At 67.7% G+C, this 114511-nt stretch carries 106 protein-coding genes and 2 tRNA genes (2 of these 108 cut by a window edge); 36 read left to right on the top strand and 72 right to left on the bottom strand.

Annotated features, from left to right (window positions below):
- The 10 genes from D3226_RS01625 to D3226_RS01580 form a co-directional block, all read right to left on the bottom strand.
- Positions 1-1414 carry the 5' portion of a purine-cytosine permease family protein gene (locus tag D3226_RS01625; protein ID WP_202380680.1) on the bottom strand. The gene continues 23 nt to the left of window position 1, outside the view, so the window shows 1414 of its 1437 coding nt (coding positions 1-1414); the start codon lies at positions 1412-1414; its stop codon lies off the left edge, out of view.
- A gap of 201 nt (positions 1415-1615) precedes the next feature.
- Positions 1616-2140, bottom strand: coding sequence for an amidohydrolase family protein (locus D3226_RS15130; protein WP_420029085.1), 525 nt, complete (start codon positions 2138-2140; stop codon positions 1616-1618).
- Positions 2043-3254: an amidohydrolase family protein gene (locus tag D3226_RS14540; RefSeq protein WP_202380678.1), complete on the bottom strand. Its 1212-nt coding sequence runs from the start codon at positions 3252-3254 to the stop codon at positions 2043-2045. The genes D3226_RS15130 and D3226_RS14540 overlap by 98 nt, the downstream gene beginning before the upstream one ends.
- Complete coding sequence (locus D3226_RS01610) at positions 3251-4708, bottom strand: purine-cytosine permease family protein (RefSeq protein WP_202380677.1); 1458 nt, start codon at positions 4706-4708, stop codon at positions 3251-3253. The genes D3226_RS14540 and D3226_RS01610 overlap by 4 nt, the downstream gene beginning before the upstream one ends.
- Before the next feature lie 120 nt (positions 4709-4828).
- Positions 4829-6265 carry an aspartate aminotransferase family protein gene (locus tag D3226_RS01605; protein WP_202380676.1) on the bottom strand — a complete coding sequence of 479 codons (1437 nt, stop codon included), beginning with the start codon at positions 6263-6265 and terminating at the stop codon, positions 4829-4831.
- Between the two features lie 141 nt (positions 6266-6406).
- Entirely contained in the window at positions 6407-7897 is a 1491-nt protein-coding gene (locus tag D3226_RS01600) for an aldehyde dehydrogenase family protein (protein ID WP_202380675.1), read from the bottom strand.
- Positions 7898-7951: 54 nt separating this feature from the next.
- The gene (locus tag D3226_RS01595; protein WP_202380674.1) at positions 7952-9316 is read right to left on the bottom strand and encodes an MFS transporter; all 1365 of its coding nucleotides are present in this window, start codon (positions 9314-9316) and stop codon (positions 7952-7954) included.
- 32 nt (positions 9317-9348) lie between these two features.
- Positions 9349-10521 (bottom strand): amidohydrolase, encoded by a 1173-nt coding sequence (locus D3226_RS01590; protein WP_202380673.1) that lies wholly within the window; start codon positions 10519-10521, stop codon positions 9349-9351.
- Entirely contained in the window at positions 10511-11188 is a 678-nt protein-coding gene (locus D3226_RS01585; protein WP_202380672.1) for a DUF1028 domain-containing protein, read from the bottom strand. The genes D3226_RS01590 and D3226_RS01585 overlap by 11 nt, the downstream gene beginning before the upstream one ends.
- The gene (locus D3226_RS01580) at positions 11185-11616 is read right to left on the bottom strand and encodes a RidA family protein (RefSeq protein WP_337248864.1); all 432 of its coding nucleotides are present in this window, start codon (positions 11614-11616) and stop codon (positions 11185-11187) included. The genes D3226_RS01585 and D3226_RS01580 overlap by 4 nt, the downstream gene beginning before the upstream one ends.
- 152 nt (positions 11617-11768) lie before the next feature.
- Here D3226_RS01580 and D3226_RS01575 point away from each other — a divergent pair, with 152 nt between their 5' ends.
- Together D3226_RS01575 and D3226_RS01570 are read left to right on the top strand one after the other, a co-directional pair.
- Complete coding sequence (locus tag D3226_RS01575; protein WP_202380670.1) at positions 11769-12716, top strand: LysR substrate-binding domain-containing protein; 948 nt, start codon at positions 11769-11771, stop codon at positions 12714-12716.
- Positions 12717-12930: 214 nt separating this feature from the next.
- Positions 12931-14208 (top strand): flavin-containing monooxygenase, encoded by a 1278-nt coding sequence (locus D3226_RS01570; RefSeq protein ID WP_202380669.1) that lies wholly within the window; start codon positions 12931-12933, stop codon positions 14206-14208.
- A 123-nt stretch (positions 14209-14331) separates the two neighbouring features.
- On the opposite strand, the gene D3226_RS01565 is transcribed toward D3226_RS01570, so the two are convergent.
- On the bottom strand, positions 14332-14844 hold the full coding sequence (locus D3226_RS01565) for a VOC family protein (protein WP_202380668.1): 513 nt from the start codon (positions 14842-14844) through the stop codon (positions 14332-14334).
- A 102-nt stretch (positions 14845-14946) separates the two neighbouring features.
- Here D3226_RS01565 and D3226_RS01560 point away from each other — a divergent pair, with 102 nt between their 5' ends.
- On the top strand, positions 14947-15765 hold the full coding sequence (locus D3226_RS01560) for a helix-turn-helix transcriptional regulator (protein WP_202380667.1): 819 nt from the start codon (positions 14947-14949) through the stop codon (positions 15763-15765).
- Between the two features lie 103 nt (positions 15766-15868).
- Here the strand turns inward: D3226_RS01560 and D3226_RS01555 are convergent, their stop codons facing one another.
- From D3226_RS01555 to D3226_RS01540, 4 genes are all read right to left on the bottom strand, one after another.
- Positions 15869-16171 carry a Dabb family protein gene (locus D3226_RS01555; protein WP_202380666.1) on the bottom strand — a complete coding sequence of 101 codons (303 nt, stop codon included), beginning with the start codon at positions 16169-16171 and terminating at the stop codon, positions 15869-15871.
- Positions 16172-16248: 77 nt separating this feature from the next.
- A complete protein-coding gene (locus tag D3226_RS01550) occupies positions 16249-16539 on the bottom strand; it encodes a glutaredoxin family protein (protein ID WP_202380665.1) in 291 nt (96 codons plus the stop codon).
- Between the two features lie 111 nt (positions 16540-16650).
- Positions 16651-16749, bottom strand: coding sequence for a 30S ribosomal protein bS22 (locus D3226_RS01545; protein ID WP_005504750.1), 99 nt, complete (start codon positions 16747-16749; stop codon positions 16651-16653).
- 103 nt (positions 16750-16852) lie between these two features.
- A complete protein-coding gene (locus D3226_RS01540) occupies positions 16853-17329 on the bottom strand; it encodes an ArsR/SmtB family transcription factor (RefSeq protein WP_202380664.1) in 477 nt (158 codons plus the stop codon).
- 218 nt (positions 17330-17547) lie between these two features.
- On the opposite strand from D3226_RS01540, the gene D3226_RS01535 reads away from it, so the two are divergent.
- Both D3226_RS01535 and D3226_RS01530 read left to right on the top strand, forming a co-directional pair.
- On the top strand, positions 17548-18921 hold the full coding sequence (locus tag D3226_RS01535; RefSeq protein WP_202380663.1) for a TrkH family potassium uptake protein: 1374 nt from the start codon (positions 17548-17550) through the stop codon (positions 18919-18921).
- Entirely contained in the window at positions 18914-19579 is a 666-nt protein-coding gene (locus tag D3226_RS01530; protein ID WP_202380662.1) for a potassium channel family protein, read from the top strand. The genes D3226_RS01535 and D3226_RS01530 overlap by 8 nt, the downstream gene beginning before the upstream one ends.
- A gap of 12 nt (positions 19580-19591) precedes the next feature.
- Here the strand turns inward: D3226_RS01530 and proC are convergent, their stop codons facing one another.
- A complete protein-coding gene (gene proC, locus D3226_RS01525; RefSeq protein ID WP_202381483.1) occupies positions 19592-20401 on the bottom strand; it encodes a pyrroline-5-carboxylate reductase in 810 nt (269 codons plus the stop codon).
- A gap of 156 nt (positions 20402-20557) precedes the next feature.
- On the opposite strand from proC, the gene D3226_RS01520 reads away from it, so the two are divergent.
- From D3226_RS01520 to D3226_RS01500, 5 genes are all read left to right on the top strand, one after another.
- A complete protein-coding gene (locus tag D3226_RS01520; protein WP_202380661.1) occupies positions 20558-21520 on the top strand; it encodes a cation diffusion facilitator family transporter in 963 nt (320 codons plus the stop codon).
- 286 nt (positions 21521-21806) lie between these two features.
- Entirely contained in the window at positions 21807-22955 is a 1149-nt protein-coding gene (locus D3226_RS01515) for an ABC transporter substrate-binding protein (RefSeq protein WP_202380660.1), read from the top strand.
- Between the two features lie 53 nt (positions 22956-23008).
- Positions 23009-23854 (top strand): ABC transporter permease, encoded by an 846-nt coding sequence (locus D3226_RS01510; RefSeq protein ID WP_202380659.1) that lies wholly within the window; start codon positions 23009-23011, stop codon positions 23852-23854.
- Positions 23851-24813, top strand: a complete 963-nt coding sequence (locus D3226_RS01505; RefSeq protein ID WP_202380658.1) for an ABC transporter permease subunit — start codon at positions 23851-23853, stop codon at positions 24811-24813. Before D3226_RS01510 ends, D3226_RS01505 begins: the two co-directional genes overlap by 4 nt.
- Positions 24803-25900: an ABC transporter ATP-binding protein gene (locus D3226_RS01500; protein ID WP_202380657.1), complete on the top strand. Its 1098-nt coding sequence runs from the start codon at positions 24803-24805 to the stop codon at positions 25898-25900. The genes D3226_RS01505 and D3226_RS01500 overlap by 11 nt, the downstream gene beginning before the upstream one ends.
- A gap of 60 nt (positions 25901-25960) precedes the next feature.
- Here the strand turns inward: D3226_RS01500 and D3226_RS01495 are convergent, their stop codons facing one another.
- On the bottom strand, positions 25961-26395 hold the full coding sequence (locus D3226_RS01495) for a nucleoside deaminase (RefSeq protein WP_202381482.1): 435 nt from the start codon (positions 26393-26395) through the stop codon (positions 25961-25963).
- A 56-nt stretch (positions 26396-26451) separates the two neighbouring features.
- Between D3226_RS01495 and upp the strand changes: the two genes are divergently transcribed.
- From upp to D3226_RS01475, 3 genes are all read left to right on the top strand, one after another.
- A complete protein-coding gene (upp, locus tag D3226_RS01490; RefSeq protein ID WP_025133306.1) occupies positions 26452-27084 on the top strand; it encodes a uracil phosphoribosyltransferase in 633 nt (210 codons plus the stop codon).
- Positions 27085-27477: 393 nt separating this feature from the next.
- Positions 27478-28170 (top strand): winged helix-turn-helix domain-containing protein, encoded by a 693-nt coding sequence (locus D3226_RS01485; RefSeq protein WP_202380656.1) that lies wholly within the window; start codon positions 27478-27480, stop codon positions 28168-28170.
- Between the two features lie 500 nt (positions 28171-28670).
- Positions 28671-29003 carry a magnetosome magnetite crystal formation protein family gene (locus tag D3226_RS01475; protein ID WP_202380655.1) on the top strand — a complete coding sequence of 111 codons (333 nt, stop codon included), beginning with the start codon at positions 28671-28673 and terminating at the stop codon, positions 29001-29003.
- Between the two features lie 79 nt (positions 29004-29082).
- Here the strand turns inward: D3226_RS01475 and D3226_RS01470 are convergent, their stop codons facing one another.
- The 8 genes from D3226_RS01470 to D3226_RS01435 all read right to left on the bottom strand — a co-directional run bounded on the left by D3226_RS01470 (position 29083) and on the right by D3226_RS01435 (position 37114).
- Positions 29083-29460, bottom strand: coding sequence for a TIGR02611 family protein (locus D3226_RS01470; RefSeq protein WP_237462172.1), 378 nt, complete (start codon positions 29458-29460; stop codon positions 29083-29085).
- Between the two features lie 30 nt (positions 29461-29490).
- Complete coding sequence (locus D3226_RS01465) at positions 29491-30384, bottom strand: hypothetical protein (protein WP_202380654.1); 894 nt, start codon at positions 30382-30384, stop codon at positions 29491-29493.
- Positions 30385-30387: 3 nt separating this feature from the next.
- On the bottom strand, positions 30388-31284 hold the full coding sequence (locus tag D3226_RS01460; protein ID WP_202380653.1) for a signal peptidase I: 897 nt from the start codon (positions 31282-31284) through the stop codon (positions 30388-30390).
- 109 nt (positions 31285-31393) lie between these two features.
- Positions 31394-32215: an alternate-type signal peptide domain-containing protein gene (locus tag D3226_RS01455; RefSeq protein WP_202380652.1), complete on the bottom strand. Its 822-nt coding sequence runs from the start codon at positions 32213-32215 to the stop codon at positions 31394-31396.
- A gap of 92 nt (positions 32216-32307) precedes the next feature.
- Positions 32308-33210: a hypothetical protein gene (locus D3226_RS01450; protein WP_202380651.1), complete on the bottom strand. Its 903-nt coding sequence runs from the start codon at positions 33208-33210 to the stop codon at positions 32308-32310.
- Positions 33207-33920, bottom strand: coding sequence for a hypothetical protein (locus tag D3226_RS01445; protein WP_202380650.1), 714 nt, complete (start codon positions 33918-33920; stop codon positions 33207-33209). Before D3226_RS01445 ends, D3226_RS01450 begins: the two co-directional genes overlap by 4 nt.
- Positions 33917-36763, bottom strand: coding sequence for a right-handed parallel beta-helix repeat-containing protein (locus D3226_RS01440; protein WP_202380649.1), 2847 nt, complete (start codon positions 36761-36763; stop codon positions 33917-33919). Before D3226_RS01440 ends, D3226_RS01445 begins: the two co-directional genes overlap by 4 nt.
- A 263-nt stretch (positions 36764-37026) precedes the next feature.
- Positions 37027-37114: transfer RNA gene (locus tag D3226_RS01435), tRNA-Ser, on the bottom strand.
- Positions 37115-37505: 391 nt separating this feature from the next.
- On the opposite strand from D3226_RS01435, the gene D3226_RS01430 reads away from it, so the two are divergent.
- Positions 37506-38111: a CHAP domain-containing protein gene (locus D3226_RS01430; RefSeq protein ID WP_337248863.1), complete on the top strand. Its 606-nt coding sequence runs from the start codon at positions 37506-37508 to the stop codon at positions 38109-38111.
- A 21-nt stretch (positions 38112-38132) separates the two neighbouring features.
- Here D3226_RS01430 and D3226_RS01425 read toward each other — a convergent pair whose 3' ends face one another.
- The 3 genes from D3226_RS01425 to D3226_RS01415 all read right to left on the bottom strand — a co-directional run bounded on the left by D3226_RS01425 (position 38133) and on the right by D3226_RS01415 (position 42071).
- Positions 38133-39410: a glycosyltransferase gene (locus tag D3226_RS01425; RefSeq protein ID WP_202380647.1), complete on the bottom strand. Its 1278-nt coding sequence runs from the start codon at positions 39408-39410 to the stop codon at positions 38133-38135.
- A gap of 2 nt (positions 39411-39412) precedes the next feature.
- Complete coding sequence (locus tag D3226_RS01420) at positions 39413-40600, bottom strand: glycosyltransferase (RefSeq protein WP_202380646.1); 1188 nt, start codon at positions 40598-40600, stop codon at positions 39413-39415.
- Between the two features lie 220 nt (positions 40601-40820).
- Positions 40821-42071, bottom strand: a complete 1251-nt coding sequence (locus D3226_RS01415; protein WP_202380645.1) for an MFS transporter — start codon at positions 42069-42071, stop codon at positions 40821-40823.
- Between the two features lie 161 nt (positions 42072-42232).
- Between D3226_RS01415 and D3226_RS01410 the strand changes: the two genes are divergently transcribed.
- Positions 42233-42541, top strand: a complete 309-nt coding sequence (locus D3226_RS01410) for a helix-turn-helix domain-containing protein (RefSeq protein WP_202380644.1) — start codon at positions 42233-42235, stop codon at positions 42539-42541.
- Here the strand turns inward: D3226_RS01410 and D3226_RS01405 are convergent.
- From D3226_RS01405 to D3226_RS01380, 6 genes are all read right to left on the bottom strand, one after another.
- Positions 42489-43709, bottom strand: a complete 1221-nt coding sequence (locus D3226_RS01405) for a methyltransferase (protein WP_202380643.1) — start codon at positions 43707-43709, stop codon at positions 42489-42491. The two genes, D3226_RS01410 and D3226_RS01405, sit on opposite strands and share 53 nt — an antisense overlap.
- The gene (locus D3226_RS01400; protein ID WP_237462171.1) at positions 43697-44119 is read right to left on the bottom strand and encodes a heat shock protein transcriptional repressor HspR; all 423 of its coding nucleotides are present in this window, start codon (positions 44117-44119) and stop codon (positions 43697-43699) included. Before D3226_RS01400 ends, D3226_RS01405 begins: the two co-directional genes overlap by 13 nt.
- A gap of 67 nt (positions 44120-44186) precedes the next feature.
- The gene (locus tag D3226_RS01395; protein ID WP_202380642.1) at positions 44187-45137 is read right to left on the bottom strand and encodes a DnaJ C-terminal domain-containing protein; all 951 of its coding nucleotides are present in this window, start codon (positions 45135-45137) and stop codon (positions 44187-44189) included.
- A complete protein-coding gene (locus D3226_RS01390) occupies positions 45130-45735 on the bottom strand; it encodes a nucleotide exchange factor GrpE (RefSeq protein WP_202380641.1) in 606 nt (201 codons plus the stop codon). The genes D3226_RS01395 and D3226_RS01390 overlap by 8 nt, the downstream gene beginning before the upstream one ends.
- A gap of 2 nt (positions 45736-45737) precedes the next feature.
- Positions 45738-47600 carry a molecular chaperone DnaK gene (gene dnaK, locus D3226_RS01385; protein ID WP_202380640.1) on the bottom strand — a complete coding sequence of 621 codons (1863 nt, stop codon included), beginning with the start codon at positions 47598-47600 and terminating at the stop codon, positions 45738-45740.
- Between the two features lie 180 nt (positions 47601-47780).
- Positions 47781-49604 carry a KAP family P-loop NTPase fold protein gene (locus D3226_RS01380; protein WP_202380639.1) on the bottom strand — a complete coding sequence of 608 codons (1824 nt, stop codon included), beginning with the start codon at positions 49602-49604 and terminating at the stop codon, positions 47781-47783.
- A 153-nt stretch (positions 49605-49757) separates the two neighbouring features.
- On the opposite strand from D3226_RS01380, the gene D3226_RS01375 reads away from it, so the two are divergent.
- Both D3226_RS01375 and D3226_RS01370 read left to right on the top strand, forming a co-directional pair.
- Positions 49758-51101 (top strand): MFS transporter, encoded by a 1344-nt coding sequence (locus tag D3226_RS01375; RefSeq protein WP_202380638.1) that lies wholly within the window; start codon positions 49758-49760, stop codon positions 51099-51101.
- 41 nt (positions 51102-51142) lie between these two features.
- The gene (locus tag D3226_RS01370; RefSeq protein ID WP_202380637.1) at positions 51143-52417 is read left to right on the top strand and encodes an AAA family ATPase; all 1275 of its coding nucleotides are present in this window, start codon (positions 51143-51145) and stop codon (positions 52415-52417) included.
- A gap of 119 nt (positions 52418-52536) precedes the next feature.
- Here D3226_RS01370 and D3226_RS01365 read toward each other — a convergent pair whose 3' ends face one another.
- Positions 52537-53616 (bottom strand): biliverdin-producing heme oxygenase, encoded by a 1080-nt coding sequence (locus D3226_RS01365; RefSeq protein WP_337248862.1) that lies wholly within the window; start codon positions 53614-53616, stop codon positions 52537-52539.
- Positions 53617-53814: 198 nt separating this feature from the next.
- Here D3226_RS01365 and D3226_RS01360 point away from each other — a divergent pair, with 198 nt between their 5' ends.
- The gene (locus tag D3226_RS01360; RefSeq protein WP_202380636.1) at positions 53815-55074 is read left to right on the top strand and encodes a serine hydrolase domain-containing protein; all 1260 of its coding nucleotides are present in this window, start codon (positions 53815-53817) and stop codon (positions 55072-55074) included.
- Positions 55075-55163: 89 nt separating this feature from the next.
- Positions 55164-55237 (top strand) — tRNA-Gly (locus D3226_RS01355).
- A 48-nt stretch (positions 55238-55285) separates the two neighbouring features.
- On the opposite strand, the gene D3226_RS01350 is transcribed toward D3226_RS01355, so the two are convergent.
- Genes D3226_RS01350 through D3226_RS01340 form a run of 3 tightly spaced genes read right to left on the bottom strand, consistent with a single transcriptional unit; the run spans position 55286 to position 57932 of the window.
- Complete coding sequence (locus D3226_RS01350) at positions 55286-55741, bottom strand: DUF3817 domain-containing protein (RefSeq protein ID WP_202380635.1); 456 nt, start codon at positions 55739-55741, stop codon at positions 55286-55288.
- A gap of 32 nt (positions 55742-55773) precedes the next feature.
- Entirely contained in the window at positions 55774-56367 is a 594-nt protein-coding gene (locus D3226_RS01345; protein ID WP_202380634.1) for a methylated-DNA--[protein]-cysteine S-methyltransferase, read from the bottom strand.
- A complete protein-coding gene (locus tag D3226_RS01340) occupies positions 56364-57932 on the bottom strand; it encodes an Ada metal-binding domain-containing protein (protein WP_202380633.1) in 1569 nt (522 codons plus the stop codon). The genes D3226_RS01345 and D3226_RS01340 overlap by 4 nt, the downstream gene beginning before the upstream one ends.
- A 123-nt stretch (positions 57933-58055) precedes the next feature.
- Here D3226_RS01340 and D3226_RS01335 point away from each other — a divergent pair, with 123 nt between their 5' ends.
- The 5 genes from D3226_RS01335 (at position 58056) to D3226_RS01315 (ending at position 63071) form a co-directional block, all read left to right on the top strand.
- Positions 58056-58592 (top strand): TetR/AcrR family transcriptional regulator, encoded by a 537-nt coding sequence (locus tag D3226_RS01335; protein ID WP_202380632.1) that lies wholly within the window; start codon positions 58056-58058, stop codon positions 58590-58592.
- Between the two features lie 262 nt (positions 58593-58854).
- Complete coding sequence (locus D3226_RS01330) at positions 58855-60009, top strand: ornithine cyclodeaminase family protein (protein WP_202380631.1); 1155 nt, start codon at positions 58855-58857, stop codon at positions 60007-60009.
- Positions 60010-60051: 42 nt separating this feature from the next.
- Positions 60052-61233 carry an N-methyl-L-tryptophan oxidase gene (gene solA, locus D3226_RS01325; protein ID WP_202380630.1) on the top strand — a complete coding sequence of 394 codons (1182 nt, stop codon included), beginning with the start codon at positions 60052-60054 and terminating at the stop codon, positions 61231-61233.
- A 90-nt stretch (positions 61234-61323) separates the two neighbouring features.
- On the top strand, positions 61324-62247 hold the full coding sequence (locus D3226_RS01320; RefSeq protein ID WP_202380629.1) for an ABC transporter ATP-binding protein: 924 nt from the start codon (positions 61324-61326) through the stop codon (positions 62245-62247).
- The gene (locus tag D3226_RS01315; RefSeq protein WP_202380628.1) at positions 62244-63071 is read left to right on the top strand and encodes an ABC transporter permease; all 828 of its coding nucleotides are present in this window, start codon (positions 62244-62246) and stop codon (positions 63069-63071) included. Before D3226_RS01320 ends, D3226_RS01315 begins: the two co-directional genes overlap by 4 nt.
- Here the strand turns inward: D3226_RS01315 and D3226_RS01310 are convergent.
- Positions 63068-63781: a TrmH family RNA methyltransferase gene (locus D3226_RS01310; protein WP_202380627.1), complete on the bottom strand. Its 714-nt coding sequence runs from the start codon at positions 63779-63781 to the stop codon at positions 63068-63070. The genes D3226_RS01315 and D3226_RS01310 overlap by 4 nt on opposite strands.
- A gap of 60 nt (positions 63782-63841) precedes the next feature.
- On the opposite strand from D3226_RS01310, the gene D3226_RS01305 reads away from it, so the two are divergent.
- On the top strand, positions 63842-65080 hold the full coding sequence (locus D3226_RS01305; protein ID WP_202380626.1) for a glycerate kinase: 1239 nt from the start codon (positions 63842-63844) through the stop codon (positions 65078-65080).
- Here D3226_RS01305 and D3226_RS01300 read toward each other — a convergent pair.
- From D3226_RS01300 to D3226_RS01290, 3 genes are all read right to left on the bottom strand, one after another.
- Complete coding sequence (locus D3226_RS01300) at positions 65077-66036, bottom strand: aldo/keto reductase (protein ID WP_202380625.1); 960 nt, start codon at positions 66034-66036, stop codon at positions 65077-65079. The genes D3226_RS01305 and D3226_RS01300 overlap by 4 nt on opposite strands.
- A gap of 124 nt (positions 66037-66160) precedes the next feature.
- Positions 66161-68329 carry an ATP-dependent Clp protease ATP-binding subunit gene (locus D3226_RS01295; protein ID WP_202380624.1) on the bottom strand — a complete coding sequence of 723 codons (2169 nt, stop codon included), beginning with the start codon at positions 68327-68329 and terminating at the stop codon, positions 66161-66163.
- Between the two features lie 160 nt (positions 68330-68489).
- Positions 68490-69083, bottom strand: coding sequence for an HPP family protein (locus tag D3226_RS01290; protein ID WP_202380623.1), 594 nt, complete (start codon positions 69081-69083; stop codon positions 68490-68492).
- A 57-nt stretch (positions 69084-69140) separates the two neighbouring features.
- On the opposite strand from D3226_RS01290, the gene D3226_RS01285 reads away from it, so the two are divergent.
- Both D3226_RS01285 and D3226_RS01280 read left to right on the top strand, forming a co-directional pair.
- Complete coding sequence (locus D3226_RS01285; RefSeq protein ID WP_202380622.1) at positions 69141-69971, top strand: aldo/keto reductase; 831 nt, start codon at positions 69141-69143, stop codon at positions 69969-69971.
- 102 nt (positions 69972-70073) lie between these two features.
- Positions 70074-71312: an MFS transporter gene (locus D3226_RS01280; RefSeq protein WP_337248861.1), complete on the top strand. Its 1239-nt coding sequence runs from the start codon at positions 70074-70076 to the stop codon at positions 71310-71312.
- Here the strand turns inward: D3226_RS01280 and D3226_RS14980 are convergent.
- Both D3226_RS14980 and D3226_RS01270 read right to left on the bottom strand, forming a co-directional pair.
- On the bottom strand, positions 71309-72382 hold the full coding sequence (locus D3226_RS14980; RefSeq protein WP_337248860.1) for an FUSC family protein: 1074 nt from the start codon (positions 72380-72382) through the stop codon (positions 71309-71311). The two genes, D3226_RS01280 and D3226_RS14980, sit on opposite strands and share 4 nt — an antisense overlap.
- A 186-nt stretch (positions 72383-72568) precedes the next feature.
- Positions 72569-73741, bottom strand: coding sequence for an acetyl-CoA C-acyltransferase (locus D3226_RS01270; protein ID WP_202380621.1), 1173 nt, complete (start codon positions 73739-73741; stop codon positions 72569-72571).
- Between the two features lie 208 nt (positions 73742-73949).
- Here D3226_RS01270 and D3226_RS01265 point away from each other — a divergent pair, with 208 nt between their 5' ends.
- Positions 73950-75242, top strand: coding sequence for a D-alanyl-D-alanine carboxypeptidase family protein (locus D3226_RS01265; protein ID WP_202380620.1), 1293 nt, complete (start codon positions 73950-73952; stop codon positions 75240-75242).
- A gap of 40 nt (positions 75243-75282) precedes the next feature.
- On the opposite strand, the gene D3226_RS01260 is transcribed toward D3226_RS01265, so the two are convergent.
- The 3 genes from D3226_RS01260 to D3226_RS01250 all read right to left on the bottom strand — a co-directional run bounded on the left by D3226_RS01260 (position 75283) and on the right by D3226_RS01250 (position 79718).
- Positions 75283-76569, bottom strand: a complete 1287-nt coding sequence (locus D3226_RS01260) for a M20 family metallo-hydrolase (protein WP_202380619.1) — start codon at positions 76567-76569, stop codon at positions 75283-75285.
- A 53-nt stretch (positions 76570-76622) separates the two neighbouring features.
- Positions 76623-78269, bottom strand: a complete 1647-nt coding sequence (locus D3226_RS01255; protein WP_202380618.1) for an amidohydrolase — start codon at positions 78267-78269, stop codon at positions 76623-76625.
- Positions 78270-78380: 111 nt separating this feature from the next.
- Complete coding sequence (locus D3226_RS01250) at positions 78381-79718, bottom strand: MFS transporter (protein WP_202380617.1); 1338 nt, start codon at positions 79716-79718, stop codon at positions 78381-78383.
- A gap of 227 nt (positions 79719-79945) precedes the next feature.
- Between D3226_RS01250 and D3226_RS01245 the strand changes: the two genes are divergently transcribed.
- Positions 79946-80896, top strand: coding sequence for a C-terminal binding protein (locus tag D3226_RS01245; protein ID WP_202380616.1), 951 nt, complete (start codon positions 79946-79948; stop codon positions 80894-80896).
- Positions 80897-80977: 81 nt separating this feature from the next.
- On the opposite strand, the gene D3226_RS14975 is transcribed toward D3226_RS01245, so the two are convergent.
- Positions 80978-82174, bottom strand: coding sequence for an RsbRD N-terminal domain-containing protein (locus D3226_RS14975; protein WP_202380615.1), 1197 nt, complete (start codon positions 82172-82174; stop codon positions 80978-80980).
- Positions 82175-82305: 131 nt separating this feature from the next.
- Here D3226_RS14975 and D3226_RS01235 point away from each other — a divergent pair, with 131 nt between their 5' ends.
- Together D3226_RS01235 and D3226_RS01230 are read left to right on the top strand one after the other, a co-directional pair.
- Positions 82306-83940, top strand: coding sequence for a thiamine pyrophosphate-dependent enzyme (locus tag D3226_RS01235; RefSeq protein ID WP_202380614.1), 1635 nt, complete (start codon positions 82306-82308; stop codon positions 83938-83940).
- A 186-nt stretch (positions 83941-84126) separates the two neighbouring features.
- Positions 84127-84540 (top strand): TFIIB-type zinc ribbon-containing protein, encoded by a 414-nt coding sequence (locus tag D3226_RS01230; RefSeq protein ID WP_202380613.1) that lies wholly within the window; start codon positions 84127-84129, stop codon positions 84538-84540.
- Between the two features lie 58 nt (positions 84541-84598).
- On the opposite strand, the gene D3226_RS01225 is transcribed toward D3226_RS01230, so the two are convergent.
- Positions 84599-85255 (bottom strand): TetR/AcrR family transcriptional regulator, encoded by a 657-nt coding sequence (locus D3226_RS01225; RefSeq protein WP_202380612.1) that lies wholly within the window; start codon positions 85253-85255, stop codon positions 84599-84601.
- A 158-nt stretch (positions 85256-85413) separates the two neighbouring features.
- Here D3226_RS01225 and D3226_RS01220 point away from each other — a divergent pair, with 158 nt between their 5' ends.
- The gene (locus D3226_RS01220; protein WP_202380611.1) at positions 85414-86151 is read left to right on the top strand and encodes a Pr6Pr family membrane protein; all 738 of its coding nucleotides are present in this window, start codon (positions 85414-85416) and stop codon (positions 86149-86151) included.
- Between the two features lie 49 nt (positions 86152-86200).
- On the opposite strand, the gene D3226_RS01215 is transcribed toward D3226_RS01220, so the two are convergent.
- Both D3226_RS01215 and D3226_RS01210 read right to left on the bottom strand, forming a co-directional pair.
- Positions 86201-87925 (bottom strand): long-chain-fatty-acid--CoA ligase, encoded by a 1725-nt coding sequence (locus tag D3226_RS01215; protein WP_202380610.1) that lies wholly within the window; start codon positions 87923-87925, stop codon positions 86201-86203.
- A gap of 378 nt (positions 87926-88303) precedes the next feature.
- Complete coding sequence (locus D3226_RS01210; RefSeq protein ID WP_202380609.1) at positions 88304-89380, bottom strand: 2,3-butanediol dehydrogenase; 1077 nt, start codon at positions 89378-89380, stop codon at positions 88304-88306.
- Between the two features lie 184 nt (positions 89381-89564).
- Between D3226_RS01210 and D3226_RS01205 the strand changes: the two genes are divergently transcribed.
- The gene (locus tag D3226_RS01205; protein WP_337248859.1) at positions 89565-90113 is read left to right on the top strand and encodes a MarR family winged helix-turn-helix transcriptional regulator; all 549 of its coding nucleotides are present in this window, start codon (positions 89565-89567) and stop codon (positions 90111-90113) included.
- Between the two features lie 54 nt (positions 90114-90167).
- The gene (locus D3226_RS01200; RefSeq protein WP_202380608.1) at positions 90168-91199 is read left to right on the top strand and encodes an AbaSI family restriction endonuclease; all 1032 of its coding nucleotides are present in this window, start codon (positions 90168-90170) and stop codon (positions 91197-91199) included.
- An 84-nt stretch (positions 91200-91283) separates the two neighbouring features.
- Here D3226_RS01200 and nrdF read toward each other — a convergent pair whose 3' ends face one another.
- From nrdF to D3226_RS01140, 12 genes are all read right to left on the bottom strand, one after another.
- Positions 91284-92252, bottom strand: a complete 969-nt coding sequence (gene nrdF, locus D3226_RS01195) for a class 1b ribonucleoside-diphosphate reductase subunit beta (RefSeq protein WP_202380607.1) — start codon at positions 92250-92252, stop codon at positions 91284-91286.
- A gap of 49 nt (positions 92253-92301) precedes the next feature.
- Positions 92302-94443: a class 1b ribonucleoside-diphosphate reductase subunit alpha gene (gene nrdE, locus D3226_RS01190; protein WP_202381474.1), complete on the bottom strand. Its 2142-nt coding sequence runs from the start codon at positions 94441-94443 to the stop codon at positions 92302-92304.
- On the bottom strand, positions 94443-94844 hold the full coding sequence (nrdI, locus tag D3226_RS01185) for a class Ib ribonucleoside-diphosphate reductase assembly flavoprotein NrdI (protein ID WP_202381475.1): 402 nt from the start codon (positions 94842-94844) through the stop codon (positions 94443-94445). The genes nrdE and nrdI overlap by 1 nt, the downstream gene beginning before the upstream one ends.
- Before the next feature lie 98 nt (positions 94845-94942).
- Positions 94943-95179: a glutaredoxin-like protein NrdH gene (gene nrdH, locus D3226_RS01180; protein WP_125099374.1), complete on the bottom strand. Its 237-nt coding sequence runs from the start codon at positions 95177-95179 to the stop codon at positions 94943-94945.
- A gap of 330 nt (positions 95180-95509) precedes the next feature.
- Entirely contained in the window at positions 95510-95860 is a 351-nt protein-coding gene (locus tag D3226_RS01175; protein ID WP_202380606.1) for a hypothetical protein, read from the bottom strand.
- A 42-nt stretch (positions 95861-95902) separates the two neighbouring features.
- The gene (locus tag D3226_RS01170; RefSeq protein ID WP_202380605.1) at positions 95903-96361 is read right to left on the bottom strand and encodes a 23S rRNA (pseudouridine(1915)-N(3))-methyltransferase RlmH; all 459 of its coding nucleotides are present in this window, start codon (positions 96359-96361) and stop codon (positions 95903-95905) included.
- A gap of 63 nt (positions 96362-96424) precedes the next feature.
- On the bottom strand, positions 96425-97651 hold the full coding sequence (locus D3226_RS01165) for an aminotransferase class I/II-fold pyridoxal phosphate-dependent enzyme (protein ID WP_202380604.1): 1227 nt from the start codon (positions 97649-97651) through the stop codon (positions 96425-96427).
- 50 nt (positions 97652-97701) lie between these two features.
- Positions 97702-99579: an ABC transporter ATP-binding protein gene (locus D3226_RS01160; protein ID WP_237462303.1), complete on the bottom strand. Its 1878-nt coding sequence runs from the start codon at positions 99577-99579 to the stop codon at positions 97702-97704.
- Positions 99580-99686: 107 nt separating this feature from the next.
- Positions 99687-100934: a chloride channel protein gene (locus D3226_RS01155; RefSeq protein ID WP_202380603.1), complete on the bottom strand. Its 1248-nt coding sequence runs from the start codon at positions 100932-100934 to the stop codon at positions 99687-99689.
- Positions 100931-101542: an ion channel gene (locus D3226_RS14530; protein WP_202380602.1), complete on the bottom strand. Its 612-nt coding sequence runs from the start codon at positions 101540-101542 to the stop codon at positions 100931-100933. The genes D3226_RS01155 and D3226_RS14530 overlap by 4 nt, the downstream gene beginning before the upstream one ends.
- 104 nt (positions 101543-101646) lie before the next feature.
- Positions 101647-102510, bottom strand: a complete 864-nt coding sequence (locus D3226_RS01145) for a fumarylacetoacetate hydrolase family protein (RefSeq protein ID WP_202380601.1) — start codon at positions 102508-102510, stop codon at positions 101647-101649.
- Positions 102510-103502, bottom strand: a complete 993-nt coding sequence (locus D3226_RS01140; protein ID WP_202380600.1) for a C-terminal binding protein — start codon at positions 103500-103502, stop codon at positions 102510-102512. The genes D3226_RS01145 and D3226_RS01140 overlap by 1 nt, the downstream gene beginning before the upstream one ends.
- Before the next feature lie 77 nt (positions 103503-103579).
- On the opposite strand from D3226_RS01140, the gene D3226_RS01135 reads away from it, so the two are divergent.
- Together D3226_RS01135 and D3226_RS01130 are read left to right on the top strand one after the other, a co-directional pair.
- Positions 103580-104347, top strand: a complete 768-nt coding sequence (locus D3226_RS01135; RefSeq protein WP_202380599.1) for an SDR family NAD(P)-dependent oxidoreductase — start codon at positions 103580-103582, stop codon at positions 104345-104347.
- 65 nt (positions 104348-104412) lie between these two features.
- Positions 104413-104754 carry a nuclear transport factor 2 family protein gene (locus tag D3226_RS01130; protein ID WP_202380598.1) on the top strand — a complete coding sequence of 114 codons (342 nt, stop codon included), beginning with the start codon at positions 104413-104415 and terminating at the stop codon, positions 104752-104754.
- Positions 104755-104823: 69 nt separating this feature from the next.
- Here the strand turns inward: D3226_RS01130 and D3226_RS01125 are convergent, their stop codons facing one another.
- The 9 genes from D3226_RS01125 to D3226_RS01085 all read right to left on the bottom strand — a co-directional run.
- Positions 104824-105645: an SDR family NAD(P)-dependent oxidoreductase gene (locus tag D3226_RS01125; protein WP_202380597.1), complete on the bottom strand. Its 822-nt coding sequence runs from the start codon at positions 105643-105645 to the stop codon at positions 104824-104826.
- Between the two features lie 64 nt (positions 105646-105709).
- Positions 105710-106810 (bottom strand): mandelate racemase/muconate lactonizing enzyme family protein, encoded by a 1101-nt coding sequence (locus D3226_RS14970; RefSeq protein WP_337248858.1) that lies wholly within the window; start codon positions 106808-106810, stop codon positions 105710-105712.
- The gene (locus D3226_RS01115) at positions 106807-107634 is read right to left on the bottom strand and encodes an SDR family NAD(P)-dependent oxidoreductase (RefSeq protein ID WP_202380596.1); all 828 of its coding nucleotides are present in this window, start codon (positions 107632-107634) and stop codon (positions 106807-106809) included. Before D3226_RS01115 ends, D3226_RS14970 begins: the two co-directional genes overlap by 4 nt.
- 67 nt (positions 107635-107701) lie before the next feature.
- Positions 107702-109117 carry a hypothetical protein gene (locus D3226_RS01110; protein WP_202380595.1) on the bottom strand — a complete coding sequence of 472 codons (1416 nt, stop codon included), beginning with the start codon at positions 109115-109117 and terminating at the stop codon, positions 107702-107704.
- Entirely contained in the window at positions 109114-110844 is a 1731-nt protein-coding gene (locus D3226_RS01105) for an ABC transporter ATP-binding protein (protein ID WP_202380594.1), read from the bottom strand. Before D3226_RS01105 ends, D3226_RS01110 begins: the two co-directional genes overlap by 4 nt.
- On the bottom strand, positions 110844-111710 hold the full coding sequence (locus D3226_RS14525) for an ABC transporter permease subunit (protein WP_202380593.1): 867 nt from the start codon (positions 111708-111710) through the stop codon (positions 110844-110846). Before D3226_RS14525 ends, D3226_RS01105 begins: the two co-directional genes overlap by 1 nt.
- Positions 111703-112665, bottom strand: a complete 963-nt coding sequence (locus D3226_RS01095; RefSeq protein ID WP_202380592.1) for an ABC transporter permease subunit — start codon at positions 112663-112665, stop codon at positions 111703-111705. Before D3226_RS01095 ends, D3226_RS14525 begins: the two co-directional genes overlap by 8 nt.
- 1 nt (position 112666) lies before the next feature.
- Positions 112667-114217 carry an ABC transporter substrate-binding protein gene (locus D3226_RS01090; protein ID WP_202380591.1) on the bottom strand — a complete coding sequence of 517 codons (1551 nt, stop codon included), beginning with the start codon at positions 114215-114217 and terminating at the stop codon, positions 112667-112669.
- Between the two features lie 267 nt (positions 114218-114484).
- Positions 114485-114511: the 3' end of an SMP-30/gluconolactonase/LRE family protein gene (locus D3226_RS01085; RefSeq protein WP_202380590.1), read on the bottom strand. The gene runs 858 nt beyond the window's last position; 27 of the gene's 885 nt are visible here — the last part of the coding sequence; the start codon falls outside the window, past its right edge; its stop codon occupies positions 114485-114487.

Below are 114511 nucleotides of genomic sequence, written 5' to 3'. Positions count from 1 at the left end.
TGCGCGCCGCGTCGCGTTCCGTCGCGCGGGACACCGCACGGGCACGACTCGACCGCACCAGATTCAGGTACACGATCATCGTGACGGCAAAGCCCACGAGCCAGGCAATGTCGATGCCCTGCATGGGCTCAGCCATGGGTCCGGTGAACAGCGGCGTGATCATGAACGGGACCTGAGCGAGAAGCCCGATGAGGTAGCTCCACAGGCCCACCGCGTTCCATTTCCCATAGCGGCCGCCGTCGCGCGAGAAGAGATCCTCGATCACATACTCGCCCTTCTGCACGATGAAGTAGTCGGCAAGGTTGATCGCCGACCACGGGATCAGCACGTACAGCAGCAGCGTGAGGAAGCTCTCGAAGTTCGTCATGAAGTTCCCCTGCCCGAGGAGCGCAATCAGTGTCGCCACGAGGCCGGCGATGACCGTGGTCCAGACTCGCGTCCGGGAGGTGATGACCACGCCCCGGAAGCTCGACTGGATCGCGGTGAGCGCGTTCATCACCGCCGAGTAGAGCTCAACCCCGTTGATGAGCGCGGAGGTGAGCGCGAACACGAGCAACACGAGCAACCCGATGGGGCCGAGGTACGTGCCGAGCGCGGCCAGCGGGTTGTCTGGGTTCGCGATGCCGAGCAGCACGCCGAGCGTCATCACGAACACGGAACTCACCACCAGGCCGAGGTACGTGCTCCAGAAGGCAACCTTCGGCCCGGAATCCTTGGGGAGGTAGCGCGTGTAGTCAGAGACGTAGGGGGCATAGGCGAGCTGCCACACCACGCCGATTGCGAGCATCGCGAAGAAGCCCTCCATCGTGAACTGCGCGTCGGCGCGTGCGCTCGTGATCTCGGGTTGGAGCCACAGCAGCACCATTGACACGGCAACCGCGATTCCGATGATCCAGGAGATGTACACCATGGTTTTACGAAGCAGGTCGTAGCCGAAGGCGCACAGCAGAATGCCCACCGCGGCAAACAGGATGATCGCGAGCGAGCCGTTGAAGTCCGGGAACACCGACACCAGCGCGTCCTTCGCAACGATCAGGATACTCGCGAAGAACCCCATGAACATGATGAACGCGATCACGGCGAACAGGCTGCCACCGAGGTAGCCGAACTGAGCACGCGCTTGGAGCATCTGCGGCACACCCAGATTCGGACCCTGGGACGCATGCAGCGCGGAGCCGAAGGCGCCGATCACATTGCCGATGAGAACCGCGGCGATGCTCCACCCGATCGGCAGACCATACGAGCCGCTCGCCACAGCGCCGGTCACTACGGTGAGCGGCATCATGTTCAGCCCGAGCCAGATGGCAAAGGTCGACCAATGGGTTCCCGTACGCTGATCCTCGGGGATCGGCAGGATGTGTTGCTGTTCAAAACGCACGAAGCTCTTGGTAACGACCGGCAGTTCGTGTGACATGTTCTCTCCTTGATGGCGTCATTGCCTGAGGTGCGCAAGTGCGCGAGTGACGCAGGACCCCGCGCGGCTGGACCGGAGTGCGTGAGTGCTGACAGGACCTAGCCAATTGCAGGCACCCGCGAATAGCGAACAGTCGTTTCCTATCTGCGGAATCTGCAAATCAGAACGGGCGGGGAGACTTCATCGTGTTCTTTGCTCCCGCTACGGCGCCCGCAAGAATACGGTTTCCCCGCCCAGTACGGTTCGCTCTACTCGAAGCGCTCCAAGATCCTCCGCTGCGGAGAGCGGTCCGGTGAGCACGACGAGATCCGCGAGCTTCCCCTTCTCGATACTTCCCGCCTCCGCACTGAAACCCGAAGCCTCTGCGCTGCCCAAGGTATAGGCGCGCAGAGCGGTCTCAAGGCTCAATCGTTCTTCGGGCTGCGCAGTCTTCCTCGCCTCAGGATTCAATGCGTGCGGGTCATCAGGTGGTGCCGTACGAGTGCAGGCGGTGTAGAGACCCCAAAGTGGGTCAGGGCTGGTAACTGGCCAATCGCTTCCCATGGCGAGGTGAGCGCCAGCGCGATGCAGCGATCCGAAGGGGAAGTGATAGCGAACGCGATCCTTACCGAGGAGCGGGTACTTCCGTTCAAGAATCTCCTTGGTCGTCGCGGGCCCAAAGCGGCTGCAGATTCGCGGTGACGCCGAGTGCTTTAAACCGAGGAAAGTCAGCCGGATCGACCACATCGAGGTGGGCAATCTGGTGAGGTTGGCCCGCTCCGTTCATCTGCCGCGCGTGCTCGACAGCATCCAAGCACTCCCGCACTGCACGATCACCGACGCCATGGAAATGCACCCGCAACCCCTGAGCGTCGAGACCGGCCGTGATCTCCGCAAGGTCATCTGGCGCAATAACTGAGTCGCCTCGGACCTCGGGGTGCACGCCGTCGTACGGCTCAAGCAATGCGGCCGTGCAGTTCTCGCAGATTCCGTCCTGCATGATCTTGATGCTCGAAACAGCGAAGCCAGCGTCTCGCACCGCGCGAATGCGGCGCAGCATTTCTGGCAGACGGTCTGGTCCATCACCAGGTGACCACCAGAGCGAACCGCTCACCCGCCCCCGGAGCTCCCGTGAAGCGAGCAGATCGATGTAGGTCGGCACGCTGTCCTGCAGCGTGAGATAGGCCCCCAGGATTGCGTCGTGCCACCCGGTGATACCTAGTGAAAACAGGTGCTGTTGAGCGCACAGCAACGCAGCGCGCATGTCCGTTTTGGAAGCCGGCGGGATCAGCCGCGTGACGAGCTCACCGGCGGTGTCAAACAGCACGCCAGTCGGCTCCCCTCGTCCGTCCCGCACAATTCGACCGGCGGGAGGGTCGTGACTATCGCGCGAGATGCCTGCAAGTTGCATTGCTCGGCTGTTCACCCAGACTCCGTGCGAGTCGTGGCTTGTCATCACAGCTGGCCTATCTGGGACCAACGCATCCAGCTCCTCCGCGGTCGGTAGTCCGCCAGGGAACACATCACCAAACCACCCGGAACCCACCACCCACTCGCCGGCCGTCTGCGCCGAGGCGCGTATGAGACGGGCGTAGCCACCTCGGGAGTGTTCTGTTTCGAGGTCACACCCGAGGAGCGCGCGACCACCGGCGAGAGGGTGGACGTGGGCATCCGTAAAGCCGGGGAGCACCGCTCGGCCCGCAGCGTCGATGTGCTGCGTATCCGGCCCTGCCTCGCTCAAGATCTCGGCGTCCGTACCGAGCGCGAGAATTCGTCCACCGCCCACCGCGAGCGCAGTGAATGGTGACTGTTCCGGGAGCCAGAGCTGCGCTCCGGTAACGACAAGATCGTACGTATTCACTTCGCGGCCCCTTGCTCCGCCGCAATGCCAGCAGACTCAGTCATGGGGGCAGAACTGCGCGCGCCGCGGGATGAGCGCTGAGCTCGACGCCAGAGATAGTAGATCACTCCAGGCACCACAAACCCTACGATCCACGCAACGTCAACGAAGCCAAGCGGCGCGGCAAGCGGCCCTGTGTAGAGCGTCGTCACCATGAACGGAATCTGCACGAGAATGCCAACCAGGTAACAGGTGAGCCCCACGGTGTTCCACCTGCCGTAGCGACCTCCGTCTCGACGGAACATGTCGTCAATCTCGTACTCGCCCTTTTCCAAGACGAAGTAGTCGATGAGATTAATGGCCGACCACGGAATCAGAACGTAGAGCAAGATCGCGACAAAGTCGCTGAAGAACACGAGGAAGCTGTCCTTACCCGCCAGCGCCGCAGTCATTGCAAGGACCGCGTACACCACCGTCATACTCACCCGAGTGCCTGTACTGATCCGAATCTTGGGAGAGATTGTTTCGAACACGGTCAAGGAGGACATCACGCCCGAATAGATGTTGCCAGCGTTCAGTACCGCGGACGACACCCCGAACCCCAGCAGCACAATTGGCCCAAAGCCCCCCAGCAGTCGACCGAGCGCGGCCATGGCATCCCCGTCTGCGGTGGTCAGCCCGATCAGAGCACCAAGCGTCATGACCAGCACAGTGCCAATGACCAGGCCGAGGTAGGTTGCCCAGAATGCTGGCCGAGCCCCCGTTTCCTTCGGCATGTAGCGCGAGTAGTCGGACACGTATGGCGCATATGCGAGCTGCCATGTCACTCCAATCGCAACCATCCCAAAGAACCCAGCGGTGTTGTAGCCGAGTTCAAGCTCGGTCTGGAACGTAGCGGGGTTACTCACTGCGATGAGAATCGACGTAACCACAAGCACACCGATGAAAACTGAGAAGAATCCCAGCGCTTTGCGCACCCCGTCGTAACCAAATATTGCGGCGACAAGAGCGACAGCAGCACAGACAATGATGCCGAGGTTGATATTGTCACTGTTGAACACCACTGCGAGGCTCTGCGCTGCGACGACGAGATTCGAAGCAAAGAAGCCAAGGAACATGATCAGCGCGAAGAGCGCGAGCAAACTCCCGCCGAAGTAGCCGAACTGGCCCCGAGACTGGAGCATCTGCGGGATCCCGAGCTTTGGTCCTTGAGAGGCATGAAGCGCCGCACCAAAGCCACCAATCAAGTTGCCAAGCACCACTGCCGTCAGCGTCCAGCCCAGTGTCAACCCAAACATCGACGGGCCGAGCGCGCCGGTCACCACCGTGAGCGGCAGCATGTTCATGCCAAGCCAGATGAAGAAGAGACCGCGGGACGTTCCCTGCCGCTCATCTTCAGGAATAGGGCGGATATGTCTCCGCTCAAATGTGATGATCTTCGTTGTCGCGGTATTCAGCCGGGGATAGTCGGACATTGTTTCCCTCGATCTTCATTGATTCGGGCTGGACTTGCAGAAGGGATGATGCGCGCGAGACACTCTTGACGGGCGGGCGCAGCCGGTGCCGGCCCGCCCGCCCGAGGTGGGAGCGAGTGCCTAGAGGCCCGCGCTCGCCGTCGCCGCGGTGAACGCGCGATCGAGGAGGCCTGCCATCTCGTCGATGTCAGCCTTGGTCGCAACGAGCGGCGGCGACAGCTGCACGAGCGGGTTGCCCTCGGCGTCAATCGCGACGCGGCACAGCAGCCCAGCCTCCGCGAGTGCGGGGTTCAGATGTGCGCCCACGAAGTCGCCCGCGCTCAGCGGGGTGTCGGCCCAGCGCTTCGCAGTCTGGTCAGTGACCAATTCGAAGGTGCGGTGGAAGCCGTCGCCGCGCAGGTCGCCAACGATGCCCGCGTGCTTCGCGGCAACCTCGCCGAGCTTCTCCGCCAGGTAGGGGCTGAGCTCTTTCACGTTGCTCACCACGGACTCGCGCTCCATGATCTCGAGGTTCTTCAGCGCGGCCGCGCACGCAACCGGGTGGCCGCCGTACGTGAGCGCGTGGTTGAACATGCCGAGCGGGCCGTCAAGCACGGTCTCGATGATCTGATCGCTCGCGATCACCCCGCCGAGGGGCATGTACGCCGAGGCGATGCCCTTCGCGAACGTGATCATGTCGGGCTGGAAGGCGTAGTGGATCGAGCCGAACCAGGATCCCAATCGACCGAAGCCAGTAATGACCTCATCAGCGATCAGCAGGATGCCGTGCTTGTCGCACAGTGCACGCACGCCCGCGAAGTACTCGGGAGTCGGCGGCATCAAACTCCCACCCGCATTCTGCAGCGGCTCCATGATGATCGCGGCGACCGTGTCGGCGCCTTCCTGCACGATGAGGGACTCGAGCTCAGCGAGCAGGAAAGCCGTGGTCTGCTCGGCCGTTTCCCCCTCGGGGCGACGGTATCGCTTGGTGTTGTGCGTGTGCCGCACGCCGTTCATGAGGGGCTCGAACATCTTCCGAACATCGGTCATGCCGTTGAGCGACATCGCACCGAAGCTGGTGCCGTGGTAGGCCACGCGCCGCGCAATGAACTTGTAGCGCGCGTGGTCGCCGCGGGTGATGTGGTATTGCCGCGCGAGCTTGATCGCCGCCTCGTTCGACTCGCCACCGCCCGATGCGAAGAACACGCGGTTCAGGTCGCCCGGCGCGAGCTCGGCGATCTTCTGCGCGAGCAGCGCCGCCGGCGGGTGCGCCACGCTCCAGGTGGTCTGGTACGGCAGGGCGGCGAGCTGATCGCGCACCGCTTCACCCACCTCAGCGCCGTGCGTGTAGCCCAGCTGCACGCAGAAAAGTCCGGCGAGGCCGTCGAAGAAGCGACGGCCGTTCTCGTCAAATACGGAGCAGTGCTCACCGCGCACGAACACCGGAAGCTCGTCGTCCCGGTACTTACTGGCGGGGGTGAAATTCATGACCAGGTGTCGCTTCGCGATCTCCGCGATGCCGCTCGGAATGTTCGAGGGCTGTTCAGCGGTGGTGCTGGCTTCCTGCTGCAGGGGCATGTGGATTTTCCTCTCAGTCGGCGTTGACCGGACGGCGACGCCGTTGGTGTTCATCGTTCCAGTCGCACACAGTGGTGTGAAATAGCGGTTTTCGCGGGGCTGCATCTCGCGATCAGATGCAGCCCCGATTCGGGCGCGGGACTAGCCCCACTGCATCCATGTCGTCTTGTAGTCGGTGTAGTTCTCGAGCGCGTGGACGGACAGATCCCGACCAAAGCCCGACTGCTTAAACCCACCGAAGGGCGTGGTGAACCCGAGCGCGTCGACGGTGTTCACGGACACCGTGCCGGCGACGAGCTGCTCGGACACCCGATGCGCCCGCGCCAGGCTTCCCGTCCAGAGGGAGGCCGCGAGCCCGAACGGCGTCTCGTTGGCGCGCGCAATGGCCTCCGCCTCGGTATCGAATGGTGTGACCACCGCGACCGGACCGAAGATCTCACGCGTGTGCACTTCATGGTCGGCGGGTACGTCGGTGACAATGGTCGGCTCGATGAACGCCCGCGATCCCGCGATTTCCGGCCGGGTTCCCCCAGCAACGATCGTGCCATCGCGGCGCGCGTTCTCAATCGTGGCCCAGACCGTATCTGCGTGCGCTTCGGACACGAGCGAGCCGATGCCACTTGCCGGGTCGAGCGGGTCGCCCGGCGCATACGCGCCCGCCGCTTCCCGGTAGAGGCGGAGGAACTCGTCGTACACCTCTCGCTCGACGAAGATGCGGGAGTTTGCCGAGCACACTTCGCCTTGGTTGTAGAAGCTGCCGAACGCGGCCTTCTCCGCCGCGAGCCCGAGGTCCTCGCAGTCCGCAAAGATGAGGTTCGAGCTCTTTCCACCAGCCTCGAGCGCGAGCCGCTTCATATTCGACTGCCCCGCATACTGCTGCAGCTGCTTCGCCACCTCAGTCGAGCCGGTAAACGCGAGCATGTCGACGTCTTCGTGCAGGGCGAGCGCCCGGCCGACCAGAGACCCGCGCCCGGGCACCACGTTGAGCACCCCGGGAGGAATCCCCGCCTCGATCGCCAGTTCAGCAAGCAGCAGCGTCGAGTGCGACGCCTCGACCGGAGGCTTCACCACGACGGTGTTCCCTGCGGCGAGCGCAGGCGCGAGCTTCCACGTCGCAATCTCAAGGGGGTAGTTCCACGCAACAATCACTGCGACCACGCCGAGCGGCTCACGGGTGACGAGCGCAGTCGAGCCGGGTGGAGTCACGGGAATGAGGTTCTCTTGCTTCTCAATCGCTTCCCCGTAGAAGCGATACAGCGCGGCGGATCCAGGCGCATCGATCGTCGACGACTCTCGGATCGGCTTCCCCATGTCGAGGGTGTCGTAGAGAGCAAACTCATCGGCGCGTGCCTCGATCAGGCGGGCAAGCTCCAGCAGCCGTTCGCGGCGGAAGGCGGCGCCGGCGCGTGACCAGGCCCCGCTTTCGAAGGCGGTGCGCGCTGCGGCGACCGCGGCGTCAACATCGGCGATCCCGCCCGCGTGCAGTTCGGAGATCACGGCACCCGTTGCCGGGTTCGTCTTCGCGATCCGCTCGCCCGAGGCGGCGTCTACTCGCGCACCCCCAATCACGGGGCGACCATCAAACGTCAGTGCGGCAGCGGCCTGCTGCCACTCAGCAAAACTGCGAGTCATTTCGTCTTCTTTCTGTGGTGCTGGGTGAGAATTCGAGCGCGGCGAGCCCGAGAGCTAGGGTTCGAGAAGTTCGGCGGGAAGGTCGACCGTCGCGGTTTCGAGATCCTGCGGCTTGATGAGCGAGGTACCGCGGGTCTCGGGGATGGAGAGCACCGTGATAATTCCGACCACCCCCACTGCGGCAAGGAAGAATCCGGGCACCAGCAGGTTGCCGGTCTCCCCGAGCAGCCAGGTGAGCACGTACGGTGCCGTGCCAGCGAAGAGCGCTGCGGTCACCGCGTAGGCAATCGAGAGGCCCGTCTGCCTGGTTCGGGTGGGGAATAACTCGACAACCGTTACCGCGTGTGTGCCGAGAATGATGGCGAGAATCAGCGCGAGGCCGAGCGTCGACACGAACGCCGCCCACTCCTCCCCGGACTGCATGAGCATAAAGAGTGGGATCGAGAGCGCCGTCTGCGCGATTGCCGCGGTCATCAGCACGGGCTTTCGGCCCACGCGATCCGACAGCGCACCGGCAAGTGGCACGATGATGAGGCCCAGCGCCGAGGCAAGTGTGGACAGCAGCGCCGCGCGACCCGCGTCGAACCCGATGTACACCTCCTGGTAGGTGAGCAAGTACACGAGCACCACGTAGAAGGTGACGTTCATGAAGATTTCCATGCCGGAGGTCTGCAAGAATTCGCGCCAGTTGCGCTGGAACACTTCCTTCACGGGCGCGTGCGACACCGTTTCGAGCTGCTGCAGTTGCTGGAAGTCCGGGGTGTCCTCGATCTTGCGACGAATGTACAGCCCGACAAAGCCGAGCGGCACGGTGATCAGGAAGGGGATGCGCCAGGCCCAGTCGGTAATTTCCTGCGTGGTGAACACGAGGTTCAGCAGCACGACAGTGAAGGAGGCCATGAGGAAACCGAGCAGGCTGCCTACCTCGAGCCAGCTCACCCCAAAGCCGCGATGCCGGGTCGGCGAGAACTCACCGAGGAACGCCGCGGCACTGCCGAACTCGCCGCCCGCGGCAAGCCCCTGCACCACCCGGGTCACGATGAGGAGGATGGGCGCCAGGATCCCGATCGAGTGATATCCAGGCAAGAGGCCGAGCACGAGCGTGGCGAGCGCCATCGCAAGGATGACGATCGAAAGCGTCTGCTTCCGCCCGAGCCGGTCGCCCAGTCGACCAAAGATGATCGCGCCGATGGGGCGCACAAGGAACGAGATAGCAAACACAGCGAACGCGGAGAGGAGCCCCGCGGTGCCATCGGAATCGGGGAAGAACACCGTCGCGATGGTGCCAGCGAGGTAGGCGTAGACCGCCCAGTCGAACCAGTAAACGAAGACGCCGATGGACCCGGCGACGACGCTTTTCCTGAGGCTCTTCTTGCTGACGAGATCGCTGAGCTCGCGCTGCGGCTTCGACGTCGACATTGACATCTCCGTTTCTGGCTGGTGGTCGGTGGTCAGGCGGGGCGGATGGGCATCCCCTGGGCGGTGCGCGCGATTGCCGTGTCGAGCGCGGTCCAAGCGAGCGCGGTGGCCCCATCACGAAGCGCACGCTCCGCGAGCTCACCCACGCACGCCGCAGCGAAGGCGGGCTGATGGTTGCTCGCGTCGCCCCCGACCCCGATGTAGGGGTGAATCGCGGGCACAATCTGGGACACGTTGCCCATATCGGTCGACGCCCGATTCATGGTTGCGGCGGCCGGATCGACGTCGAAGCTACGACCGAGCGCCCGCAGGTTCGCCCGGTAGCGGTCAAGCGTCTCCTCGTCCGTGCGCATCTCCGCGTACCGCTCGCTCTCCGGGGTGATCGTAAGTTCAGCGCCCGTCGCCAGCGCGCCGGCTGCAAAGCAGGCACGCACCCGCGCCTCCAGATCGATGAGTTGCTCGGTGGTCTCCGCGCGCACGTACCAGCGTGCCTCCGTGCGCTCGGGGATCGCGTTCGGCGCCTCGCCCCCGCGGGTCTGCACGCCGTGCACGCGCACCCCAGCGGGAAGCTGCTGGCGCAGCAGTCCGAGCGCCACCTGCGCGATGAGGAGCGCGTCGTTCGCGTTCACTCCGCGCTCGGGGTAGGCGGCGGCGTGCGCGGCGCGGCCGTCGTACTGCACGTGCCAGTGCGTCACCGCGAAAGGTCGCGCTTCCGCGACGTCGACGGGCGCGGGGTGCGCCATGAGGGCGAGATCAAGGTTCGCGAACGCGCCACGCTCAAGCAGCACGATCTTGCCCCCGCCGCCTTCCTCCGCGGGGGTGCCGATCACCTCGACGGCGATACCCGTCTCGTCCGCGACCGCGGCGAGCGCGATGGCAGCGCCGACCGCCATCGCCGAGATGAGATTGTGTCCGCAGGCGTGCCCGAGGCCGGGGAGCGCGTCGTACTCGGCCAGGAAGCCCACGGTGAACCGCGTCGGGCCGCTCGGTTCGACGCGCGCGCACAGCGCGGTGTCGAACCCCAGGTACGGGTGCTCTACCGCAAACCCGTGCGCGCGGAGCGCTGCCGCGACGGCCGCGGAGGAACGATGTTCCTCCCACCCAAGTTCGGGGTGCGCGTGCAGATCGTCCGAGAGCGCGACAAGCTCAGGGAAGGCCGCGGTCAGACGCTCGGCGATGCGCTGCTTTCGCACGTCACTCGTCACCGGGCACCCCGTAGGACGGGGCGGCCGCGGGGTTCAGCCCACGACTCACGTAGTCGTCGCGCTGCGGCAGCCACTCGGTCAGCGCCGCGCGCAGCTCGCCGACGGGGTCGTCCGACCAGTCGACACGCAGGTCGGTGATCCGCCAGCCGGCGTCGCGCACGACGGCGAGACCGACCGAGTGCACGGGCCCCTCCTCTCCGCCCGCATCGAGCGCAGCACGGAACGCTGCGAAGAGCCGCTCCTCGAGCTGCCCGGGTGCGGTGAGCGCGGTGTCGATGAGCGCGTCGAGCACCCCGAGGCTCGCGAGCATGTTGCCGCCGGCCACCGCGTTCTCGCGGGTCACGGCCCCGAACACGCCGAGCGCACGGTTACCCGAATACGCGGCGGTCGTGCCCGCCGCGTCGAGCACGAGGAGCTGGCGGTACGGAATCAATGCGGGATCGGCCTCTGCGATGACGGCATCCACGGCCTGCTGCGCGTAGTCGCCGGCGCGGAGCCTCGCAATGAGCGCTGGCCCGAGACGGGGATCGGTGACGTTTTGGGTGTGCGCCCCGCCGACCCGATCGGCGAGCGCCACACAGCGCGCCGCGACCGCGGGGGACGAGGAAGAAATGATCGATCCAAATTCGCCGGTGTGCGGGTCTCGAACGAGCAGTGAGAACGTCATGCTGCGTTCCCATCGCTCAGCACGGCTGTCGCATCGATTTCGACGAGCCATTCGGGGCGGGCGAGCGCCTGCACCACGATCCCGGTCGAGACGGGGTACACACCACGCAACCAGCGCCCCATGGTGCGGTACACGTCTTCGCGGTAGCGCGGGTCGACGATGTAGACGGTCACCTTGACGATGTCGCGCAGGCTGCTCCCGGCCTCGGCGAGTAGGAGGTCGATGTTGCGCATGGCCTGCTCGGTCTGCGCTACCACGTCCCCGATCCCGATCGATTCGCGCGTCTCGAGGTCTTGCCCGATCTGTCCGCGCAGGTAGACCACGCCACCAGCCACGACCGCCTGACACAGGTCGTTGTCGAGGTTCTGCTCGGGGTAGGTCTCTTTCGTGTTGAACTTCCGCAGGCGCAGGTGCGTGCTCTCCGTCACTGGTCCTCCTCGTTGAGTGCGTGGGCGCGGCTGCCCCGTCCATCTCCATTGTCGGAACGTCGACATCATCTGTAAAATAGGGAAAAGATAAACGGGGGATCAATTATCTAGATTCAAGATTCCGCATGATCCCCAAGGAAGGCACGTGCGCCGTGGCACAGCGATTTCCCCTCACCCTCACCCAGCTCAGCTACTTCGCCGAGTGCGCCAAGACGCTCAACATGACGGTTGCGAGCGAGAACCTGCACGTCGCCCAGTCCGCCGTGTCCACCGCGATCTCGCAGCTCGAGCGCGCACTCGGCGCCGCGCTCTTCATCCGCCAGCACGCAAAGGGGCTCATCCTCACCGCCGCTGGCGAGTCACTGCTGCGCGACACACATCGCATGTTCGGTCTCCTCACCGAATCAATCGACACGATCCAGTCCGAGCGCGGTGAGGTGCGCGGCTCCATTACCGTCGCGTGCTTCCACACGCTCACCCCGTTCCTGCTGCCGCAACTGCTCGCGCGACTCCAGCACACGCACCCCGCGCTCACCGTCGATGTGCGGGAGGGCGACTACGAGCAGAATCTCGCCGATCTGCGTGGCGGCCGCGCCGAGCTCGCAGTGAGCTACGACCTCACTGACGCTGATGGCATTGAGCAGGAGGTCGTCGGCGAGGCCCGCCCGCACGCGATTGTCGCAACTGACCACCCGCTCGCCGCGCGGGGCACCGCCAGCCTTGCAGAGCTCGCAGCGGACCCCCTGGTGCTCCTCGATCTCCCCGATAGCAGCCAGTACTTTCTCGGGCTGCTGCGCGAGGCCGGCGTGCAGCCGCACATCAAATACCGCACGAAGAACTACGAGGCGGTGCGCTCGTTCGTCGCGATGGGGCTCGGCTTCGCGATCCTGAACCAGCGTCCCCGAGTCGCGGAGACATACGCCGGGAACCGTACCGCGGTCGTGGAGATCGCGGATCCAGTGCGCAGCCTCGGCATCACCGTCGCGTCACTCGCTCAGGTCGAGCTCTCCGCCCGCGCCCGCGCGGTAACCCAGGCGGTGCGCGAGCTCGTGGCCGAGGAGTCGGCACGACAGGCCGTGGGAGACCACTCAACCCTCTGAATGTGTTTTTCCGATCGCAGCCTGTGAGTCAATCTGCATAGGCGATGAAGTGCACCGCGAATGTGTATTGGCTTCACTCGCGGCCCCTGCGCTTTGCTGGGGATCATCCGGGCACGCACACCTGAGCACCCCGGTCGTGGATCCAGGACCCAGTCCCGCTGCAGCACGGCAGCGTTGATCCGCGTCGATCCACTATCTCGAGCGGAGAGTCACCATGTCGAGCCCAGCACCCGAGGTCACCGACGTCCTCGTCATTGGCGGCGGCCAAGCCGGAATCGCGATGAGCGAGCACCTCACCATCCAGGGCATCGCCCACATTGTCCTCGAACGCGATCGTGTTGCCGAGCGCTGGCGCACCGAGCGCTGGGACTCGCTGGTCGCCAACGGCCCGGCCTGGCACGATCGCTTCCCCAATCTTCCGTTCACGAACGTCGACGACGACGGCTTCGCCACGAAGGAGCGGGTTGCCGAGTACTTCGAGGAGTACGTGGCGAAGTTCGAGCTCCCCGTGCGCACGGGGGTTACCGTGCACGCCGTACGCCACAACGACGATGCGCCCGGGTATCTCGCCGACACAAGCGCGGGAGCCATCGCGGCGCGCTACGTCGTGGCGGCGACCGGCGCGTTCCAGCAGCCGTCGATCCCGCCCATCGTTCCCGCGTCAGAGCCGATCACTCAGATCCACTCGGCGCAGTACAAGAACCCGGGCCAGCTGCCGGCCGGCGGCGTGCTCGTCGTGGGATCGGGCTCCTCCGGCGTGCAGATTGCCGCGGAGCTGCGGGAGGCCGGCCGCGAGGTGCACCTCGCGGTGAGCCCGCACGAGCGCCCGCCCCGTCGTTACCGCGACCGTGACTTCGTGTGGTGGCTCGGGGTGCTCGGCATGTGGGACGCGCCGAATCCGTCCGCGGGCGCAGAGCACGTGACCATTGCGGTGAGTGGCGCCCACGGCGGCCACACCGTCGACTTCCGCGAGCTCGCAGCGTCGGGGATCACGCTCGTCGGCAAGGCGCTCTCGTACGAAGCTGGCACGCTCGCCTTTGCGCCCGATCTCGGCCGCAACATCGCGGTGGGTGATGCGACCTACCTCGCCATCCTCGATGCGGCCGACGCGTACATCGAGCGCAACGGACTCGATCTGCCAGAAGAGCCTGAGGCGCGGGCGCTCGGGCCCGATCCCGACAGTGTGACGCACCCGATCCAGCACCTCGATCTTGCCGCAGCCGGCATCACCTCGATCGTCTGGGCCACGGGCTTCCGCTCCGACTACAGCTGGCTCGAGGTCGACGCGTTCGACCCGCAGGGGCGGCCAGTGCAGCAGCGCGGCATCTCCGGCGTGCCCGGCGTCTACTTCCTTGGTTTGCCCTGGCAGTCGCGGCGCGGATCAACGTTCATCTGGGGGATCTGGCACGACGCGAAGTTCCTCGCCGACCAGATCGCCATTCAGCAGGGCTACCGGGCCTACACGGGAAGCGCGGCGCTCGTCCCCGCTTAGCCCCCGCCCCGCACGAATCGGGGTCAGTTCGGCAGGGTGTCGCGGGCGATGTGCGCCCAACACCCTGCCGAACTGACCCCGATCGCGGGGAGCGCAGGGGACGAGTGCGTGTGCGCTGGGCTGCTAGGCGTCTGTGGCGGATGCCGCTGCAGCCCACGCTCGGACGCGCGACGCGCTCTCCTCCTCGGAGAGATCCTCCACGCGCGTCATCACCGACCAGCGCACACCGAACGGATCGCGGATACTCGCGAACCGGTCTCCTGAAACGAAGTTACTGAGCGGCTCACGAAGTGTTGCCCCCGCCGCGAGCGCCCGCGCGACCGCGGCATCCGCGTCGGGCACATAGATGCCCAGCGAATAGCAGTCGTCGTCGCCCGCAGGCGCCGCAACCAGGTGGTAGTCGGGCAGCGGCTCCCCGAGCTGCAAGTGTCCCGACTCAAGACCGATCTCCGCGTGCACCACCCGGCCGCCCATCTCCGTGACGTCGATAACTCGTGCACCAAACACGTCCCGGTAGAACTCGATTGCGCCGCGCGCATCGGGAATCACGAGGAACGGCGTCAGGCTCGAGGAGCCGTTCGGGCGCCCGTTGGTGGTGTGTTCCCCGGTGGCCGGGGTCGTCGCTGCAGTGTTCATGCGTTCATCGTAAAATCATGCCGACGGGGCGCGCTTGCACATTTGTGCCAGCTTCCACATCGGCGAAGCACGCCGCGCTCCGCACACGCGAGGGGAGCCGGGATGACGGGCACGGACGGGGCAAGCCGCGGGGTGCTCTACCCGGAGCGGCTGCCAGAGTTCCACCGCCTCTCACCACCGGAACCACTCGAGCCACTCGTCCGGTGGATATGGATCCCGGAGTGGTCGCTGCTGCACGGGGCTGTCTCGCGCCAGGAGGTGCTTCCCTTTCCCGCCTGCAACCTCGTTGTGGAACCGGACGGAGTGACGCTTGTTGGGCCACCCACCCGGCGCTCTGAACGCGAGCTGCGCGGCACCGGCTGGGCGGTCGGCGCACTCCTCAGGCCCGCCGCACTGCCCGCACTGTGCTCGGATCCCGCGTCGATTCGGGATCTCAGCAGTCCGGTCGAGGCACCACTGCTGCACGCCGAGGTCGTCGCTGCGATGACGGAGCGTCGCGCACCCACTGAGCGCCGGGCGCGCGCGACTGAGCTGCTTTCCGCCTGGCTGCTCGCGCGAGTACCGCCGCTGGACGCGGAAGCCGAACTCGCCAATGACCTCGCCGAACTCCTTGCGGATCCCGCGGTGACACGGGTGGATCAACTCGCCGCGCGGCTGCACTCGTCCACGCGCACCCTGCAGCGCATCGCAACGAAGTACTTCGGCCTCTCGCTGCACAGCATGATTCGACGGCGGCGCATTCAGGAGGCTGCGGCGGTGCTGCGGGGCGACGCGGCTTCTCACGGACACGCAGGGACCAGGATCGCCGAGCTCGCCCACGAGCTCGGATACACCGACCACGCCCATTTCTCGACCGACTTCAAGGCCGTGCTGGGGCTCACCCCGAGCGAGTACCGCGCGCACTTCTCCAGCTCCCCCTGAACCGGGGTCACCCAGGCAGGGTGTTGTCCGAGCGGCACACGCGACACCGTGCCGGAGTGACCCCGATTCGGGGAGACGAGAGGGCCGGGGCTCGGGGGGCTGGTTAGAGCGTGAAGTCCGTTGCGACGCGGGCCACCGCGTGCTGCTTCACGATCGCGCCTGCGGCGAGGTGGTCCGGGTGCGTCGCGTAGACGGCGAGCCCCTCGGCGTCATCGAAGTCGGCCACGAGCGTGAGGTCGTAGTTGTCGCCGTCGAACAGCTCGTTGCGGTGCACCGCAAGCGCGCGCACGGTCGGCACGAGCTCCGTGAGCGGGGTGAGCGCTGCAGCGATCTCTGCGGCCTGCGCATCGCGATCGGCGAGCGTCTCGCCGCTCAGCTTCCAGGAGACGATGTGACGAAGCGTCATGAGTGCATACTCTTTCTCGGGACTCAGCCCGAACAGTGAAGCGGCGTGTGCGCCGCGAGAACAGCGGGTGATCCCGATCAGCGCAGCAAACCGCCCAGCGGGCCGCGCGCAGCCTTCTCCACCGCTGCGGTGAGCCGCGCGGGGTCCACGCGCCAGATGGCGTGTCGCTTCCCGCCAATCTGCACAACGGGGATGTGCTCCGAGTGCTTTCGGGCGAGCGCGGGATCCTGCTGGATGTCGAGCTCTTCGAGCGAAGTTTCAATGCCGCGCGCACCAAGCTCGGCGCGCACGCCCGCGATCACCTCGCGTGCGTCGTCGCACAGGTGGCACCCCGGCTTGCCGATCAGCGTGAGCTGCACGGTGCGCATGGTGACCGCTCCTCTCGAAGGGAATCTCACACCCCGAACGGGTGTGAAGAAAACAAAAGGCGCCGGACCAGGGGCCCGACGCCAGCATCGATTGCGCTCGGGGCGCCTCGACTACTTCTTGTTGCGACGCTGGTGACGCGTCTTTCGAAGCAGCTTGCGGTGCTTCTTCTTGGACATGCGCTTACGGCGCTTCTTAATAACTGAACCCACGGTCACCTCACAACGTCTCTCGGGCCGCCGGATTCGTGGCCCACAAAACAGTTATTCTACTCGGCGAAACGCTGGAGCGCGAACTGAGAGCGAGAAACGCCGCCTAATCACGCAGCCGGAAGCGCGCGACCAGCTCCTTCACACGGTTTTCCGCACGTGCAGCGGCACGTCCCATTCGCTCGGCGGCGGCGGCGGCCTCCTCAGGCAGTACCTCCTCGCCAGCCTCGATGAACGCGTCATCCGAGGCAGGTCCGGGCACGCGCTCACCGTCTTCGGAGAGGTACTCGACCGTCACCTCCGTGTCGAAGCCCGCGGAGAGGAACGGGATCACGAAGTCCTCAATCATCTCGAGCGGCTCAGGGTTCAGCGAATAAAAACGGTGCTGTCCCTCCTCGCGCACGGTGACCAGCTCGGCCTCGCGCAGCACCTTCAGGTGCTTTGACACGGTGGGCTGGCTGATCTCCAACTGGGCGACAATCTCAGACACGCTGATCTCAGAATCGCGCTGGAACCGCTCGAGCAGCACCTGCAGGATGTCGCGCCGGGTCGCGTCGGCAATGACCCCGAAGATATCTGGCATGCCTCCCAGGGTAGTCGCACGGGCTCCATCTGTCCCGCATGCGCCCAGCGGGGCGCGCTTCACCCGGGTGCGCCGCGTGTGTACGATGTCTAAATCGAGGCGAGACCGTGAGATCCACGCGACTCGCGCCGTCACCCGAAAGAAGGCCAACCGTGGGGGCACCCGCCGTGAACCATCGCCGCGCCGCCACATTCTCGCGGCGGTCCTGGCTCGGAGCGATGATTCACTCATCGCCCGCCCGGTTTGCGCTCCTGGTGTTCTCCGCCCTGATCTTGGTGTGGACCGCGCTCCTTTCTCTCCCCCTTGCTTCTGCCGACGGCAAGGTCACCCCCCTCGCTGACGCACTATTCACCGCCGTCTCCGCGATCTGCGTGACCGGCCTCTCCACCGTCGATATGTCGACGCACTGGTCGCTCTTCGGCGAACTACTGGTGCTCGCGGGCCTGCAGATCGGCGGCATTGGTGTGCTCACCCTGGCGAGCATCCTCGGCCTCACCGTGACTCGCCGCCTCGGCCTGCGTCAGCGTCTCCTCGCGGCAGGCGATACGAACCCCATGCGTATGGGGCGCGACGTGTCCGAGAGTCAGGCCGTTGGCCTCGGCGAGATCGGTGGGCTGCTCGGGTCGGTGGCGCTCAGCGTGGTCATCATCGAGGCAGCACTCACCGTGCTCATCACACCGCGACTCATGGGCGCTGGCTACGACTTTCCGCACGCGCTGTGGAACGGCTTCTATCTCTCGGCGTCCGCCTTCACGAACACCGGCTTCGTGCCCCTGCAGGGCGGCCTCGAGCCCTTCGCCACCGACGTCTACCTACTCAGCGTCCTCGCGATCGGCGTCTTCCTCGGCGCGATCGGATTCCCCGTCATCTTCGCTCTGTACCGCTACGTGGTGGGTGGCGGCTGGCGCGCACACAAGAGACTCGGCCTCCACGCGAAGCTCACACTCACGACCACGATCATCTTCGTGATCTTTGGCTGGCTCGCGATCGCAGCGCTTGAATGGAACAACCAGGCGACGCTCGGCGAGCAAAACTTCTGGCAAACCATGTTCAGCTCGGTGTACATGTCGATCATGACCCGTTCGGGCGGGCTCGGCATCATCGATCCGCTCGACATGAACGGCTCCACCCTGCTCGTGATGGACATGCTCATGTTCGTGGGCGGCGGCTCTGCATCGACCGCGGGTGGTATCAAGGTGACCACCATCGCCGTACTATTCCTCGCGGCATGGGCAGAGGCGCGCGGTTACAAGGACATCCAGGCGTTCGGCCGTTCGATCCCGAACGAGGTGCTGCGCGTCTCGATCTCGATCATGATTTGGGGCGCCACGATCGTGCTCGCCTCGACGGTGGCGATCATGCACATGACGGGTGAGTCCCTCGACATTGTGCTCTTTGAGGTGATCTCCGCCTTCGGCACGTGCGGGCTCTCCTCTGATCTCTCCGCGCAGCTCCCGGACGCGGGCAAGTACGTACTGATTGCCACCATGTGGGCGGGCCGCGTCGGCACGGTCACGCTCGCGGCCGCTGTCGCCGCGACCAGCCGCTCTCGCTTGTTCCGTCTCCCCGAAGAAAGGCCGATCGTTGGTTGATATTCGCAGTGATGCCCCCGTACTGGTGATCGGCCTCGGGCGCTTCGGCGCCGCGACGGCCGGCCAGCTCGACCGGCAGGACCGTGAGGTGCTAGTCGTCGATACTGACCCCACGCTCGTGCAGAAGTGGGCCGATCGCGTCACGCACGCGGTGCAGGCCGACGCACGCTCGATGGAGGCACTGCGCCAGATCGGCGCCGACGAGTTTCAGATCGCGGTAGTTGCAACCGGCTCGTCGATCGAGGCGAGTGTGCTCATCGCCGCCAACCTGGTTGACCTCGAGATCCCGCAGATCTGGGCCAAGGCCATCTCTGCCTCGCACGGCAAGATCCTTGAGCGCATCGGTGTGAACCACGTGATCTACCCGGAGCGCGAGGCCGGCGAGCGCGTCGCGCACCTCCTCAGCGGCGCGATGCTCGACTTCATTCAGTTCGACAACAACTACGTCATCGCGAAGATGTACCCGCCCCGCTCGATCCGCGGCCGCACGCTCACCGAGAGCGGCGTGCGCACCCGCTACCGGGTCACTGTCGTCGGTGTGAAGACTCCCGGCCAGCCGTTCACACACGCAACGCAGGACACGCTCATCTCGCCGCACGACCTCATTATCGTGAGCGGCACCGCGTCCGATGTGGAGCGCTTCGCCACGATCGGTTAGGCGGCAGCCTGGCTACTGGGCTTCCAGCTCCTCCGACCGGCGCACATTTGCGGCGAGCGCGCGATCGAAGAGGTCGGGCCACCCCGCGTCCTGCAGCACACACACGGCCTGCTCGGTGGTGCCCTTTGGGCTCGTCACGTTGCGGCGCAATTGCGCAGGATCCTCGCCACTCGAATCGAGCAGCAGCGCGGCCCCCACGAGGGTCTGTTGCACAAGCTCGCGCGCCTGCTCCGCACTGAAGCCACGACGCTCGGCCGCTGCAATCATCTCCTCCACGTAGAGGAAGACGTACGCGGGGCCAGAGCCTGAGACCGCGGCAACGTCGTTGATCTGGTCCTCGCGCACCACAAGCACCGAGCCCACGGTCTCAAACAGCGCGCGCACGAGTGCAACGTCGGCCTCACTGGCATGTGCACCGCCAGCGATGCCGGTCACGCCACGGCCAATGTGCGAGGGCGTGTTGGGCATCGCGCGCACCACCGGAGTGCCCGCGGGAAGCACCGCCTCGATCGCGGCGCTCGGCACGCCGGCGGCAACGCTCACGACCACGGTGCCCGGCTCGAGCGCCTCCGCGATGTCGCGCGCAGCGTCAACGACCATCCACGGCTTCACCGCGAGAATGACGAGCCCGGCACCGGCCACCGCCGCACGGTTTGCCTCGGGGTGTTCCGCCACGGCCTGCGCGACGACGTCGTCCGCGCCAGCAAACTGGGCAGCGCTTGCGGCGGAATTCGTGGTCACCCGGATGGGCCGAACAATGGACACCTCAGGGTTCCGCAGGCCGGCGAGGATCGCGCCGCCCATGGATCCCACTCCGATCATTGCCGTTGTCGGGAGTGCTTGCTGCTGGGTCGTCGTCGCTTCGCTCACGCGAACAGTCTAGGGAGTGCGGCGCGCAGCAGCATATGGCGGCGCTCGTCGAGTCGCCCCATAGAATGACCCAGAAGAGCTCGAACTCTCGACTGGAGGGCATCTGACATGAGTGCGTCAGGCGGCAGTAAGGCAATCATCGCGGCGTTCCTCGCCAACATGGGCATTGCGATCACGAAGTTCATCGCGTGGGCCTTCTCCGGCTCGTCCTCCATGCTTGCGGAGGGCGTGCACTCGCTCGCCGATTCCGGGAATCAGCTGCTCCTGCTCCTGGGCGGGAAACGCGCGAAGCAGCGTGCCGACAAGGAGCACCCGTTTGGCTACGGTCGCGTGCGCTACGTGTACGCCTTCGTCGTGGCGATTGTGTTGTTCTCCATCGGTGGCGTGTTCTCGGTGTATGAGGGCATCTCGAAGATTCGCGAGCCGCACCCGCTCGAGATGTGGTGGCTGCCGCTCCTCGTACTCGCCATCGCGATCGTGCTCGAGAGCTTCTCGCTGCGCACCGCGGTGCGCGAGAGCCGTCCACTGAAGGGCGATGCGAGCTGGTTCCAGTTCATCCGCCGTTCGAAGGCGCCCGAGCTGCCCGTGGTGCTGCTCGAGGACGTCGCCGCGCTCCTCGGCCTCGTTATCGCGTTCTTTGGTGTCGGGCTCACCGTGCTCACGGGCGACGGCCTGTTCGACGGGATCGCGACGATCGCGATCGGTGTGCTGCTCATCGCGGTCGCCGTGATCATCGGCACCGAGGTGAAGAGCCTGCTGGTCGGCGAGGGCGCGAGCGATGAGGATCTTGAGAAGATCGAGGCCGCGCTGCTGAAGTCGAAGGACATCGATCGCATCATCCACATGAAGACGCTGTACCTTGGCCCCGACGAGTTCATGATCGGCGCGAAGATCAGCCTCGATGCGGCACGCACCATGAACGAAGTGTCGATGATCATCAACCTCGCCGAGCGGCGCGTACGCGAGGCAGTGCCCGCCGCGCGCATCATCTACATTGAGCCCGACGTGTACTTGGATCCGTCCGTGGCGCAGCCGACAACGAGCTCGATTGTGATGCTCTCGAGCGACTAGTCCTCACCCGCATCCGCGCGGAGAAATCGGCGATCTCGGAGGGTTCCGCGGAACTTCCTCCGAGATCGCCGATTTTTCCTACGGGAGAGAAGGATGCGGGGTGCGGATCGCGGCTCGGCGCGTGCCACGTGCACCCCTGAGACACATACCGTTCAACAGCCCGCTACCCGCGCGACGCAGGCGGGCAACCACACTTCCTTAGCGTGGGATCCGGATCGACGGGCACCATCTCCGGTGCCCGCATGCCTCACCTGGCGATCCGCTCCCACCTCCGGAAGGAACCCTCGTGACCTCTCGCGCACTCCTGCGCTCGGCGACGCTCGTCACCGCCACGCTCCTCGTCGGAAGCCTCGCAGCCTGCTCCTCCGCGGGCGCGCCAGAGGCCGGCTCGGGCGACACCGGCTCGGGCACCGTCGACGCAGCAACCGCTACGAGCGCTGCAGACTTCGGCGGCCTCGACGGTCTCATCAAGGCCGCACAGGAGGAGGGCGAGCTCAACGTTGTTGCGCTGCCCGAGACCTGGGCGAACTACGGTGAGATCATCGCCGGCTTCGAGAAGAAGTACGACATCACGGTCAATTCGGCCTCCCCCGACGCATCGAGCGCCGAGGAGATCCAGGCTGCGGACAACCTCAAGGGCCAGGACACCGCGCCCGACGTGTTCGACCTCGGCGCCGCAGTCGCGCAGACCAGCACCGATTACTTCGCCCCCTACAAGGTTGAGACGTGGGATTCGATCCCGGACGAGAACAAGGATCCCGAGGGCCTCTGGGTCAACAACTACTCGGGCATCATGTCGGTCGGCTACGACTCCGACAAGTTCTCCGAGCCGAAGAAGCTCGATGACCTTCTCGGGGCCGACTACAAGGGCGCTGTGGCGATCAACGGCGATCCGACGCAGGCGGGCGCTGCCTTCGCCGCGGTCGGCTCGATCGCTGCACTGAACGGTGGCGGCGTCGACGACTTCGGCCCCGGCATCGATTTCATGGGCAAGCTGCGCGAGGCGGGGAACTTCCTCACCCTCGACCCCACGCCCGCAACGATCGCCTCCGGTGAGACCCCGGTCGTGTTCGACTGGTCGTTCAACAACGTTGCGGCCGCAGCCGACAAGCCGAGCTGGAAGACGACCGTGCTCGACGGCCCGACCTACGTCTCGTTCTACAACGAGGCAATCAACAAGGATGCTCCGAACCCTGCCGCTGCCCGTCTGTGGCAGGAGTGGATCTTCTCGGACGAGGGCCAGGCGCTCTTCCTCGGCGGCAACGCGGTTCCCGTGCGCGTTGACGCCCTGACCGAGGCCGGCACCGCCGACGAGAAGGCCATCGAGGCCGCAACCTTCGGCACCGACTCTGCGAACTGGGTCTCCCCCACGCAGAAGGAAACCGACGCCGCAAACGCGCTCCTCACCGAGCGCTGGGCGACGACCGTCAAGTAAGCCGGATCAGGTGGGGCGCCGACCCGTTCGGCGCCCCACCCCCGCGCTCTCCCATGCGACGCATCCTGCCGGCGCTCGGCCTCACGCCGTTCGTCCTGTACATCCTGCTCTTTCTCGCCGTGCCCGCCCTGCTCGCAATCGCGAGCGGCTTCTTCGGGCCGAACGGCTTCTCGTTCTCGAACCTCGCAGTGCTCACCGAACCCGCAACGCTTTCCGCGTTCGGTGCGAGCGTCTGGGTGAGCGCGCTCACCGCAGTCGTCGGCGCCATCGTCGGCGCCGTGCTCTGCTGGGCGCTCGCCGCGCTGCCCGAGAACGGGCCACTCCGCCGCGTCATCGATGCCGCAAGCTCGGTGCTCGCCCAGTTCGGCGGTGTCATGCTCGCGTTCGCGTTCATCGCGACGATCGGCATCCAGGGCCTCATCACCGTGACGCTGCGCGAGCAGTTCGGCGTCGACATCTTCGCCTCGGGCGTCTGGCTCTACGAGCTGCCCGGCCTGTTCCTGCCCTACCTCTACTTCCAGGTGCCGCTCATGGTGATCACATTCCTGCCAGCCGTGCTCGCGCTGCGCCCCGACTGGTCTGAGGCAGTCGCCTCGCTCGGTGGCGGCAGCGGCGCCTACTGGCGTCGAGTCGGGCTCCCCGTATTGGCCCCCGCGTTCCTCGGTTCGCTCCTGCTCCTCTTCGCGAACGCGTTCTCCTCGTATGCGACCGCGGCTGCTCTCATCAGCCAGGGATCGCAGATCGTGCCCCTGCAGATCCGCGCCGCTCTCATTGGCGAGACCGGGGCGAGCCAGCAGGCGTCGGCCGGGGTGCTCGCACTTGGCATGATCCTCGTGATGGCGCTCGTGATGCTCGGCTACGGCCGACTGATGGCCCGTGCTGCGCGGTGGCAGCGATGAGCGCGCGCACGCCCGGGCGGCCGAGTCCCGCCCTCGCACGCACGGTAATCGCGGTGATCGGCGCGGTCTTCCTGATCCCACTCGTTGCCATGCTCGAGTTCACGCTACGCCGCACCGCGGGCGGGTACGGCACCGAGCACTGGCTCGCGCTCTTCGACCCCGCCAAGGAACGCGTGTATCGCGTGCTCTTCGAGGGGCTCGGAAACTCGCTGCTCCTCGCCGTGCTGACGCTCGCGCTCGTGCTGCTGCTGTTCTTCCCGACCATCGTGCTCGTGCACCTGCGTTTTCCGCGCCTGCAGCGAGCGCTTGATCTGCTCACCATCCTGCCGATCGCCATCCCCGCAATCGTGCTCGTGGTCGGCTTCGCGCCGATCTATCGCGTGCTCGGCCAGGCCTTCGGCTCGGGAGTGTGGACGCTGAGTCTCGCGTACGGGGTGCTCGTGCTCCCCTTCGCGTACCGGGCGATCGTGGCCGACCTCACGAGCATGGACGCGCGAGTGCGCGCCGAAGCGGCCCGGTCGCTGGGCGCTGGGTGGGGCACCGTCCTTGTGCGCGTCATTGCTCCCGGCACGCGGCGCGGGCTGCTCGCAGCAGCGCTGCTCACCACCGCGATCGTGCTTGGCGAGTTCACGGTTTCCTCGCTGCTCAACCGCATCACGCTGCAGACGGCGCTCCTCCAGCTGTCGAAGTCCGATCCGTTCGTCGCCGTTGCCGTGTCACTGCTCTCGCTCATCGTGGTGTTCCTCGTGCTGCTCGCAGTGAGCGGCGTGGGCGGGCCACCGCGGGCCCGCTCGGGCTCCCGCGCTCGGGGTGCGCGCCCCAATCCGCACGCGCCCGCGGTTGCTGGCGCCCACGGCGCACCAGGCCCCATCACTCCATCGGGATCCGCCAGCTCGGCCGCGTCCCTCAGCTCCCCCTTCGTTCCGCTATCCGCCGAGGAGTCCGCTCATGCCCGCTAAGTCCCGCACACAGATGACCGGTGAGGCCGTGCGGCTCACGGACGTGACGAAAACCTATGGCAGCACCACCGTGCTGCACGGCGTCGATCTTGCGCTTGAGCCGGGCGAGCTTGTGTGTTTGCTCGGCCCGTCCGGCTGCGGCAAGACAACTGCGCTGCGCTGCCTCGCCGGACTCGAGCAGGTCACATCGGGCAGCGTTTCGATCGGCGAGGAGGACGTCACCGAGTTGCCGGTCAACCGACGCGACATCGGCATGGTGTTTCAGCAGTACTCGCTCTTCCCGCATCTCACCGTGGCGCAGAACGTGCAGTTCGGCCTCGACATGCGCCGTCTCCCCCGCCCCGACCGCCGCACGCGAGTCGGCGAGATGCTCGAGGTCGTGGGGCTGTCCCACCTCGCAAGCCGCTTCCCGCACGAACTCTCGGGCGGCCAGCAGCAGCGTGTGGCGCTTGCGCGCGCCCTCGTCACACGGCCGCGCGCTCTGCTCCTCGATGAGCCGCTCTCCGCACTCGACGCGAAGGTGCGTGTGCGCCTGCGCGATGAGATCCGCGCCATCCAGACCGAACTCGGCATGACCACGGTATTCGTGACGCACGATCAGGAGGAGGCCCTCGCAATCTCCGACCGGGTGGCCGTGATGGAGGCGGGGCGAATCGCGCAGCTCGGCACGCCCGAGGAGCTGTACCGGCGCCCGGCGTCGGCGTTCGTTGCAGACTTCGTTGGGCTGTCGAACCGCCTCGACGGTGAGCTCGCCGGGGATCGCGTGGTGGTGCGCGGCGAGACGCTGCCGCTCGTTGCGGCGCCCGCTGAATCGACCGGGGTTGCCGGGGCGCGGGTCACCGCGTTTGTGCGGCCCGAGCACGTGCGCCTCACGCCGACGCTGAGCTCTGCGGTGAACGCTGAGGATGCGCGCACGGCAACCGTCGTATCGAGCGGATTCCTCGGCGCGATCCGGCGCACGGTGGTGCAGTTTGCGGATGGTACGACAGCCGCCTCGCAGCATGGCGCCGACGCCGACTTCCGCGCTGGGGACCCGGTGCAGGTGGCCTTTGCCCCCGAGCCGGTCACGGTCGCCCCGCGCGCCTAACCAGCCGCCCCGCCCCGCCCTGATTCCCCCCGCCGGGTGAGTAGGCGGGGAGGCGGCGGGCTAGCGGCGGGCCGCGAAGAATGCGCGCAGCAGCTCCACCGACTCGGCCTCCCGTACGCCTGCGACGACCTCGGGTACCGGGTGGGGCAGCCGGCCGTCGCGCAGCAGATCGTACTGGCTGCCGACCGCGCCCGCCTTCTCGTCCCACGCACCAAACACCACGCGCGGCAGGCGCGCCGCAAGGATCACGCCCGCGCACATCGTGCAGGGCTCCAGTGTGACCACCAGCGTGCAGCCCGACAGCACCCGGTCTCCCAGCGCGCGCGCCGCCGCCCGAATGGCGATGATCTCGGCGTGCCCCGTAGGATCCGGATCTGATTCACGCGCGTTGCGTCCCGTGCCGAGCACCGCACCATCCGGCCCCAGCACGACCGCGCCGACCGGAATTTCGCCGTCGGCAGCTGCCGCGCGGGCCTCAGCGAGCGCGAGTTCCATCGCGGAGATCTCCGCGGGTGATGGAGGGATGGTGGGCACGACATTAGAATAGGCGCATGCGAGTTTTCGTTGCGGACCATCCCCTGATCACCCACAAGCTGACGGTGCTCCGCGACGCGAAAACGCCGCAGCCCACCTTCCGCCTCCTCATCGAGGAGCTCATGACGCTCCTTGCCTACGAGGCCACGCGCGAGGTGCGCGTCGAGCCCCACGAGATCCAGACCCCAGTGTCGCCCACCACGGGTGTGCGCCTGAGCGAGCCGCTGCCGCTCATCGTGCCCATCCTGCGCGCGGGTCTCGGCATGCTCGAGGGCATGGTGAAGCTCGTCCCCACCGCTGAGGTCGGCTTCCTCGGCATGGTGCGCGACGAGGAGACGCTGCTCCCCACCACGTACGCCGAGCGCCTCCCCGAGTCGCTCGCGGGCCGCCAGTGCTTCGTGCTCGACCCGATGCTCGCGACGGGCGGTTCGCTCGCAGGCGCCATCAAGTTCCTGTTCGATCGCGGTGCGGACGACGTCACCGCGATCTGCGTGCTCGGCACCCCTGAGGGTGTTGAGGCGATCCGCGAGGCCGCTGGCGACCGCAAGGTGACGCTCGTGCTCGGCGCACTCGACGAGGGCCTTGACGAACACGCGTACATCGTTCCCGGCCTCGGCGACGCGGGCGACCGGCTCTACGGCACCGCATAGCGCGCAGCCCCACCAGTCTCCTGACGCCCCGTGACGACCGGCCCCGCCGGCACGTCACGGGGCGTCATATTTCGTCACGGGTTGACACCCGGCGCAATGCTTTGCTTAACTGTCCCTTATGTATGACACCATTCGTCCCCAGTCCGCCTTCGAGGTGAACATTGGGCAGACCGGCATGATGATGGCCGGTCGGGGTGTCATGCGCTGTCGAATGTGCATGTGAACCGCTTCTGAAACGCGTCTTCACCTGCGGCCAGCTCGAGATCGAGCCCGTCGCCTCCCCTGAGCACTGAGCCACACGGCCCCAGCGCTCACCCGCACTCACCGCCTCCGCATCGAAGCAGAGGCCCGCTCCGCGAACGCGGAGTGACAGCACTCAAGGACATCATCATCATGAGCACCACCCAGACTCTCCGCAGCGCCCGCCCCGACCTCACCTCGGCACTCCCCGCGCCGGCAACGCCCGACCGCAACGTGCCCGAGGGCACCGAGGTGCGCGGCTTCGCGCTCTACGTTGGGCTCGCGGATGACAAGATCGCAGACGGCGATCCCCGCCTCGGCGAGATCGTCACGCAGATCAAGCGCCTCGTCGCCCAGCTCGCCCCCACCGCGGAGACCTACGCTGCCGTGGCGCTCGCGCCCGAGCAGACCGGTGGCCGCGACGTAGACGTCGTGCGCCTCGCGCTCGGCGATCCGGCAGCGCACGCCCGCCAGAAGCAACACGAAGCAGCAGAGCAGGATCGCGCCGCAAGCGGCGTCACGCTCGATCTGTCCCGCAAGCGCGTACTGCTCGACAACGTTCCCGCAGCGCTCACGTTCCGCGAGTTCGAGCTGCTGCAGTACCTCGTGCTGCGCGAGGGCCGCACGGTCAGCCGCGAGGAGCTCATCTCGTCGCTCTGGCAGGACGCCCCTGAGGAGGACACCCCGAGTGAGCGCACGATCGACGTGCACATCCGCCGCCTGCGCGTGAAGCTGGCTCAGTACCAGGACATCGTGCGCACGGTGCGCGGCACGGGCTACCGCTTCGACCGCCACGCCGACGTGTCGATCCTGCACACTGCGGCGCCGAGCCCGGACGTGTTCTAGGCAGGATTCGCTTCGCACGGAGGCTTCCGCGCCCACTGCATGTGACCGCTCGGCACCGAGAGTTCGCCGAGGAAGCTACCGTGCGTTCGCCAGCCTGCGGTAATCTCGTACCCAGTTCGTACGCACAGAGGAGATCGACATGAGCACGCTGCCCCCCGAGGGACAGGACGGCCAGCCGAACGCGGAAACGTCTGCTGAGCAGGTAGCCGCGCCCGCGGTCCCTGAGGTCCCCGCAGCACCCGAGGTTCCCGCGGCACCGCAGTCCGAGGCGCCCGAGGTGCCCCAGGCGCCCGCGGCGCCCGAGGTGCCCCAGGCGCCCCAGTTCCCGCAGGCACCTGCCGCGCCGCAGTACCAGGCACCCGCAGCCCCTCAGGCTCCGGCAGCGCCGCAGTACGGCGCCCCCCCAGTACCAGGCTCCGCCCGCAGCGGGCCAGTACCAGGCGCCGCCCCCCGGCGCCCCGCAGGCGCCCTACGGCTACCAGCAGCCCGTGGGCGACCCGGTGAGCAACATCACGCTGAACTACTGGCTGTCGGTGTTCTTCATCTGGATCCCCGCGCTGATCTTCTTCTTCGTTGAGAAAGACAAGGGCCACGCGGCGTCGTTCGCGTACCACCGCGAGAACCTCAACTTCTCGCTGCTGCGTGTCGGCGTCGGCATCGCAACCTGGATTCTCGGTGCGCTGCCCTTCATTGGCGGCTTCCTCGCCGTGATCCTCGGCATCGGCTCCTTCGTGCTCTTCATCTTCCACATCATCGCGGCGGCGAAGGCCCCCGAGGGATACCGTCGCGGCGAGCAGCCCGGCTTCATCTTCAACGTGCCGTTCATCAAGTAACAACGCACGCGAGATCGCACACCACAGGGCAGGGCCCGAACCAAGGTTCGGGCCCTGCCCTGTGGTGTATCTGCGCTGTCTAGGAGACCGCGGCGCTGCCCGCCGCACGATCGCGTTCCTCGCGTCGCGCCCGGCGCTCCGCCCGCCACGCGTTCCAGCGCTCCCAGAACCGGGCCAGCACGCGGCGCAGCCAGCCAAGCATCCGGCGCGCCCAGGAATACTCGGTGCCGAGCAGGGTGAGTCCCAGGAAGACGATGAGCCAGCCAGGCCCGGGCAGCGGCACCAGGATGAGACCAATCACCACGATGGCGAGCCCCAGCACGGTGACGAGTACGCGGTACAGGACGTTCAGCCACGGGCGGCGGCGAATCCGCTCTCGCCACCGGTGCATGAAACGCCCGACCCCGCGGCTGAGTCGCTGCGCGCGCGCTGCGTCTTGCGCATAGGGATCAGTCATGGGGCCGAGCCTACGGACCCGATCTGGGCATCAGCCGGGGAATGACTCCGAGATTTCTGCGTCCTCGCGGGTGTCGCGGCGACGCCGGAGTACGACGAGCAGGATGCCCAGCAAGATGAGTGCCCCGGCGATGCAGATCAGTGCGAGGATTCCGGTCGCACCCGTGATGGCGAGCTTGGGGGTCTCTGGCGGCGCGGTCTCGCCCGTGAGGTTGACGCCCACGTCGAAGCTGAGGATCGTGGAGTCCCCGCCAGCCGAGCGCGATCCCTCAACGGCCGCATCCATGGCGAAGCCGACGGTCACCGGGACGGTCTCGCCCGCGGGGATCGCGAGCTCGGCGACGCTCACGCGGTCTGCCGAGTTGAGCGCTGCGAACGTGTCGCTGCCCGTCACACCGCCGATGTTCCAGAACAGGGTGACGTCTTCGGCGAGCCGCGGGTTCGCGGCTCCGGGTGGAATCACTTCGGCGAGGTCGAGCGTCACCGCGGCAACGCCCGCGCCAGGCCCAGCGTTCACAACGTTGAGCGTGCGCTCAACGCGGTCACCCGGAGAGGCCGTGCGGTCGCCAATGAAGGTGGTCTCGGCCCGGGCGTACTCGGCGCCGGTCCAGTCGAGGTGCACGGCGGGGCCGTCCCACTGCGCGGTGACCACGCTCGCAGGGAGCACCTCGGTGCCGGCGGCCGTCGACGCGTCAGCTCGCGACAGCCCCTTTCGCTCGGGATCCGGGCTCGCCGCCGCGCCACTGGTATTCGCTCGGCCGCCCAGCGTGGGGAGCGCATCCGCGAAGGCGAGCCCCACGCCCAGGCCGAGCAACAGGAGCACCGTGAGGAAGCCGGCGATGATCCGGCCGCGAGTCGACAGCCCGTCTGAGGAGTCGACCGTGAGCACCCGTGCCGGCGCGGCAACGTGTTCGAAGGTTCGCATGGATCAGGCCTCGCTTCGCTTGGATGAGGTGACGTCGTGGAGGAACGCGTCGGGCCAGTCGTCCCGGCGCTCCTGGGCAAAGGTGAGCTCGCGCTCACGGAGTTCAAGCTCACGCTCGCGAAGTTCAAGTTCGCGCTGACGCAGTTGGTACTCGCGATCTGAAGTTGGTGGATGAGGATCGCTGCTCGCAATCGCCTCGTGCCGCGCGTGCGGAGCGGCCGTCGCTTGCGCGGCAGGGCTGGCCAGCTGAGCGCCACTCGGCCCAGCCACCAGTGCGGGGGACGTCTCCGCGACGCGCGGGATGGTCACAACTGTGCTCTTCGGGCGGCGGAGTCCGCTCAGCAGCCAGCCGCCCACAATGAGCGCGGCCGCGCCGGCGATGAGGATGCCCGTGTTCTCGCTCGCCCACTGGCGCACCCAGCCGAGACCCGGCACACCGTAGAGGAACTTGCCGCGCACCTGTGCGGGTGAGATCGGCTCGTCGACATCGGAGTTCGCGTCACCCTGCGTGATGAGGCGGCAGCTCGTGCCGTCCTCGAAGGTGCCGACCGTCTTGCCGATGACGCGGTGCGTGATCAGGGCGGGGTCGTTCGGCTCGGGGAAGAAGGTGACGATGTCGCCCACTCCGACCTCGGAGCAGACCTTGCCCTCGTCGACCCCCTTCACCACCACGACATCGCCGGGCGAGAAGGTGGGCTCCATCGAGCCGGAGAGCACGGTGAGCGAGTCACCCCCGAGGAGGCGCGGCACAACGAGGAGCGCGGCGAGCGCCGCAATCACCACGATGGCTGCGGCGGCGCCGATCGCGCGGCCGGCGATGCGCCAGGGAGACTCGTACCAGTCGGCACGCGCTGCCCGGCGCACGCTCCGGCCAGGCTTGGGGGCGTGCGTGCGGCTCACGGTGGAGTTCCTCTCGCTGGGGGATCTGATGGAGAAAAGTTTGGGGTGGGGGCGCCCGGTGTGTCACCAGGCGCCCCCGGTGCCGCGATGCAGCGCGGCTGCGGCGAACTTACGCGCCGAACTGGGCGCCGGTGTCGCGGACCTGCGACAGCGAGACGGTGAGCTCGCTCAGCGCGTCAACCAGCGTGACGTCGGTGCGGTCGGTCACGGTCACGTCGGTGTCCTGGTAACGGAAGTCGCCGTTCGTGTCTTCGTAGAAGGAGGCGTAGATGACCACGTTCAGGTCGACCGAGGTTGCGGGCATGCCGAACACGGCGGTCTGCGCGGTGACGCCGTCAACAGCGGTTGCGGTCGAGCCGAGAATGCCGTTCGTCGCGTCCTCGAGGCCGGCTGCCTGGCCTGCGCCGGGTGCCGAGAGGTAGAGCAGCGGCGAGTCAGCGGTCTTGGGCAGCGCGGTCTCGGTGACGAGCAGCTCGTCGCCGTAGTAGACCTCGTAGCTGTAGCTGATGCCGGTGATGGCCTCATCGTAGTTCTGCAGGCCGTCGATGCCGACGCGAGCAACCAGGTTGTCACCGTCGAGCGTTGCGGTGGTCTCGAACGATGCCGCGAGCTTGTCGCCGGGGGCGATGCGCCAGGTGTTCACATCAGCGATCTCGTGGCCGAGCTGCGAGCCGTCGGTCGCGCCGACGGTCTCGGTTGCGTCCTTACGGTCGTTCGACACGTCCCAGAACGAGGTGTCCTCGAGCTGCACGATGTTGAGGTCGCCGGCGGTGATGTTGCCGCCGGAGAACGTGTCCGAGGCTGACCACAGCGCGAAGGTCGTGCCGCCCGCGAGGAGCGCCGCGGCGCCCGCTGCGACCCACATCAGACCGCGGCGGCGCTTCTTCTGCTCCGTGACGACGATGATCTGGTCGTTGTTGGTGTTCGTCATGGTGTTTCTCCTTGGGGGTGAGCGCTGGGGGAAGGGGACCGTGGCGGCGCTCGTCGTCAGGGTCAGGTGGGGGGGTATTGGGGGTTGGGGACCTAGTCGCGGGGTGCGATGTCGGGGTTCTGGTTCGTCACGATCGGATCGAGGGTGATCACGACACCTGGCTCGCCAGAAGGATCGGGGTAGATGTCCGCCTGCCACTCACTCGTGGCGCGGGCTTGGGTGGTGTCCTCCGCGGTGGCTTCAACCGAGGCACGGTTGCGGTATACGCCAAGCTGCTCGAGCGCGGGTGGGTAGCCCACGTCAGCGTTCCAGCGCGCGACCGCGCCGTTCGAGCTGCCGTCCTCCGCGGTGCTCGTGACACGCACATCGTTGACGTACGTCCCGTCGCCCACGGAGTTCCAGTCGATTGCCACGCACCACTCCTGGGTGCTCTCCACACCCGTGAGCGCGGCGCCCGCGGCCTGCAGCTCCACGTCACTGGCATCGAACACGTGCACGTTGCGAGGGTCCTCGCCCGGTGCGGGCGCGGGCGTGGCGGGGATCGCGGAGCAGTCGCTGCCGGCCCCCGCTGGGTACACCTTGAGCGTGGACAGCGCGAGCACGGTGCCCGGCTGGGCGTAGCCCGAGCTCAGATCGTGCGTGCCGCCATCGCCTGCCTGTTCCTTCACCGCAACGGTGTAGTTCAGGCCAGCGATGCCGAGCGCAGCTCCGCTCGCGGTGAAGCGCCAGATCACAGGATCGGCGTCGATGGTGGTCTGCTCGAGCACCCCGATCACCGTCTTTCCGGGAATCGTCACGGCTACGGGGGCGCCACCGTCCGAGAACACGCGCTCCGGTTTGGCGTCGGACGCTGCGCCGAAGCGGACCGCGCCGATGGCGACATCGGGAACGTCCGCGTCGGTACCGGCGCTCCAGAGCGCACTTGCGGCAAGCGCGCCACCGAGCAGCGCGACAACCAGGCCGCCGGTGATCAGGGTTCGAGTACGCGTCCTCATGAGGCTGCGCTCACATGAGCGAAGCCGTCGCGTGCGGCGGCATAGCCGTCGCCTGAGCGCACCTGGTCGAGCGTCACGCTCACGCCGTCGATCGCCCACCGGTCGAGATCGAGCATCGGCTCGAGCTCCGTCCAGCGGTAGTCGCCGAGCACGGTCACCGTCACGACGACCGTCCAGTTTGCAACCTCGCCAGCGTTGCTGCTGACCAGGCCGGGAACCTCAACCGGGGTGCCCAGCTCAGCCTCGCCCGTGGCGGGTGCCACCGGGGTACCCGAGGCGTCCTCAACGCGGTAGCTTGCCTTCACGACTCCGTTTGCAATGTCCTGCGCTGCGCCAGCTCCGGTCTCGACCGAGAGCGTCGCGTTCAGGTTCTCACCACGGAGGGTGGTGGTAATCGGCACGATCATCTCAACGACATCACCGGGCATCGAATGGAAACCGTCGGTGCCCCCCGCGAGCGTGCCGCCCGCGGGAGTGGTGACTCCGGGGGTGACCTGCTTCCAGGTGCCCGAGCCGTAGCTCACGTTCAGGTCACCCGCGGTGAGGCGAGCACCCGAGACGCTGTGCTCCGCGTTCCAGAGCGCGGTGGCCATGCTGGCTGCGGCCAGCACACCGACCGTCGCGAGGCTCGCGCTGGCGATCAGCTTGGTGCGGGCGCTGAGGCCCCGGCGTCTCGCGGCACGGGGCCGCGTGGGTTCTGTGGAAGTCATCGGGCGGCCCCAGAAGTCGTGTCGACGGGGATCAGTGAGCCGCACGCGGAGAGGCGAGTACTCTCGCCGACTGGCAGCTTCGCGACGGTGCCGATGACGCCATCCTCGCCGAGGCGGGTGTCGGTATCGGTCACGGTGACATCGCTCAGCACCGTCGCCCAGTCATCAGCCGAGATGTTTGCCACCTCGTAGATGAAGCAGACCGGCTGGCCGTCCATGAGTCGCGTGCCGGGCAGGGCCTCGGTTCCCGTCGCCATGATTTGCGCAGGCGTGCTGGTGTCGGAGACGTCCACGAAGGCACGCTTGGTGATCTTCACCGAGGGATCGGTCGAGAACAGCTTCACGAGGAGGGTGTTCACGACGAGCCCGTCGTAGTTCGTGTCGTCGGACGCCACGGTGTGCGCGACCGTGACGGGCGTGTTCGCCTGCACGTCGCCGGCGCCCGCCGTCACACGGATCTTGGTCGAGGTGGTCTCGCCCACACCAATCGTTGCGGTCGGGCTGGACAGCTCAACGGCGTTGTCCGTGGCGGCCTGATCAGGCGTTGCTGCGAAGCTGAGCTCCTTGCTCGGGGCAGGGGCACCCGCCGCAAGCGAGAAGCCATACTGCTTGCCGTCGGGCTCGCCCGTCACCAGGGTGAACGAGCCGGGCTTCACCGAAATCGGGTTCCGGAACGTGATGTCCGGGTCGGTGCTTGCCGCCGCCGCACGGTTCGTGAGACCGCCCGTGCTGCGCACACGATCTGCCGCGATGCCCGCGGTGACCTTCGCGGAGTCATCGACTCGTGCGATCACCTCGAACTCACGATCAGCGGTGCCGGCCACGGGGGTGACGCTCACGCTGCGCGGGTTCAGTCGGCCTGCGTCGATCGTCTCCGGGACCGAGGCCGCGGTGACGTCGACCACCGCAGCGGTCACCGAATCGGGGTTCAGCGGCAGCGACGACTTCACGGTGTAGTGCAGGTCGCGGGCCAGCGTCGGGTCGTTCTGCCCGGTCTTCTGGTTGATCGTCAGTTCCGGGCGGCAGCTTCCGCTGAAGCCCACCATGCGCGAGTACTGCGATGACTGGCGCGTGTCGCTGCCGATCGTCTGCATGCGGATGTAGCCGCCGGCGACGCCGGTGTCTGCGTCAACGATCGTCGCGGTGTCCGTGTTGCCCACAACCGTGGACGGGAACTCCTGCGGGCCGACCGGCAGGTCGAGCAGCAGCTTCGCGGAGGAGCCTGTCACGTTCTCGACACGACCGAGGTACACCTCGGCGGTGCGATCCTGGGTCCAGTACAGATCAAGGTCGACCTTCGCCGCGGGGAACGGGCCGTCGGTTGGCGCGACCGCGTCGAGCGTGGCCACACAGGCGGGCACGTCCTCGGGCAGCGGGGATTCCACCTGGATGGAGCCCGCGGGTGCTTCTGCGGTGAGTACCTTCGCATCTGCATTCGGGTACCACGTGGTCACCCGCCCATTCGCGTTTGACTGGTTGTCGAGCAGCGCACTCGAGCCGTCACGGGTCTCCTCGAGGGTTCCGGGGCGCCCCTGCGATGCACTTCGTGCACCGAAGGTGTTGCGCTCGACGCTCACATCGCCCGCATTCTGCAGGTAGATCGAGTTCGTGGTGTACCCGTTGAAGTAGTTGTTCGCGACCGTGAGGTCTCCGGCGCTACCGCTCGTGGTGTTTCCGTTCCAGCTCACCGCATACCCGTGTCCGCTCGTGGCACGCACGAACTTGTTGCCGGAGATCACGTTCGTGCCGGCCATCGGTCCGTACGGCAGCGCGATGAAAGCGTTCGTGTAACTCAGCCCACCGGTTCCCTGCACATTGATGAACTCGTTGTTCGAGATGTTGATGTTCGACGCCTTCACGCTGTAGCCCGTCGCCGTACCCGTGGTAAACGGGAAGGAGACCTGGCTCGTGAGGTTCGAAACAAAGGAATTCGTGAATGTGAAGCCGTTCAGCACCACGTTCTGGTTGCGGGGCAGGAACTGCATGAGGCTCGTGCGGCAGCCCGAGCCGTCGCTTGCGGTACAGGAGCCACCGGTCGTGTACGACACTCGCACGTTGTCGATCACAACATTCTCGATCGGGGTCGAGTTCTGCGCGTTGAAGTAGAAGAGGCCCGTCGCGGTGCCCGCATCATAGAATCCCTGCACGCGATAGTTCTTCACCGTGATGTTCTTCGATCCCTCGCGGAAGACGATGAAGCGCTCGGGGCCGTAGTGGGCTTGAGTGACCGAGGAGCCGCCGTCGATCGTGACGCCATCGGCGTTCGGGCCCATGACGAATGAGGACTCACCGGAGAGCACCTGCGTCACGTTCTGGAAGACGATGTTCTTCCCATTGACGTGGAAGAGCGCGCCACCAAGGTCCCGTGTGGCTTCAACGGTCACTTCATTCTTGAGATCGATAGTGACTGGCGCCGTCACGAGAAAATGCGCACCGCCGTCCTGGTTCGACACGGCACCGGTCTGCATGTACTGATAGCTCGTGGCGACGGGGTCGATGTTGCCTGTGAAACCCGCAGCTGGCGTAATGAGGATCTCGCCCGGCGCGCGGTTCAGCGCGTTCGACTCTTCAAGCGCCGCACGCAGCGTGCACGTGCCGGCTGCGGTTGCGCACACCCCATCACCGGGATTCGCGTCCTTCGCGTTCGCGGTGACATCCGCGGAGTTGAGGTAAAAGGTGTAGTTCACCGCCTGCGCGCCAGCGGCGGGCATGAACGGCGCGAGCGCCAGGGCAAACGCGGCGGCGAGTGCGACGAGCACGCGGCCTCGCGGACGAGTCGTGCGGGCGGATACCGAGCTGGCGGCTCGGCTGCGGTTTCCCGCACGGAAAATTCGTTCGCGCATTGGCTGCGGGGCTCCCTTCGTGCTGCATGAGTTTTCTTGGCAACACGATCTTCAGGCCCAAACACCCGGCTTGCGCGCCCCCTAGGCGCTTTTTGCTACACCTGAGTACCTGGGGCACCTAAGCTGAGGTCGTTTAGCACGGAGTTCCCCGCGCAGAACACCGAGTTGAGCGGTGACGCCTGAGTAGGCCGGAGCGGCAACTGCACTTACCAGTGGGCCGCAGAAACGCAGAAAGCCCCTGCCGAAGCAGGGGCTTTCTCATGTGGCGGAGGATGGGGGATTTGAACCCCCGAGGGCGTGAACCCAACACGCGTTCCAGGCGTGCGCCATAGGCCGCTAGGCGAATCCTCCTCACTGGCTCGAAAGCCAGCGCGTACCAGTCTAGCGTGTTCACGCGGCTCCACCGAACCGGGCGCACCCCCGGCGAGGCGCGAGACACGCGCCGAGACCCCGAATGGGCCCCCGGAACGCAACGCTTTTCGTTACTTGCCCCCGGATTTCGCTCCGCAAATCCCCCTCCGCGATGGATTTTCCTGCGAATTTCTTGAGCAGCGAACATCGTTACGAGCATTGGGATCGCACCCCACGACTCGCGCCCAGACTCCCTCAAACGAGGGAGGAAGACTTGAACGTAACGGAACGGTAACGCATACTGGGTGAGGCGCTCGGGCCCAGTCCCGGCGCTTTTTGTTGGACAACCCCCGGAGTGTAACGCGTGAATGTTTCTGCCAAAGCTTTTATTGTGAGCTTGGTTGCTTCAGTCACCTTCGCGCTGGGAGCCGCTCCCGCGGTGGCAGCACCCCCGGTCGAGGATTTTTCTCCCGCGGCGGTTCTTCCCGCAACGACGGTCTCGCAGACTCTCGACACAACGGGCGCTGGCCTTGCCGGTGAGAGCATTGACTCGGTGCTGCACATCGAAGAGGTCGCCCAGGTGCCCCACGGCTTCGACGTTGCCGCGACGATCGCGCTTGCGGAGAGCGAAATCGGCACGAGCCGCCCGACCGGCTGGAGCCAGCCGGGTGAGTGCATCATGTCCGCCCAGCGCTGGATCAAGGCCGGTGGCGGTGCGTGGACCGGCGGCGGCGACCCCGTGGCCAACTACACGGGCGCGAGCCGCATGACGCTCGAGACCGCGGCCCCCGGCGACATCATTCAGTACGAGTACGCGAGCTCCCCCACGTCCTGGGTGACGGGCGTCCACACCGTCCTCATCACCGACGTGAACGACGACGGCACCTTCACCATCGTGCAGTCGAACAGCCCCGGCGGCTCTGGCCTCGTGACCGAGGAGAAGAACTGGACGCCGCAGCCCCCCGCCGGCTTCCAGGCCGCCGTCTGGCGCTTCTAAACTTCGTTCGCCGCGAGGCGGTTACGCACGCTCGGCGAGCGCCGCGGCGTACGCCTCGAGCATCACTCGGCTCTGCGCCGACTGCAGGAATCGATCCCCATCGGCCTCAGCAACGCGCAGGGGGCCCGCTGACGCACGTTCGGACGATCCGCCCGCAGCGGCCTCGGCTTCCCTCAGATCGGGATCGCTGAGCCCCGCACGCAGCTCTGCCACGGCGCCACGCAGGGTGTCCGCGAGCGCACTCACGTTCCCCGCAGGTACGCGCCACTCCGGCTGCACCGCGACATCGTCAGCGATGTTCGGGTCGCAGAAGATCGTCGGGGTGCCCAGCGCGGCGGCCTCGAACGGCGTGAGCCCCTGGGTTTCGAAGCCCATCGAGGTCTGCACCAGGGCATCAGCATCCCGCATCGCGGCGAGCGCCTGCGCGTAGGGAACCGGCCCCGGGATCGTCACGCGATCGCCCAGGCCGTGCGCCGCGATCCGCTCGCGCACGCGCGGCAGCAGCAGCCCGGCGCCGTGTAGCGCGATGTCGGCGTCGATGTCGGCCTCCGCGATCGCGTCGATGAACTCGAGAATGCGCTTCTCCTGGCTCATTCGCCCGAGCCACACGAGGCGCGGGCGCGTCCGCGGTGCGCGCGGCACGGCTCGGGCCGCGGCTATTGCCTGGTCGTCGACTCCGCCCGGAGTAACCCGCACGTTGGCGGTCACCGAATGCGCGCGCAACTCCGCGGCAAAGTGCGCGGACGGCGCGGTGACCACCGCGGCGTCCGCGGCGAGTTCCGCGAGGAAGCGCCACGCACCACGTGAGCTGCGCGATACGCTGCCGCGCGGCTTCCCGAGCGCGAGGAAGCGCCACGCACGCAGCGCCTGGAACGCGACGGGGGCGAACGGTGTCACCGCGCGCGTGCCCGCGTCCACGTGGTTGTGCATGGTGTGCACAATGGGCACGCGGAGCCCACGGGCAGCCCGGATCCCGATCATCGCACCCCAGAAGTCGCCCTGCACGTGCACGAGATCCACCGGCGGCAGCTGTGCGAGCCGCGCGGCAAGCGCCCGGTCCGTGCGTGCGCCGGGCCAGGTGATGCCGTACTCACGATCTCGCGTAATGGGACGTGAGGGGAGGTCGAGGTACGCCTCGCGATCCGCTTCTGCCACCTCGTACCCGGCACGGTGCAGCTCGGGGGCCACGATGGTCACCCGGTGCCCCAGGCGCTCCAGAGCCTGGCGCTGCAACCGGATCGCCACCTGCACCCCGCCCAGCGAGTCAGGGTGCTGGTCTGTGACGACGAGCACGTGCATGATCAGCTCGCGGGGGTCTCGCCGCGGTACAGCGCCTCAAAAGTGTCGAGCGTACGGTCGATGTCGTGCACCTGAACCGCCTCGAGCGAGGCTTCCTGCATCTTTCGGTAGTCCTCGGGCGAGAGGCGCAGGATCTTCTCGACGCGTTCCGCGAGCTCACGGTCGTAGCCGGGCTGGAACAGGTAGCCGTTCTCGCCCTCGTGCACGAGGTGCGGCAGGGCCATCGCGTCGGCAGCCACGATCGGCAGCCCGGAGGCCATCGCCTCCATCGTGGCGATCGACTGCAGCTCGGCGATCGAGGCGATGACGAACACGCTCGCCTCGGTGAGGTGGGCGCGCAGTTCAGCGTCCGTCACGCGGCCAGTGAAGTGCACACGATCCCGGATGCCGAGCTCGCCCGCGAGCTTCTCGAGGTTCTTGCGCTGATCGCCGTCGCCCACAATCGTGAAGCTCACCCGCAGTTCGGGATCCATGAGCGGGATCGCGCGCAAAATCACGTCGATCTCCTTCTCGAGGGTCACGCGGCCGACGAACACGAGCTTGTGTTCGGTGCGCGGTGAGAGGTCGGCGGTGTAGTCCGTAGCGCGCAGGCCGCAGCTCACCGGCAGCACCCCGCGGCGGTGCGTGTTGCGCTCGAGGAAGTCGGCGGCGCGGCGCGTGGGCGTGGTCACCTCGGCCGCATGCCGCAGCACGCGGTCGGCGTCGCGCCATCCCCAGCGCACGAAGAGGCGCTTCGCCCGCTCGGGCAAGAGAGTGAAATCGAGCACGTTCTCGGGCATCACGTGGTTGGTCGCCACGATGCGAATGCCGCGCTTTGCCCCCTCCTTCGCGAGGGCGCGGCCGATCACGATGTGCGACTGGATGTGGATCACATCGGGGCGCACGCGGTCGAGCAGCTTGCGGGCGTAGCCGCGGGCGCGCCACGGCAACACGAAGCGCAGCCAGTCGTGCGGGTACCAACGCCAGCTGGCCCAGCGGTGCACGGTCATCTGCTCGCCCTCGATGGTCTCCAGGAAGCTCCCCGTGTTGCTGTGGCCCACGGACGGCGCGACCACGTGCACCTCATCGCCCCGGCGGACGAGGCCAGCGGCAAGGCGCTCAGCGAAACGGGCTGCGCCGTTCACGTCGGGGAGGAAGGTGTCGCAGCCGATCAGGATGCGAAGCGGGGCCGGACGCTCAGTGGTGCTCACGGTGTGCGGGAGTCCTTCGGTCGGGGAGAGGATGAACGCCGGTGGGCGAACACGCTCAAGTTTAGGCAACCCGCTGGGCGAAGTCGCCCCGGAACGGCCGTTCTGGCGCTTCTCTGGCACTGAAGTGAGTGAAGTCGGTACCCAGGTGCTACGTCAGTGCGCGCATTCGGCGCCGTAGCTCACCCCTGGGAGCTACGCGGCGCGGGATCGATGCGCCGAATCAGTGCGGCCGTTTCGGCTCGGTGCCGGGCCGCGCGCGGGGGATGTACCGGGGCACCCAGCGCGCAAAGCCGGCGGCGCCGAGCACCGCGAGTGCGCCCACTGCTCCGGCCGCGAGCGGAAGCGAGGTGGCTGCCAGCGCAGAGATGGCGAGCGGGGCGGCCGCGCCGCCGAGATCGACGAGCGTGCGCCAGGCAGAGAGGAATGGGGCGGGGTGTGCCTGCGGCGCGAGGTCCGCGCCAAGCGTCAGCACGATCCCGCTCGAGAGGCCGTTGCCGAGGCCAATCACCACGGCGCAGCCGATCAGCCACGCCGCGGCGTTCGGCAGTTCGTGCGTAAATGAGAGGGTGACGAACGCAACGGCCATGCCAATCGTGGCGGGGAGCGCGGCCCAGAGCCGCCCGAAGCGGTCCATCACCTGGCCGCTCAGGTAGAAGAGTGCGAAGTCGACCGTGCCGCAGATTCCCATGACTAGGGCCACCGCCGAGGCGTCGAGGCCAATCGAGACACCCCAGAGCGGCAGCAGCACATCCTTCACTGTGCGAAGGCCTGAGAGCACTGCCGCAGAGCCGCCGACGCGCAGGAGCGGCGCACTGTGCCCGCGAATCGCGGCGCGGACGCTGGTGGGCGCGGCGGCGACCCCAGCCGCGGGGGAAGGAGCGGGTGCGGCCGGGAGCACCCGCTCGGGATCGGGCGCGAACCACACGAGCGCGGCAACGAGCGCAAGGCACACGACGAACGCCCACACCGGCGCGGTAGCGGAACCGGTGAGGCTGAGGAGCGCCGCCGCGAGGAATGGCCCGGCGAAGCGACCGAGCCGATGCGACCCACCAATAAGCGAGAGTGCCCGGGCGCGGAAGGTCACCGGCACGCGCGTCGTCATAAAGGAGTGCCGCGCGAGCCCGAATGTGGCCGCGGCGAAGCCGATCACCAGCACGGCGATGCCGAGCAGCCCAGGAGTGGGTGCGAGCGCCACCCCCAGGGCCCCAAGCAGCGCCACCCCACTCGCAAGAAGCATCGCGATGCGCTCTCCCGCGCGCGACACCACCCACCCGGCCGGGAGGTTGCCGAGCAGCTGGCCGACAACGAGCGCCGACGCGACGACCCCGGACAGCGCGAGGCTCGCGCCCATCCCCACCGCGATTACGGGGATGAGCGGCATGAGCGCGTTCTGGCCCAGCGTGAAGAGGATGGTGGGACCGTAGATGCTCGGTGCCATCCGCGTGAGCAGGGTGCGCGTCGGATTCGTCATAGGGGGTCCAGACTATTGCTCTGTGTGCCCGAGGCGCGATGCACATTGTGCCCAGCGTGACGCCCGAAAAGCAGGCATGCACCACATCACCGCGATGCGGCCTTTTTTCACTATGCGTTGACGCTCTGGTGATGAATGCCTGATGAGTCCACGCTGGAAAGGTGTCCAGGATCCACTCGCCCGCAGCCGCCAAGATCGGCAAGCAGATTCGCGCGGTCCGCCTGGAGCTCGGCATTTCGCAGGAAGATTTGGGCGAACTCTCCGAAATTAATTGGACCACTATCGGCAAGATCGAGCGTGGGGTCTCCAGCCCCACCGTTGAGACGCTCGTGCGTCCCGCCACTGCCCTGAGTGTTGAACCAGGCAGTCTGATCACCGGTGTGACCCCCGACGACTACGGGAGTCGATCGCACCGGCTTACCGCGCGCGACCTGATCCAAGCGCGGGCGCACGAGCAGACAGAACCGTAAACGTTCGATCCCGCGCGATCTGCGTGGCCGGACCAATTGCGCGCTCAACGAGCGTGCGATAGCGCAGGTGCGAGTTGAACACGATGCGCAGCTCGCCACCCGGCGCGAGCGCGCGCGTGCAGGCCGCGATGAGCCGGTGTGCCACGCCGGCGTGCACTGTCGCGCCGGTGTGAAACGGCGGATTGAGCAGGATCAGTTCCGCCCAGCCATCGGGCACCGCCTCGAGCGCGTCCGCGCGATGTACGCAGAGGCCGGCGGGGTCAGTGTCTGCGCCGTGCGCGCAGCCCGTGGCGAGCACACCCGCGCGATCTGCGGTGAGTGTGGTGGCGCGCTGCGCCGCGGCCGACTGGTCGGTCGCGATGACGTGGGCGGCCGGCCACGCGCGGGCGGCCGAGACCCCGAGCACACCGTTGCCACAGCCGAGATCGACGATGCGCCGCACGCCGGGTGACACGTTGCCGAGACCTGAGAGCAGCAGACGGCTCCCGTGGTCGAGCGTGGGGCCGCCGAACGTTGCGCCGAAGGCCGCGACGGGGAACGCAAGATCTGCGTCTTCTCCGAACCGTGGGAACGGCGCCGAGCCGAGCGCGTCGGGGGCGAGCGGCGCGCGCGCAGTGAGCACCCGAGACTTCCGTCGGGCGAGGCCCGCGGACACCTCGGCGAAGCGTCGGCCGAGTACTTCGTTCATTGCGAGGGTCATGTGTTTCACACGGCCGCCAGCGAACACGTGCACCTCGGGGTGAGCCCAGGCCGCGATGGACCACGCGATCTCGTCAAGCGCGTCAAGCCCGCGCGGCAACTGCACGAGCACCAGCCGTGCCCCAGCGAGCAACGACGCATCAAGCGGGTGCGAGGCGAACGCACCATCAGCGCCGGCCGGGATCCCCAGCCGCTCTGCGTTGCGGTGCAGCGCGCGCTCGCCGAGCACCGGGTCCTGGAACACTCGAATTCCGCGGGCGCCGAGCAGCTCGGCCGCGCCGAGCGTGAGCGCGCCGTGGCGGTCACCGATCACCACGAGCTCACCCGGCTGCAGCGCGCGGATCTCGTCCGCTGCTGTGCTGAGTAGCAGCTCGTCGGTCGCGTCGTGCGCCTGCAGCTCCTCCGCGTCAAAGTCGGGCTCCCGCGAGAGCCGGGCGAAGAAGTCTGCGGCCCCGGTTAGGGCTTCCACACAACCACTTCCGCGTTGCGGCGCACACGGGTGCCCCGGCGGAGGGTCACCACTTCGCCGCCCGCGCCGCCCGCAGCGAACACGCGCCGATCGGGTCGCTGCATGCGCTCCTCAGAGAGCGCCCGTTCAAGTTCGCGCACTTGGTGCTGCAACTGCTCCACGCGGTCCTCGAGCTGCAACACGCGGCGGATGCCCTCAAGGCTCAGGCCCTCGGCCGACAGCCGTGCCACCTCGCGCAGCCGGGAGACGTCGTGCAGCGAGTAGCGGCGAGTGTTCCCGCGCGTGCGCTGGGGAGAAACCAGTCCGATGCGGTCGTACTGCCGCAGCGTCTGGGGATGCATCTCGGCGAGCTCCGCTGCTGCCGCAATCGCAAAAACGGGCGTGAAGCGATCCATCTGGGGTGTCGCCATGATGTGCTGTCCTCTCGTCCCGGGTGGTGTGAGTGGGCCGGCCGCACGTGGCGGCCGGCCCGGCACGCTAGCTGCGTGCACGTGCGAGGAGATCCTCGCGCGGGTTTTCATCCGATTCAACATCACGGAAGGCTTCAAGCGCTGCCTTCGCCTCCGCGGAAAGGTGGCTCGGAACGACGACCTGCACCTCCGCGAGGAGATCGCCCGTCGCCTTGGCGGTCTTCACGCCGCGGCCCTTCACGCGCAGGACGCGCCCGCTCGGAGTGCCCGGCTGCACCTTCAGCCTGACGGGGTCGCCGCCCAGCGTTGGCACCTCGACCGTTGCGCCGAGTGCCGCCTCGGAGAAGGTGATCGGCAGCTTGAGACGCAGGTTGTTGCCCTCGCGCTCGAAGACGGGGTGCTTACGCACAGCAACCGTGAGGATGATGTCCCCTGGCTGCCCGCCGTTCGGACTGGGCTCGCCCTTGCCACGCACCTTGATCTTCTGCCCGTCGGACACGCCAGCCGGGATCTTCACCTTCACGGTGCCAGTCGGCGCCTGGAGAGTAACCGTCTTGCCGTGCACGGCAGTCTCGAAGTCGAGCGTCGTTGAGGCCTGCACATCGCGTCCCGGCTGGGGGCCGCGCTGCGCTCCGCCAAACATCCCAAAGATGTCCTCGAAGCCCTGGCCGCCGCCCTGCTGGAAGCCGTACTGCTGGCCACGCCCGCCGCCGCCGAACATGCCGCCGAAGACGTCCTCGAAGCCTTGCGCGCCGCCACCGGAGGTGAAGCGCGCGCCGCCCGCACCCATGGCGCGAATCTGATCGTACTCGGCGCGCTGCTCAGCGTCGGAGAGCACCGAGTAGGCCTCGCTGATCTCCTTAAACTTCGCTTCCGCAGCCGCGTCGCCCGGATTCGAGTCCGGGTGATAGGTGCGTGCGAGCTTGCGGTAGGTCTTCTTCAGCTCCGCATCGCTCGCCGTCTTCGAGACACCAAGGATTTGGTAGAAGTCCTTATCGAGCCAATCCTGACTAGCCATCTGCCCCCACCGCCACCGCTACCTTGGCGGGGCGCAGCTCAACATCGCCGAGTCGGTACCCCCGCTCGATTACGTCCAGGACCGTGTCCTGCTCGGTGCCGGGCACGGGCACCTGCGCGATGGCCTCGTGCACCTGCGGGTCGAAGGGCTCACCCTTCTCACCGAAGCTCGAGAGGCCGAAGCGCTCAAGTGTGCTGCGCAGCTTCTGCCCGATCGTCGCGAAAGCGCTGCCCTCGGTCAGATCGCCGTGCTGCTCGGCCCGATCAAGGTCATCGAGCACCGACAGGAGCGGGGTCACCGCCGCTGCGATGGCTCGCTGCTTCTCGAGCACGGCATTTGCCTCGGTGCGCTTGCGGTAGTTCGCGTACTCTGCGGTGAGCCGGCGGAGATCCTCCAGGTAGGGGTTCTCTGCCTCGCCCGCCTCAGCGTCCGCGCCCGCAGCGGCATCGCTCTGCTCCGCGTTCAGGATGTCGTCGACCGTGAGGTCCTCCTGCTGCGGCTCGGGGCCGGAGGCATTCGCCTCCGACCCCGCAGCAGGAACCTCACTCCCGGTGAACTCGTCGTCCGAGCCCGGGGTGTGCTGTTCCTTGTTCGTCATGGTTACTTCTGCTCTCCGGTGTTCTCGGACTCGTCGTCCTCAACGACCTCGGCGTCCACCACGTCGTCATCGTTCGATGCGTCGGCACCGTCCGCTGTGGGCTGCTCAGCCTGTGCCGCGGCGTAGATCGCCTCGCCGAGCTTCGACTGGCTCTGGCTGAGCTTCTCGGAGGCGGTCTTCACGGCAGCCTCGTCCTCGCCGGCCAGCGCCTGCTTCAGCGCGTCCAGGTCGCCCTGCACCTCGGTCTTGATGTCCTCGGGGAGCTTGTCCTCGTTCTCCGAGATCAGCTTCTCCACGGAGTAGGCGAGCTGCTCAGCGTTGTTGCGCTGCTCCGCTGCCTCACGGCGCTGCTTGTCCTCGGCTGCGTGCTCCTCGGCCTCGCGCACCATGCGCTCGATGTCTTCCTTCGAGAGCGTCGAGCCACCGGAGATGGTGATCGTCTGCTCCTTGCCGGTGCCCTTGTCCTTCGCGGACACCTGCACGATGCCGTTGGCGTCGATATCGAAGGTGACCTCGATCTGCGGGATGCCGCGGGGAGCCGGGGCGATGCCGGTCAGCTCGAAGGTACCCAGGTTCTTGTTGTCGCGGGTGAACTCGCGCTCGCCCTGGAACACCTGGATGGCGACCGACGGCTGGCTGTCCTCAGCGGTGGTGAAGGTCTCGGAGCGCTTCGTGGGGATGGCCGTGTTGCGCTCGATGAGCTTCGTCATGATGCCACCCTTGGTCTCGATACCGAGCGACAGGGGGGTGACGTCGATGAGCAGCACGTCCTTGCGCTCACCCTTCAGCACGCCGGCCTGGAGTGCGGCGCCGACAGCGACGACCTCATCCGGGTTGACGCCCTTGTTGGGCTCGCGGCCACCGGTGAGCTGCTTCACGAGCTCGGTGACGGCGGGCATACGGGTCGAGCCACCGACGAGCACCACGTGCGCGATGTCGCCGACCTTGACGCCCGCCTCAGCGATAACGTCCTGGAACGGCTTGCGGGTGCGCTCGAGGAGATCCTTCGTGAGCTCTTCGAACTTCGCGCGGGTGAGCGTCTCGTCGAGGTTCGCCGGCCCGTTCTCGGTGAGCGAGAGGTAGGGCAGCTGCACCTGGGTGCTCATCGAGTTCGAGAGCTCCTTCTTAGCCTGCTCTGCGGCCTCCTTGAGGCGCTGCAGGGCGATCTTGTCGCCGGAGACGTCAACGCCGGTCGACGCCTTGAACTGCGCAGCGAGGTAATCCACCACGCGCTGATCCCAGTCGTCGCCGCCGAGGCGGTTGTCGCCCGAGGTTGCGCGCACCTGAATGGTGGAGAAGTCGTCATCCTTGCCCACCTCGAGGAGGGACACGTCGAAGGTGCCGCCGCCGAGGTCGAAGACCAGGATGAGCTCGTCTTCCTTGCCCTTGTCGAGGCCGTACGCGAGTGCCGCAGCGGTGGGCTCGTTGATGATGCGGAGCACGTTGAGGCCGGCGATCTCACCGGCTTCCTTCGTCGCCTGGCGCTCGGCGTCGTTGAAGTACGCGGGCACGGTAATGACGGCGTCGGTGACCTTGTCGCCGAGGTAGGTCTCAGCGTCGCGCTTCAGCTTCATGAGCGTACGCGCGCTGATCTCCTGCGCGGTGTAGCGCTTGCCGTCGATGTCATCGCTCTTCCAGTCGGTGCCCATGTGGCGCTTGACGGAGGCGATCGTACGATCGACGTTGGTGACGGCCTGGCGCTTGGCGGTCTCGCCGACGAGCACCTCGCCATCCTTCGTGAACGCGACGATCGAGGGGGTGGTGCGGAAGCCTTCCGCGTTGGCGATGACGGTGGGCTCGCCGCCCTCAAGAACGGCAACCACCGAGTTCGTGGTGCCGAGGTCGATACCGACTGCACGTGACATGTGCGCTCCTTCGTGTTGGTGTGTTCGGCACCGTGTGTGGCACCGCGGTCTGGTCGCTCGGGATCGGATCCACCGACCTTGAGCCTGATGCACTCAAGTTTACCGAGCCGCTCCAGCGAGTCAAGTCGATTCACCCAAACTTGAGCCAATCACACTCAACTTTCAGGATTCGGTCACGGGTCAGACAGGCGTGGCCTCGCCCCCCGAACCAACCACAAGTTCCCGCACGAACCTCGCGAGCACCTCAGGCCGCAACGGCTCCCGCCCGTACCACCTCACACGAGCGAACACCGGGAGGGCATCGGAGGCCGAGACTTCAAGCCGCGGAAGCTCACTCCCCTTGCCGAACTCCACCCCGAGTTCACGCGCCCATTTTTCACCAAGACCTCGCAATGTCTCCTCGGATTCATTGGCTCGTGCGACACGCTCAATTGAGAGACCCATCCTGTTGACGCCGAAACTGAGCATGCCGAAACGCTTGGGGCCCCTATGCCCTGGATCCGCGAAGTTCAATGTCCACATTCGCCCGCTCTGCCCCACTGGCACAAGAAATTCCGAAGCCGCGTCTGCAAACTCAAAGCCCCAGTCGACATCCCTGCCATTGATCCCCAGTTCGCTTAGACGCTCGCGCATCCCCTCAGGGTCCGCAATTAGGTTCCATTGGCCTGGTCGACCATCGGCGTCTGCTGCCTGTTCAGAAGCAATCCGAAACCTCTGCTCGTTGATGGTTCCATCCTCGCCGCCAGAGAAATGCTTCCTGAGCATGTACAACATGTTCTTTGCAGCCCCCCAGGCCTCAGCCCAGACCCGCCCGTCACCCATTTGCTTGTTTTCCGGCACCCAAGAGTCATCTTCTTCACCTTCTTCGCCTCGCTCAATCAGCCGCACAAGTTCCTTGGCGCCCGCTCCCTCATACTGCAACTGGTACACAAAAGCAGCGACGTCAGGATGCGCGCTCTGCAAGCACAACATTGCGAAGAGGTCTAAACCGCCCTGATCGCCAACACTGGAGTCAGGAGACTCCGCCGTCTTAACTAACTTGTGCAGAGCCAAGGTGTTTGTCAGCCGCTTGACCGCTCGAGGGTTGCTGCTGCCAACTTCACGAGCAAAGCTCAAATACGACTTCGCATGCTCTCCCGTAGTGAGGCCAGCTGCGCGCACTCCGGCTTCAAGGAGTTCCGTGACGTCATAGGCGTACACCGGGACGTGAAATGGCACCTGGATTAGCTTCTCAAAGTAGCGTCGCCCCCGCGCAGCGTCCTTGGATGCGTCACCGCTACTGCCATACCTTGCACTCACACCCTCTTCAACAATCTCAATATCCACAGCAAGCACAAACACGCAGCCAGGAACGTCGAGGAAGATCTTGATTGACTCCAGCAACTCAACAGCGCGCCGAGGCTCCAACCTATCCAGATCATCGATAAGCACGATCACACGCTCTCCGGATTCCGCAACAAGGTTTGCGAAGGTGTCCCGGAGCTCCGTGATCGCTTCAACGCAATCAGCCGGCTCAACTCGGAGCTTTCCTTGCTTCGCCCTTTCGTTCAACTTCTTCCAGAAGGAAGTCAGCTTCTGCCCTTGCGGCACCCAGGCTGCGGCCTCCTCAAACAGAAAATCTGCTCCGGCCAAAGCCAGCGTCCCCAAATGCTGTTTTAGCTTCCGCTTTCGATCCAGTTGCTCTTGCGACGCCGCCGGGGGTGCGACAGCGTCCGCGATTCTGCGAATAAGGTTTGCGGCCAGCTGCTCCCCAAGATTGAACTGTGAGTATTGCCATGTATTGAATTCAACGACCTTCACGCTACTGTCGGCGCGAGCACGCACGCGATTCACAGCCATCGCCATCACTGAGCTTTTCCCGCTTCCCCAGCTCCCTTGGACGGATACCGTCATTGGAGTTGCACACTTCAAAAGAAAATCAGCAAGAGCTTCAGCGTGCGGGGCAACACCAAGAAGATCAGCGACTTCGGGCGCATCAACGAGTCCGACGGGTGATTCAGGCAAGGCGCACAACTCCAAATCCGCTTTGGCAAAAACTATGAGTATCGAATGAACAAGCTCGAGTGTATCTCTGCGATGCCGAAACCCACATCTGCGGCTTAGCCCAAAGGAGCGAAGGTCTCCCGCACAGGCCGCGGAGCCAGTACTGTGAGCAGCATGAGCGAAACCGCGCCGGTCGTCCCTCCCGCTGCGACTCCCCCGGCCGCCCCGGCCGGCAAGGGCCGCATCCTTGCGTGGTCGATGTGGGATTGGGGCTCTGCGGCGTTCCAAGCCGTCGTCACCACCTTTGTCTTCGGCGTCTACATCACGCAGCCGGCGTTTGGGCCCGAGCACGAGGTCACGGCGCAGCTCGGCACCGCGCTGCTGATCGCCGGTGTCGTCGTGGCGCTCATCGCTCCCATCACGGGCCAGCTCTCCGATGCCGCCGGCCGCCGCAAGTTGTGGCTCGGCATCACCACCGCGATCACCGTCGGCTGCACCGCGCTCCTCGCACTCGTGGCCCCCGAGCCGAACTACCTGATGCTCGGCCTCGTGCTGCTCGCGATCGGCAACGTGGCATTCGAGTTCGCCACTGTCAGCTACAACGCCATGCTGAGCCAGGTCTCCACCAACGCGAACGTCGGCCGCGTCTCCGGCTTTGGCTGGGGCATGGGCTACCTCGGCGGCATCGTGCTGCTCGCGATCCTGCTCGTCGGCTTCATCTTCCCCGACCCCGGCTGGTTCGGCGTGACACACGAGGGCGGGTGGAACATCCGCGTCGCGATGCTGGTGTCGGCAGCCTGGTTCGCCCTGAGCGCGATCCCGGTCTTCTTCGCGGTGCCAGAGATCGCCGCCGACCCCGCACGTAAGCCGGGTGTCCGTGGCGTCGTCACCGCGTACGGCACCCTGTTCCGCACAATCGGGGACCTCTGGCACAACGCACGCCAGACCCTGTTCTTCCTCGTCGCGAGCGCAGTGTTCCGTGACGGTCTCGCCGGCGTCTTCACCTTCGGCGGCGTGATTGCCGCGCGTAGCTTCGGCTTCGACGCCACCACCGTGATCATCTTCGCCATCGCCGCGAACGTGGTGGCAGGACTCGCAACGATCGTGGCGGGCTTCGCGGAAGACCGGATCGGCGCCAAGCCGATCATGATGTGGTCGCTCGCCTGCATGATCCTCTCGGCGCTGCTCGTCTTCATCCTTGCCGACCTCGGCACGTGGGTGTTCTGGGTGTTCGGTCTCCTGCTGTGCATCTTTGTGGGGCCGGTGCAGTCGGCGAGCCGCACCTTCCTCACCCGCCTCATTCCCGCTGGCCGCGAGGGCGAGATCTTCGGGCTCTACGCCACGACGGGGCGCGCGGTATCGTTCCTCTCCCCCGGCGCCTTCACTCTGACGGTGGCGCTCGGCGGCGCCGCAATCTTCGGCATTCTCGGCATCGCGCTCGTGCTGATCGTCGGGTTGATCCTGCTCCTTCCGGTCCGCACCCAGCGCGACGCAGTCGCAGCCTCCACGGCAGCGTGACCCGAGCCCCGGTCCAGGCCGCAAGCCGCTAACCTGGATCGGTGGCCCGCCCCCCTCTTTCCCCCGAGCAGCTCTCCGTCTACGAGCGGATCGAGCACACGCGCGAGCACATTTTCGTGACGGGCCGCGCGGGAACGGGCAAATCCACGATTCTGAACCACCTCGCGTGGAACACCAGCAAGATCATCGCGGTCTGCGCTCCCACGGGCGTCGCCGCGCTCAACGTCGGCGGCCAAACCATCCACTCACTGCTGCGACTGCCCACGGGAGTGATCGCAGACCAGGAGCTCGATCAGCCAGCCGAGCTCAAGAAGATGCTCGCCTCGATCGATACGCTCGTGATCGACGAGATCTCCATGGTGTCGGCCGACCTGATGGACGCGATCGACCGTTCACTCCGCCAGGCACGGGGCAAGCGGCACGACCCGTTCGGCGGCGCCCAGATCATCATGTTCGGGGATCCCTATCAGCTGCCCCCCGTGCCGCCGCGCGACCCGCACGAGCGCGCCTACTTCGCCGACACGTACCGCTCGCTCTGGTTCTTCGACGCGAATGTGTGGCAGGACGCCGAGCTCGCAACGATCGAGCTGGTCGAGGTGCACCGCCAGCGCGACGACCGCTTCAAGCAGATCCTCGGCGCCGTGCGCCACGGTGTCGTCACTGCCGACCAGGCGGAAGAGCTGAACGCAGCGGGTGCCCGCCCCGCCCCGCGCGACGTCATCACGCTCGCGACCACGAACGCGACCGTCAACCGCATCAACGCCGAGCGGCTCGCAGAGATCCGCGGCGGCGCCCTGCGCGCGGTCGCGGAGATCAACGGCGAGTTCCGCGAGAACACCTACCCCGCTGACGAGGTACTCGAGCTCAAGCCCGGCGCGCAGGTCATGTTCCTCCGCAACGACGCCGACGGTCGCTGGGTGAACGGCACCATCGGCACGGTCTCCCGCGTCGACGGCACCGTGTGGGTGGAGGTCGACGACGAGGAGTACGAGGTCGAGCCGACCGTGTGGGAGCGCTACCGCTACCGCTACGACGCCGAGACGAAGAAACTCGAGAAAGAGGTCGTCGCCGAGTTCGAGCAGTTCCCGCTGCGCCTCGCGTGGGCAGTCACCGTGCACAAGTCGCAGGGGCACACCTATGACGCCGCCGTAATCGACCTCGGGCCGCGAGCGTTCAGCGCGGGGCAGACCTACGTTGCGCTCAGCCGCGTGCGGTCACTCGATGGTCTCTTCCTCCAGCGCCCACTGCAGCCGCGCGACGTGATCGTCGACCCGAACGTGGTCCGCTTCATGCAGAACCGCGAGGTCCGCGGCTAACACTCGCGTCCGCTGCGCGCCTCACACAGCTCGGGATCGGGATCGCTGCGCCCCACAACGCAGCACGCGCCGCCCGGCGAGAATGCCGGGCGGCGCGTGCTGATCCGCGTCTGCGGGAGCTAGGCGGCCGCCGCCTTCGCTGCGCCGAGGTCGACAAACACCGCGGTGTTGAACGCGTACGCCGTGCGCACCTCGTCGAGCATGCGTGCCCGCTCTGCCTCGTCAAGCCGCTCGCCCAGCGCGTCGAGCTCGGCGCGGTAGGCGTTCTTGAAGTCCACAAGCGAACCGAGGCCCGCGAAGTCGTAGAAGGCGATGCCCGCGTGTTCGAGCTCGTGCTGCTTCGCCACGCGCTTCGCGATCATCTGGCCCCCCGAAAGGTCGCCAAGGTAGCGCGTGTAGTGGTGCGCGACGATGCCGGCCGCCCAGCCCTCGTCGGCGATCTCGCGAATTCGCGCCGCGTACGCCGCCGTGGCGGGCACCGGGGCGATGTGCTCACGCCAGTCGGCGCCGATCAGGTGGGCGAGATCTTCCTCGAGCGCGGCCATGCGTACGAGTCCGCCCGGGTGGAAGCCGGCGAACGCGGGATCCTGCGCGAGCTGCTCGGAGGCAGCCTCAAGCGCTTCGTACATGAAGAAGTGCTGAGCAACGAGATCGATGTAGTCCTGGCGGGTGCCCGTGCCACGCATGATGTCCTCCATGAAGGTGGCACCCTCGCTGTCGGAGTGGTCCCCCCAGGAGCTCTCGCGGATCACGCGTGAGAACGGCTTCTCGCCGTCCTCGACCTCATCGGTGCCGCCGTGGTGACCAGCACCGTGGTGACCGCCGCCGTGGTGGGCCCCGTGCTCGTGGCCGCCGTGCTCGTGACCGCCGTGGTGGTGATCGGCTGCCGCAGCGGGCGCGTGCTCTTCGCGTGCGGGCACGCCGAGCTTCTCGCAGGCCGCGTTGTAGAGCGCCACCACCTCGCGGCGGATCTCGGGGCGCTCCGAGATGGCCCCCGCGGGCCACGCCACTGAGAGCTCGTGCTCACCGGCGGGGTCGACCACGCGCCATACGCCCGCGTCGCCCGTCACGCCGACCATCGTGCTGGCCATGGCCTCGGGGTACCCGAAGGCTCGCGCGATGAGGAGATTATCGTCTGTGTGGTCACCGTTCATGTGCCCAGTCACAGCCGCCACCACTTTATCCGTAAAGATCGTCACCACATCAGTCTAGTAAGGGCAGCCTCACTTCGGCGCGCTGGTGCGGTTTCTCACGGCAGCTACACGGGTCCACATCTCATGTATGGCCGGTTCTCAGACTTGCGCTCCCTTCCCTGAGCGCCTCCGCACCCACGACGCAGTAGACTTCCCTACTGTTCTGTAGTCCCTGCGGTATCCCGCGAAGATTGGCGGTCGAGCTTGATCCTGAAACGTGCGCATCGCACCGGCCTCGCACTCGTCGGTCTCGTTACCGCCGCCGCCCTCGGCCTCACCGGCTGCTCCGGCGGCACGAGCGGCTCCGGCGCCGGCAACGTCAACACGATCGACGAGGGCCTCGCTGGCAGCATCAACACCGCGGTTGAGTCCGCGCTCGCGCTCAGCAAGTCCACCGAGGCAGTGGTGGGCGTGTGGAGCTCCGGCGACGGTGGCAGCTACGTGCAGGGGTTCGGCTCGGACACCGTTGACGGGAACAGCCGTATCCGCGGCGCGCAGGCGACGCAGCCCGTGATGTGCGCGCTGCTGCTCGACCTCGTCGGCACCGGCAAGCTCGATCTCGACCGCGAGATCTCGAAGGATCTCACCCGCCAGTCGGGTATCGAGGGCATCACCTACCGCCAGCTGTGCGACATGCGCTCCGGCGTGGCCGACTTCAAGGGCCCGTTTGGTGATCTCTTCGCGAACAACCCCACGCGCCCCTGGCCCGAGCAGGAGCTGCTCGCGCAGGGCCTCGCGCACTCCCCCGAGTCGTGGCCGGGCCTCGACTTCCACCAGTCCGACACGAACGCGGTGCTCCTGGAGCGCGTGCTCAAGGTGAAGACGGGTGAGGAAATGCCGCAGCTGCTCGAGGAGCACGTGTTCTCTCCGGCAAAGATGGGTTCTTCGTACTACCCCGAGGACGACGCGACAACGGTGACAGGCTCGACGCTGGGCTCGCTCACCTACCCGATGAGCGGTGGAAAGCCGGTCTGCGACGCTGAGCCGGTTGCGGTGCCCGAGGTTTCCCCCACAATGCTCGGCGGCGCTGGCGCAACCGTCACCACCGTTGGTGATCTGAAGGCCTTCTACGAGAGCTACCTCGACGGCGCGTTCGGCGGCAAGTCCGCGGGCGTGGTCACCGAGCTGCAGCCGACGAAGAACCCGAAGCGCGACGACAAGGGCACCCCCACCGAGGATCCCGACACCGAGGGCCGCCAGTGGGCGTTCGGCATGGAAAAGGTCGGCCCGCTCTACGGTCGCGCTGGCGCGATCACTGGCACGCTCACGGCCGCGTACCACGATCCCGAGTCGGGCTACTCGGTTGTCGTGGCGCTCAACAACTCCTCCGCGGGCGCAGAGTTCGCGAAGCAGCTGGCCCTGCAGCTCACCGCCATCGCGGCGGGAGCTGGCGCCGCACCCGAGGTGGCCTGGTCTGCGGAAGACTCGGCGGCGGCGCTCGCCGAGCGCGCGATCTGCCAGTAGCGACGGGCTGGCGGCGCGCCACGCGGTGCGTCGCCCGGCCGTGCGATTTGGGGCCGGGCTTCCTGCTATAGTTGGTCCGGCGTCATCCTGGGATCGTCGTCTAATGGTAAGACATCAGCTTCCCAAGCTGAGAACGCGGGTTCGATTCCCGTCGGTCCCTCCAACTGAAAAGGCCCCGCATTCTGCGGGGCCTTTGTCGTGTCCGGGGGTGCTACGCCTTCGGGATCGGCGGGCCGAGCCACAGCAGCACGCTGAACGCCACCGTCACGCCCGCGAGCAGGATCACGATGGACAGGAACGGGTGCCGCAGCACCCACGCCTGCACATGCTCGACGAAGCCCTTCGGCGCATCCTTGCCGGGCGCGAGCCGCCAGCCGCCATCGAGCTGCCCTCGCTTGTCGAGCCACAGCTCGAAGGGCAGGGTCGCGAACGGCACAATCGCGAGGACCAGGCCGAGCACGCCGACGCCAGTGCGCCAGCGCTGATTCACCCAGACGAACACGGTCACGACACAGTAGGACAGGAACACGAAACCGTGTGCGCCACCGGCGGGACCCACGAGGTTCTCGGTGACCCCCGTTCCGCGGAGAATGAGCGCGGTGATGAGCCCCGCCCAGGTAACAAGTTCAGCGAACGCGAAGATCCGAAACAGCAAACGGGGTGACATGATCCTTACCGTATCTGGCCGGAGCTGGGGTTTCACCAGAGTTGGGGCGGATTCCTCTCATCCGAATGGATGATCTTTTTCTCGGAAAACTCTGCGCCCTCGTGCGCGAGCAGCCGCTCCTTCACCGGCACACCGAAGAGGTAGCCGCCGAGCCCGCCGTCCGTGCGCACGATCCGGTGGCACGGCACGATGAGCGCAACGAGGTTCGTGGCGCACCCCGACGCCGCCGCACGCACCGCGCTCGGCCGCCCGGCGCGAGCCGCGAGCTCGGTGTAGGTCACGGCCTCGCCCGCGGCCACGCCACGAAGCGCGCGCCACACCTCGCCACGGAACGGTGTCTCGGGCTGTGCCACGGGAATCGTGTCAAGCGCGGCGTGCTCGCCTGACGCGTAGGCGCGCACCGCATCCGGGATCGGCCCCTCCAGCGTCTCCTCCGCAGCGAGCCCGCGGGCCCCCAGCTCGGCATCGAGCCGAGCCAGGCGTTCAAGCAGGCTGTGCGCCAGCGGGTCCTCCGCTGTGGCGAAGCCCGCGGCGCGAACGAACCCGTCCTCGGGCGTCCAGATCACACGAAACGGGTGCCCCACGACATCGATCGTCGCGGTGGCCAGTGGGCGGTCGGGGCTCATGGGGTGTCCTTTCGGGACTGTGCGGCCAGGAAATCTGCCCACAAGAATTGGGTCGCGTAGCCGCGGAACGGGCGCCACGGTTCGGCCAACCGCTCCGCGTCGCGAGGCTTCTCCACCCCGAGCGCTCGGCGCAGGATGAGATCCCCCGCAGGGTAGGCATCGGGGTCACCGAGGGCTCGCATCGCGACAAGCTCCACCGTCCAGGGGCCGATGCCACGGATGGCGGCGAGCTCGGCGCGCGCGCGATCCCGATCTGCTCCGGGCCCGAGATCAAGCCCCTCGGCGAGAGCGGCGGCGAGCGCCGAGAGCGTGGCCGCTCGCGCGCCCGTGATGCGCAGCTCTTCCCGGAGCTCAGCGACGGGCAGCGCCGCGACGCGCGCGACGTCAATTCGCGCGACGAAGCCGGGGGCGGTGCCGCGTTCGGGGAGATCCTCGCGGGCGAAGCGGGCGACCAGGCGCCCCTGCAGCGTGCGGGCCGCGGCGAGCGAGACCTGCTGCCCCAGCACCGTGGCGAGCGCGAACTCATGCGGGTCGCGGGCCGCGGGCAGCCGGAGGCCGGGTCGCGCGGCGATGAGCGGGCGCAGCGTTGTGTCCGAACCGAGCGCGGCGTGAATCTGCGCGGGATCCGCGTCGAGGTCGAGCATGCGCCGCACCGTCTGGATCGCGGGAAGTGTGTCGGCAAGGCCCGGGAGCTCGAGCACCACCGGAATGCCGACGAGCCCGCCCGCGCTGGCGTCGGGCTGCGCGGCCAACTGCGGCACCGCGCTCCAGTCGATGCGGGCGATGGCGGTGCCGCCCGGCACGTCAATCGCATGGGCGGTCTCCGCGCTCGGCGCCGCGCCGATCTCGTCGCGGCCGGGAATCGCGTGGGCGGAGAGAAAGGCGCGCATGGCCGCGGGGTCGAACGGCGCACGGGTGTGGAGACGCAGCGCGATGCTCGGCCGCTCCGCGGATCCCGATCTGCTGGTGTCACGCGAAGACTGTGCCTGGCGCCTCGGAAGAGCGGACGGTGCGACGCCGAACTGTTCGCGCATCGTGTCGCCGAACTGGCGCACGCTGCCGAAGCCCGCGGCGAACGCGATGTCTGCGAGCGGCAGTTCGGTCTCCTCGATGAGCGCACGAGCCGCGTGGGCTCGGCGTGTGCGTGCAAGCTGCACGGGCGTCGCGCCAATCGAGTCGAGCAGCATGCGCCGGAGGTGGCGCTCACTCACCGCAAGCTCGGCCGCGAGGCCCGCGACGCCAGCCTCGTCGATCGCGCCGTCACGAATGCGGCGCATGGCACGGGCAACGAGGTCTCCCCGCGCATCCCAGTCGCGAGTGCCCGGTACCGCCTCGGGGCGGCAGCGCTTGCAGGCGCGGAACCCCGCCGCGACGCACGCCGCAGCGCTCGGAAAGAAGCGGCAGTTCTCCTGGCGCGGCTTTCGCGCGGGGCACGAGGGTCTGCAGTAGATGCCAGTGCTCGTGACGCCCAGGTAGATTCGGCCGTCCCAGCGAGCATCGCGCCCGGAAGCGGCGCGGTAGCACGCGTCGGCGTCGAGCGGGAGAGCAAGCTGCGGGGAAATCACTCGTCCATTGTTCCGCGCGATCGGCGCACACGCACGCGGAAATCGGACATCGCAGTGGGGCGCGTGATTGGCGCAGCGCGGGGCAACGCCGGGCGGGGCCGCTTCTCGCGTACGCTCAGGGGTATGAACGACGCCTCCGGCCGATCCGCGCTCATCCGCGCCACCGTTGTGGTCGTTGCGGCGGGCGGACTGCGCGCGCTCACCTATCGCGCGGTCGCGGCCGAGGCTGGCGTGTCTCACGGGCTCGTGCGGCACCACTTCGGCACGCGGGATCAGCTCATCGCCGAGGCCATGGAGTACGCGATTCACGCGAGCCTCCGGGAGTCGAACATGCTGCAGGCTGAGCTGACAAGCGATGAGTTTGCGGCGGGGATCGAATCGCTCGCCGACCGGGAGGCTGAGATTCAGTCGTTCCAGTACGAGTTGCTGCTCGAGTCGCGCCGCCGGCCAGAGTTGCGCGCGCTGGCTGAGCTGCACTACTCCTCGTACCGCGAGGCGATCGGCCGGCAGCTCACCCGGCTGGGCGTTGCAGACGTGGAGCTGACCGAGCTCATTTGGTTTGCCCTCGACGGGATCGTGTTCAAGCAGCTCGTTGCGCCCGCGGACGTGGCGCCCGCCCTGCGGCTGATCCGCAAACTGGTGTCCGCCCAGGCGGCCTGACCTACCCCGCCCCGCCGCCGTCCCGCCGCTGCCCCGCCACTGCCTCGGATCGGGGTCACTTGGGCAGGGTGTCGTTACACGCGCCTGCGCGACACCCTGCCCAAGTGACCCGGATTGCGCGAGAGGGGTGGAGCGGCGGGCGAGACGCGCACTTGACTATCCAAATGGATAGTTTTAGGCTGGCGACACTCACGAGCGCCACCGGCGGCGCTCGTGCCCGGGCACGGCCGCCCGGGTCAGCCAGCGAAAGAGACACACCGACGTGACCGATTCCACACGCGACGCGAACCCTGACACACAGATCGACTTCCTGTACCTGAGCGAGCCCGACATGATTCGAGCGGGCGTGACGGATATGGCCGCCTGCGTCGACACGATGACGGAGATGCTCGGCCTCTTCGCCGCCGGCGACTACCGCATGGCCGGCACCGAGAACAACTCGCACGGCGCGCAGATCTACTTCCCCGAGACGGAAGAGTTCCCCGGCATGCCGGTCGACGGGCCCGATCGCCGCTTCATGGCTATGCCCGCCTACCTCGGCGGCGACTATCAGGTGGCCGGCTGCAAGTGGTACGGCTCGAACGTGGCCAACAAGGAGCGCGGCCTCCCCCGCTCGATCCTCATGTTCACACTGTCGGACAAGGACACCGGAGCACCACTCGCCATCATGTCGGCAAACCTGCTGAGCGCGTACCGCACCGGCGCGATCCCCGGCGTTGGCGCACGCTACCTCGCCCGCGAAGACGCCACCACGGTCGGCATCGTCGGCCCGGGGCCCATGAACCGCACCTCACTCGAGTCGTTCATGGCCGTGCGCCCCGGCATCACCACCGTGAAGGTCTCGGGGCGCGGCCAGGCTGGCGTTGACGCGTTCATCGCCTGGGCTCGCGAGCGCTTCCCGCAGATCACCACGATCGAGCAGGTCGCAGACATGGAGGCCGCCGTGCGCGAATCCGACATTGTCAGCATCGCGGTGCCGAGCCCCTCAGGCTCCGAGCACTACCCGCGCGTGCGCGACGAGTGGGTGAAGCCCGGCGCGTTCATCTGCTGCTCCGCCCACCTCGCACTCGACGAGTCGCTCACCGAGCGCTCCCGCCACGTCGCCGACGCGCGCAAGATCTACCAGGCCTGGGCGGAGGAGCTCCCCGCGCCCGCGCACGAGACCGTGGGCATCTGGGGCATGCACCTCGTCGACCGTGTGCGCGACGGCCGCATGACCCCGGAGCAGTTCGAGGACATCGGCGAGATCATCCAGGGCAAGACCCCGGGTCGCACGGACGATGACGAGGTGTTCATCTACTCGGTGGGCGGCATGCCGGTCGAGGACGTCGCGTGGGCCACGCACGTCTACCGCAACGCGGTGCGCGACGGCATTGGCACGAAGCTCAACCTCTGGAACACTCCCACAATGGCCTAGCGGCCACCCGATCAGTTCTCCACACCAGCGAAGGAAGCACACATGGATCTGCAGCAGACCGACGTCATTGTGATCGGAGCGGGCGCGGTCGGCGCGATGGCGCTCTGGCAGCTCAGCAAGCGCGAGGGCCTAAAGGTGGTCGGGATCGAGCAGTTCGGTCGCGTGCACTCGCACGGCTCGTACGCGGGCGAATCGCGCGTGTTCCGCACCGCGGTGCACGAGGGCGGCACCTATGTCCGCATGATTCAGCGCTCTCGCGAGCTCTGGCGCGAGCTCGAGCGCGAGTCGGGTCGCGACATCTACGCGGAGGTGGGCGCGCTCAGCATCGCCCCCGAGGGGTTCCCCGATCTCGTGACCGCGCTCGGCACGGTGCGCGAGTTCGAACTTGAACACCGGCTTCTCAGCACGGAGGAGTTGCGCGCCGAGTTCCCGCAGCACCGCGTGCAAGACGGCGATGTCGGCCTGCTCGACGCGCACGGTGGCGGCCTGCGCCCCGAGGTCGCCCTGATGAGCGCGCTCGACATCGCAGAGGCGAATGGCGCCGAACTGCACTTCAACACCCCCGTGATCGACATCGAGGAGCGGGCGAACGGCGTGGTCGTGCGCACCACCCAGGGCGCCTGGCTCGCCCGCACGGTCGTCGTCGCCTCGGGATCGTGGTCGGCACGCCTCTCGCCCGAACTCGACGAGCTGCTGCGTTTGCAGGTGCTCGGGCTCACCTGGTTTATGCCGAAGGACCCGAGCCTCTTTGTTCCCGAGCGCTTCCCCGCTTTCCTGCGCGACGCGGGCTCCGTGCACTTCTTCGGTGCCCCGAGCTTCGACGGCTACGCATTCAAGGCCTGCACGAACCCCGAGTGGCCGGTCTTCCGCGACGTGAGCGAAGTGCCGACGCATCACACCAGGGAGGAGCTGATCAGGATCGGGCAGCGCGCCGCAGAACTGTTCGAGGGCATTAACCCTGAGCCCGTGCGCGAGAGCGTGCACCACTGCGCCTACACGCCGGATCGTCTGCCCGTTGTCGACCAGAGCGCGAGCGGCCGGGTTGTCACCGTGACCGGCCTCTCGGGGCACGGCTTCAAGTTCGCCCCGAAGCTCGGCGAGTGGGCGGCGCAGTTGGCTGCCGGGTACTCGCCGGACGCCGCGGGCGTGGACCCCCGGTTCGCCCTGCCCGCCCACATGGAGCGGCTCGCTGCCACCGGCCCCTACACGGGCGGCGGCCACTAGCCACCCCAGTCACACCATCCTCTCGCGATTAGTTCTATTTCCTGTAGGGTTATTTATAGAAACGCCGCACCAATCGAGAGAGGACGGCGCATGGGACTGCCAGTCAGGGTCGACGGACTCACCAAGAACTTTGGGTCGGTGCGTGCGGTCAATGCGCTCAGCTTCACCGCTGAGCCGGGCCGCGTCACCGGCTTCCTGGGCCCGAACGGCTCGGGCAAGACCACCACGCTTGCCATGACGCTCGGCCTCGTCCGACCTGACAGCGGCAGCGCAACAATCGGCGGCGCGCCGTACGCCAGCCTCGAACGCCCCGCGCTCACGGTGGGCTCCGCGCTCTCCGCCGACTTCCACCCCGCACACACCGGGCGCGCGCACCTCGACATCGCACGCCGCGCGATCGGCCTCCCGGAGGCGCGCGTCGGCGAGGTGCTCACACTCGTCGGTTTGAGCGACGCAGCCGATCGCAAGACGGGCGGCTACTCGCTCGGCATGCGTCAGCGGCTCGCGCTCGGCACTGCGCTGCTCGGGGATCCCGATGTGCTGCTGCTCGACGAACCGATCAACGGCCTCGATCCCGAGGGCATCCGCTGGATTCGCGTGTTTCTGCGCCACCTCGCCAGCCAGGGCAAGACCGTGGTGCTCTCCTCCCACCTCTTGAGCGAGGTGCAGCAGACCGTCGACGATGTGATCGTCATTCGGCGCGGCGAGCTGGCATTTGCCGGTACCCTCGACGAGCTGCAGCGGGGCGCCGGGCAGGCCGCCGTGCGAGTTGCCGCACCCGACCAGGTCACACTCGCGCAGGCGCTGGAGCAGGCCGGCGCACAGGTGCACAGCCAGCACGGCGCGGCCCTCCGCGTGACGGGGCTCGAGCCCGAGACCGTGGGGCAGATCGCTTTCGCGGCGGGCGTGCCGCTCTCGCACCTCAGCACCGAAACCGGGGAGCTCGAGCAGCGCTTCCTCGACCTGATCAACGGCAGCGCCGAGCACGGCGGCACCGAGGGAGGCTTCGCATGAACCGGATTCTTCGCAGCGTCTCCGCCGAGTGGCGGAAGGTGCGCTCCACCAAGCTCTGGTGGATCCTCGCCATTGTGCTCGCCGGCTACTCCGCACTCATGGCCGGCGCGTTCGCGTTCATGTTTGGCGCAATCCCCAGCGACATGGGCGGGATCGCCCTCCCCGCGCAGGAGACGGCCGGCCTCGTCTACTCGGGCGTCGCCACGTTCGGTTATGTGATCCCACTCATCTTTGGCGCGCTCATGGCGACGGGCGAGCTGCGGCACCGCACCCTCGGCCTCGCGTTCACGTTCGAACCGCGCCGCGGCATCGTCTTGCTGGGCAAGGTCAAGGTGCTGCTCGGCGTCGGCCTGCTGCTCGGCGCCGCTGGCGTCATCGGCGCGGTGAGCGCGGGCGGCGGCATCCTCGCGGCGACCGACGGCGATCCCATGCTCGGCACCTCAGAGACGTGGGCCCTCCTCGCGCGCGTGATCGCGGCGATCGGCGTCTGGGCCGTGATCGGCTTCGGGGTCGGTCTGCTCGTCGGCAACCAGGCCTTCGCGATCGTCATCACCCTCGTGTTCACGCAGTTCCTTGAGCCGGTGCTACGCATGGCCGCCGGTTTCTGGGACTGGAGCGCTCAGCTCGCCAAGTACCTGCCGGGCGCCGCGAGCGACGCGTTCGTGGGCGCCAGCGTGATGAACAGTATGTCGACGATCGACCCGACCGCGCCGGACAGCGCGGCCCCGCTGGGGATCTGGTCCGGCCTCGCCGTCCTCCTCGCCTACGGCGTGGTGGCCGTGCTGCTCGGCTGGGTGACGCGCTGGCGCAAGGACGTGGTCTAGCGCGGCACGAGCAGCGAGTGCTGCTGCACCCAGCTAAACATCGCCACCGCGGCCGCAGCCGAGGCGTTAATGGAGCGCGTTGACCCGTACTGCGTGATCTCCACGACCGCCTCGGACGCGGCGATCGCCTCGGCGGTGAGCCCGGGGCCCTCCTGCCCAAACAGCATCACGCACCGCTCTGGCCAATCGAACGTCTCCATCGGTACGCAGCCAGGCACGTTGTCGATCGCGATGATCGGTACGCCCTCCGCTTGCGCCCACGCCACGAGCGCGTCAATGTCCTCGCGGTGCTCGACGTGCTGGTAGCGGTCGGTCACCATCGCACCCCGTTTGTTCCAGCGTCGCCGCCCCACGATGTGCACGGTGTCTGCGGCGAACGCGTTTGCGCTGCGCACGATCGAACCAATGTTCATGTCGTGCTGCCAGTTCTCGATCGCCACGTGGAACGGGTGCCGGTGCTCGTCGAGATCGGCCACAATCGCGGCCATGCGCCAGTACCGATAGCGGTCGATCACGTTGCGGGTGTCCCCGTGCTCAAGCAGCTCGGGATCGTATCGCTCGTCCTCCGGCCACGCGTCGGGCCCGCCGGGCCACGGACCAACGCCCGCCGTAGTGCGCTCGGGGTGCGGGGCCGCCGGCGCCGCCTGCGGAGCGGCATTCGGAGACGAGGCTGCGGGGCCTGAGGGCTCGGGGTCGGCGATGTGGTTCACCCACCCATTCTCCCAGGCCGAGCGCGACGGTGGCACCATCGCTCGCCGTATGCTGAGCGCATGACAGCAGCTCCTCTCCGCGTGGTGATCGCACCCGACTCCCTGAAGGGGAGCTGCTCGGCGTCGACCGCAGCTCGCGCACTCGCTCAGGGCGCCCGCGCGGCGCTCGGCCCCGGCGTGCAGATTCATGAGCTGCCGCTGGCCGATGGCGGCGAGGGCACCCTCGAGGTCCTCGCCGAGGCGTGGGGCGGTGAGATCGTGGCGGTGCCCACGAGCGACGCGCTGGATCGGCCCCGCGTCGGACGGATTGCACTGAGCGCCGACGGATCGCGGGCGGTCGTCGAGGCCGCCGAGGCGAACGGACTCCCTCACGTCGCCGATGAGCCACTGCGCGCGCTCGATGCCGACTCGGCGGGCGTCGGGGCGCTCCTTCGCGCCGCACTCGACGCGGGCGCGCGCGAGCTGCTCGTGTGCATCGGCGGCTCGGCAACGAGCGACGGTGGCGCAGGCATGCTGCGCGCACTCGGGGTGCGGCTGCTCCGCGCCGATGGGGCGCCCATCGCGGGAGGCGCCAGAGGCCTCAGCGAGCTCGCGCGCATCGATCTGTCGGGTCTGCTGCCCGCCGCGCGGGAGGCACGATGGCGCATCGCTGTCGACGTCACGAACCCGCTGCTCGGCGCGCAAGGCGCTGCGTCAGTGTTTGGACCGCAAAAGGGAGCGAGCCCCGCGGAGGTGGCCGTGATCGACGCGGGACTCGCACGGTTCGCCGAACTCCTCGCCGAGGCAGGGGAGACTTCTCCCGCCGCCACGCGCAGCGCGGCGCAGCACGCACGCACAGCACTCACGACGCTCCCCGGCCTCGGTGCCGCGGGCGGACTCGCTCTGGGGCCGGTCGCGCTGTGGGGTGCGGAGCTCATGCCCGGAGCTGAACTGGTTGCCGCCGCGGTCGGCCTCGATGCGGCGCTCCGCGAGGCCGACCTCGTGCTCACGGGCGAGGGCAGGCTCGACGCGCAATCGCTCGCCGGCAAGGTCGTGTCCCGCGTGCTTGCCGGGTGCGCGAGCGCTGGCTCGGAGCGGCCGCCCCGCGTGGTGGTCATTGCGGGGTCCGTCGCGCTCAGCGCGGCGGAGTGCCGCGCTGCCGGGATCACCGCAGCGCTGTCGCTCGCACCCGGCCCGGCGACGCTGAGCGAGCTCCAGCGAGACGCGAGCGCGCTACTTGCAGAGACCGCGGCCCACGCGTGCGCGCTCGCGTTCCCGGCCGGGCCGCTCGGTGCCGGCGATCCCGCGCGAGAAGCCTAGGCCGACGCCACCGCGAGCTGCTCAAGCTCGGCGGGCGTGAGCTCCGTGGTCAGCGACGCAAGCAGCGCCGTGAGCTGGTCGCGGGTGCGCGCGCTCGCGATCGGAGCGGCAACCGTGGGCTGCTGGCGCAGCCACGCGAGCGCGATCGTGGAGAGCTCGGCCGCGTGCGCCGCGGCAACGGTGTCGAGCGCGCCGAGCACGGCCCGGCCGCGATCGTTCAGGTAGGCAATCGCTGCAGAGGCGCGGTCGCTCGCACCGGGCGTCTCCGCGTCGCCCGCGTCACGGTACTTCCCCGCGAGGAAGCCGCTCGCCAGCGAGAAGTACGGGAACACACCCAGGCCCTCGGCCTCGGCCACGGCACGCAACCCGTTGGTCTCGAAGGCACGCTCCACCAGGTTGTAGTGCGGCTGCAGCGCGACGGGCAGGTGGTACCCGCCCGCCCGAGCAATGCGGAACCACTCGGCCGCGCGCTCTGCGGTGTAGTTCGAGATGCCGATCGCGCGGATCTTGCCTGCGTCGACGAGCCCGGAGAATGCGGCGACCGTCTCCTCGAGCGGCGTTTCGGCATCGTCGAAGTGTGCGTAGTAAAGGTCGATGTAGTCAGTGCCGAGGCGTGCGAGCGACGCGTCGGCGGCAGCGCGCACGTTGTCACCCGCGAGGCCGGAGAACTGCGGGTGGGTCGACACCTTGGTGGCGAGCACCACGCGGTCGCGAGTACCGCGCGCGGCGAACCACTCACCAAGGATCGTCTCCGACTCGCCGCCGCCGTGGCCGGACACCCAGTGCGAGTATCCGTCGGCCGTATCAACGAAGTTCCCGCCGCCCGCGAGGAAGCCGTCGAGCACATCGAAGGAGGCGTCTCGGTCAGCGGTCCAGCCGAAAACGTTGCCGCCAAGCGCAAGCGGGGCAATCTCGAGCTCGGACGTACCAATGCGCGTGCGGGTGGTCTCTGCCATGTCGACTCCTTCGGTGAATGCGGTGGGGCCGACCAGTCGGCGCCCCACTGGGGCCAACGCACGCCGCGGCCCGGCCATTCCTGGAACTTCGTGTTCGGGGAACGGCCGGGCCGCAGCCTCGCGCCTAGTGCTCCGGCATCACGGCGAGAGCGAGCGAGCCCCCGTCGGGGGCGACGTCCACTCGCACGGCTGAGCCGTCGCGCACCTCGCCGGAGAGGATCGCACGGGCCAGACGGTCGTCGATCTCTTTCTGCATGAGGCGGCGCAGCGGGCGCGCACCGTAGCTCGGGTCGTAGCCGCGCGAGGCGAGCCAGCCGCGCGCCTCGGGGGTCACCGCGAGGGTGAGGCGGCGATCCGAGAGCCGCGCCTGCATCCGGTCGATTGCCAACTCGACGATCTGTGCCAGGTTCTCCTCGGAGAGCGGGTGGAAGATGACCATCTCATCGAGTCGGTTGATGAACTCAGGCTTGAAGGCCCGCCGCACCGTCTCGCGCACGGCGGCCTCCTTCTCGGGCCACGCGAGATCCTGATCGACCAAGTACTGGCTGCCCAGGTTCGAGGTGAGGATGAGGATCACGTTGCGGAAGTCGACCGTACGGCCCTGCCCGTCGGTGAGCCGCCCATCGTCGAGCACCTGGAGCAGCACATCGAACACCTCGGGGTGCGCCTTCTCGACCTCGTCGAGCAGCACGACGGAGTACGGCCGACGCCGCACCGCTTCGGTGAGCTGCCCGCCCTGCTCGTAGCCGACGTACCCGGGAGGCGCACCGACGAGGCGCGAGACCGAGTGCTTCTCGCCGTACTCGCTCATGTCGATGCGCACCATCGCGTGCTCGTCGTCAAAGAGGAACTCGGCGAGCGCCTTCGCGAGCTCCGTCTTGCCGACACCCGTCGGGCCAAGGAACAGGAACGAGCCCGTCGGCCGGTTCGGGTCCGCGATGCCAGCGCGCGTGCGCCGCACGGCATCCGCGACCGCGCCAACCGCGTCGCTCTGTCCGATGAGCCGCTTGCCGAGTTCACTCTCGAGCGCGAGCAGTTTCTCGGTCTCGCCCTGCAGGAGTCGACCCACCGGAATCCCAGTCCACGCGGCAACCACACCCGCGATGTCCTCATCGGTCACCTGCTCGTTGACCATGCGCGGCTCACCGCTCACCTCGTCGGCGGCCTCGGCATTCTCGGCTTCGGTGAGCTGCTTCTGGATCACCGGGATTTCCCCGTAGAGCAGCTTCGACGCCTTCTCGAGCTGGCCCTCGCGCTGCGCCACCTCGGCGGCCATGCGCAGCTGGTCGAGCTTCTCGCGCAGCTCACCCACGCGGTTCAGGCTTGCGCGCTCGCGCTCCCAGCGCGCCTCGAGCACGTCGAGCTCCGCCTGCTTCTCACCAAGGTCGTCGCGAAGCTTCGCGAGACGCTCCTTCGACGCGTCGTCCTTCTCCTTCTTCAGGGCGAGCTCCTCGAGCTTCAGGCGGTCGACCGCACGGCGCAGCTCGTCGATCTCCATCGGCGCGGAATCGATCTCCATGCGCAGCCGGCTCGCGGCCTCGTCGATCAGGTCGATCGCCTTGTCCGGCAGCTGGCGCGCAGTGATGTAGCGGTTCGACAGCGCGGCCGCGGCGACGAGGGCCGAGTCGGCAATCGTCACCTTGTGGTGCGCCTCGTAGCGCTCCTTCAATCCGCGCAGGATCGCCACCGTGTCCTCCACGGACGGCTCGCCCACATAGACCTGCTGGAAGCGCCGCTCGAGCGCAGCATCCTTCTCGATGTACTCGCGGTACTCGTCGAGCGTGGTTGCACCGATGAGGCGCAGCTCTCCGCGCGCCAGCATAGGCTTCAGCATCTGCGAAGCCGCAACGGAGCTTTCGCCACCGCCCGCGCCCATGAGCGTGTGCAACTCGTCGATGAAGGTGATGAACTTGCCGTCCGACTCCTTGATTTCGGCGAGCACCGCCTTCATGCGCTCCTCGAACTCTCCCCGGTACTTCGCGCCCGCGATGAGCGCGGAGATGTCCAGGGAGATGAGTTCCTTGTCCTTCAGTGACTCGGCGACGTCGCCCGCGACGATGCGCTGGGCGAGGCCCTCCACCACGGCGGTCTTGCCGACACCGGGCTCGCCGATGAGGACGGGGTTGTTCTTGGTGCGTCGGGTGAGCACCTGGCTCACCCGACGAATCTCGGAGTCACGCCCGATCACCGGGTCGAGCTTGCCCGAGCGGGCGACCTCGGTGAGATTGACGCCGAACTGCTCGAGGGCGGACTGTTCGCCCTCGCCCTGGGCGGGCTGCCAGTTTGCCTGCATGTGGGTCCCTTCCGTTCGCAGTGCCGCGCAGCGATGCGTCCGGGCGGCTGCGCCGGACCTTCGCCGCAAACTTGAGTGTTGTTGACTCAAGTTTAACCGAAAGGAACCGATCCCGCCAGAGAAACTGCTGAATTTGCGATGAACTCTCGCCCCTCGGACGCTACTCGTCCCGCGGGTGCCGCTCCACGCGGCCGCCGCCCATCAAGCCGGGCGCGGGGTACTGCACCCCGGTGAAGCGGTGGTACACGAGCGCCACCGCGACGATGAGCACGGGGGCGGCGAGCGCGGGAAACAGCAGGAACATCCAGCCCGCGCCAGAGGCGAGCGCCACCACCGCCGTCGCGACCGCGGGTGGGTGGATGATGCGCAGGAGCGCCATTGCCGCGGTGGCCACCCCTGCGGCGAGCGCCGCACTCCACCAGCTCAGCGGAAGGAGCGCCGCAGCGCCCACGCCAACCAGGGCCGAGACGAAGTGCCCGCCCACCACCGCGCTCGGCTGCGACACGGGGGCCTCGGGGAGCAGATACACGAGCAGACAACTCGGCGCGAAGCCGAGGAAGAGCAGCGTCAAATCGACCGCTCCCCCGAGCAGCCCGAGGAGGGCGACCACAAGCGCCACCCCCAGTACCGCAAGCACCAGCCGTCGCCACGGCAGCCGCGGCTGCCCCGAACGCCACAGACCACGCACTCGACCCACTCCTTCACGCTCACACACCGACGCTGCGGCACTCGCGTATTTTACCGAGGCGACCATTCACCCAATGTGTCGGCGGCGCCTCGTAGGGTGGAGGTACCGATGAGAAGGAGTCCCATGGTCACGCTTGCACCCACGATCCAGCTCTCCGGCGGGGCCGCGATGCCCGCCCTCGCGTTGGGCACCTGGCCGATGAATGACGCGGAGACCGCCAACGCCGTCGAGTCCGCCCTCGCCGCCGGGTACCGTCACATCGACACGGCAGAGAACTACGGCAACGAGCGCGGGGTCGCCGAGGGGATCCGTCGCTCGGGTCTGCCGCGCGACGAGGTGTTCATCACCACGAAGTTCAATCGCGCCTGGCACAGTGTCGACGGCGTACGCGCGGCGTTCGAGGCGAGCTGCCAGCGGCTCGGCGTGGACACCATCGATCTCTTTCTCGTGCACTGGCCCAACCCGGACCAGGATCGCTACATCGAGGCCGTGCGCGGACTTGCCGAGCTCCGCCAGGAAGGGCTGATCCGCGCGCTCGGGGTGTCGAATTTCAAGCCGACGCACCTCGCGCGGGTGATCGACGCGGGCATCGTGCCCGAGGTGAACCAGATTCAGCTCGATCCCGAGCACACGCAGCCCGAGCTGCAGGAGGCGAATCGCGCGCACGGCATCGTGACCACCGCGTACACGCCGCTCGGCCGCGGCGGCGCGTTCCTCAGCGCCCCGGCGATTGCCGACGCGGCGGCCGCCCACGGGAAAACCCCGGCGCAGATCACGCTTCGCTGGCACGTGCAGCAGGGCAATGCGGCCGCACCGAAGTCGGCGAACCCCGCGCGGCAACGGGAAAACCTCGACATCTTCGATTTCGCCCTTACCCCGAGCGAAATGGCCGCAATCACGGCACTCGATACCGGCGCCCCGCTGCACCACGACGCCGACGAGTTCGGCCACTAGCCGCAGCGCAGGGTCCCCGCCCGGCGTCGGAGCGGGGGCACTGCGGGCGCCCCGGACACTCAGCCGCGCGAGGAGGGGCCCGAAGTCCGATAGGGTCCATTCGTGACCGACGCCGCTGCTCGGCCCCGCAACTGGGGCCTTCTCTTCGTTGCGGTATGCCTGCTCGCGGCGAATATGCGGATGACCATCACGGGCGTCGGCCCGCTCCTCGAGCAGATCGCGGCAGACCGCGGGGTGGCCCCGGCGGCGCTCGGCGGGTTGGCCTCCGTGCCACTCATCGCGTGGTCACTCGTCTCCCCACTCGCGCACGGGCTCAGCCTTAGGTTCGGGCTCTCACGCACCATCAGCTGGTCGCTCGTGGCACTCACCGCGGGCACCGTGTGGCGCTCGCTTCCCGGAAGCGAGCTCAACCTCTGGTTCGGCACCGCCCTCATCGGTGCGGCGCTCGCCATCGGCAACGTGCTCCTCCCTGTCGTGATCCGGCGCGACTTCAGTGCCCGCGTGCCCACGGTGATGGGCATCTACACGGCGCTGCTCGGCGGCATTGGCGCGCTTGCGGCCGGCCTCGTCGTTCCCATCTCCCACGTCGAAACCAGCACGGGCGAGCTGGGGTGGCGCATCGCGCTCCTCACGAGCGGCGCACTCATTCCCGTCGCGCTCGTCGCCTGGCTCTCGGCCACCCGCGGTGAACCAGCACCGCAGCGATACGAAGCGCTCCCGCTCACATCGAGCATGCGGGGCACCACGAACGACCGCGTGGGGCGCCGAATCTGGCGCGACCCGGTCGCTTGGACAGTCGCCGTGTACCAGGGTTCGCAGGCGATGCTGTTCTACATGATCGCCACGTGGCTCGCGCCGATCCAGGTGTCGCAGGGCAGCTCGGCGGTCGATGCGGGCCTCGACGTGATGTTCTACCAGCTCGTCAGCATCCTCGGCTCCCTCTGCCTGCCGCTCATGTTCCGCGGCACACAGGAGCGCTGGCTGCCGGCCGTGATCCCAATCTTGATCGCGGGAACCTTCGCGTGCGTGGTGCTGATCCCCGGCCCCGGCCTGCACTGGGTATTGCTCGGCGGGTTCGCGTCGGGTGCGTCGCTCAGCCTGTCCATGCTCTACATGGCCATCCGCGCGCAGAGCTCGGAGGCCGCGAGCGCGCTGTCGGGCATGGCCCAATCGATCGGCTATCTCATCGCCGCGGCGGGACCCGCGCTCTTCGGCTGGCTCGCCGCGTCCAGCGGGGGGTGGATCCTGCCGCTCTGGTTGGTGCTCGCGGTGGGGGCGGTGCAGCTCGTTGCGGGGATTTTGCTCGGCCGCGGCCGCATGGTGTTCGAGGCGCGCCCCTAGTTCGGCTGCGCCTGTCGCGGCGGGCGGTGCACCACGGCGGAAAGGATCGCGAGGGCCGAACCGACGGCAGTGTCGAGCACCCGCTCCCCCGCGGTGGCAAACGGGTCGGCGCCACCGGCGGCCGCCGAGGTGATCAGCAGCACCAGCGGCGTGATGAATACGAGCGCAAACGCGTAGTTGCGCACGACCACGAGCTCGATGAGAAACTGCAGGGCGGTGAGGAGCGCGACGAAGATCCACGTGTGTTCGCCGAGCGGGGCAATCACGAGGAACAGCGCAGCGCCGAGCAGTGTGCCCGCGGTGCGGTGCACCCCACGTCCGAGGGAGTGGCTGCGCACGGCACTGAGCCCCACCACCGCGATCCCGGTTGAGACCGTCCAGTACGCGCGCTGCGGATCGAGCCAGAGCACGCTGATGAGCGCGCCGAGTGCCGCGACGAGAGCGATGCGCACCACGAGTTGCTGCTCACCCGCGCCGAGCCAGAGGCGGGGCAGCAGCTCACGGAAGGGGCGAGCGGGCTTCGCGCGTTCCGTGCGCCGCAGGAGCGGCAGGAGGGCAAGCAGGTACGAGAAGAGCAGCCCGGCGGCGAGCGCGCTCAGGAACACCGCAGGCTCCGTCACCCGTACGCCGTCGTGCACGCCCGTGATGGTGCCGGCGAGGCCGAACATGAGCACGAAGAAGACGGGACCGGGCGGGCCCACCCGGCATCCGAACGCGAACGCGCTCACCGCGATCGAGACGACGACGAGGCCCACAGCGGTGAGCAGGTGCGACGGGGCGAGCCAGGTGCCGAGCGCGGCGCAGGACAGCAGCACGGCGCCCACCACGGGGAGCACGCGTGCGCGCTCGGCCGCGCCGAGTCCCGCGTAGAAGAGGGCGAGAAAGGCGCCAGTGCCGGCCTGCAGTCCGAGGTCGGGTCGCCCGAGCGCGGTGAGGGTCGCAAGCGGCACCCCCATCGAGGCGGCCGCGCGCAGCGCGATCCAGTGCCGCGGCCCCGGGTTCGGGGGTAGCGCGAAGAGGCTTCGGATCGCGGCCCCTGCCGCTCGTAGTGCTCTCCGAACCGTGTGCACGCGCCACCTTCACTCCCGTGGGGCGCAAACACGCCCCCATCGAGGCTATATGCCGCGGCCGCCCTCGCCCGCCCCGATTCGGGGTCACTTGGGCAGGGTGTCGCGCCGGGCAGGCCTCCGACACCCTGCCCAAGTGACCCCGATCCGCGGGGGGCGAGGGGACGGGGCGGGTGGGGCTAAGGAGCCCTAGAGGGCGCGGAGCACCACCGCGGAGCCCTGGCCGCCACCGCCGCAGATGCCGATCGCGCCGAGCGAGCCTGCTCCCGCCGCCGCGAGTTGGCGGGCGAGCGTGCCAACAATGCGCGCACCCGAGGCCCCGATGGGGTGCCCGAGCGCAATCGCGCCACCGTGCTGGTTGACGATTGCGGGATCGATGCCCAACTCGCGGGTCGACTGGATGCCCACCGCGGCAAAGGCCTCGTTGATCTCCACCGCCGCGAGGTCTCCGGCTGCCACTCCGTCGATCTTTGCGAGCGCCGCCGCGATCGCGCGCGACGGCTGTGAGTGCAGGTGAGTGTCGGGGCCGGCAACGAACGCGGTCGCTTCGACGCGCGCGATGGGGGTGAGGCCGAGGCGCTCCGCGGCAGCCTCGCTCACGATGACGAGTGCGGCGGCGCCGTCCGTGATCTGCGAGGCGTTGCCAGCAGTGATCGTGCCGTCCTTCGCGAACGCGGGGCGGAGGCCCGCGAGCCCCTCGGCCGTGGTGTCAGCGCGCACACCGTCGTCCGCCGAAACGACCGTGTCGCCGCGGCGCGAGGTGACCGTGAACGGCGCGATCTCTGCTGCGAGGAACTCCGCCGAGGCCGCTGCGCGCTGGTGCGAGGCCGCCGCAAACGCGTCCTGTTCCTCGCGGGTCAGCGCGAGCGGCGTATTGCCCTGCTCGGTGAGCGCCCCCATGGCGACCTGGTCGAACGCATCGGAGAGCCCATCGCGCTCGACCGTGTCGACCATCTGCGCGGTGCCGTACTTCGTGCCCGCACGGAGCGGCATGACGTGCGGCGCGAGCGACATGGACTCCTGGCCGACCGCGACAACGATCTCGGCCTCGCCCGCGTTGATGAGGCGCACGGCCTGCGACACGGCCTCAGCGCCGGAGAGGCACACGGCGTTCAGGGTGATCGCGGGGACGTTGAGCGGGATGCCCGCAGCAACCGCGGTCTGGCGCGCGGGGTTCTGTCCCGCGCCAGCCTGCAGCACCTGCCCGGCGACGAGCGTGTCGACCTGCTCCGGCGAGACCCCCGCACGCTCGAGCGCGGCCTTCGTCGCGTGTGCGCCGAGCACGGTCGCGGGCTGCGCGGCAAGCTGACCGGTGAAGCGGGTGAAGGGGGTGCGCGCGTATCCCGCGATCAGTGCAGACATGGGGCCTCCTCGGGCGACGTTGGATCCGGCGGTGCGCGTGCGCGCCCGCGAGTACGGCCATTGTGCCAGGGCCGGGCCGGGCAGCCGGCTGCATCCTGGCACAGCCCAGCACGCGGCGGCTGTGCAGCCTGACCTGTTGCACGACCGCATGGCCGCGCAGGCGTAACGCCGCACAGAACCGTCCTGGCGCGGCCAGTAGGCTGGGCGAATGCGCACCACACCCGCCGCGGAGCAGGCAGAGAAGCGGCGGCGCCCGGGGCGTGCCTGGGCGATCGGCCTCCTCACGACGGGACTGGTGCTCGGCGGCTACACGGTGGCCTGCGCGGTCACCCCGCTCCCCGATCCCAAGCTCACTCTCGCAACGAGCATCGAGGAGGATCCCGCCAATCTCGCCGCCGCGGCAGCAGCCGAGGAGCTCACGCAGCGCGCACAGGCCACGGTCGACGCGCAGCGGGGCCCCGCGGCGATCGGGTGGCTCGGCAGCGACGAGGTCTGGAGCAACGACGACACCCCACGCCCGATCGCGAGCATCTCAAAGCTCGTCACCGTGCTCGTGGGGCTCGAGCGCGCACCACTCGCCGCTGACGAGGACGGACCAGTGCACGTGTGGAGCGCTGAGGACGCCGCACGTACGCGCGGCTATCAGGCGCTCTCGGGGATCGCCTACCCGATCCCGATCGGCACGGAGGTCACGACCCGGCAGATGCTCACGCTCTCGCTCCTTCCGTCCGCGAACGATTTCATGGCGGCGTACGCGGCCGAGACGATTGGGGAGGGCGAGGAGTTTTCGAGCGCCGTGGCCGAGTGGGCGAAGCGAAACGGGCTGGGGTCGCTGTCGCTTGCCGAGCCGACCGGCATGGACGAGAGCAACGTCGCCTCGGCCGCCGATGTAGTACGGATCGCGAAGCTCGCGCTCAACGAGCCCGTCATCGCGGAGCTCATTCGCACGCCGAGCGCAGAGCTGCCCTGGGGGATCGGCGAGGTCACGAACACGAATCCGCTGCTTACCAAGCTGCCCGGCGTCATCGGGCTCAAGACGGGCACCTCCGGCGCTGCGGGATCAAACCTCGTCGCCGCCCAGGAGGCCAATGCGAACGGCCGTGACGTCGTGCGGGTCGCCGCCGTGCTGGGTCGCAACTCCGGCCCGGAGCGGGCGCACGACACGAGCACCCTCTTCACCGGAATGGGGGACGCGACGCGGCAGGTGCAGCTCGTGCACCCCGAAGAGCTCGTCGGCACGGCAACCACCATCGAGGGCACGGAGATTCCGCTCATCGCAGATGGCGGCGCCGCGGCGGTGCTGCTCGCCGGCGAGAGCGCGAGCCGCGAGGTGACGCTCGACGCCGCGAGCTGGGGCCCCGCCCGCCAGAGAGTGGGAAGCATCGCGGTGACCACTCCGGAGGGCACCAGCGAGGTGCCCGTCGTCGCGGCAGAGCGGATCGCTGAGCCGGATCTCTGGTGGCGAGTCACCCACCCTGCCCTCGTGTTTGGCTGGGCGTAGCGGGGCGAACCCCGCCACACCCAGCCGCTGGCAGTACGCGTTACGCGGCAGCCTGCACGAGCGCACCCGCGGCAAGACGCTCGACAACGCCCGTCAGGTGCGCGATCCCCGCGAGCAGATCCTCATCGCGCGTGTACTCCGCGAGGTTGTGGGACACGCCATTGACGCTCGGCACGAACAGCATGACCGTCGGCACCTCATCCTTCATGTTCGTCGAGTCATGGCCCGCGACCGTCATCACCCGATCGTGGGTGAGATCGAGCTGCTCCGCGACCGCGCGCGCCAGCTCGACACCGTCCTCCGGGTAGGGGTTCTGATCCCACGCATGCTCCGCGATCACCTCGATGCCCACGCGGTCCTCGCGCTGCACCCGCTCCACCGTTGCCATGAGCGAGGCGTGCGCGGCGCGGATCACCTCCGCGTCGGGCGAGCGCAGATCGAGCAGCAGTTCCACCTCGCTCGCCACCACGACGGGTGAGTTCGGGTACACGTTCAGCTCGCCGCAGGCCGTGTGCAGCTGCCCCGGCTCGAACTCGTCCACGAGCTCACGCGCAGCAACCACCAGCCGGGCCGCACCCAGCAGCGCGTCGCGTCGCTCCGGCATGAGCGTGGAGCCCGAGTGGGCCTGCTCCCCCGTCACGCGGAACTCGAACTTGTGCGCCGCCCAGGTCGCGTTCACGAGGCCGATCGTCACACCGTCTTCCTCCATGCTGCGCCCCTGCTGCACATGGATCTCCGCGTAGGAGGCGACGCTGCGCCCCGAGGCGCCGCCGAACACCGGGCCCGCGCCCAGCTCGCCCAGCCCGCCCATCGCCTCTGCGACGGTCGTGCCGCGGGGATCGGGAGTCGCGAGCGCTTCGGCCAGCTCGAGCTTGCCGGTGAACACCGAGCTGCCCATCATCGATGGCTTGAAGCGCGACCCCTCCTCGTTGAACCAGTTCACCACGGCGAGGTTGAACTGTGCCCCCGCGGGGTTCGCACGCAGCTCGTCTGCGACGCGGAAGCAGGCGTACGCCGAAGCCATGACGCCGTACGCGCCGTCGAAGCGGCCAGCCGTCGGCTGCGAGTCCATGTGCGAGCCCGTAAGCACGTACGGGGCGCCGGGGACGAGCTCGAGCAGGCCGAACTGGTTACCGATCTCGTCTCGCAGCACCGTGAACCCACGCGACTCGAGCAGCTGCGCGAACCACGCCCGCTGCTCGCCGTCCGCGGCGCTTCCCGCCTGCCGATCCACCCCGTTGGTACCGGGCACCGCACCAAAGGCGGAGTGCGTGGCCCAGTCCGTGAGAAATGCCTGGTCGTTGGGGGCGCCGAGGGTCTCGGTCATGGTGCGTCCTTTCGTGGGAAAACTGGATGGGGCTCCGAGGAGCCGAGTCTGAACTAGCGGCCGTCGTAACTGAGCTCGCCGCCGAGGATGGTCGCGACGATGTCCAGCTCTGCGATATTCAGTGCGGTGAGCGGCGACGCTGAGAACACGGTGAGGTCGGCGAGCTTGCCGCGCTCGAGGGTGCCCCGGCTCGCCACCTGGCCTGTCGCCTGAGCTGCCCAGACGGTGTGCGTGCGGAGCGCCTCTTCGGGGGTGATCGCCTCGTCGGGTCCGAGCACGGCACCGGAGTCGGTGCGTCGGTCGACGGCAGACTGCATGCCGCGGCGCAGGTTGTTGTCTGCCACCGGGAGGTCCGAGGAGCCGGCAAGCAGAATCCCCGAATCGATGATCGAGCGGCCGCGGTACAGCCAGGCCGCGCGATCCGGGCCAACGCGGTCGGCCATCTGGTCGCCGATCGGCCCAATGAACCCAGCCTGCGGGGTCACCGCAACGCCGAGCGCACCCGCGCGCGCGAGCTGATCGGGCCGCGCGATCCCGAAGTGCTCGATGCGGCACGGCACATCGCGCACACCGTAGCGCTCCTGCGCTTCAGCGATGAGGTCGAGGGCGAGATCAATTGCGGCGTCCCCGATGGCGTGCAGGGCGAGCGGCCAGCCTGCGCGGTATGCGCCCAGCGCGCGCTCGCGGTACACCTCCGGCTCGTCGAGCAAGTACCCCGTGTTGTGGTCGTGGCCGCAGTAGTCCTCGGTCACTGCCGCCGTGGCGCCAAGCAGGGAGCCGTCAAGGAACACCTTGACGTGCCCGAATCGCACGCGGTCATCGCCGAAGCCCGCCCGGATCCCGAGGTCAAGCCCTGCGCCCGCGCCAGTGCCAACGAAGTCGTGCGTGTGGCCCGTGAGCGGCCGGAGTGCGTCGAGCGCGGGCATGAGCTGGGCACGCGCGTGCAGGCGGCCCTGCTCGGCCGCCTGCTGGTAGGCCGCGACCTCGACGGTGCTGTGCCCGATCCAACCGCCGCCCACGCCAGCCTCAGAGAAGCTCGTGATGCCCTCGGCCGCGTAGCGCGCGGTCGCGGCCTCGAGCGCGCCCACCAGGTGCTCGGTCGAGTATGGGAGGAGGAGCGCCTGCACAAGTCCCTGTGCCGCCTCCTCGACGAGCCCCGTCGGCGCGCCCGCCGCGTCCCGCACCACGACGCCGCCCGTGGGGTTCTCAAAGCTCGAATCGAGCGCACCAACGAGGCGAAGCGTCGCCGTGTTCGTGATCGACGCGTGCCCGGAGGTGTGGCGCAGGTAGAGCGGACGCCCGCCCGTCAGCTCGTCCAGACGCGCAATGTCGGGAAACTCGCCCCCGTGGTGCGCCTGATTGAAGCCGGTGCCGTGCACCCACGCGCCCGGATCCCCTGCCTCGTCCAGACGAGCAACCTCAGCGGCAACGAGCGCATAGAGCTCGTCGAGGCCGCGCGCACGACTGAGGTCGATCGCCGCGAGCCCGAGCCCCCACCACGCGGTGTGGCAGTGCGCATCGATGAGCCCCGGTGTGATGCAGGCATCGCCGAAGTCCAACTCGCTCTTCGCGTGGAGGCCAGCGAGCTCCTCGTCGAAGCCGACGATCCGTTCGCCGATGACACCAAGCGCCTGTGCGACGGGGCGAGCGGGATCGAGCGTGAGGATCTCACGCGCGCGAACGATGAGGTCGAGCTGCATGCTGGGGTGTCCTTTCCGGGGAAACGCCTCGGGTGCGACGGGTGGGAACGTTCCCATTCCGCCGCACCCGGGGAGGGTGGTGTGCCGCGCTGAGCGCGCGACCAACCGGGGTTAGTGCTTGAAGCCCTCGTACTGCTGGCTCAGCTTGGGCGCGAGGATCGCGCCGACGGTGCTGAGCAGCGAGAACAGCACGAGCATCACGGCTGCGGGCACCCAGGAGTCACCCGATGCGGTCACAAGCGCCGTCGCGATCAGCGGGGTGAGGCCTGCGAGCACGTTCGCGCCGTTGAAGGCCACCGCGACGCCCGAGAGTCGCACCGACGCGGGGAAGAGACCCGTGAGCACCGTGCCCGCTGCGGCAAACGAGTACGTGAGCAGCGAGACCGAGATGACGATGCCGATCGTGACGAGCACCGGCTGCGTCGTCTGGATGAGCAGGAAGCAGGGGAAGGCCACGATTGCCGTCAGGATTCCAGCGCCAATGATGACGCGCGTCGCGCCGTACTTCTGGCCGAGGTGACCGGCGTGCAGCACCGAGAGGAGCTGGAACACGGCGCCGATCAGCGTTGCCATGAGGATCATGTTGCGTTCGATCCCGAGCACGCGGGTGCCGTAGTTCATGACGAAGGTCGTGACGATGTAGAAGCCCGCGGTGCCGAGGATGACAGCGGCGATGCCGACGAGCAGCTGGCGCCACGCCTGCACGAAGACGACCTTGAGGGGAGCCTTCTCGTTCTGGCCGCTCTCCTTCATCTCGGTGAAGACCGGCGACTCGTGCATCTTGTTGCGCAGCCACACAGCGAGCAGCAGGAGTGGGATCGCGAGCAGGAACGGGATTCGCCAGCCCCACGCATCGAAGTTGTCCGCGCTGAGGAAGAGTGCGAGCAGGAAGAAGCCGCCCGAGGAGAGGATCGTTGCGATGGGCGAACCAAGCTGCGGCAGCGCCGCCATGCGGGCACGCATGCTGAGCGGCGCGTTCTCCACGGCGAGCGTCATAGCGCCCGACCACTCGCCACCGATGAAGAGGCCCTGCAGCAGGCGCAGCACGACCAGGAAGATCGGCGCCCACACCCCAATGGCAACGTAGTTCGGCAGAATGCCGATGAGGCCCGTGGCGACACCGATGCCCACGACGGTGATCATGAGCACTGCCTTGCGGCCGATGCGATCTCCCAACCAGCCGAAGATCAGGCCGCCGAGCGGGCGCACCAGGAACCCAACGGCAAGCGTTGCAAACGCAGCCATCGACGCGGCGGCAGCATTGTCGCTCACGAAGTACTGCACGTTGAACACAAGCGCGGCGGCCGTGTTGAACAGGAAGTAGTCGTACCATTCCAGTACGTTGCCGACGAGTGCGCCGATGGAGGCCCGGCGGGCGTCACTCGGCGAGATGACGTTGACGGTCGCGGTTTCCCGCTCCGCCTGTGTGATGTTTGACGTCGAGCTCATCTCGAGATCCGTCCTCTTTCCAGTGAATGGCCCACTCTTCTTCGAGCGACCGGGCCGTGAGTCATGTCGCGCTCGCTCCAATGACAATGCCATTTCCGGCCGGTTCAGGTCACTAGGCAAGTGACGTGGACCGCGGGGCGATCGGTATGCACATGCACATCCGGGGGTGTGCGAAGCTTCGAGAGGCGGGTTTTCCCGCCGTCGCACTCAACGCAGGAGGAGCCGGAATGGCACAGATCACCATCACCGATCGGGGCGCGCTCGACCCCACCGAGGCCATCGCCTTTCTCGAAGCGCAGGGGCACGAGGTCACGCTCCTCGACACGCTCGATCCCGCGGAACTGCTGGCGAAGACGCCGAACTGCGAGGGCATCGTTGCGAGCTTCATCGAACTCGACGCCGACACGCTTCGTGCGCTCCCCCAGCTCAAGGTGATCGCGACCACCTCAGTCGGATTCAACAAGATCGACGTCGCGGTTGCACGCGAGCTCGGGATCGACGTGTGCAACATGCCCAGTGTGGCGAGCGAAGAGGTGGCCACGCACGCGGTCGCTGGCATGCTCAGCATGCTGCGCGAACTCCGCGCGTCATACGAGCAGGTCGAGGGTGGCGAGTGGGACTACTCGGCACTCCCACTGCCTCCCCGCGCGAGCGAGCTCACCCTCGGACTGCTGAGCTTCGGTCGCATTGCGCGCAAGGTTGCACACCGCGCGCTGCCGTTCTTCGACAAGGTCATCGCCTACGATCCCTTCGTCCCCGAGGATGCCTGGGAGGAGGGTGTCGAGCGGGTGCACAGCACCGACGAGCTGCTCGAGCGCTCGAACGTGATCAGCCTGCACGCGCTACTCACCGATGAGACGCGTGACTTCCTGAACCGCGAGACCATCGCGAAGCTGCCCCGCGGCGCGTACGTGATCAATGTCGCGCGCGGTGAACTGATCGACTCGGATGCACTCCTGGACGCGCTCGCGAGCGGTCAAGTGCGGTCAGCGTTCCTCGACGTGCTGCAGGTCGAGCCCGCCGCGGCAGATGATCCGTTCGTCGCGCACCCCAACGTCCAGGTCACGCCTCACTCGGCGTTCCGAAGCGACGCGACCCTCCGCGAGTACTTCATGGTGCCCGCGGAGAACGTCACCCTCGTGCTGCGCGGCGAGAAGCCGCACACGCTCGTGAACTAGGCGTCCGCCTCCCGCGCACGGAGCGCGGTGCGACCCGGCATGCTGTCGGATTGCACCGCGCTCCGTGCATTCTGGGCGGGATCAGCCCCACGCAAGCACAACGCTCGCCGCCTCCGTGGGCACCGTCACGTCGATGCCGGTGAGCTCCGTGAAGCGCCGGAGTCGATTCGTGATCGTGTTGCGGTGGCAGAACATCTGGGAGGCGGCGGCCTGCACGCTTCCGGTCTCGAGGTAGGCGCGAATCGACTCCTCGATCGCGTCGCGCTCGGCCGCGCTGCACTCCGCGAGCTTCGCTTCAAAGTTGAGCACCAGATCGAAGTGCGTGCCGGTGAGTTGGCTCCGCACGAGCCGCGGCCAGTCCGTGAAGCTGCGCCGCACGCCACCGCGCGCCGGAAGCCCGGCGAGCTCTGACGCGAGCCGCGCGCCCGACCAGACTTCTTCGATGCCCTCCACCGTCACGATTGCCCCGAGTGCGCTGCCACGCAGCTCCTGTAGCGCGGGCCGCGTGTGCCACGCCGTCGCCGTGACGAGCAGCAGCAGGGTCGCGCCCCGGTACGACGAGAGGAGCGCCTCGCGCATGCGCGGATCCCCCGCAAGTGTTTGCCGGAGCTCCGCAGCCTCTGTCCCCTCGGCCGCAAGCACAATCCAGTGCACCCGCGCGGGCACCCCCAGCGCCGTTGCGATTTCCACGGCACGCTCAGAGCCCGGCTGCTCCTCGGTGTCCACAAGCTCGGACACGAGCGCCCGCTCCAAGAGTTGCCGCTCGTCGCTCAGTAGCTCGCGCTCCGCCAGGTACCCGTCCTGGGCGTGCCGCGCGTACTCATCAACCACCTGCCAGACGTAGTCCGCATGACGCAGCAGCAGCTGTGCGTCTTCCGCAGTGCCCACGGCCACAAGCGCGTTCCAGAGCACAACATAATCGAGCCGGATCGCGGTCATCAGCGCCGCGCGCGAGATACCCGCACGCGCGCGTGAGGTTCCTACGGCGAAGGCCGCGGCTTGAGACTTCGTGCTTCCCGGGTCACGCATTCGTTCGATCAACCCCGCGAAAGAGGAGCGCGCGGCGATGGCGAGCTCGTCGTCGGAGAGCCGCGCCTCCGTGTACTCCCCCACCTCCGCGAGGCGCACGAGAAAGTCGCGCGCCAAACGCTCGAGGTCGAGCAGGTCGAGCAACGCGAACCAGCGCTCCTGGTCGGAAGCAAATGGCCGGCTCGACAGCGGCGAATCGTGGTCCTCGGGCACAGCGATCATCACGCGGCCCCGGCGCCAAATGTGCACATACCCAAAATGATACCGAGATCCAGTGACGTATGCCCCGCGCGCTGTGCAGATGTACCTGGCAAGGTGGAGGAGTACCACGGGCACCCCTGTGCCCGCGCACGGTCACCCATGTTTGAGAGGAACCCCCGATGACTCACTCGCGCTCCGCAGGCCACCTCATTGTCGAGACGCTCGCGAGCCACGGCGTCGAACGCGTCTACTCCGTGCCCGGCGAGAGCTTCCTCGACGTGCTGGACGGGCTCCACGATTCGAACATCACCAACGTGGTCTGCCGCCAGGAGGGTGGCGTCGGCTTCATGGCATTGGCGGAAGGCCGCCTCACCGGCCGCCCCGGCGTGGCGATGGTGACCCGTGGACCGGGCGCCGCCAACTTCTTCATCGCCGCACACTGCGCGTACCAGGATGCCACTCCGCTGGTCTGCTTCATCGGTCTCGTGCCGATCGCCGATCGCCGCCGCGAGTCCTTCCAAGAGTTCAGCATCGACAGCTGGTTCGGCTCGACGGTGAAGCGCGTGCTCACCGTCGAGAACGCCGACCAGGCGGGCGACATTGTGGCCGAGGCGATGCACGTCGCGGTGTCCGGCCGCCCCGGCCCCGTGGTGGTGGGCCTGCCCGAGGACCTGCTTCGCGAGGTCACGGGCGCGGTCGCGCCCGCACCTCGGGCACTCGCTGCTCCCGCGCCCAGCCGCCCTGACCTCGAGGCGCTGCGCGAGCGGATCGCTCAGGCCGAGCGGCCCTTCCTCCTTGCAGGCGGAGACAGCTTCATGGGTGAGACCGGCAAGCAGCTCGCAGACTGGGCTTTGGAGAACCACATTCCCGTTGCGGGTGACTGGCGCAACTACGACGTCGTGCCGAACAACCACCCCGCGTACGTGGGCTGGCCCGGCTACGGGCGTCGCGACAGCATCGTGGATGCCCTGCGCGACGCTGACCTCTTCATCGGTGTTGGCGCGGTGCGCAGCGACGTGATGAGTGAGGGCTACACCGTCGGGTTCGAGACGGAGACCGTGCTCGTCACCACGGACGCGCAGCTGCTGCAGCACGCGGGCCGGGTGGATCAGCTCATCACTGCGACCCCCGCCGGCTTCGTCTCCGAGCTCGGCGCCCTGGGCGACGTGCGCGGCAGCCGCACCGGCGAGCGCGTCGCAGAGCTGCGGGCCAGCCATGAGCGCTTCACCGCGGTGACCGAGCACGCCCCGGTGACCGGCGGCGTCGACCTCGAGCTCGTGTTCGCGGAGCTTGAGCAGCAGCTCGGCGATGATCGCGTAGTGAGCTACGGCGCGGGCAACGCAACGATCTGGGGCCACCGCCAGCTCACGCACAACGTGCCCAACAGCCTCGTCGGCTCGCGCAACGGCGCGATGGGCATGGCCGTTCCGGCGGCCGTCGCCGCGGCTCTCGTCTTCCCCGAGCGCCGCTCCGTTGCCGTTTGCGGCGACGGCGACTTCCTGATGAACGGCCAGGAGGTGGCCACCCTCGTTGCGCAGAACGGGCGGGCCCTCTTCGTTGTGGTCGACAACGGGAAGTACGCAACGATCGTGGAGCACCAGGAACGCTGGTACCCGGGACGCCCGTCCGGCACGGCAATGGCGAACCCTGACTTCGCCGCGTGGATGGAGTCCTTCGGCGGTCGCGGAGCTCGGCTGGACACGAATGAGGGCATCGCCGAGACGGTCGCTGAACTGCTCGCGCACGATGGCCCCGCGCTGCTCCACCTCGTCATCGATCCCGATACCCCGTCCCCGAGCGGCGCAGGCTTCTAAGCCCGCTCCCGCCCGCTGATCTCGTTCGGATCAGCCCTCCGTTCACGGCCCGTTCCCGCTTCTGCGGGGGCGGGCCGTGCCGCGTTGTGGCCCCGACACCACGCACCGATCCCCGTGCCTGGGAAGCCACCCCCAGTACGCCCGGACACAGCTGAGAGAGCTGATTTCGCCCCTACGCTGGGAGGCATGAACTGCCCCAGCGACGGAACGACCCTGCTCATGAGCGAGCGGCAGGGAATCGAGATCGACTACTGCCCGGAGTGCCGCGGCATCTGGCTCGATCGGGGTGAGCTCGACAAGATTCTCGACCGCGCGCAGGCCGAAGCGGCTGCGTTCACCGCGCCACCGCAGGCAGCGGCTCCGCCCGCGCCCGCACAGCCGGCCGCAGCCCCGCAGCAGTACTCCGCGCCGCCTCAGCAGTACACCACCCCCGTGCCACCGCAGCCTGCGGCGGATCCCCGTCACGGCCAGTACGGCGGCGGCGACTACCGCCAGGATGATCGGCGCCGCGACGGCCGCTCCGGTGACCCGCGCTACGGCGACCCGCGCTACCGCAAGAAGAAGAGCCCGTTCGACTTCCTCGGCGACATCTTCGACTAGCCACCCGCTACTTCGGGCCTCGCGATTTCGCGGGGCCCGTTCTTGTGTGACGTGTGCGCTACTGCGCTGCTCCTGCCGAGCGCGCAATCGAGTCGAGGATCGCGGTGATGCCAGCGCGATAGACGGTGATCCCGTCGATCGCGAGCAGGGCGTCGCGGTGCTCGCTCACGTGCGGGAAGTCGGCGAGGTCCACGGAGCCAAAGGTGCTGATCCACGGGATGGTGCCGTCACGGCTGCTCCCCGTCCGCTCGAGTGCCTCCTGCGCGAGCGCAGCGCTCTGAGCAAGCGTGAAACCAGAAATCGCAGCGTACGCGGTGATCAAGTCAGTGCCCGCAAGCCCCGCCTCTGAAAGCATCTCGAGTAGAAACTCGTCTGAGGCGACATCGCCCGGGCCCACCGGATCCACCATGGCCCATTCCGCGCCGATCGCCGGATGCTCGAGGCTCAGCGCCGCCATCCGCGTCGCGAAGGCTTCGAGCCGAGATCGCCAATCGCCAGCCGCGGCACGCGCATCCGTCGTCGCAGTTGCCGCGAGCCGGTCGAGCGCCGCGCGCGTCAGCTCATCCTTGTTCCGAAAATGACGGTACATCGCGGTTGCATCGACGCCGAGCGCTTCTCCGAGTCGCTTAAACGTGATGCGGGCCTGCGGTTCGTTGCTCGCAAGCTCGAGCACCGCGTCAACGATTGTGCGCTGGTCTAGGCGGCCTCGCTTCATCCGCGCCTCCTCCATGAGTTCGCACTTCGCGCCGTGAATAGGGACCGGCGCACTTCCCCCCAGTCTACTGCGTGTGATCGCGCGACCTCCGCGGGGGCTGCATGCACGAGGTGAAACTGCCGCTCGCGCGCAGCCCCGCAGCGTGGTGAGATAGTGCGGTGACCATTGCCGCACCCACGACAGCATCCCCGTCCCGCCCGTTCGCCGATGGCGCGCTCACGTGGCGCCTCGCCGCGCTGAGCTTCCGCATCCTGGCACTCGCTCTCGTGCTCACGGGCCTCGTGCGCATCACGGGCGTGTTCACGCCCGATCCCAGTTGGGGCGCACTCCGCTACTACACGGTGCTCAGCAATCTGCTCTGCCTCGTGTGGCTGGGCGCGCTCATCGTGCGCACGCTGCGCGACATCGCGGCGAGCGGCCCGCGTGGACACTCCACGCCGTCTGCGCGGTGGAGCGGCGCCGTGATGATGGCCATCACCGTAACCTTGCTCGTCTACCTGGTGGTGCTGGTTCCGGCGACGTTCCAGCAGGAGGGCGACTACGTGCCGTTCTCGCTGACGGACAACCTGATCCACATCATCACGCCGGCGCTACTCATCCTCGATTGGCTGCTCTTCGTGCCGAAGGGTCGCCTGCGCTGGGTTGACCCGCTGCTCTGGGCGCTCATCCCGTACGCGTACCTCGCCTACGCCCTCATATACGGCGGGCTCGGCGGCGAGTTCTTGCCCGGCCAGAACTACCCCTACCCGTTCCTCGACGTCGCCACCCACGGTGTCGGCGGGGTGGCGCTGTGGATTCTCGCGCTCACGGTCGCGCTCGTGGGGATCGGGTACATCTTCGTTGCGCTCGATCGGGCCATTGGCGGCGCGGTGGGCCGCGTCGCCCGCAGGCGGTAGCCCCGATCCCAAGCGCCCGTCTCGAACTCAGGATCGGGATCCGCTCCGACTATGCCTCGTCGTCGTCCGCGGCGGCGCGCACCGCGTGGCGATCGGCGATGAGCGTGTCACGCACCTTGCGACGAAGCACCTTTCCGATGAGCGACTTCGGCAGCTCCTCCCACACCAGGTAGGTGCTGGGCCGCTTGTACTCGGCGAGCTGCTCGCGGGCGGCGGCACGCGCGGCCTCCTCGTCGAACTGGGCGCCGGGTTCGAGCACCACGGCAACCGTCACCACCTCGGCGCCGCTGCCGCGGGGAACCCCCACGACGGCTGATTCAGCGACCCCGGGCAGGCCGTTCACCACGCGTTCCACCTCGCTCGGCGAGACATTGAAGCCGCCCGTGATGATGAGCTCCTTCTTCCGGTCGACCACGGTGACGAAGCCGTCCTCGTCTTGCACGACCAGGTCGCCGGTGCGCAGCCAGCCGCCATTGAGCAGGGTCGCGGCGGTCTCCTCCGGGCGGTTCCAGTAGCCGAGGAACACCTGCGGGCCGCCGATGAGCAGCTCACCCACCTCGCCCTGTGCGACCTGCCGGGTGGGTTCCTCAGGGTCGACAACGCGAATGTCGGTCGAGGGGAACGGAATGCCGATGGCGCCGATGCGCCGCTCATCAGTGAACGGGTTGGCCAGTGCGATGGGGCTCGTCTCGGTGAGCCCGTAGCCCTCGTTCAGCATGCTGCCCGCAAGGTCCTCCCACCGCTTCACAATGGCGGGCGTGAGGGTCATCGCGCCCGAAATGGAGTAGACCACCTGGCTGAGGTCGAGCTTGCCATCGCGGGCAACGCGCGCGAGACGGTCGAACATCGGCGGCACCGCGGGAATGAATGTGGGCGGGAAGCGCTTCGCGGCCTGCGACACGAGCTCCGGGTCAAAGGTGGGAAAGAGCACGGCGCGCGATCCCGTTTCAACCGAGTAGATCACCGAGAGGAGCAGACCGAAGGAGTGGAACATGGGCAGGAGCCCGTAAATGGACCCCTCGCCGCGGGTGAAGTCAGGCATCCACGCCGCGCCCATGCGCGCGTTCGCCCACAGGTTGCCATGCGTGATCATCGCGCCCTTCGGCGCCCCCGTGGTGCCCGAGGTGTACTGCAGGCACGCGACGTCGTCGCGCACTGGGCGTGGGTGCGAGGCCGCGATCGGGGTGGCGCGCTCGAGTCGGGCGAACGGGACCGTTCCCGTCGTCTCGGTGGTGAGGGCGGCACGCGAATTGCGCGCCTTCGCGATCGGGAGGCGCAGCGCGGCGCGGGTCGCAAACGGCATTGCGCGCGTCACATCGACGGCGACAATCGTCTCGATCCCGAGCTCCGCGGGCAGCGCCTGCACGGTCGCCACGACCTTCTCCCAGGCAATCACGACGGTGGCGCCGTGGTCTCGGAACTGCGTCTCGAGCTCATCGCGCGTGTAGAGCGGGTTGTGTTCCACCACCACGCCGCCGAGCCGGAGCACCGCATAGAACGCAATCACGTGCTGTGGCGCGTTCGGCATGATGAGCGCCACCCGGTCGCCGGCGCGCACGCCCAGATCGGCAAGCCCCTGTGCCACGCGGGCAACGCGCTCGCCCAAGTCGCGGTAGGTCACCGTGCGGCCGAAGAAGCTGATCGCGTCGCGGTCAGCCCACTGCGCGCAGCGCTCGTCGAGCAGGTCAACGAGCGACCCCGTGACGGGCTCAATGTCCACCGGGGTCCCGGGGGCGTAGAAGCGGTTCCAGGCGCGCGTTTCATTCAACTGCATGCGTCAAGGGTAACCCCCTCGGGGGTATGCTTCGCCGCTCGGCGGCGCACGGATCGCGGACCAGTCTCGATCGGAATCCGCCCCCGCGCGCCTCGAACACGCGTGCGAGGAGGGTTCGACCGGGCCGAAGACTTCCTGATCCACATCGAGTTTTCCCCACACCCTGTGCACAACTCGGTGGATAACTCGCATCTTTGTGCGGAACATTCTGCACAGTCTTGTGGATAACTCGAAGTGAGCTTCGAAATTACATCGATGTCATTCGCGAAGGCGAGGGATCGCGCTCCGCTCGGGCCTTCCGGAGATACACGAAGCGGCCGGGTCGGGGTGCTCCCCCGTCCCGGCCGCTTCGCGATGCCAGTCAGCGCCGCGTCTGGGCTACAGGCCCTTCCCGGTCGGCGAGACGAGAATCTTGACCGCCGTCTCGTTGTGGTTGATCAGCGTGTTGAAGCCCTCATCTACGAGCCCCTCGAGGCCGATTCGGCCGGTGATGAACGGCTTCAGATCGATCTTTCCGGACTCCACGAGCGCGATGGTGTCGGGGTGCGAGTTCACGTACCCGATCGTGCCGCGCACGTCGATCTCCTTCATTACGAGCTTGTGCATGTCGAAGGTGGCCGGCTTCCCCCAGATGGAGATCACCACGATGACGCCCGTCGGGCGCACGGCGTCCATCAGGGTGTCGAAGACGACCTGCACCGAGGTCGCCTCGAATGCGACGTGCGCGCCCTTGCCGTCGGTGAGCTTCTTCACCTCGGCGACCACATCGACCTCGGCCGGGTTGAGCGCAACGTCCGCGACGCCCGCGTCGAGCGCCTTCTGACGGCGCAGCGGTGACAGCTCGGACACGATCACCTTCACGCCAATGGCGTGCAGCACCGCGGCGGTGAGCAGGCCAATGGGGCCGGCGCCACCAACGAGCGCGGTCTGCCCGGCGACCACGCCGGAGCGCTTCACCGCATGGTAGGCGACGGAGAGCGGCTCGATCAGCGCGGCCTCGTCGAGCGCCACGGACGAGTCGATCTTGTGCACCCAGCGGCGCTTCACGACGATGTTCTCCGCGAGACCGCCGCCGCGACCGCCCAGGCCAATGAAGTTCATGTCGGGCGACAGGTGGTAATCGTTCGACTCGGGGCCAGTGTTCACGTCGTCGCGAATGATGTACGGCTCAACCACCACGTGGTCGCCAACCGCGAGATCGGTGACGCCCTCGCCCAGCTCGGACACGACGCCCGAGAACTCGTGGCCGAGGGTCACCGGCGCATCCTCGCCCGAGATCGGGTGCAGGTGACCGTGGGCGGGCACGAAGATCGGGCCATCGAGGTACTCGTGCAGGTCCGTACCGCAGATTCCGGTCCACGCGACATCGATGCGCACGGTGCCCGGCTCGAGGGGCTGCTGCTCGATGTCCTCGATACGAATGTCTTCGCGGCCGTAGTAGCGCGCTGCCTTCATGTTGTTCAACCTCTCAGTGCAAGGTCGCAACCGACACGAAGTCGCCTGGCCTTGTGGGCCGGGCACCTACCGGTCAGTTGCCGGGTGGGTTTTCGCTCAATCGACGAGGCGATCCGCGCTCGATTGATACATCAATCCTACCGCCTGCTACTGTTGACATGTCAACTATGCGAGGAGGCACGCCGTGACCCAGGCCCAGCGGCGCCACACACCCGACGCGGAGCAGCTGCACATCTGGCGTGACTTCATCGAGTCCGCCGAGATCCTCCGCTCGCGCATGGACCGGCGCCTGGCTGCAGAATCCGCGCTCTCCCTCGGCGACTACCGCGTGCTGCTCGCGCTGAGCGAAGCAGAGACGCACACCCTGCGCTCCTCCGAGCTTGCCGATCTCATTGAGTGGGAGCGCAGCAGGCTCTCGCACCACCTCGGCCGCATGGAGAAGCGTGGGCTCATCACACGGAGTCGAGACGAAGCAAGCTCTCGCGGTGTGCAGATCGGCATCACCGCAGCCGGCCAGTCCGCCTTCCGCGCGGCCTCGGCCCGGCACTTGCACGCGGTGAAGGAGCTCTTCGTTGACGCACTCACCCCCGAGCAGGCGCAGCACGCTGGCGAGATCGCGGCCGCGCTTCGCGGCCATCTCCGGGCGGATGCCGGGGAGCAGCCCGGCTCGGCAGAGCGCCCTGGTGAGCGAGTGCCGGGACCCGAGGGGAGCCCGCTTCCGCAGCCATCGTGACGGGCTGCGCGTGCTACCTATCGATAAGCAATGTAATTCCTGCATACTTGGGGGATGATCGATCGGCTGGAATACCTCTCACGAACGCTGTCACGCACGCGACGCAAGGACTACGAGAACTACGTCATCAATGCGATCTGGCACCGGCTCAGCCCCGAGGTACGCGGACAGCTCAAACCGGTGAGCCAGCAGTCCGTTCGAACCGAAGACGGTCGCCAGTTCTACATCGACCTCTACTTCCCACAGCTGAATCTCGCGATCGAGTGCGACGAACGTTTTCACGAGCACAACCAGCTCGCCGACGCCCAGCGGCAGGCCAGCATCATCACCGAGCTGCGACCGGTCGAGCACCCGGACCTCTTTACCACTCTGACCGCCATTCAGGCTAATGAGTGCGAGTTCCTCCGCGTCCCGGTGCCCGCCCCCGCGGACGCGGAGACTTCGAACGCGGGCCGCGCACCCGAGGCGGTCACCGTCGCGCAGATCGATGCCACCATCGACGCGCACGTCGCCGAGATCACGCGCAGGACAGCAACGGCAGACTTCGTCATGTGGGACGATCTCGATGTCGCGAACGACCCGAACGCCTTCTACGCAGGACGGGATGAGTTCACCGTCGGGGACGGGGTGAGCTTCGCCACGATTGCCGAGATCTGCAACGTGCTGCTGGGCTGCAGCTATCGCGGGATCCAGCGCTCCTGGTTTACGCCCGCTGGCCTCGCCGGGACGCGAGGCACGGACCGCGACTACTCCGCTTACCGGATCTGGTGCCCGAAGCTCGTCGGAACGGTGAGCGATTCGTTCCACTGGCAGAACTCGCTCGCGAGCGACGGCCAGACGATTTACACCCACAGGGGCGACGGCGGCGCCGTCAAAGAGATCTCGCCGGATCGCGTCACCAAGAGCCTCACATTCGCACAGGTCAGGAACCCCGTCACGCGGGAAATCGGCTACCGATTCGTAGGGGTCTTCGAGCGCGCCGCCGGCCCCGCCGGAGTGATCAACGGGGCCACCACGGAGGTTCATCGTCGGGTCGGAGAGCGCTTCCCGAAGATGCCCGCAGCCGACGGCACCGGAGAGCACTAGCGTCGTGCACAGCACGACGCCCGGAACCACGCGAGCGGTTCCGGGCCTCGTGCGCCCGCGAGTGCGGGCCGGAGCAGCGCCGAGTTAGAAGTCCCAGTCCTCGTCCTCGGTGGCCTCAGCCTTGCCGATCACGTAGGAGGAACCCGAGCCCGAGAAGAAGTCGTGGTTCTCGTCCGCGTTCGGCGAGAGCGACGACAAGATCGCCGGGTTGACGTCGGTCATCTCCTTGGGGAACATCGGCTCGTAGCCGAGGTTCATGAGCGCCTTGTTGGCGTTGTAGTGCAGGAACTTCTTGACGTCCTCGGTGAGCCCCACGGGATCGTAGAGATCCTGCGTGTACTTCACCTCGTTCTCGTACAGCTCGTACATGAGCGAGAAGGTGTAGTCCTTCAGCTCCTGGCGTCGCTCCTCGGTCTCGTTCTCGAGGCCCTTCTGGAACTTGTAGCCGATGTAGTAGCCATGCACGGCCTCGTCACGAATGATCAGACGGATGAGGTCTGCCGTGTTCGTGAGCTTGGCGTGCGCCGACCAGTACATGGGCAGGTAGAAGCCCGAGTAGAAGAGGAACGACTCGAGCAGCGTCGAGGCAATCTTCCGCTTCAGCGGATCGTCACCCTCGTAGTAGTCGACGATGATCTGCGCCTTCTTCTGCAGGTTCACGTTCTCCGTGGACCAGCGGAAGGCGTCGTCGATCTCCTGCGTGGAGCACAGCGTCGAGAAGATCGACGAGTAGCTCTTCGCGTGCACCGACTCCATGAACGCGATGTTCGTGTAGACGGCTTCCTCATGCGGCGTGATCGCGTCGGGGATGAGCGACACGGCACCCACGGTGCCCTGGATCGTGTCGAGCAGCGTGAGGCCCGTGAAGACGCGCATGGTGAGCAGCTTCTCGTCGTCCGTCAGCGTCGCCCACGACTGCACGTCGTTCGACAGCGGCACCTTCTCGGGCAGCCAGAAGTTGTTCACGAGACGGTTCCAGACCTCCAGGTCCTTCTCGTCCTCGATCCGGTTCCAGTTGATCGCCTGGACGGCGTGCCCCAACTTGAAGTTCATCGCGTTCCTCGCGCCTTTCTCAGCCAGCAGTGATCGTGTCGGTGCCAAATTACAGCATGCAGGAGACGCACTCGGTCATGTCGGTGCCCTCGAGCGCAAGCTGGCGCAGACGGATGTAGTAGATCGTCTTGATGCCCTTGCGCCATGCGTAGATCTGCGCCTTGTTGATGTCACGCGTCGTCGCGGTGTCCTTGAAGAACAGCGTGAGCGACAGGCCCTGATCGACGTGCTGCGTTGCCGCGGCGTAGGTGTCGATGATCTTCTCGGCACCGATCTCGTACGCGTCGGTGTAGTACTCGAGGTTCTCGTTCGTCATGAACGGCGCCGGGTAGTACACGCGGCCGAGCTTGCCTTCCTTGCGGATCTCCACCTTCGACGCGATCGGGTGGATCGAGGACGTCGAGTTGTTGATGTAAGAGATCGAACCGGTGGGCGGCACAGCCTGCAGGTTCTGGTTGTAGATACCGTGCTCCATGACGGAGGCCTTCAGCGCGGTCCAGTCAGCCTGGTTCGGGATCGTGATGCCAGCGTTTGCGAACATCTCGCGCACGCGCTCGGTCTCGGGCTCCCACGCAGCATCCGTGTACTTGTCGAAGAACTCGCCGGACGCGTACTTCGAGTCAGCGAAGCCGCCGAACACCTCGCCACGCTCGATCGCGATCTTGTTCGACGCGGTGAGCGCGTGGAACAGCACGGTGTAGAAGTAGATGTTCGTGAAGTCGATGCCCTCTTCGGAACCGTAGTGCACGTGCTCGCGCGCCAGGTAGCCGTGCAGGTTCATCTGGCCGAGGCCGATGGCGTGCGACTGCGCGTTGCCGTCCTCAATCGAGCGCACCGACGTGATCGAGCTCATGTCGCTCACCGCGGTGAGCGAGCGGATCGCAAGATCCACAGTTCCCGCGAGATCGCCGCCGTCCATCGCCATCGCGATGTTCATCGAACCGAGGTTGCAAGAGATGTCCTTGCCGATCTCGTTGTAGCTGAGGTCCTCGTTGTACGTGGTCGGGGTATTGACCTGGAGGATCTCGGAGCACAGGTTCGACATGTTGATGCGACCCTTGATCGGGTTCGCCGCGTTCACCGTGTCCTCGAACACGATGTAGGGGTAGCCCGACTCGAACTGCAGCTCAGCGACGGTCTGGAAGAACTGACGCGCGCTGATCTTGGTCTTCTTGATGCGCGCGTCCGCGACCATCTCGGCATACTTCTCGGTAACCGAGATGTCGCCGAAGGGCACGCCGTACACGCGCTCGACGTCGTACGGAGAGAAGAGGTACATGTCCTCGTTCTTCTTCGCGAGTTCGAACGTGATGTCGGGGACCACGACACCGAGCGAGAGCGTCTTAATACGGATCTTCTCGTCCGCGTTCTCACGCTTCGTGTCAAGGAACTTCATGATGTCGGGGTGGTGTGCGTTCAGGTACACCGCACCCGCACCCTGACGCGCGCCGAGCTGGTTCGCGTAGCTGAAGCTGTCTTCGAGCAGCTTCATGACGGGGATGATGCCCGAAGACTGGTTCTCGATCTTCTTGATCGGGGCGCCGGCCTCACGGATGTTTGAGAGCGAGAGCGCCACGCCACCGCCGCGCTTTGACAGCTGCAGCGACGAGTTGATGCCGCGCGAGATCGACTCCATGTTGTCCTCAACGCGCAGCAGGAAGCAGGAGACGAGCTCGCCGCGCTGTGCCTTGCCGAGGTTCAGGAAGGTGGGGGTTGCCGGCTGGAAGCGGCCCGAGATCATTTCACGCATGAAGCCGCGAGCGAGCTCCTGGTCGCCGCGAGCGAGGCCCAGCGCGACCATGACCACGCGGTCCTCAAAGCGCTCGAGGTAGCGCTTGCCGTCAAACGTCTTGAGCGCGTACGAGGTGAAGAACTTGAATGCGCCGAGGAACGCGGGGAAGCGGAACTTCATCGCGTACGCCTCGTCGGTGAGCTGCTCGACGAACTTCGTGTCGTACTGGTCGAGCAGTTCCTTCTCGTAGTACTCGTTGTCGATCAGGTAGCGCAGGCGCTCCTCGAAGTTGTGGAAGAACACCGTGTTCTGGTTGACGTGCTGCAGGAAGTACTGGCGCGCAGCTTCACGATCCTTGTCGAACTGGATCTTGCCGTCTGCGTCGTACAGGTTGAGCATGGCGTTCAGCGAGTGGTAATCCATGTCGCTGATCTTCGACGACGCGAGCCCGGGCTCCATCACTGTTGCTTCCAAAACTGTTCCAATCCTTCGTGGACAACACTCACGTCGTCCGGGGTGCCAAAGAGTTCGAATCGATAGAGGACCGGCACGTGGCACTTCCGCGCCACGATGTCCCCCGCAAGACCGTAGGCCTCGCCGAAATTAGTGTTTCCCGAGGCAATGACGCCTCGGATCAACTTCCGATTGCGCTCGTCATTGAGGAATCGGATGACCTGCTTCGGAACGGCCCGCGTCGCGGGCCCTCCGCCGTAGGTGGGCAAGAGGAGCACGAACGGCTCCGTGACGACGAGCGGCTCATCCTTCGCGTAGAGCGGGATGCGATGTGCCGGCCGTCCGAGCTTCTCAACGAAACGGTGGGTGTACCCCGAAACGCTCGAGAAATAGACCAAATCCGCCATGGTCATCACCTCTATCCGAAGCGGATTGTGCTGCTGAAACGCCCCCGGCGGAGAAGTCCAAGACTTCGTCCGCCGCGGGCGCTACGCGGGGCTCAGCCTTAGTCGGCGAGGCGGCTTGCGAGCTCCGAAATCTTGTCGGGGCGGAAGCCAGACCAGTGCTCCTCGTCGGTCACCACAACGGGCGCCTGCAGGTACCCGAGCTCCTTCACTGCTTCGAGTGCCGCTTCGTCCTGCGAGAGGTCGAGCACGTTGTACTCAATCCCCTTGCTGTCGAGCGCCCGGTACGTCGCGGTGCACTGCACGCACGACGGCTTGGTGTATACCGTAATGGCCATTTCACGCCCTTCTTCCACAACCGTGAGCCTCACCCCGAGGCACTACATCTAGTGAACCACACCTCGCCCAACCACAACATGATGTAGTTACAGCGATGTAGTTATTCACGAACTTTCCACCGAAATTCTCGCCAGCTTGGGGAGAACTTTCGGCACAGTTCCGCCCCTCTCGCGGGGTTATCCACAGGTCGAGGGGGTGGAAAGAAATTTCCCCACCGCCCCAGCCTCGGCGTGTCGCCTCTTGTGCTGCACACGCGTGCTCGCGGGGCGTGCACAGCCCGCTCATCGCGGGTGCGTACGGCGCCCATCGCCCCGTCTTTTGGGCCTCCATCACAGCGCGATCGGCCACAGCAGCTCCGTCCCATCCGACTGAAACCACCGCAAAACGAGCATGCCGTCAGGAGCCCGCGAGGCGCTCTCCGCGTGCGCACCGCGCAGCGTGACACGCAGCCGCTCCCCCGGATGAACCGTCTGTGGAAGCGAGAGCCCCAGCATCCCCCGGCCCGCGAGGGCGAATCGCACCGAAAGAAGCGGCGCCTCGCCCACATGCGCGACCTCAATTACCCCGGAGGCCGAACGCTCCGTCACCTGCCAGGGCACAGACACCGCCGTGGGAACCTGCTCTGCGCGCGTTCGACCCACCGTGGGCCGGAGCCGTGTGGAGAGCCGGAAGGGGTTCATGCGGCGAGGGTACCGCGCACCTCCGACATGTGCGGGGGCGCCCTACACGTGGTGGTACGCGCGCCCCGCCGAGATCTCCTGCGCCCGGTACAGCTGCTCCGCGAGGATGAGCCGAACAAGCTGGTGCGGGAATACAAGCGCGGACAGACTCCACACGAAGTTGGCGCGCTGCCGCACGGCGTCGGTAACGCCATAGGCGCCGCCGATCACCACGACGATCTGGCGCCCGGCGTCGAGTTCCGCGCGCACGCGCCGCGCAAGCTCGGGCGAATCGACGTTGCGCCCGCGCTCATCGAGCAGCACGAGAAAAGCATCGCGGTCGAGCTTCGCGAGGATTCGCTCGGACTCCTCCGCGCGCGCAGCCTCGCCATCGCGCGCGGAGTGCGGCAGCAACTGCCAGCTCACATCGAACGGCTTCCGCAAGCGCTGCTCGTAGCGGCTGATGCCGTCAGCCACCCAGGCCTCGTGCTTCTTCCCGACGGCCAGAATCTTGATACTCATGTGTCGCTCACTCCCGACGGCTCGGTGTTGCCACGCACGCTCGCGCACGCGCGTTCATTCCGCTCAGTCACGCCGCACTCCGGCGAGGTACTCACCGATGCGACCAATCGCCTCCGTGAGTACGGGCACGCTGGGCAACGTCACGAATCGCAGGTGGTCTGGCGTCGGCAGGTTGAAGCCGCGGCCGTTCGTCACGAGCACGCGCGTCGCGCGCAGCAGCTCGATGACAAACGCCTGGTCATCGTCGATCAGGTAACGCTCGGGATCGAGCCGGGGGAAGAGGTACATTGCGCCGCCGGGCGCCACACACGTGACCCCCGGGATCTCGGTGAGGAGACGGTGCGCGGCGTCCCGCTGCTCGCGCAGCCGTCCGCCGGGCGCGCACAGCTCGGCGATCCCAGACCCGTTTTGTGCGGGATCCAGCGCGACGGGGATCGCATGCTGCGCTGGCGCGTTCGCGCACATCCGCATGTTGGCGAGCAGTGTCAGCCCCTCCAGGAAGTCGCGCGCCCGATCCCGATCACCGCTCGTCACCAGCCAGCCCGCGCGATACCCAGCAACCCGCTGCACCTTCGACAGGCCGCTAAAAGTGAGGCAGAGCGTCTCGGTCACGTGCGCGGCGGCGTGCTCGTGCACCGCACCCTCGAACAGAATTCGGTCGTAGATCTCGTCAGCCATGAGCACGAGCCCGTGCCGTTCTGCGAGCGCCGCGAAGCCGCGCACCAGCTCAGCCGAGTACACCGCACCGGTGGGATTGTTCGGATTGATCAGCACGATCCCCTTGGTCGCCGGCGTGATGAGCGACTCGATCGCGGCGAGGTCGGGCATCCACCCGTTGCTCTCGTCGCACGGGTAGTGCACCGCACGCCCACCGGCGAGGGTCACCTGCGCCGTCCACAGGGGGTAGTCGGGAGCGGGCACGAGAATCTCATCGCCCGTGTCGACGAGCGCCTGCAGCACGAGCGAGATGAGCTCACTCACTCCGTTGCCCAGGAACACATCGTCTGGGCCGATGCCGGCAATTCCAGCCGCGGTGTACGCGGCGGCAACCGCCTCGCGCGCGGGCAGGACGCCGCGAGAATCGGTGTAGCCCTGCGCCACCGGTAGCGCACGCTGCACGGCCTCGACGATCTCGGGCGGCGCATCAAACCCGAATGGCGCCGGGTTGCCGATGTTGAGCTTCAGCACTGCGTGGCCGGCCCGCTCGAGGCGCTCGGCCTCCTGCAGAATCGGACCGCGCACGTCGTAGCGCACACCGGCGAGTTTGCGGGACTGGGTGATCTGGCGCACGGGAAGATCCTACTCTCGCGTTGTTTCTCCGCGGGTGCGCCGCGGCGCCGCTACTGCTGCTGCGAGTAGAGCTCGGCGTACGCGCCCTCCAGGGCGAGCAACTCCTCGTGCGTTCCCGCCTCAAGAATGTGACCGGCGCCCACCACGTAGATGCGGTCGGCGTCGACGACGGTGGAGAGCCGGTGCGCGATCGCGATAGTGGTGCGTCCGCTGCGGGCATCCTCAAGGGCGCGCTGCACCACGCGCTCGTTCACGGTGTCGAGCGCGCTTGTCGCCTCGTCGAGCACGAGCACGCGCGGGTTCTTGAGGAGCACACGCGCAATCGCGATGCGCTGCTTCTCGCCACCGGAGAGCCGGTAGCCGCGCTCGCCCACGATCGTCTCGTAGCCATCGGCGAAGCCCGCAATGGTCTCGTGAATGTTCGCGAGCCCGGCGGCGTGCTCAAGCTCCTCCTGGGTCGCATCAGGCTTGGCGTACTTCAGATTCGCCGCGATCGACGCGTGGAAGAGGTAGGGCTCCTGCGTGACGACGCCGATGCGGTCCATGAGCGACTCCTGGGCGAGCGACTTCACGTCGTCACCGCCGTAGCGCACGGTGCCCGAAGAGGCGTCATACAGGCGCGGGATCAAATTGCCGATCGTGGTCTTCCCCGATCCCGATGCCCCAACGAAGGCGACGAACTCGCCGGGTGCCACCTCGAAGGAGATGCGGTCGAGTGTGGGGCGATCGTCTGGGCCAGCGTCCGGGTAGCGGAACGTGACGTCGGAGAACTCGATGCGGCCGGCGCGGCCGGGCTCGTCGGAGGGCTCCTGGGCATTCGGCGCGTCCACGATGGCGGGATCCAAATCGAGATACTCGAAGATGCGCGCAAACAGCGCGCTCGAGGTCTGCAGATCGAGTGCGATCCGCATGAGCGCCATCATCGGGAACAGCAGGCGCGACTGCACCGTCGTGAACGCGACGATCGTGCCCGCCGTGATGCCCGGGTCGAAGCCCGTGCCCTGCGCTTCAGACATCAGCCAGCCCGAGACGAGATAGACAATCGCGGGCACTGCCGAGAGGAACACCTGCACGAGCGCGAAGAAGACCTGACCACTCATCGTCTGCTGTACCTGCAGCGCGATCTGGTTGCGGTTCTCGTCGGCGTAGCGTTCGGTCTCGGCCTTCTGCCGCGAGTAGGTCTTCGCGAGCAGCACACCCGAGACCGACAGCGCCTCCTGCGTAATCGCGGTCATTTCCGAAAGCGATTCCTGGGTGCGGCCCGCGATGCGTGCGCGCACCTGCCCCACGCGGCGCTGCGCGAACACGAGCACGGGCATGAGGAGCAGCGCGACGATCGTGAGCTGCCAGCTGAGCAGGATCATGGCGACCGCAGCGGCGACGACCGTCACGGTGTTGCCGATGATGTTCGACACCGTGTTGGTGAGCACGTTCGCGACGCCGCCGACATCGTTCTGCAACCGCGACTGGATCACGCCGGTCTTCGTGCGTGTGAAGAACCCCAGTTCCATGCGCTGCAGGTGGGAGAACAGCTTCACCCGGAGGTCGCCCATCACGCGGTTGCCCACGCGTGCGGTGAAGTAGGTCTGGATGATGCCAAGGCCCGAGGAGATCACAAACACGACGATCATCGCGATGACGAGCCAGGTGAGCACCGGCATGTTCGGGCCGGATCCGTCCACCGGGAACAGCCCGTCGTCGAACACGCGCTGCGTGATGAGGGGCGGCAGAATCGCGAGCGCCGCCGACACGATCACCAGCGCGATGATGACCGCGAGCGGGCCGCGGTAGGGCTGGAACAGCTCCGCAATGCGTCGCCCAAGATTCGCGACCTTCGGAGCCTGACTGTTCAGCTCACGCTGCCGCTCCATGTCGCCGCCGGAAACGCGGGAGCCACGGCCACCGCCGCCGCCCATGCCACCACCCATGCTCATGTTCGGAGCATAGCGGCGATGCGGCGCTGGGCACAGTATTCGGTGTGCCCATTGCGATACTCGGCGCACAGGAAGCATCTCCTGTACGCCGCGCCAGGGAGTTAGTCGGCACCAGCCGGCACCGCGGCGGGCGCTACGCCCTGCTCCGGGAAGCAGAGCCGATTCACGAGGATGCCGCACCCGATCCCGGCGAGGAGCGGCAGTGCGGCAGCGCCGTCCACCACGAGGATGAGCAGCAGGAATGCCGCAAGCGGGCGACGCCAGCCCACCGTCACCGTTGCCGCCATCGCGATCATGACGGCCGCGGCCGGGTCGAGTGCCGGGAGCAGCGCGGCGCTCGCAGCTCCCGCGGCGGCTCCGATGAAGATGAGCGGGAAGATCTCGCCGCCGCGCCAGCCCGCAGCGAGGCAGAGCACCAGCGCGATCAGCTTCGCCCCGGCGAGCACCCAGAGCTGCCACCACTCGCCGTCGGCGTGCAGCGCGTTCACCTCACCCAGTTCGTGGTGACCCGAGAACCGCACGAGCGGCAAGGCCGCCGCAAGCGCAGCAAACACCGCAGTGCCCACCGCGGTGGCGATCCAGGGCCGGGGTGCCGCCTTCGCGATCCGTTCCGCGGCGGGGAGCAACAGCCGGAAGGCCACGCCGAGCACCAGCCCCGCGACGGCGGGGACCACGAGCAACCAGGCCATCCCTGCGCTCGCCTCCGGCAGTGGCACGGCGGTGACCCCTTCGCCTCCGAACACGGTGCGGGCAACGAAGAGGAACACGAAGAACCCCGATACCGCGGCGATCAGCGACGCGAAGCGGCTCGGCGTGAGGCGATCGCCGTCGATCGCAGCCGCGGCGGGCGGGGAGGCGTAGATGCCGCCCAGCGTGCCCGCGGCCCCCGCCTCGGAGATTGCGCGCGCCTCGGCCTCGTCGCGTGCGATGAGGCGCGACACGATGGCCGAGCACTGCGCCACGACGGCGAGCAGCCCGGCCTCGGGCCCGACTGCCCCGCCAAACGCGACCGCGACGATTGCGCTGAGCGCCGTGACCGTGATGGTGCGTCGCGACCGCTGCCAGGGCTGCTCGGTGTCGCGCAGCAGTTCGTCCATCGACTCGGTCGGGGCGATGCGCGCGAGCAGGATCAGTAGGGCACCGCCCGCCGCGATCGTCAGCGCAATGCGCGCCGGGCCGACCGCCACGTCACCCCAGATGAGGTGCTGCAGCGCCTGCATGGCCTGAAAGGTGAGGATCGCGATAAGTCCCGCGAAACCGCCCATCAGGATCGCGGTGGCGAGTGGCTTGACGTTTGCGACGAAGCGGGCGCCGCGCGAGGGGGGCCCGGGGAGGTCGGCGGCGTTCACTCGGCTTGCGCCCTTTCGTGCTCGGGGCCCTCAGGCTTCTGCCTTTCCGGCGCTGTCTCCGGCGGGTTCACGTGCCCCTGGTCAGCTGCCGCACCCTGCACACGCCCGAGAGTGCGCTGGGCGATCCGCGAGAGCTCTGCGCCAAACAGGCCAAGGAAAACGAGGTCGAACACGAGGATGAGCGACACCAGGGCGCGGGCGAACTGGCCAACCGCGTGAATATCACCGTAGCCGGTGGTCGTCATCGTGGTGAGCGTGAAGTAGAGCGCATCGATACGGGTCTCGATGCCTGAGAACTGACCCGGCATCTCCCGCGCCACCGTGAAGATGCCGAGCGCACACGCGACCGCCACCACGAGAAGAAGTGCGAGCAGCCTGAAGAGGTTCGAACCACGCATGAACATACGCACGAGCACTGCCGCGAGGAGCAGCGAGGACCCGACCGCGAGAGTAATGAGCCACCACGCCGTCCCGTCTTGGGCGGAGAGCGGCACCGTCGCGAAGAAGATGAGCAGCGCGAAGACGATGCCCATGGTCGCCATGGCATCGCGCCCCACGCGGCCTGCGGGGCGCGTGGGATCTTGCGGGTTGGCGCGCGGTCTACTCACCCGACCAGTTTCTCACGCGCGCGCAGCAGGTAACCGGCGGGCCCGCACGCGACTCAGGAGGTGTGAGCGTGTGGCGCGGACCCGCCGGTCGATCGTACAGGCGGCTAAGCGCCAGGGAGCACGGCGGGGCGCACGCGTTGCGTCTGCTCGCCGAGCCCCTCGATCCACATCGTCATCTCGTCGCCGTCAGCGAGGTAGGGGAAGTTCCCCGAGAGGGCCACACCCTTCGGCGTTCCCGTATTCACAATGTCGCCCGGCTCAAGCACCAGGTACTGGCTCAGGTGGTACACGATCTCGTCGACGGGGAAGATCATGTCGGCGGTCGTGGAGTCCTGTCGCGTCTCGCCGTTGACGCGCGAGCCGAGGCGGAGGTTCTGGTAGTCGAGCTCATCGGCGGGCACGAGCACGGGCCCGAGCGGGTTGAAGGTCTCGGAGCACTTTCCCTTCGACCACTGGCCGCCCGAGTGCTCGAGCTGGAAGTCGCGCTCGGACACATCGTTCGAGATCGTGAAGCCGGCGATGTGTGCGCGAGCCTCAGCGGGGCTCGACAGGTAGCGTGCGCGGCGCCCGATCACGATGGCAAGCTCCACCTCCCAGTCCACGGTCTGTGCGGTGGGCGGCAGGAACACCTCGTCGAACGGGCCGACCACGGTGTTCGGGGTCTTCATGAACACCACGGGATTCTCGGGGGGCAGCGAACCCGACTCGGCGGCGTGCGCGGCGTAGTTCATGCCGATGCACACCACCGCCGACGGGCGCGCGATCGGGGCGCCCACGCGGAGCGATGCCGAGTCGGCGAGTTCGCTCAGCTCGCCCGCGGCGAGTGCCGCGCGAGCGCGCTCGATGCCACCGGTCTCGAAGAATGCACCGTCGATGTCTGCGGTGAGGGGGCGGAGGTCGAACACGCGCTCGCCGTCTCGCAGTACGGGCACCTCGTGGCCGGGCTGGCCGAGTCGCATGAGTTCCATCAGGCACCTACCTCTTCACGGCGCGTCAGCGCCTCCGGGTTGAGAATCGCGGGCACGGGGCGGCCTGCGAGGAATTCGACAACGTTCTGTGCGGCGTGCACCGGGAGGTCGGCGAGGGCCTCCGGCGAGTACCACGCCGCGTGCGGCGTGAGCAGCACGCGCTCGTTCGCGCGGAGGCGGCTGTCGGCCGGGAGCGGCTCTGCGGCGAACACATCGAGCGCGGCACCGCCGAGGTGGCCCGACTCGATCGCGTCGGCAAGCGCGTCTTCGTCGATGAGCGGCCCGCGGCACGTGTTCACGACCACCGCGCCCTGGCGCATGCGCGCGATGCTCTGCGCGTTGAGCATGTGTCGGGTCTCGTCGGTGAGCGGCGCGTGCAGCGTCACGATGTCTGCGCCCGAGAGCGCCTCATCGAGCGTTGCGGGGACCACGCCCGCCGCGCGGGCGGCATCTGCGTCGAGGAACGGGTCGGAGACGAGCACGCGGAAACCCATCGCGATGAGCGAGGACGCGACCATGCGCCCGATGCGGCCGTAGCCAATCACGCCAACGGTGCTCGCGGAGGGACGGATCGACATGGGCTGCGCGTCGACGGCGGCCCAGCGCCCCGCGCGGACGGCGGCGTCGTAGCCTGCGAGACCGCGCGCCTGCGCGAGGATCATCGCGAGCGTGTGGGTCGCCACCTCTTCCACGCAGTACGTGGGGGTGTTCGCGACGGCGATGCCGCGTTCCGTTGCCGCGGCGAGGTCGACCATATCCACGCCGATGCCGAGTCGGCTGATGATGCGGAGGTTCGGCATACCGTCCATCACCTCGGCTGTGATCGGCGCCCACTGCACGACCAGCGCGGTCGCATCCTTGCCCGCAGCGATGAGCTGTTCGGGATCGCGGGTCTGGGCGGCCTGGGCGGTGAGGCCGGCCGCGGCCAGCGTGTCCCTGGCGGCGGTGCCGGGGAGATCGCTGTCCGTAAGGAGTACGAGATCAGAGTTCATGAATCGAATGCTATAGCATCTAGCAAACTACCGCCACCCCGATGCGGAGGGGCGAGAAATGCTATAGCGTCTTGAGTATGACTCTCCGATACGCACTCATCACCGGGGCGAGCTCGGGCATCGGCACCGCCGCCGCACTCGCTCTCGCCGCCGACGGAAACGCCGTCTGGCTCACGTACACGGGCGGCGAGGCGGCAGCCCGTGAGGCCGCCGACGCATGCATCGCAGCCGGCGCACCCGAGGCCCACGTGTCGCGCCTGGACCTGCGCGATCCCGCATCGATCGAGGCCCTCGTCGCCGAGATCGAGGCCCGCTGGGGCAAGCTCCACGTGCTCATCAATAACGGCGGAGTGTGCCCCTACCGCGCCTTCGACGACATCACGATCGATGAGTGGGACGCCGTCATGGAGACCAACGGTCGCGGCACCTTCCTCCTCACTCGCGCAGCCCTTCCCCTGTTGCGCGCGGCAGCGGGCACCCCCGAGGCGCCGATTGACCGCTCGGTGGTCAACCTCTCCTCGATTGCGGGCCAGCAGGGCGCGCTCAAGACCGGCATGCACTACGCCGCGAGCAAGGGCGCCATCCTTGCGCTGACCCGATCCTTCGCGCGCGGCCTCGCCGCCGAGGGTATTCGCGTCAACGCGGTCACCCCGGGCCCCGTGGTCTCCGCAATCACCGACCACCTCCAGGGCCCAGCGCGCGACGCACTCACCTCCTCAATCCCCCTCGGCGACTTTGGGCAGCCGGACGACGTGGCATGGATCATCGCCGCGCTCGCCTCGCCGAAGGCCGCGTTCACCACGGGCGCCACCTACGACGTCAACGGCGGCGTTCGAATCGATTGATTGGGATCCGGGAGCCCACTCCCGGCCACCCGTCTCCCCCACTTCCCGATTGCGAAGGAGCACTCATGCCCGTTCCCAGCCAGACCGCGCTCGCCACGGTCACCGCCCAGGTTGACGCGTTCAACGACCACGACCTCGACACGTTCGTCGGCACCTACGCGAAGGACGCGGTGATCACCGGGGTCGGCCCCGAGCCGATCGTCGGCCGCGACGCGATCCGCGCGTTCTATGCGCCTCGCCTCGAGAACCCCGAGCTCAGCTGCGTCATCGACACGACGGTGCTCTTCGGTGAGCGCTGGGTGGTGGCTCAGGAGCGCGTCATCAACGCGGGTGTCGCGACCGAGACGATCGCCACGTTCGACGTCGTGGACGGCCTGATCTCGCGCGCGTCCATGCTCAAGGCATAGCGCTTCACACACGCGAACGCCCTCCGATCCTGAGCGGGATCGGAGGGCGTTCGTGTGTGTGGAATCGCGCTACGGGGTGAGCCCGTACGCCTCGAGCAGTGCCGCATCGGTCTGCGGTCGCCCAAAAGACGCCGTCCACGCGCCGTCGACGGCGATCGACTGGCCGCTCAGGTAGGGCGCCTCATCGCCGAGCAGGAACGCGGTCACCGCGGCGACCTCTTCGGCGCGCGCAATGCGGCGCATGGGCGGCCCCTCGGCCAGCCCCCGCTCCTCCGCCTCGGGGTCCGCGGCGCGTGCGATCTGTGCCTCGAGGTGGGGCGTGCGCACGCCACCCGGGGCAACCGTGTTGGCCCGGATCCCGAGCGGCCCGTAGCTCACGGCGATGCTGCGACTCAGCGCGTCGATGCCGCCCTTCGTGAACTCGTAGGCCGCGTGGTCGGCAAACGCCGAGCGGCCGTGCACGGAGCCGATGTTGACGATCGAGCCGCCCGAACGCTGCGCGGTGAACGCCTCGACGGCGGCTGTGGCGCCCCACAGGTAGCCGAGCCCGTTGATGTCGATCACCTCGCGCACGGTGGCCTCGTCGAGGTGGTGCAGCGGCGTGGTCTTCGTAATCCCGGCGTTGTTCACCCAGCCGCCCAACGGCGCGAGTTCGCGTGCGCGCGCCGCCGCGGCCTCGTGCGCACTGCGCTCGCGCGAGTCACCGAGCACCACGTCCGCGCAGATGCCCGCCTCGAGGGTGCCGGATCCGGGGCTGCGCTCGAGACCGACCACCAGCCAGCCTTCGGCCGTCAGTCGCTCAGCGATCGCGCGGCCGATGCCCTTGCCGCTGCCGGTCACGACGGCGCTGCGCGGCTCAGTGCTGCGCGGTGCGGGGAGGGTGGGGGTCATGCGAAGCTCCTCGGTGAGGTCTGCGGGTGGGTGGGTGGGGTGGGTGCGGCGCCTGCGGCCGAGCCTACGCCCCGAAGGCGAAGTGCTCGGGGCGCAGCGCGAAGCCCAGCCCGGGTGACGCGGGCGGTGTTGCACGCCCCTGGGCGAACGTCGGGCCGCCCGTGGTGAGCAGCGCTGACGGATCGTACGGGTTGCCCTCCGGGCGACGGTTGAAGGTCTCGACGCCGGCACCCAAGTGCACACTGATCTCGGGGTACACGTGGCAGGAGACCGGAACGCCGCGCTCGGCACACCAGTCGCGCAGCTCGCGCGCTGGGGTGAGGCCCCCGACCGCCACCACGTCGATGCGCAGCACGTCGACCGCGCCGCCAGTGACGAGCGCGCGGAGCACCTCCGGGTCGGTCACCTCGTCTCCCACGGACACCGTGAGCCCGGTCTCGCGGCGAATACGCGCGCAGCCCGCAACGTCTTCGGGCAGCAGCGGGTCCTCGAGCCAGGCCAGCTCAATGTCACCCCAGGCACGGACCTCGGCGAGCGCCGACTCCGCGTCGCGCCAGCCGAAGCCGATGTCGACCACGAGGCCGCAGCTCGCGGGGAGTTCACGGTTGAGCGTGCGAACCAGCTCGCCCATGTAGGCCGGGTCGGCGGCGCGCGAGATCTTCACGAGCGGCCAGCCCTCGGCAGCCTGCGACACGACCTCCTCGACCACCTCGGCGATAGGCCGCTCGGGGGTGGGGTAGGCGGCCACGAGCATGGTGTCGCGGGGCGCCGCATCCGCGCCGAGCAGCTCGCGCACGGGCAGGCCGCGGCGCTGCGCGGCGACATCCCAGAGCGCAACATCGACGAGGCCGATCGCCCGGCGCACGAGGCCCACGCGCCCCACGATTGCGGAGCCGCGCAGCATGCGATCCCACACCGCTTCGGGATCCGAGCTGTCGGAACCGAGCGCGTGCGGCGCGACGAGGCGATCCACAATCTCGGTCATGGGTGCCTCGCGACTCAGGCAGTACGCGGAGCCGACGAGGCCATCACCGGTTTCGAGGCGCACCCCCGCGTACTCGCGACGCGTCACCGTCATCGCCCCGAGGTGGAGCGGGGCGGGGAGCGGCAGCACCGCGTTGGCGGTGCGCACCGCGGTCACGTGGCGTGCAGGCGTCTCGCTCACGGCGTCGGCTTCTTTGCGAGGGGCACGCCGTAGTCGATCATGAAGCCGCCGTCGACGTACAGCGTCTGGCCGTTCATGTACGAGGCCTGCTCGGACACGAGGAAGCTCACGGCGTTCGCGATTTCGCTCGCCTGCGCGAGGCGCTTCGCGGGAATGCGGCTGAGGATCGTGTCGAGGCTCAGGGTGCCCGCCTCGACTCCCTGACGGAAGACGCCGGTGTCGACGTAGCCCGGGGCCACCGCGTTCACGCGCACGCCGCGCGCCGCCCACTCGGCTCCCGCCGTGGAGGTGAGGCCGATCACCGCGGCCTTCGTGGTCGAGTAGGGGGCACGGCCAGCCGAGCCGCGTGCCGACACGGAGGAGATGTTGACGATCCGGCCGCCGGTCTCCTGGCCGAGCATCTGTCGTCCCGCGGCCTGCAGTGCATTGAAGACGCCGTGCAGGTTGACGTTCACCACGGCCTCCCACTCGCCCCAGCTGAGATCCTCGATGCCGCGATGGCGCTGGATCCCCGCGTTGTTCACGAGCACATCGATGCCCCCGAACTCGGCCGCGATCTCGCCGAAAACGCGCGCGACGGCGGCGTGATCGGTGACGTTCAGCTCGCGCCACAGCGTCGGGGCGGTCGGTGCAGCATCGCCCTCGGGCAGCGGCTCCGCCGTGAGGCCGGGCACCATGTCGCAGGCGATCACCGTGTAGCCGTCGGCGACCAGACGACGCCCGATCTCCCAGCCGATCCCGCCGGAGCCACCGGTGACGATGGCAACGGGCGCGCGGCCCGCCGGGGCGGTGTGGAGTGCGGGGGAAGCGGACGGCTGCGTCATGATGCCCTTTCGAGGTGGTGGTGCGGTGATGCGAACAACGGTGGTGCGAGAACGTGGAGCGGGGCGGCTAGCGCCCGGGCTGGCCGAGCAGATCGGCCACGAGCGCGGCGGCGTGCTCCTCGAGCCGGTCGAGGGAGCCGGCGCGCAGCGGTGTCTGCCACGCCTGGTAGGCGCCGCGATCGTACGCGTCCTGCGTGGGCAGGTAGACGAAGCCGGGGCCGTTCGTGAGGTTCGCGACGAGGATCGGGGTGTCCGGGAAGCGGGCGCGGAGTGTGGTCTGCAGGCGCGAGTATGCCTCGCCGGGGTGCGCGACGAACACGGCGTCGCCGAGCCGCCAGGCCCACACGGGGTGCTGCACGGTGGAGCCGGTGATGTATCCGTCGCGCAGGTTGCGTGCCCGGCCGAGCCGTTCTTCGCGGCTGCGGGGGTCGATGTCGGCCCAGCTCTCGGCGAGTTCGTCGAGGCTGGGCAGGTCGACGAGCTCAAGCTCGGCCGCGGCCGTCACGCCGGTGATCTCCTCGCCGCCCGTCGCGGGCGCGGGCGCCCACACGGCGAGCGGTGCACCCGACTCGACGATGCCGCCGAGCTCGAGCTCGGCGCCGGGAACGGGGAGCGAGTCGAGCGCGGCGAGCACCGCGTGGCCGAGCGATCGCCCGTGGCGGTCGGCAACATCCAGGTCGCCCGTGTACTGCTCGCGGGGGGCGAGCTCACCCGAGGCGCCCTGCAGGAAGAGCACGGGAGCACCGGTCGCCTCCGCAACGAGGGCGCGCATGCCGCCAACGTAGTCGGGCGAGACGAGCCGGTTCTGCCACGAGAGGGTGGTGGGATGGCACGCGTAGTTCACGATCGTGCCGAGCACGTCGCCGCTCGCCGCGGTGATCCGGCCAATAAGCACGGTGTCGTCCGCGGTCTCCTCGGGGTTGTAGCCGACGAGTGCGCGGCCGTCGACGTCGAGCTCGCGGTTCGCGGCGAGCCCGCAGCGTCCCGTCGCCCACTCAATTCGGCCGGGGGCGGCATTCGCGATGGCCTCGCGTGCCGCCGCGATTGCGGCACCGGCGAGCGCCTCGAGGTAGCCCGGGATCAGCTCGCCGCCGTCGAGGTGCGCGTCTGCCGCGCAGAGCACGGGGCCGGCGTGCGTGTGTGAGAGCGAGAGCGTGAGCGCGTCGGCGGGGAGGCCGAGCTCGGCGAGCACGCGTCCGCGCACGCCCCACTCGTCGGCCACTCGGCGCCACCAGGTGCCGTCCGCGGTGATGAGCACGCGCGGCGCGGCGGCGCCCGCACTCGGCACGATCGCCAGTGCCGTGAGCGTCATCTCGCGGTGGGCGCCCTCGGCGCGCTCCCAGTCAGCGGGGCCCCAGTTCTTCGCCCGAATGCCGGTGGGCGGCGTGATGTCGCGCGTCGCGATGCCGAGGCCCGCGCTGGTGCGCGGCACCCGCAGGCGATCCCCCAGCTGGGTGTGGCGCTCGTGCGTGGACTCACTCATGCTGCCGCCTCCGTCTGCAGTGCCGCCGCGAGCCTCGCGGCTTCCTTCCGCCGTTCACGCTCGACCGTGGGGTCGGCGACGGGGATCGCCGCCATCAGCGAGCGTGTGTAGGCGTGCTGCGGATTCGCGAACAGCTCATCGCGGCTCGCCTGCTCAACAATCGTGCCACGGCGCATCACGGCGACCGTGCTCGACATGTAGCGGATCACGGCGAGGTCGTGGCTAATAAAGAGGTACGTGAGCCCCAACCGGGCCTGCAGATCCCGGAGCAGGTTGAGCACCTGCGCCTGGATCGACACGTCAAGCGCAGACACCGACTCGTCGAGCACCATGAACTCGGGGTCGAGCACCAGCGAGCGGGCAATCGCCACGCGCTGGCACTGGCCGCCCGACATCGTGCCGGGCAGGCGGTCGTTGAACCCCTGGCCGAGGCCCACGAGCTCAAGCGTCTCGGCGACCTTCTCGCGGCGCTCCTGCGGCGAGCCGATGCCGTGCGCTTCGAGCGGCGAGGCAACGATCTGCGCCACTGTCTGGCGGCGGTTGAGCGCCGAGAACGGATCCTGGAACACCATCTGCATGTCGCGCCGGGCCGTGCGCAGTTCCTTGCCGCGGAGGGCATGCACGTCGCGGCCGCCGATCGTTACGGTGCCCGAGTCGACATCCTGTAGCGCGAGCACCGCGCGCGACACCGTCGACTTGCCACTCCCCGACTCACCGACGAGGCCGAAGGTCTCGCCGCGACGAATATCGAATGAGACGTCGTTGATGGCGGTGACTGACTCGCCGCCGCCCAGGTGGAACGTCTTCTTCAGGTTCCGCACGCTGACGAGCACCTCGCCGCGGCCCGCGACCTCAGCCTGCGCCGCGAGCTGCCGGGGTGCAACGCCCTCGGCCGCAAGAATGTCGGCGCTCGTGGGAATCGGCCTGTTCACGTCGACGGTGAGGTCGACGACCGCGCCGAGCAGCGAGCGCGAGTAGTCGTGCTGCGGGTTCGCGTAGAGCTCGGGCGCGGGCGCCGACTCGATGATCCGCCCGTGTCGCATGACGTGGATCTGCTCGCAGAAGCCCGCGGCAACACCCAGGTCGTGCGTGATGAGGATCACGGCGGTGCCGTGCTCCTCGGCGAGCTTGTCGAGCAGGTCGATGATGCGCGCCTGCGTGGTCACGTCGAGCGCCGTCGTCGGCTCATCGGCGATGAGCACCTCCGGGTTGCCCGACATCGCCATCGCGATCATCACGCGCTGGCGCATGCCGCCCGAGAACTCGTGCGGGTACTGGCTCATGCGCTGCTCAGGGAACGGCACGCCCACCTCGGTGAGCAGCTCGATGCCGCGCGCGTGCGCCGCACGCTTGCTTACCGGGCTGTGCAAGCGGATCGCCTCGATCAGCTGTGCGCCGATGGTCATCACCGGGTTGAGCGAGCTCATCGGGTCCTGGTAGACCATCGCGACCCGGCCGCCGCGCAGCTTCTCCATCTGGCGCTGGCTGAGCCCCGTGAGCTCGGTGTCACCCAATCGGATGCTGCCGCCCAGCTGGGCGCCGTCGGTGAGGCGCATGATGGAGAGGGCGGTGAGCGACTTGCCGGATCCCGACTCGCCCACGATCCCAATCTTCTCGCCGCGGCGCAGCTGGAAGCTGATGCCCTTGACGGGCTGCGCCTCGCCGTAGCTCACCGTGAGGTCAGTGACCTCGAGAACGGGGGCGTCGGGGGATGCTGCGTTCGTCATCACTTCCGTCCCTTCGATTGCGCGGTCTCACCCAGCTGGTCCGCCAGCAGGTTGAGCATCCAGATAGTGATGAAGATGAACAGGGCGGGGAAGAGCACGTAGCCGGTCGACTGGTACATCTTCTGATACCCCTGCTGCACGAGCGTGCCCCAGGTGGCCTCGGGCGGCTGGATCCCCAGTCCGACGAAGCTCATCGACGCCTCGAGGAGGAGCGCGTTGGCCGCGTTGATCGCAGCCTGCACCGTGATCGGTCCCGCCACATTCGGCAGCACCTCGCGAGTGAGGAGGCGCCCCTTCGACGCACCATACGAGACGGCGGCGGTGAAATAGTCGGCCTGAATCTCGCCCAGTACCGAGGAGCGCACGAGGCGGGCCGTGGTGGGAGTGAGCAGCACGCCGATAATCAGGGCGAGCTTCACCGGGGTCGCGCCGAACGCCGAAATGAACACGAGGGCGAAGAGCATCTGCGGGATCGCCATGACCGTGTCGGCGAGGCGCATGAGCACCTCGTCGAGCCAGCCGCGCAGGAAGGCGGCGGCCATGCCCCAGATCGTGCCGATGACCATGGCCACCCCGGTGGCGCCGAGCACGATGAAGAGGGTCAGCTGTCCGCCGTGCAACACACGGCTGAGCAGGTCGCGGCCCAGCTCGTCGGTGCCGAACCAGTGCGCCGCGCTCATGCCGGCGAAGCGGTCGGACGACTGCGCAGTCGGGTCGTACGGGGCGACGAGCGGTGCGGCGATGCACGCGAGGGCGATCACGCCGAGCACGCCGACGGCCACCCACGTCTGCCACGGCGTGCGGCGCAGCGCACCGCCCCGGCGCATGATGGGCAGGAGGAGCTTCTGGGTGGTGAGATTAGCCACGGTTCTTCCCCACTCGCAGGCGCGGATCCAGGACCCCGTACAGGAGGTCAACGATCAGCGAGGTCAAGATAAACATTGCGCTGATGAGGAGCACGACCGACTGCAGCACGGCGTAGTCGCGCTTGAACACGGAGTCGATGGCCAGCGAGCCGAGCCCGGGGATGCCGAACACGTACTCGATGATCACCACGCCGCCGAGCGTGTAGCCGACGATCAGGCCGAGCATGGTGAGCCCCGGGATGAGCGCGTTGCGGAGCGCGTGCCCCACGACGACGCCCGCCCGGTCCACGCCCTTGCCGCGCGCGGTGCGAATGAAGGGCGCGGCAAGCGTTTCGATCATCGAGGCGCGGAGGAAGCGGATGAGCAGCGGCGCGGAGGCGAGCGCGAGCGTCACCGAGGGGAGGATCATCCCCACGATGTTGAGCGCCGGGTCCTCCGAGAAGGGCACGTAGCCGCGCGCCGGCAGCCAGCGCAGCGTCACCGCGAACACGACGATGAGCACGATGCCGATCAAGAACTGCGGCAGCGCCATTCCGGCTGTTGAGATTGCGGTGAGCACGCGGTCGAGCCAGCCGAGCGGCTTGAGGGACGCAAACACTGCGGTGGGCACGGCGATCACGAGCGCGAGGAGCACCGCGATCACGGTGAGCTCGAGCGTGGCGGGAAGCCGCTGTGCGATGAGCTCGTTCACGGAGAACTGGTTGAAGTAGGACTGACCGAAGTCGCCGCGGAACATGCCGCCCACCCAGTTCAGGTACTGCTGCCAGATCGGGGCGTCGAGCCCCGCTTCGGCGCGAAGCCGCTCGATCATCTCCGCGTCGACTCCGGGGGTGGAGCCGAGGCGGGTGATCACCGGGTCGCCCGGCAGCAGCCGGAGGACGATGAAGACGAGGAGCGAGGTGGCGATCAGCATCACGATGCTGATCGCCACCCGCCGAAGGATGAATCTGGTCACGTTATCCCTTGAAGCCGGCGTTCTCGAGGTGGAGCTGGCCGCCGCCCTCGACCCACACGCCGTCAAGCGAGCTGTTGGTCGCGGTCACCACGGTGGCCTGGATCGGAACGATGAGCGGCACCTCGCGGTTGATGATGCTCTGCACCTCGCCCCACTTGGTCTTGCGGGCGGCCTCGTCGGGCTCACCAACGGCCGCGTCAAACGCGCTCTCGAAGTCGTCGTTCGACCAGTTGCACTCGCAGCGGCCCTCGCGGTAGAAGTTCAGCGAGTAGGCGGGCTCCGGCGGCGTCGACTGGAAGTTCGGCACGATCGTCGCGGGGTAGTTCTTGCCCGCGGGGTAGAACTTCTCGACCCACGTTCCGATGTCGTTGTTCTCGATCTTCAGCGTGATGCCGATTTCCTTCAGGCTGGCCTGCAGAATCTCGGCGCTCGTGTTCCACTCGGGGTACTGGCCGGCCACGCCCCACCAGGTGAGCGTCGTGCCCTCGGTCACGCCCGCGGCGGCGAAGAGCTCCTTCGCCTTGTCGAGGTCGTAGCTGTAGTCGGCGAGCTTGCCGCCGTACCAGGGGTTGTTCTCGCCCAGCGCGTTGTTCGTGGGCGCGAGATGGCCCTGATCCGCGTACGCGGCCTCGAGGATCGCGTCGCGGTCGATCGCGTAGGCGAGCGCCTGGCGTGCGCGCACGTCGTTGAAGGGCGCGGAGGTGGTGTCCATCTCCCAGCTCGGCCACTGGCTCGGGTTCTCCGGGCGCACGAGCTCGATCGCGCTGTCCCCCTCGAACTGTGCGACGTCGCCCTGCGGCACCGACCACAGCACGTCGATGTCGCCGGAGCGCAGGCCGGTCACGGCCGCGGTCGACTCGGCGGCCTTCTCGATAGTGATCGTCTCGAGCGCGGGCGCGTCACCGAAGTAATCGTCGTTGCGCACGAGCGTGACGGAGTTGTCGGGCGTGAACGCCTTCACCGTGTACGGCCCGGTGCCGATCGGTTCCTTGTCGATCTGGTCGAGCGAGTCCATATCCATCACCTTGACCCACACGATGCCCGCGGGGAAGGTTGCGGTGGGGGCGTCGAGCTGGAACTCGACGGTGCGCTCGTCGACGGCTTTCACGCTCGTGATGGCCTCGATCTTCGTCTTCTCCTGCGTGGAGGTCTCGGGTGCGAGGTAGTACTCAAACGACGCGACGACATCGTCGGCGGTGAGCGCCTTGCCGTTCGAGAAGGTGACGCCGTCGCGCAGCGTGAAGGTCCAGGTCTTCTGGTCGTCGCTGACCTTCCACTCCTCGGCCAGGTCGCCCTCGATTTCGCCGCTCTCGCTCGTCTCGGTGAGCCCGTTCCACAGCAGCGGGAAGAGCACTTCCTCCCACGCAAAGGTGCGGATCGCGGGGTTCAGCTGCGGGATACCCTGCGCCGCAGCAACCGTGATCTTCGTGGGGGCGTCGCCGCCTCCCGAGCCTGAACCGAGCGTGCCGCCGCCAGTGCCGGCACAGGAGGTCAGGGTAAACAGGGTGGCGAGGGCCAGGGCGCCCGTCGCGAGCTTCTTTCGCAACAACATTGTTCCTCCAAGATGATGGCCGGCACTCAACTGCATGCCGTCGCTATAGTATCTAGCATAAGCGCTCCGGTGTCTATCTGCGGCCACATTCCGCGAGCCGAGGGAGACGACACCGGCACTCCGCCGGCGGCGGAGTGAGCACGGAATGAACACCCCAGCAGCGCGGGATCGCGGGGCGCCGCACCGCTTCTCACCGACCGCCGCTCCCGAGGCGCGCCCCGCGAACCGCGCCGCGCATGCCGCTCTCTCCACGGACGGTCTACGCCCTCAGCGTGACGCCGGAGCACCCTCCGC

This window comes from Leucobacter chromiireducens subsp. chromiireducens, from assembly GCF_016758255.1.
GTDB lineage: Bacteria > Actinomycetota > Actinomycetes > Actinomycetales > Microbacteriaceae > Leucobacter > Leucobacter chromiireducens.
The sequence above is the reverse complement of the archived record's forward strand: the minus strand, read 5'-3'. Positions and strand labels throughout refer to the sequence as shown.

What these genes read in the sequence shown, in the direction of transcription:
- D3226_RS15130 (WP_420029085.1), bottom strand. Translation starts at nt 2,140, where the DNA reads ATGTGGTCGATCCGGCTGACTTTCCTCGGTTTAAAGCACTCGGCGTCA.
- D3226_RS01610 (WP_202380677.1), bottom strand. Translation starts at nt 4,708, where the DNA reads ATGTCCGACTATCCCCGGCTGAATACCGCGACAACGAAGATCATCACA.
- D3226_RS01605 (WP_202380676.1), bottom strand. Translation starts at nt 6,265, where the DNA reads ATGCCCCTGCAGCAGGAAGCCAGCACCACCGCTGAACAGCCCTCGAAC.
- D3226_RS01600 (WP_202380675.1), bottom strand. Translation starts at nt 7,897, where the DNA reads ATGACTCGCAGTTTTGCTGAGTGGCAGCAGGCCGCTGCCGCACTGACG.
- D3226_RS01595 (WP_202380674.1), bottom strand. Translation starts at nt 9,316, where the DNA reads ATGTCGACGTCGAAGCCGCAGCGCGAGCTCAGCGATCTCGTCAGCAAG.
- D3226_RS01585 (WP_202380672.1), bottom strand. Translation starts at nt 11,188, where the DNA reads ATGACGTTCTCACTGCTCGTTCGAGACCCGCACACCGGCGAATTTGGA.
- D3226_RS01570 (WP_202380669.1), top strand. Translation starts at nt 12,931, where the DNA reads ATGTCGAGCCCAGCACCCGAGGTCACCGACGTCCTCGTCATTGGCGGC.
- D3226_RS01565 (WP_202380668.1), bottom strand. Translation starts at nt 14,844, where the DNA reads ATGAACACTGCAGCGACGACCCCGGCCACCGGGGAACACACCACCAAC.
- D3226_RS01560 (WP_202380667.1), top strand. Translation starts at nt 14,947, where the DNA reads ATGACGGGCACGGACGGGGCAAGCCGCGGGGTGCTCTACCCGGAGCGG.
- D3226_RS01555 (WP_202380666.1), bottom strand. Translation starts at nt 16,171, where the DNA reads ATGACGCTTCGTCACATCGTCTCCTGGAAGCTGAGCGGCGAGACGCTC.
- D3226_RS01550 (WP_202380665.1), bottom strand. Translation starts at nt 16,539, where the DNA reads ATGCGCACCGTGCAGCTCACGCTGATCGGCAAGCCGGGGTGCCACCTG.
- D3226_RS01540 (WP_202380664.1), bottom strand. Translation starts at nt 17,329, where the DNA reads ATGCCAGATATCTTCGGGGTCATTGCCGACGCGACCCGGCGCGACATC.
- D3226_RS01535 (WP_202380663.1), top strand. Translation starts at nt 17,548, where the DNA reads ATGATTCACTCATCGCCCGCCCGGTTTGCGCTCCTGGTGTTCTCCGCC.
- proC (WP_202381483.1), bottom strand. Translation starts at nt 20,401, where the DNA reads ATGATCGGAGTGGGATCCATGGGCGGCGCGATCCTCGCCGGCCTGCGG.
- D3226_RS01520 (WP_202380661.1), top strand. Translation starts at nt 20,558, where the DNA reads ATGAGTGCGTCAGGCGGCAGTAAGGCAATCATCGCGGCGTTCCTCGCC.
- D3226_RS01510 (WP_202380659.1), top strand. Translation starts at nt 23,009, where the DNA reads ATGCGACGCATCCTGCCGGCGCTCGGCCTCACGCCGTTCGTCCTGTAC.
- D3226_RS01505 (WP_202380658.1), top strand. Translation starts at nt 23,851, where the DNA reads ATGAGCGCGCGCACGCCCGGGCGGCCGAGTCCCGCCCTCGCACGCACG.
- D3226_RS01500 (WP_202380657.1), top strand. Translation starts at nt 24,803, where the DNA reads ATGCCCGCTAAGTCCCGCACACAGATGACCGGTGAGGCCGTGCGGCTC.
- D3226_RS01495 (WP_202381482.1), bottom strand. Translation starts at nt 26,395, where the DNA reads ATGGAACTCGCGCTCGCTGAGGCCCGCGCGGCAGCTGCCGACGGCGAA.
- upp (WP_025133306.1), top strand. Translation starts at nt 26,452, where the DNA reads ATGCGAGTTTTCGTTGCGGACCATCCCCTGATCACCCACAAGCTGACG.
- D3226_RS01485 (WP_202380656.1), top strand. Translation starts at nt 27,478, where the DNA reads ATGAGCACCACCCAGACTCTCCGCAGCGCCCGCCCCGACCTCACCTCG.
- D3226_RS01470 (WP_237462172.1), bottom strand. Translation starts at nt 29,460, where the DNA reads ATGACTGATCCCTATGCGCAAGACGCAGCGCGCGCGCAGCGACTCAGC.
- D3226_RS01465 (WP_202380654.1), bottom strand. Translation starts at nt 30,384, where the DNA reads ATGCGAACCTTCGAACACGTTGCCGCGCCGGCACGGGTGCTCACGGTC.
- D3226_RS01455 (WP_202380652.1), bottom strand. Translation starts at nt 32,215, where the DNA reads ATGACGAACACCAACAACGACCAGATCATCGTCGTCACGGAGCAGAAG.
- D3226_RS01450 (WP_202380651.1), bottom strand. Translation starts at nt 33,210, where the DNA reads ATGAGGACGCGTACTCGAACCCTGATCACCGGCGGCCTGGTTGTCGCG.
- D3226_RS01445 (WP_202380650.1), bottom strand. Translation starts at nt 33,920, where the DNA reads ATGACTTCCACAGAACCCACGCGGCCCCGTGCCGCGAGACGCCGGGGC.
- D3226_RS01440 (WP_202380649.1), bottom strand. Translation starts at nt 36,763, where the DNA reads ATGCGCGAACGAATTTTCCGTGCGGGAAACCGCAGCCGAGCCGCCAGC.
- D3226_RS01425 (WP_202380647.1), bottom strand. Translation starts at nt 39,410, where the DNA reads ATGCACGTGCTCGTCGTCACAGACCAGCACCCTGACTCGCTGGGCGGG.
- D3226_RS01415 (WP_202380645.1), bottom strand. Translation starts at nt 42,071, where the DNA reads ATGACGAATCCGACGCGCACCCTGCTCACGCGGATGGCACCGAGCATC.
- D3226_RS01400 (WP_237462171.1), bottom strand. Translation starts at nt 44,119, where the DNA reads ATGGCGACACCCCAGATGGATCGCTTCACGCCCGTTTTTGCGATTGCG.
- D3226_RS01395 (WP_202380642.1), bottom strand. Translation starts at nt 45,137, where the DNA reads ATGGCTAGTCAGGATTGGCTCGATAAGGACTTCTACCAAATCCTTGGT.
- D3226_RS01390 (WP_202380641.1), bottom strand. Translation starts at nt 45,735, where the DNA reads ATGACGAACAAGGAACAGCACACCCCGGGCTCGGACGACGAGTTCACC.
- dnaK (WP_202380640.1), bottom strand. Translation starts at nt 47,600, where the DNA reads ATGTCACGTGCAGTCGGTATCGACCTCGGCACCACGAACTCGGTGGTT.
- D3226_RS01375 (WP_202380638.1), top strand. Translation starts at nt 49,758, where the DNA reads ATGAGCGAAACCGCGCCGGTCGTCCCTCCCGCTGCGACTCCCCCGGCC.
- D3226_RS01350 (WP_202380635.1), bottom strand. Translation starts at nt 55,741, where the DNA reads ATGTCACCCCGTTTGCTGTTTCGGATCTTCGCGTTCGCTGAACTTGTT.
- D3226_RS01345 (WP_202380634.1), bottom strand. Translation starts at nt 56,367, where the DNA reads ATGAGCCCCGACCGCCCACTGGCCACCGCGACGATCGATGTCGTGGGG.
- D3226_RS01335 (WP_202380632.1), top strand. Translation starts at nt 58,056, where the DNA reads ATGAACGACGCCTCCGGCCGATCCGCGCTCATCCGCGCCACCGTTGTG.
- solA (WP_202380630.1), top strand. Translation starts at nt 60,052, where the DNA reads ATGGATCTGCAGCAGACCGACGTCATTGTGATCGGAGCGGGCGCGGTC.
- D3226_RS01320 (WP_202380629.1), top strand. Translation starts at nt 61,324, where the DNA reads ATGGGACTGCCAGTCAGGGTCGACGGACTCACCAAGAACTTTGGGTCG.
- D3226_RS01315 (WP_202380628.1), top strand. Translation starts at nt 62,244, where the DNA reads ATGAACCGGATTCTTCGCAGCGTCTCCGCCGAGTGGCGGAAGGTGCGC.
- D3226_RS01305 (WP_202380626.1), top strand. Translation starts at nt 63,842, where the DNA reads ATGACAGCAGCTCCTCTCCGCGTGGTGATCGCACCCGACTCCCTGAAG.
- D3226_RS01300 (WP_202380625.1), bottom strand. Translation starts at nt 66,036, where the DNA reads ATGGCAGAGACCACCCGCACGCGCATTGGTACGTCCGAGCTCGAGATT.
- D3226_RS01295 (WP_202380624.1), bottom strand. Translation starts at nt 68,329, where the DNA reads ATGCAGGCAAACTGGCAGCCCGCCCAGGGCGAGGGCGAACAGTCCGCC.
- D3226_RS01290 (WP_202380623.1), bottom strand. Translation starts at nt 69,083, where the DNA reads ATGGTCGCCTCGGTAAAATACGCGAGTGCCGCAGCGTCGGTGTGTGAG.
- D3226_RS01285 (WP_202380622.1), top strand. Translation starts at nt 69,141, where the DNA reads ATGGTCACGCTTGCACCCACGATCCAGCTCTCCGGCGGGGCCGCGATG.
- D3226_RS01270 (WP_202380621.1), bottom strand. Translation starts at nt 73,741, where the DNA reads ATGTCTGCACTGATCGCGGGATACGCGCGCACCCCCTTCACCCGCTTC.
- D3226_RS01265 (WP_202380620.1), top strand. Translation starts at nt 73,950, where the DNA reads ATGCGCACCACACCCGCCGCGGAGCAGGCAGAGAAGCGGCGGCGCCCG.
- D3226_RS01260 (WP_202380619.1), bottom strand. Translation starts at nt 76,569, where the DNA reads ATGACCGAGACCCTCGGCGCCCCCAACGACCAGGCATTTCTCACGGAC.
- D3226_RS01255 (WP_202380618.1), bottom strand. Translation starts at nt 78,269, where the DNA reads ATGCAGCTCGACCTCATCGTTCGCGCGCGTGAGATCCTCACGCTCGAT.
- D3226_RS01250 (WP_202380617.1), bottom strand. Translation starts at nt 79,718, where the DNA reads ATGAGCTCGACGTCAAACATCACACAGGCGGAGCGGGAAACCGCGACC.
- D3226_RS01245 (WP_202380616.1), top strand. Translation starts at nt 79,946, where the DNA reads ATGGCACAGATCACCATCACCGATCGGGGCGCGCTCGACCCCACCGAG.
- D3226_RS01235 (WP_202380614.1), top strand. Translation starts at nt 82,306, where the DNA reads ATGACTCACTCGCGCTCCGCAGGCCACCTCATTGTCGAGACGCTCGCG.
- D3226_RS01230 (WP_202380613.1), top strand. Translation starts at nt 84,127, where the DNA reads ATGAACTGCCCCAGCGACGGAACGACCCTGCTCATGAGCGAGCGGCAG.
- D3226_RS01225 (WP_202380612.1), bottom strand. Translation starts at nt 85,255, where the DNA reads ATGAAGCGAGGCCGCCTAGACCAGCGCACAATCGTTGACGCGGTGCTC.
- D3226_RS01215 (WP_202380610.1), bottom strand. Translation starts at nt 87,925, where the DNA reads ATGCAGTTGAATGAAACGCGCGCCTGGAACCGCTTCTACGCCCCCGGG.
- D3226_RS01210 (WP_202380609.1), bottom strand. Translation starts at nt 89,380, where the DNA reads ATGAAGGCAGCGCGCTACTACGGCCGCGAAGACATTCGTATCGAGGAC.
- D3226_RS01200 (WP_202380608.1), top strand. Translation starts at nt 90,168, where the DNA reads ATGATCGATCGGCTGGAATACCTCTCACGAACGCTGTCACGCACGCGA.
- nrdF (WP_202380607.1), bottom strand. Translation starts at nt 92,252, where the DNA reads ATGAACTTCAAGTTGGGGCACGCCGTCCAGGCGATCAACTGGAACCGG.
- nrdE (WP_202381474.1), bottom strand. Translation starts at nt 94,443, where the DNA reads ATGGAGCCCGGGCTCGCGTCGTCGAAGATCAGCGACATGGATTACCAC.
- nrdI (WP_202381475.1), bottom strand. Translation starts at nt 94,844, where the DNA reads ATGGCGGATTTGGTCTATTTCTCGAGCGTTTCGGGGTACACCCACCGT.
- nrdH (WP_125099374.1), bottom strand. Translation starts at nt 95,179, where the DNA reads ATGGCCATTACGGTATACACCAAGCCGTCGTGCGTGCAGTGCACCGCG.
- D3226_RS01175 (WP_202380606.1), bottom strand. Translation starts at nt 95,860, where the DNA reads ATGAACCCCTTCCGGCTCTCCACACGGCTCCGGCCCACGGTGGGTCGA.
- D3226_RS01170 (WP_202380605.1), bottom strand. Translation starts at nt 96,361, where the DNA reads ATGAGTATCAAGATTCTGGCCGTCGGGAAGAAGCACGAGGCCTGGGTG.
- D3226_RS01160 (WP_237462303.1), bottom strand. Translation starts at nt 99,579, where the DNA reads ATGGGTGGTGGCATGGGCGGCGGCGGTGGCCGTGGCTCCCGCGTTTCC.
- D3226_RS01145 (WP_202380601.1), bottom strand. Translation starts at nt 102,510, where the DNA reads ATGGAACTCATGCGACTCGGCCAGCCCGGCCACGAGGTGCCCGTACTG.
- D3226_RS01140 (WP_202380600.1), bottom strand. Translation starts at nt 103,502, where the DNA reads ATGAACTCTGATCTCGTACTCCTTACGGACAGCGATCTCCCCGGCACC.
- D3226_RS01135 (WP_202380599.1), top strand. Translation starts at nt 103,580, where the DNA reads ATGACTCTCCGATACGCACTCATCACCGGGGCGAGCTCGGGCATCGGC.
- D3226_RS01130 (WP_202380598.1), top strand. Translation starts at nt 104,413, where the DNA reads ATGCCCGTTCCCAGCCAGACCGCGCTCGCCACGGTCACCGCCCAGGTT.
- D3226_RS01125 (WP_202380597.1), bottom strand. Translation starts at nt 105,645, where the DNA reads ATGACCCCCACCCTCCCCGCACCGCGCAGCACTGAGCCGCGCAGCGCC.
- D3226_RS01115 (WP_202380596.1), bottom strand. Translation starts at nt 107,634, where the DNA reads ATGACGCAGCCGTCCGCTTCCCCCGCACTCCACACCGCCCCGGCGGGC.
- D3226_RS01110 (WP_202380595.1), bottom strand. Translation starts at nt 109,117, where the DNA reads ATGAGTGAGTCCACGCACGAGCGCCACACCCAGCTGGGGGATCGCCTG.
- D3226_RS01105 (WP_202380594.1), bottom strand. Translation starts at nt 110,844, where the DNA reads ATGACGAACGCAGCATCCCCCGACGCCCCCGTTCTCGAGGTCACTGAC.
- D3226_RS01090 (WP_202380591.1), bottom strand. Translation starts at nt 114,217, where the DNA reads ATGTTGTTGCGAAAGAAGCTCGCGACGGGCGCCCTGGCCCTCGCCACC.